Consider the following 85,284-nt stretch of genomic DNA (forward strand, 5'->3'; position numbering starts at 1 on the left):
CTGGAGCGTTACGGGAGGGGCGTGAATATCAAAGCATGTTTGCATGAGGCGCTGGGGCACCCCATGCAACACGTAATTGGGACATAGCCAAAAAGAGGGGCTCCCGCGCGGGAGCCCCTCTGTCATTCTGGCGTACCGATTCAGGTGAACTGAGGCAGCCACTGACGCTGGGCGGCGTACATCTCGTCGAACATCTGCTGGATCTGCTCTAGGGTGCAGACGGTGGCGGTGACCGGGTCGAGGGCCAGCGCGTAGCGGGCGGCATCGAGATCGCCGGTCAGGGCCGCCTGCACGATCAGCTCCTGCACCGCGGTGTTGCTCTTGCACAGGCTGGCGCATTGGGTCGGCAGCCGTCCCATCGCCTGCGGTTGCAGCCCCTTGTCATCGACCCAGATTGGTACCTCGACGACGCAGTCAGCGGGCAGGTTCTCCACCAGCAGACCCTCGGGCTGGCAGTTGGCCAGGTTGCCGTTGATGCGGGTGCGCTCGCCGCTCACCATGGCGTGGATCAGTTTGGGCCCGTTGAGCATGTTGGGGGCGATGACGAAGGGTTTCTCCCCTGCCAGCTGGGCGGCGATCTCCGCCTTGCCGGCGGCGTGAACCTGCTCCTCCAGGGCCAGCAGATTCCAGCGCTGGGGCAGGAAGTGGTTGATCATCGCCTCGTTCTTGCGGAAGTAGGGGAGGTAATCGCTGCAGTGCCAGTGGTTCTCGGTACACCAGAGGCCGAAGAACTTCAGCACTTCGCAGCGCACGCCGTCCGCCTCGCGGGCTTTCGGATCATTCACCAGCGCCCGGATTTTCGGCTGCATATCTTCGCCATGGATGGCGAAGCGGGTGATCCAGGTCATGTGGTTGATCCCGGCGAACTCGTACTCCACCTCGTCGGGCACATCGTGATACATCAGGCGTTGCCAGCGCTCCGGGGTGGAGGGGTGATCCACCCAGGGGCCGACCCCCAGATAACCGGCGAGCTGGGCGACGGTGTAGCGCACCCCGTAGCAGAGACCGATGGATTGGATGCCGCTCGCCTCCTTGGCTGCCCAGGTGAGGGGCGCCAGCGGGTTGGCGTAGTTGATGAAGAGGGCGTTCGGGCAGAGCTCCTCCATATCCCGCAGGATCGCCAGCATGGGCGGAATGTGGCGCAGGGCGCGGAAGATGCCGCCCGGTCCCATGGTGTCGCCCACCTCCTGGATCACCCCGTATTTGGCCGGGATCGCCATGTCCAGCTTCCAGGGGGCGAGGCCGCCCACCTGAATGGCGCTGATGACGAAGTCCGCATGGCGAATCGCATCGCGCTGGCTGGTGGTCTGGCTCACCTGCATGGGGAGGCCGGATTGCGCCACCATCATGGTGATGAGGCGGTGACTCTGGGCCAGCACCTCGGGATTGAGATCCATCAACACCAGCTCGGTGCCCGCCATGGCGGGGTAGGAGAGCAGGGCCGAGACGATCTGGCGGGTAAACATGACGCTGCCTGCGCCAATAATGGTGATTTTGCTCATGTCAGAACCTTATTTGAAAAAACGGGAACGCCAGCGTCCCTGTTGAAGTTGCAGCAGGCTGCCGTGGATCATCAGGGCGGCGAGGATCATTACCCCGTAGACCAGCCGGGTCCAGAAGCCGTCGAGACCGGCACTGATAATGCCCGCCTCCAGCATGCCGATAATGCAGGCGCCAAACAGGCTGCCCAGCAGAGTGCCTCTGCCCCCCAGTACCGAGGTGCCGCCGATGAAGACGGAGGCAAACACCAGCAGCATGTAGCCCTGTCCCTGATTGGGCCACCAACTGCTCATCTCGACGCTGATCAGTACCCCGACCAGGGCGGCGAGCAGCCCCATCAGCATGAAGAGGCCGAGCCGCATCCGGTTGACCGGTACGCCCATCAGGCGGGCTGCCTCCGGGTTGTCACCGATGAAGTTGATGTTATCCCCCAGCTCGTGATGGGCCAGCAGCAGCCAGAGCAGCAGTGCCACCAGCAGGCTCCAGAGGGCCTGGGCGGGCAGCCACTCCCACACTCTGCCAGTCAGCAGGGTATGGAGCAGGGTATCGCGGATCTCGGGCAGGCTGAGGGCCAGTCCGTCGGCCAGTACGGTGGTGAGGCCGCCGATAAAGAACTGGGTACCGATAGTGGCGATGATGGAGGGGATCTGGAACTGCACGATCAGCAGGGCATTGAGCAGCCCGCACAGCAGCCCGCCCGCCATCGCCCCCAGCAGCGCCAGCAGCGGCGAGCCGGTGTGCTGGAACAGCCAGGCGAAGATAAATCCCCCCAGCGCGATGATTGCCGGAAAGCTCATGTCGATCTCGCGGGCGATGATCAGCAGGGTCATCCCCAGCGCCAGCAGGATGGTCAGCGGAATGGTCGAGAGCAGAGAGGTGTAGATCCGGCCATGGAAAAAGGTGACCGGACTGATGCTGGCAAACAGCCCCCACAGCAGCAGCAGGATCAGCCCGGTCAGTAAAGGCGCCCGATGGGCGAGCAGGAACTGTCTCATTGGCTGCCTCTTCTGACGGCATCCAGCAGCGCCTGTTGCAGGGCAGGGAGGGTCATGTCGGCCTTGTGGTACTGGGCGACGATGGCGCCCCTGTCCATCACCACGAAGCGGTCGGCGACCCGGTAGGCATCGGCCATGTTGTGGGTGATGAGCAGGCAGGCACGCCCCTGTGCCCGCAGCTGTTCGATAAAGCTGAGCACCTTCTCTACCTCACCGAGGGAGAGGGCGGTGGTTGGTTCATCAAGGATCACCAGCCGGGCGTCGAACAGCATGGCGCGGCCGATGGCCAGCCCCTGCCGCTCACCGCCGGAGAGCAGGCTGACCGGCGCATCGACGTTGGCGCCGATGCCGCGAAAATGGAGCACCCGCAGCAGCTCGGCGGCCCGGCGTCGCTCTTCCTGCCGGTCGATGAAGCCCCAGCGATTGCGCAGATGGCGCCCCAGAAAGAGGTTGCGCCAGACGCTCTGCTGCTCGCCGAGGGCGCCACTCTGATAGACGGTCTCGATGCCGAGCCGACGGGCGGTGGGTACATCGTAGCTATCGCCCGCCACCGTCTGCCCGGCGACGGTCAGGGTGCCGCTGCCGAACGGTTCGGCACCGGCAATCACCCGGATCAGGGTCGACTTGCCGGCGCCGTTGTCGCCAAGCAGGGCGACCACTTCACCCGCCCGCTGCTGGAAATGGATATCCCGCAGGGCCTGCACCGGGCCGAACCATTTGTTCAGCCCGTGCAGCTCGAGGGCCAGTGGCGTCATTTAGCGCAGACCTTTGGCCGCCAGCGGGGCGATGAGTGCGATGTTGTCTTTGGTGACAAAACCGGCTCCGGTGTTGATGTCCAGACCGGCGAAACCGTAACGCTCGCTCAGTACCAGCTGAACTACCGAGAGGTAACCCATCAGGTAGGGTTGGCAATCGGCCACCAGCTGCACATAACCGGACTGGATCCCGTCTGCGGTGGCGGGAGAGAGGCTGAAACCGGCGACAAACAGCTCACCGGGTTTGACGGCGGCGTTGCGCAGGAAGTTGCCCATCTGGGCGGTCAGGGCACCGTGATCCACCAGCACCATCTTCACGTCGGGGTGGGTGGCCAGATAGGAGGTGACGACCGGGGCGCCCAGGGTCGGGTCCTTGTCCACTTCCTGCGAGATCTGGATGAAGTCGACCTTCATGCCCGCCTCTTCCAGGGTCTTGATCAGGCCACGGGTGGAGTCGCTGCGCTGGGCAATATCCTTGATGCCCCACACCATGGTGCGGTCACCCTTCTTAAGGCCGCTGCGGCGCAGGGCCTCTTTGGCCAGATTGATGCCGCGGGTGGCGTTGTTGTCGCCCACGTAGCCAAAGCCGTTGCTCAATTCGTTGGCCATGGTGCCGGAGAGCTCGGTGTCCACCGAGGTCACCTTGATCCCCTTGGTGATGGCGTCGGCAATCAGCGGTTGGTAGGCGCTGTCACCGGGGTGGCCCATCACCACGATGCCGGTGGGCTTGGCGGCTACCGCCTGCTTGAAGTTCTCGATCATCTTCTGGGGTTGCCAGTCGGAGTAGACCAGTCGCAGATCCACTCCCAGATCCTCTGCCGCCTGCTTGGCGCCATTCTGTACCACGGTGACGTAGGATTCGCCGACCGGGCCGCCGAGATCAAACCAGATGGTCATATCCTTGCCGGAGGGGGCGGCGCCCGCCTGGGAGGCGAGCAGGCAGCCGGACATCAGCAGGCCGGTCAGCCAGCGTTTGGCCATGTGAGTGTGGCCAGTGTGCGTGTTGTGCATGGTATTGCTCCTTGTTGTAAATAGGGGGGCGGTGGCTCCCGTGTTGTGAAACACTGGTCATCCGTGGCGCCGGTTAAAAGCGGTGAGTGCCGCGATCAGGTATTGGACGGTTAATCGGTGTTTTCCTGCCTGTTCAGGCGGCCGGATAGTGGGAGAGCTCCTGATAGTCGCCATCCGCTTCGCAGTTTCGAAACGACTGGCCGTGTTGCTTCAGCAACGCCTTACAGCGGACTATTTCACTACGCCACAGGGTGCGGGAGGCCTCGTCATCGGCGCGGTTGGGCAACTGCATCACATGCACCGGTTTGAACTCTGCCATGTACTCGTACATCTTCTTCTTGCCGTCGCAGGTGGTTTCCCCCACCACCAGATCGGAGAAGTAGAAGTAGGGGCACTTGTCGGTCTTGCCGAACCCGTAGCTGCTCTTGATGAGCGGGCAGAGGTTGCGGGGCAGATCCTTTTCGGCCTCCTCGATGGTCTCGTCGCTGGTGGAGCAGAGCGATACCACCATGGCGCCGGCGGCTATCGCCACCTCCTGCGGCATAAAGGTACAGTAGGTGCCGACCCGAGGGATCAGTCGCTCCTTGAGTACCATCACGGCCAGACAGCCCTGACAACGGGCATCTGAAAAGTTATCGAAAATGGCTGGCAGCTCGGTGACCAGTGACATAGGCGATCCTGCCATTACGTGAAAATGAAGAGACGGTGGTGCTATCCATGACGGCCCGTCAAACTGCGGGAATTATACCTTTGGGGGGGATTGGAAAATTGCGGTGGATCACGAGGAGTCATGTAAGGCCTTAATAACAGACAGGTTATTGAGAAGGGAGTGATTTAGCGTAAGTGGTAACAGAGAGAGATAAAAACGGACACCAGGGGTGTCCGTTTGGGTGTCAGTGGCGCAGACCGGTGCCGCGCGAGATAAGCCACCAGGCCAGAGCGTAGAGGGCTGCGATGAAGCCGGTGATGATGAGGTAGGCGGTGCCGAGCGGTACGTCGGAGATACCGAGGAAGCCGTAACGGAACGCGTTCACCATGTAGATGATGGGGTTCACCTGGGAGACACCCTGCCAGAAGGGGGGCAGCAGGCTGATGGAGTAGAAAACCCCGCCCAGATAGGTGAGCGGCGTCAGCACGAAGGTGGGGATGATGCTGATGTCGTCGAAGGTTTTGGCAAACACCGCGTTGATAAGGCCCCCCAGCGAGAAGAGGATCGAGGTGAGCAGCACGGTGAAGCAGACGCTGAACAGATGGTGGATCTGCAGCGGCACGAAGAAGAGCGACACCAGGGTGACGATGAGGCCGACACAGAGGCCGCGCGCCACGCCACCGCCCACGTAGCCGGCGATGATGACGTAGTTGGGCACCGGTGCCACCAGCATCTCCTCGATATTGCGCTGGAACTTGGCGCTGAAGAAGGAGGAGGCGACGTTGGAGTAGGAGTTGGTGATCACCGACATCATGATGAGGCCGGGCACGATGAACTCCATGTAGGTGAAACCGCCCATGTCACCGATGCGCGAACCGATCAGGTTGCCGAAGATGACGAAGTAGAGGCTCATGGTGATGGCGGGCGGCACCAGCGTCTGGATCCAGATCCGGGTGAAGCGGCTCACCTCTTTGGCCAGAATGCTCTTGAAGGCGATGTAGTAAGTGGTCAGGTTCATGCTTTTCTCCCCTCTTCGACCAGGCTGACGAACAGCTCTTCCAGCCGGTTGGCCTTGTTGCGCATGCTCAGCACCTGTACCTGCTGGCTCGACAGCTGCTCGAACAGGCTGTTGAGAGACTGGCTCTTGTCGAGATCCACCTCAAGAGTGCGCTCATCCGGCATGCGGCCGTTGAACTCTGGCACCTCAGGTACGGCAGAACCTGGCGCAAGGTCGAGCAGGAAGGTCTCGCGACCCAGTTTGCCCAGCAGGTTTTTCATGCTGGTGTTCTCGATCAGACGACCCTTGTCGATGATGCCGATGTTGCGGCAGAGCATCTCCGCCTCTTCCAGATAGTGGGTGGTGAGGATGATGGTGACGCCCTGCTCGTTGAGATCCTTGAGGAAGGTCCACATGGAGCGGCGGATCTCGATATCAACCCCGGCGGTCGGTTCATCGAGGATCAGCAGCTTGGGCTCGTGCATCAGGGCGCGGGCGATCATCAGGCGGCGCTTCATGCCGCCGGAGAGGGTGCGGGCAGGCATGTCGCGCTTCTCCCACAGATCGAGCTGGCGCAGGTACTTCTCGGCGCGGATCTTCGCTTCCGCCTTGGGCACGCCGTAGAAACCGGCCTGATGGGTGACAATCTGGATCACCTTCTCGAACTGGCTGAAGTTGAACTCCTGCGGCACCAGCCCGAGCTGGGCCTTGGCCTGTTCGAGATCGCTGTCGATGTCGTAGCCAAACACCTTCACCTTGCCGGCGCTCTTGTTCACCAGCGAGCTGATGACGCCGATGGTGGTGGACTTGCCCGCGCCATTCGGGCCGAGCAGGGCGAAGAAATCCCCCTGCCTGACGGTGAGATCGATGCCTTTAAGGGCTTCTACGCCCCCCTGATAGGTCTTTTTCAGGCCGCTGATTTCCAGTGCGTTCATTGCAACCTCTGTGATGGTTGAATCCGGCTCGATACAGAAAAGGCGGCCAAGGCCGCCTGCACAGAGTAAAGGGCGCAAGGCCGCTTCACCCGTGATATTCCTGAACCTGGCTTACTCCTGGGGTACCACTTTGCCGATAAACGGCAGGTTGCGGTACTTCTGGGCGTAGTCGATGCCACAGCCGACCACGAATTCGTCCGGGATGGCGAAGCCAATCCAGTCGACCGGCACCTGCACTTCGCGGCGGGAGGGTTTGTCCAGCAGAGTGCAGATGGCAAGGGATTTCGGCTCGCGCAGGGAGAGGATCTCGCGCACCTTGTTGAGGGTGTAACCGGTGTCGATGATGTCTTCCACGATCACTACATCCTTGCCCTTGATATCGTCGTCCAGGTCTTTGAGGATGCGGACGTCACGGGTGCTGTGCATGCCGGAGCCGTAGCTGGAGGCGGTCATGAAGTCCAGGGTGATGGGCAGCTTGCACTGGCGGCAGAGGTCGGCCAGGAAGATGCAGGAACCGCGCAGCAGCGCAATCATCACGACTTCGTCAGAACCCTGATAGCGGGCGGTGATCTCTTCACCCAATTTGGCGATCCGGGCGGCGATTTCAGCCTCGGAGATCATCACCTCGACGGTGTGTTTCATCACTTACTCCCATAAGGCCAAAGGGGATTTGGCCGTTCATGAATATCAAAACCGATGATTCTACCACTCATGTTGAAGGGTGCTAGAGATACGTGGTGCTTTTATCGGCTTATTTTAATTGATAGAGTTAGCAGGCACTCAGGCATGATTAGTTAAAATACTAGAAACACCATAATCAATAACTATTAGATGATAAAAACTATGGAACCACGCGCAGAAATAAGACGTCGTACCCGGCTGTCGCCGGAAGCTCGTCGCTCCCAATTGATGGAATGTGCCATCGAGGTGTTCTCCCGTCGCGGCATTGGCCGTGCCGGTCACGCCGAGATAGCCGAGCAGGCCAAGGTCTCTGTGGCTACCGTCTTCAACTATTTCAACACCCGCGAGGAGTTGGTAGATGAGGTGCTGGCCGAGATCGAACGCTTTGTGAACCAAATGCTGTCGCAGGCATACGGTGACCAGGGCTCCATTTTCGACAAGATCCAGCGCCATGTCCGCCTCTCTGTCGATGCCGCCTACGATCAACCGGATTATGCCGGTATCTGGCTGGAGTGGAGTTCATCGGTTCGGGAAGAGGTATGGCCCCGCTATACCCGGCTGCTCGATCAGTGCCTTGAGCTGATCGCCAGCGAGCTGCAAACCGCCATGGATGCAGGGGAGATCACCAGCGTGCTGTCAGCACAGGATCTGGCCCGCTCTTTGACCGGTTTTGGCTATGTGATGATGCAGATGATCAATCAACCTCAGCGCCCGGCGCGCCAAGAGGTGACTGATTTCCTGTTCAAGTACGTGACGGCGCCAATTCAGGCTCGCTAACACGGCTTAACGAAAAAACGGCGTCACTCATTGAGTTGCGCCGTTTTTTTATGGCCGGATGTAGTGGTCACTTCACTGGTGGCCATAGCCCCAGCGGTTGGTCAGCTCATGCTCGACACCGAGATGATCGAGGATGCGGGCGACCATAAAGTCCACCAGATCGGCGATGCTTTTCGGCTCATGATAGAAACCGGGGGCGGCAGGCATGATGGTCACCCCGAGCCGCGCCAGTTTCAGCATGTTCTCCAGATGGATCGCCGAGAAGGGGCTCTCGCGGGGCACCAGGATCAGCTGGCCGCGCTCCTTGATCACTACATCCGCCGCCCGCTCCAGCAGGTTGTCGGAGGTGCCGTTGGCAATGGCCGAGACGGTGCCCATGGAGCAGGGGCAGACCACCATCTGCTTGGGTGCCGCCGAGCCGGAGGCAACCGGCGAGAACCACTCCTCCTTGCCACAAGCGACTATCTGACCCTCTTTGGCGCCATATTGGCGACAGAGATAAGCCGATAGCTCTTTCGGTGAGCTCGGCCACTCCTGCTGCTGCTCGGTCTTGAGTACCACACGAGCCGCCGAGGAGGCGAGCAGGTAGACCCGATAGTCCGCCTGCACCAGACACTGGAGCAGGCGCAGGGCGTAGGGGGCGCCGGAGGCGCCGGTCAGCGCCAGGGTGATCGCTTTGTTCATAGTTCGCCGTGGTAATCCTTGAGGCGGGCGATCAGCTTGTCATGAATGCCGCCGAAGCCACCGTTGCTCATGATCAGAATATGGTCGCCATCGCGGCTCTCGGCCACCAGCCGGTTGATCAGGGTTTCCAGATCGTTGAACACCTTGGCCGGTCGGGTCATATGGGCGGTCACCTCGCCGAGATCCCAGCCGATGTTGGGCGGCTGAAAGAAGAACACCTCGTCGGCGCCATCGAAGCAGCCAGCCAGCTCCTCCTTGTGAACACCCAGCTTCATGGTGTTGGATCGTGGCTCCAGCACAGCCAGAATGCGGGCCTCACCCACCTTGGCGCGCAGACCGCCGAGGGTGGTCTCGATGGCAGTAGGGTGGTGGGCGAAGTCGTCATAGACGCTGATGCCCGCTACCTCACCCTTGAGCTCCATCCGCCGCTTGGGGGATTTGAACTGGCAGAGGGCGGCGATGCCGTGCTCTACCATGACACCGGCGTGGCGGGCGGCAGCGATGGCCATCAGACCGTTGTTGACGTTATGCTCGCCGATGCACTCCCAGTGCACTTCGCCCTGCTTCACCCCGTCCAGCCACACCTCGAAGGCGGAGCCTTCATCGGCCAGCTTGACCGCTTTCCACTTGGCATCGTCCTGACCCACCAGCTCCACTTCGCTCCAGCAGCCCATCTTGCGCACGGCGGTGAGGTTGTCATCGGCTTGCGGGAATAGCACCCGGCCGTTGCTCGGCACGGTGCGCATCAGGTGGTGGAACTGGCGCTGGATGGCGGCGAGATCCGGGAAGATGTCCGCGTGGTCGAACTCCAGATTGTTCATCACCAGGGTGCGCGGATGGTAGTGGACGAACTTGGAGCGTTTGTCGAAGAAGGCGCAGTCATACTCGTCCGCTTCGATGACGAAGAAAGGCGCAGAGCCCAAGCGGGCGGAGACCGGGAAGTTGCCCGGCACGCCACCGATCAGGAAACCGGGTTCCAGTTTGGCATACTCCAGCACCCAGGCCAGCATGCTGGCGGTGGTGGTCTTGCCGTGGGTGCCGGCAACGGCCAGTACCCAGCGATCTTGCAGCACATGCTCCAGTAGCCACTGAGGGCCGGAGATATAGGGCAGATTGCGGTCCAGCACATATTCAACACAGGGGTTGCCGCGGCTCATGGCGTTGCCAATCACCACCAGATCCGGCGCCGGATCGAGTTGGGAGGGGTCATAGCCTTCGGTCAGTTCGATGCCCTGTTGCTCGAGCTGGGTACTCATGGGGGGATAGACATTGGCATCCGAACCGGTCACCCGGTAACCAAGCTGTTTTGCCAACACCGCCAGACCACCCATAAAGGTGCCGCAGATCCCGAGAATGTGAATATGCATACCGCTTCCTTTCGCAGTAAAGGGAAGTGCGCATTTTAGGGGGTGTTGCGGTGGTGGCACAAGCCGCACTCATGGTGAGAGGCCCACAGACCGGGGGGGCTGGGAGTAAAACTCAGTAGCCCGAACAGCAATGAAAGAGGAGTGCAAACCATTCGGTTTTATTTGAGGCTTGATTTTGTGTCGCACTTTCTTACAATTCTTCGTTTTTGTGACGCACTCGACAGTTTTACGATATCGCCCTTTTCCAAAGGAGAGTCCCCATGGGCAAGTTCCTGCTTTGCTATCTGGTCGGTGGTCTGGTGGCCATCAGTTGGGCTGCGTTGCCCGCTCATGGTCCCTGGGATCAATGGGACCTCGCGATTTTTCATACCGTTAACGGCTGGCTCGGCCAGTCGGCTCTGTGGGCCGATCTGGTGGCCATCACCAATAACCGGCTGTTCGATCTGGCGGTGTTGGCCTGTATGGGACTGATCCTGGTCCGCTGCTTCTTTGCACGGGATCTGGCAGGTCGTCGCCAGCTGGTGGCGATGGGCATTGTGATGTTGCTGAGTGCTCTGGTGATTAACCAGTTTGGTCACAGGTTGCCAGTTGAGCGACCCAGCCCGACTCTGATGGTGGCCGATGCGCTGCGGGTGACCCAGATCAGTGGTATTCCGACCAAGGACTCTTCCGGTGATAGTTTCCCCGGGGATCACGCCCTGTTCCTGATGATCTTTGCCGGTTTTGCCCTGCGCTATCTGCCGCGTTGGGCGGGAGTCACCGCATTGCTGATGGTGCCGATCTTTTCCGCGCCGCGCATTCTGGCTGGCGCCCACTGGTTTACCGATGTCTATGTCGGCGCGCTGGGGCTGGCGACCCTCTGTCTGCCCTGGTTGCTGCTGACCCCACTGGCGGATCGGCTGATAGACCGCATCGCCCCCCGATTGGCCCGTGTGCCGCTGCTGCGCAGTCAGACCCACTGATTGAACGTCGCAAAATAAAACGCCCCGACATGAAAATGTCGGGGCGTTTTGTTATCCACCCGCTAGATCATCAGCCTTGATAGCCGTTCGGGTTGTTGCTTTGCCAGCGCCAGGTATCGATCATCATCTGCTCCAGACCACGTTCTGCCTGCCAGCCCAGCTCGGCACGGGCCTTGTGCGGCTCGGCCCAGCACTCGGCGATGTCGCCGGGGCGACGGGGCTTGATCTGGTAGGGAATGGGTCGGCCGCTGGCCGCTTCAAACGCCTTGATCATCTCCAGCACCGAGTAACCCTGACCGGTGCCCAGGTTATAGGTAAAGACGCCGATATCCGATTCGATGCGCGCCAGTGCTTTCAGGTGGCCGATGGCGAGATCCACCACGTGGATGTAGTCACGCACGCCGGTGCCATCCGGGGTCGGGTAGTCGTTGCCAAATACCCCCAGCTCCTTGAGCTTGCCGACACCCACCTGGCTGATATAGGGCAGCAGGTTGTTGGGAATGCCGTTGGGATCTTCCCCGATGAGGCCGCTCTCATGGGCTCCGACCGGATTGAAGTAGCGCAGCAACACGATGGCCCAGCGGGGATCGGATTTGGCGAGATCGCGCAGGATCTCTTCGACCATCAGCTTGGAGCGGCCATAAGGGTTGGTGGCGCTGGTGGGAAAATCTTCCCGCAGCGGTACCGAGGCAGGATCGCCATAGACGGTAGCCGATGAGCTGAATACCAGCCGGAACACGCCGGCCCTGGCCATCTCTTCGCACAGCACCAAGGTGCCGGTGATGTTGTTCTGGTAGTAGGTGAGCGGGATCTGGCTCGACTCCCCGACTGCCTTGAGGCCGGCGAAATGGATCACCGACTCGATCTGGTGGGCTGCAAAGAGCTGCTGCAAGCAGGCTCTGTCCAGCACATCCCCTTCGACGAAGATGACCGGCTTGCCGGTGATCTGTTCGACCCGCTTGAGTGACTCGGGGGAGGAGTTGGAGAGGTTGTCGAGTACCACGACCTGCTGCCCGGCGTTCAAGAGTTTAACCAGGGTATGGGAGCCGATATAGCCGGCGCCCCCTGTAACCAGAATTGTCATTTTTTATCCCGTCTTCGACTGAAACTGGAGCTGAGTCTACCTGCCCGGCCCACTAGGGAAAAGCGCGAGATGCCAGGAACGAGCTTCAATAGTCGACGCTGACATCCCCGCTGGCGGTGCAGGAGCAGGCCAGTGCCACTCCACTTTCCAGATCTTGCGCGCTCAGGGTCATCACGCTCTGGCGCTCGATATCGCCTTCCGTGGTGCAGCGGCAGGCGCCGCATACCCCGGCGCGGCAGGCGGCCATCATGGCTTCGCCCGCAGCTTCCAGCGCTGCCAGCAGGGTCTGACCCGGCAGGATCTTCACCTTTTTGCCGCTCTTTTTCAGGGTCAGCCAGAAGTGGTCGCTGGCGGTCTTGATGGGCTCTGCGGGAGGAAGACCGAAGGACTCCTGATGCAGTTGCTCCGGTGGCAATCCCAGCTCTGCCAGCATGGTGCTGACCGCCGCCATATAGGGTGCCGGGCCGCAGAGATAGACATGGCGTTCGCGCAGATTTGGGGCCAGTTCGGCCAGCATGGCTGGGGTGAGTCGGCCAATCCAGGGGTGATCTGCTGGGGCATCTTCCAGAATCAGGGCATGGCGTACACCGGGATGCGCTTCGGCCAATGCAGCCAAGTCATCTGCGAAGATCACATCTGCTGGCGAGCGGGCGCTATGGATAAAGCGGATATCGGCATCCGGTCGTTTGGCGAGCTCGTCTCGCAACATGGCCCACATGGGGGTGATGCCGGAACCAGCGCTCAAGAGCAGTGGCCGTTCGCAAGGCAAGGCGGTCAGGTTGAAGTCGCCGAACGGACCATCCACCCGGATCTCGCCCCCCACTTGCAGGGTCTGGTGCAGATGGCGAGAGACCTGTCCCACATCCTTGATGGTGACCTGCCAGCAGGCATCCTGCGGGCTGGAGGAGAGGGTATAGGCGCGGCACTCCGGCTGGCCGTCTATCTCGGTATGCAGGGTGATGCACTGGCCAGCCAGCACGGGAGGGAGGCCGCCAGAAAGCGACGCCAGCTGCCAACTCACGACGTCGTGGGTGTTCTGTTGGCGGCCAATGCAGGTGAGCGTGAGAGAGGTCATCACAAGGCTCCTTATGTTTGATAAGGTTTGAAACTGTTTGAAAAACGTCTGGTGAAAAAGCCGGATCCAGAAAAAAGGCGAGCCGGGCGGCTCGCCAAACGCTTACAACATGAGGTGCCGATCAGGCCGCCAGGATCTCGGCCAAGTCAGCCTCGGCCGTGGTGGTCCCTTTCAGACCGAACTGCTCTTCCAGCACCTTGAGCAGAGCCGGGGTGAGGAAGGCGGGGGCGGTCGGGCCGGTACGAATGTCCTTCACCCCGAGGGAGAGCAGGGTGAGCAGAATGACGATGGCTTTTTGCTCGAACCAGGAGAGCACCAGCGTCAGCGGCAGATCGTTGACCCCGCACTCGAACGCGTCGGAGAGCGCCAGCGCCAGCTGGATGGCGGAGTAGGCATCGTTGCACTGACCCACGTCCAGCAGACGCGGAATGCCGCCGATGTCGCCAAAGTCGAGCTTGTTGAACTTGTATTTGCCGCAGCCCAGCGTGAGCAGCAGGCTGTCGCGCGGCGCCGCCTTGGCAAACTCGGTGAAATAGGCGCGCTCGGCCTTGTCGCCGTCACAGCCACCCACCAGGAAGAAGTGGCTGATCTCCCCGGCTTTGACCTTCTCAATCACTGCGGGCGCAGCCTGCATCAGGGCGTTGCGGGCAAAGCCGATGGTGATGAAGTGCTCGAGCTCAACGTGTTTGAAGCCTTCCAGCGCTTGCGCCTTGGCGATCACGGCGGAGAAATCATCCCCCTCCAGATGGGTTACGCCCGGCCAGCCGACGATGGAGCGGGTGAAGATGCGATCCGAGTAGTTGCCCACATTCGGGTCGATGATGCAGTTGGAGGTCATCACTACGGCGCCCGGGAAGTTGGCAAACTCCTTCTGCTGGTTTTGCCAGGCGGAGCCGTAGTTACCCACCAGATGGGGGTACTGCTTGAAGAAGGGATAGGCCAGTGCGGGCAGCATCTCGCCGTGGGTGTAGACATGAATGCCGGTCCCTTTGGTCTGCTCCAGAATGAGCTTGAGATCCATCATGTCGTGGCCGGAGACCAGAATGCACTTGCCGGGAATTGGCGTGACCCTGACCTGGGTCGGCTCCGGATGGCCGAAGGCGCTGGTTTCACCGAGATCCAGCATCTCCATGATTTTGAAGTTGAGCTGACCGATCTCCATGGCACAGCTGAACAGGCGACCCATTTCGCTCGGGTCTGTGCTTAGCCAGCTCATGATGCGGTGGAATTCGGCGGCCACCTCGTCACTCTGCTGATCCAGCACCCGGGCGTGCTCCATATAGGCGGCGGTGCCCTTGAGGCCGTAGAGGCAGAGCAGACGCAGCCCCATGATGTCTTCGTTCACTTCGTTCTTGCCCCGATTGGGGGCGGCTGGCGCGGCATGGGCAAGTTGTTCCAGCAGCTCGGCACCGGGTTCGAAGTAAGCGGACTGTGGTAAGTCGTTGACCTGCACTGCCATCCCGGCCAGCTGCTGGCGATAGGCGAGGGCCTGATTGACGTAGGCCACGATGCGATTCGAGTCGAAGTTGACGTTGGTGAGGGTAGCGAAGAAGGCCTTGGGCACGAAGGCATCGATCTCGCGATCTATGATGCCCTGCTCGCGGGCGGCCAGCGCCCAGGCGCTGAGCCCCTGCAGGGTATAGATCAGCACATCCTGCAGATCCGAGGTTTCCGCCGTCTTGCCGCACATACCTTGTGCGTAGGCACAGCCGTTGCCAGCCGGGGTACGAATTGTCTGTTCACATTGCACACAAAACATCATGCCTCTCCTAATTGGACATTTCAGTTATCTGTTTTGTTGCGATTCTATTCCTCTCGCGAAAAACTTAATAGGCATTCAATTTGCCAATTAAGATTCTCTTGATGCAGATCAAAAACAAAAAAAAGCCGCCCAAACAGGGCGGCAAGCGGGTGGATAAAAGGAGAGACAACTCAGGTTTGCAACAGAACATAACAATCAGACGGATTGGGCCGTGGTCTGGTCAGGCGCTTTCGGCCCGGTACTTACTCAAACAATCATACGTACGCTGTAGTCAGCTTGGTTCACTATCAGGCCAGATAAGCGCGCAGCATCCAGACCAGTTTTTCCTGCTGCTGCACATAGTCGGAGAGGATAGAGGCAGTGCCCTCATCACCGGCTTCGGCGGCCTGACCCAGAATACGGCGCTGGGCGACCAGCAGTTCGCGGAAGCTATCCAGCAGGGATTCGACACAGGCGCGGCCATCGTGCAGCCCTTTTTGCTCGGGGATGGCAGAGACTTTCAGGTAGTCACTGAAGCTGTGCATTGGCACGCCATCCAGGGTCAGGATCCGCTCGGCCAGTGCATCGACTTTCAGCAGCAGGTCGTTGTAAATCTCTTCAAATTTCAGGTGCAGTTCGAAGAACTGGTTGCCACGGATATTCCAGTGGAAGCCGCGCACGTTCATGTAGAGGATCTGGTAGCTGGCCAGCAATTTGTTCAACTCGGCTGCCAGGGCTTGTGATTGAGCAGTATCAAGACCAATCGGGCTTTTCATCATTCACCTCCAGATTTGGAAATCGGTTTGAAATTCTCTTTCGGAACGCAGTCAGAGTAACGCCTTGCAAAATGCAGGGACAATTGCTTGTGCCTAACTGTTTGATAGCTAACGGCTATCAAACAGTGCGCAGCAACAGGGGTAGTGGATGAGGATTAGGGGAAGTATTTTTCGAGTAGCGCCATCAAGATGGCCTGACACTCGCGGTCCGGTTTGCTATCGACCTTGCTGGCGCGAAAGTGGAGTTGAAAGGCGCCCATGACGGCGCGGCTCTGCTCATTCCACTGGCCGGTTTGGGACAGGCCGTAGCCATAGCGGGCCAGCTGCTGCTGCCACATGGCCGCATCCCAATCGGGTAAGGTGCTGGCCAGCAACTCGGCCACCCGACCTTCATCTGGCCAGGCGCCGACTCCGTACGTCAGATAGAGCTGGCGCCAGGGGAAGTGGGGGCCGGGATCCTGCTTGCGCTCGGGGGCGACATCGCTGTGGCCCAGCACCTGGGTCGGTGGAATCTGGTAGCGGGCGACCAGCTCCCGGCTGAGTGCGCCGACGGCAGCTATCTGCTGCGGGGTATAGGGTTGCCAGCGGCGGGCATCGGGGGCCAGCGGCTCATCTTCCGCTGGATAGCCGAGGTTGACGATCTCGATGCCAAGGGAACTGGCATTGAGCCCGGCATATTGGTGCCAGCGGCTGCGTCCGGCATGCCAGGCGCGCGCGTTGTCCGGCACCAGCTGATAGACGGTGAGCGGTGTTTCGTGGCTGTCGCGGGGGATCAGGTAGTGGGCGCTCACCTTGTGCTCCGGCTCGGTCAGCAGGCGCAGGGAGTTGGCATCGTCTTCGTCAGTGTAGTGGAGGATCAGAAAGGCGATCCGCTCGTTCTGGTTGGCGCTCTGATAGCGGGTCGAGAGCCGGTACTCGGACGGGGTACAACCACCCAGCAGCAGAACTAGTGGCAGAAAGAAGAGGGGAAGAAGACAGCGCCAGCGCCATCCCCCTGCCACAGCCAGTCTGCTGAGCGTGGGAGGAGTGAGTCGCTGGCACATGTCGAAGGCCCTGCCCGGTCAGTCGCGCTGCTGGTTAGCCGCGGTACTTGGCAGTGAGGCCGATCAGGAAGTTGCGCAGGATCTGATCCCCGCAATCCTGATAGTGCTTGTGATCCTTGGAGCGGAACAGGGCGCTGAGCTCGGACTTGGAGAGGTTGAAGTCAGCGAGCTTGAGCGTGCCGAGCATATCCTCTTCCTTGAAGTTGAGACCGATGCGCAGCTTGCGCAGGATCATGTTGTTGTTGATCCGGTTCGGGATCACCTGGGGCGGTGCATCTTCGCGCACGCCGCGGCGGGCGATGATGAAACCGTCGAGGAACTGGCTCAGAGCCGAGTCGGGACAGGCGACATAGCCTGCCTCTTGCTCTTCACCTTCCGCCGCCTCTTTCATCAACCAGCTGTGCAGCTGGGCGTGAGTGACCGTCAGGTTGCCCTTGGCAAACATCTCGACCATCTGGTCGTTGCTGATGGTGAGGGCGTAGCGCAGACGGCGCAGAATATCGTTGTTGGTCATGCTGACTCCTGTGTAAACGGCGCAACTTTACCATCTGGCAGCCCTCGCGTCAGAAAAAGCGGGGCCGCTACAGTTCAGGTCAAACTCATCAAGCCTTGCCGAGATAGCGGGGCGCCTCCTGGCGCACCAGTTCCAGCGCATCTTGCAGCTCCAGCAGCTCGGGTTCCAGCTCGCTCACCGGCACGCCGTCACGCAGCTGTTGCTCCAGCTGGGAGAGCAGCCGTTGCAGCCCCGGCACGCCGGAATAGGCACAGCCGCCGTTGAGGCGATGGAGCTGGGCCAGCACCTCGCTATCTTCAATTTCGCCAGCCAGCGCGCTATCCAGCACCGGCTCGACCTCGTCGAAACTGGCCAGCAGCATGGTCAGCATCTCTCTGGCGAGATGCTCTTTCCCCGCCGCCTGCCGCACCGCCAGTGCCCAGTCGATCTGTTGGGCACCATTATTCTGGTGACGGCGATGGGCAAAGTCGGTGATGAGCTGGGCCAGCATGCTCTCGTCGATGGGCTTGGCCAGATAGTCGTCCATCCCCTGCCGGATCAGCCGCTCTCGCTCTCCGGGGATGGCGTGGGCGGTTACCGCCACGATCGGGGTGGTGGTATTGAGGGACTGGTTGCGGATCGCCTGGGTGGCACTGATGCCATCCATGATCGGCATCTGGATATCCATGAAGATGATGTCGAACGGCTGGCTCTGGGCCTGCTTGACCGCCTCCTTGCCGTTTTTGCACACCACCACCTGACTCACCATCTCCCTGAGCATGGCGGCGATCAGCTTGAGGTTGGCGGCGTTGTCATCCACCGCCAGCACCTTGATGGGCTGCAACTGGCGCGGCGCAGGCTGGGCGGGCAGCTTCTGGCGGCTCGATTCCGGCGAGAGCAGGGCGTGCAGCAGCTTGCGGTGGTTGACCGGTTTGGAGAGGCAGTGCTGGGCGCCATGGGCCAGCATCGCCTCATAGAGCGCCGGCTCGTGGCTGCTGAGCAGCACTATGGTGTTCTGCTGCTGGTCGCTCAGGCTGTCGAGACGGCCGATCACCTGCTGCGGCGTATGCAGGGGGCTGCTGCCGATGATCACCATCTCCTGCTCGCTCATCTCGGGCCAGGGATCATCGCTGGTCAGTGGGTGCACATCGAGGTGCCACTCCGCCAGCAGGGCGAGCAGAGAGGCTTGCGCGAAGGGGTCCGGCTCCAGCAGCCAGAGCCGTTTGTTGCGGATGCGATCCAGCGGCAGCTGATCGGTCTGGGGCAGGGGAGAGACCTCCAGATCCAGGCTGAAAGAGAAGACTGAGCCCTTGTCCAGCTCAGACTCGAAGCGGATCTGGCCACCCATCTGCTGCACCAGCTTCTGGGTGATGACCAGACCCAGTCCGGTGCCGCCATAACGGCGCGAGATGGAGGAGTCGGCCTGATTGAAAGCCTGGAACAGCTGGTGTTGCTGCTCTTGGGAGATGCCGATGCCGGTATCGCGGATCAGCACGTTGAGCCTCACCTTGCGGTTGCCGTTGCCAATCTGTTCGATATGCACATCCACGTTGCCCTGCTCGGTGAATTTGATGGCGTTACCGGTGAGGTTGGTCAGCACCTGTTGCAGGCGCATGGGGTCGCCGGTGAGGGTATCGGGGACATCCGCATCCACCCGCAGTGAGAGCTCCAGCTGCTTGTCGTGGGCGCTGGGGCCGAGCAGGTGCATGGTCTCGTTGAGGGTGTCGCGCAGGCTGAACGGGATATGCTCCAGCTGCAGCTTGCCAGCTTCCAGCTTCGAGAAGTCGAGGATGTCGTTGATGATGCCAAGCAGATTGCGCGCCGACTTCTCGATGGTCTGCATGTAGTCGGTCTGGCTCGGCGTGAGGCTGGTCTTGAGCAGCTGGCGGGTAAAACCGATGACCCCGTTGAGCGGGGTGCGCAGCTCGTGAGACATGTTGGCGAGGAACTCCGATTTGACCCTTGCCGCCTCCTGCGCCCGCTTCTTGGCCATGTCGAGCTCGACGTTCTGGATCTCGATCTGCTCCAGTGTCTCGCGCAAATCTGAGGTGGCCTGATCGATGTTCTGCTGCATCTCCTCGTGATATTCGGAGAGCGCCTTGGCCATGGCGTTGATGCCGTTTTTCAGCATATCCAGCTCGCCGGTCAGCTCGCCGCTGACCCGGGTATCGAGCCGCCCCTCCCTGATCTTGTGCACCGCCTGCACCATGTTGGTGATGGGCTGGGTCACGCTCTTGACCAAGCGGAAGCCAAACAGGGTACTGAAGGCCACCCCGATGAGCACCATGATCACCGCAAAGAAGGTGTCGCGGTATTGCAGCAGCATGGCCCTGTCGGTCGCCATCTGCATCGAGATGTAGCCGATCATCGGCGGCTCTACATCGCTGGGCAGCGGGAAGCCATCCAGACTGGTTTCAGCCTGGATCGGGGTGCGCAAAATGATGTCGTCCCCCTGAAACGTCACGCTGGTCAGATCCGGAATAGGCTCGCCATCGGGCAGTCTGAGTCGGGTGAAATCCCGGTGATAGTTCGAGGTGACGAACAGCTGGTTGTCTTGGGTGAAGACAGCGATGGACTTGATAAAGGGGGAGTTCTTGCGATGGGTCAGGCCAATCAGCCGCTTGAGGGATTCGCGACTGTGCTGTGTCATCCCGTATTCACTGGCGATCGCCAGCGGTTCGATAATGTTGATCCCCTGATCAATAAGGTTGTTTTCCAGCTGCTGGTAGCGGTGGAAGGTGAAGTAACCGGCCATCAGGCCGCCGATGATCAGGGTCGGCAGGATGGTGAAGGCGAGAACGCGTGCTCTCAGGCCATATTTGGTCATACGAACAGGCCACCAGTGAACAGGGTTGGCGATAGGGTTGATGGCAATGCACGGGCTCTGTGGCCGTATTTGGTCATACTATTATTCTTGTGGGACAATACCCGGCAGCAGATTCCACAATCATGACATAGCCACCTATAGGCACCAAGTTTTATGGCCCAGTTTTTCAAGCCCCAAAAGAAGTCCACCCAGCTCCAACGCATTGAATTTACGATAGACACCCTCGATCACCACTGCGTCGGTATCGGTCGCCATCAGGGCAAGGCGATCTTCGTCGAAGGGGCTCTGCCCGGCGAGACCGTCAAGGCGCGCATCACCGAAGAGAAAAAACAATATGGTCACGCCGCCTTGCAACAGGTGGTGACCCCGGCGGCCAATCGTATCGCTCCCTTCTGCGGCCACTATCGCGAGTGCGGCGGTTGCAGTGCCCAGCACATGTCGGTTGCCGATCAGCAAGCCGCCAAGGCGGCGGGACTGGTCAGCTTGTTCGAGCGGTTGGGCAACATCAAGGCGCCTGCACTGGAGCCGGTACTGACCGGTGAAGATCGTGCCTATCGCCGGGTCTGTCGTCTGGCCATCAAATTTGACAAGAACGGTCGCTGCACCCGGGTCGGTTTCCGCCGTCGCAACAGCAACGATCTGGTGGAGATCGACAGTTGCCCTGTGCTGGCCGAGCCGCTCTCTGCGCTGATTGCCCCGCTGCGTGAGTGCCTCAATCGTCTCAAGAGCCAGCGCGAGCTGGGCCATGCGGAGCTTATCCAGGCCGAGCAGGGGATCATGATGCTACTGCGCCACACTGGCCGTCCCAATGAGGCGGATCGCGCCCTGCTGGTGGAGTTTGCAAAAGCGCAGGGGATCGACCTCTATCTGCAGGCTGCCGATGATCGCATCGAAGCGCTGCAGCAACAATTTTCCCCATCCTACTCGCTGGATGGCCTGTCTCTTGCATTTGCCCCCGGTGATTTCATTCAGGTCAACGGCCCCATCAACCAGAGCATGGTTGAGCAGGCGCTGACATGGCTCGGGGCGAGCAAGGATGACAAGGTGCTCGATCTCTTCTGCGGTATCGGCAACTTCACCCTGCCGCTGGCCCGTCAGGCTCGCGAAGTGGTGGGTGTGGAAGGTGAACTGGCCATGGTGCAGCGGGCCGAAGAGAACGCCCGTCGCAACGGCATCACCAATGCCCGTTTCTACAAGGCCGACCTGAGCGATGACATAGTCGGCATGTCCTGGGCGCGGGAAGGGTTTGATCTGGTGCTGCTGGATCCGGCTCGCCCCGGCGCGCTGGAAGTGATGGGACACGTCGTGAAACTTTCACCCAAGCGGGTGGTCTACGTCTCCTGTAACCCGGTCACCCTGGCGCGTGACAGTCAGGTACTGGTGAAAGGGGGTTATCGTCTGGTGCGCCTCGGCATGCTCGACATGTTCCCTCACACCGGCCATCTGGAGTCCATGGCGCTGTTTGAACGGGAGTAAATGACTCATCAGCTCGGCGATGCCGGATAGGTCATCCGGCATGTTTGTTACTGTTTGAGCAGGTGTGTATATGAAGTAATCCTGCTCATCGGTACGGCGATGCGGATATGTAATCTGGCATGTCTGCGGCTGTTTGAGCTGGTGTGTATATGAAGTAATCCTGCTCATCAGTACGGCGATGCAAGTATGTAATCTGGCGTATCTGCGGCTGTTTGAGCTGATGTGATTGGGGTAATCTAGACCCTCGTCGTTCGGCAGGGCCTGTTGGCGCGCTCTATTGTCTTTCTGGACAATATGCCTTGAAAAGTGCGCTGGATATCCCCATTTGAGGCAATCTCATGAGGGGAGAAGGTGACAGCTTTCGGCCCGATAATTTAAAGGATTGATACCATGGTTGCGGTTCGCGATATTCATTTGAAAGACAACTTCACCCTGGAAGAGTGGGTCAGCTCGCTCTCCTTGAGTGACAGTGAAAAGGATCAGCTGCGAACCGTCTACCAGTATTGTCTGACGCTCGGTGACGAGGCGCTGACCAGCAAGCTGCTGGTGCGCGGCATCGAAATGGTGGGCATCCTGCAGATGCTCAGCATGGATATCGGTACCCTCAAAGCGGCCATCATCTACCCCTTCGTTGAAGCTGGTCTCATCAGCCAGGAGCGGATGGACGAGGACTTCGGCTCCAAGATCGCCAAGCTGGTGGAAGGGGTGCTGGAGATGGAGGCCATCCGCTCCCTGCAGACCCTCCATCGCAGCGAAACCTCGCCGGAGCAGGTCGACAACGTGCGTCGCATGTTGCTCGCCATGGTCGAGGATGTGCGCGCCGTGGTGATCAAGCTGGCGGAGCGGATCGCCTGCCTGCGGGAAGCGAAGACGGCAGATGAAGAGACCCGGGTGCTGATGGCCCAGGAGATCACCAACATTTATGCGCCGCTCGCCAACCGTCTGGGCATCGGCCAGCTCAAGTGGGAGCTGGAAGATCTCGCCTTCCGTTACCTGCATCCGGATACCTACAAGCAGATCGCCAAACAGCTCGATGAAAAGCGGCTCGATCGCGAGCGCTACATTCGCGAGTTTGTGCAATCCCTGCGTAATGGGTTGAAAGAGGCGGGAGTTGACGCCGAGGTTTACGGTCGGCCGAAACATATCTACAGCATCTGGCGCAAGATGCAGAAGAAGCACCTCGAATTCAACGAGTTGTTCGACGTGCGCGCGGTGCGGGTAGTGACCAAGCGGCTGCAGGATTGCTATGCGGCGCTCGGTATTGTGCATACCCAGTTCCACCACATTCCCCGCGAGTTTGACGACTATGTCGCCAACCCCAAACCGAACGGCTATCAGTCGATCCACACAGTCGTGGTGGGGCCCGAGGGCAAGACCGTCGAGATCCAGATCCGTACCGACCAGATGCATCAGGATGCCGAGCTCGGCGTCGCTGCACACTGGCGTTACAAGGAAGGGGCGCAGGCTGGCGGTAAGGCCAACACCTTCGAAGACAAGATCGAGTGGCTGCGCAAGCTGCTCGCCTGGCAGGAGGATCTCTCCGAGAGCGGTTCCCTGCTCGAGGATCTGCGCAGTCAGGTATTCGAGGACCGGGTCTACGTCTTTACTCCGAAAGGGGATGTGATCGACCTGCCTGCGGGCGCCACCCCGCTCGATTTTGCCTATCACGTCCACAGCATGATCGGTCACCGCTGCATCGGCGCCAAGATTGACGGCCGCATCGTGCCGTTCACCTACGCGCTGCAGACCGGCGATCAGGTAGAAGTGATTACCCAGAAAGAGCCGAACCCGAGCCGCGACTGGATGAACCCCAACTCCGGCTTCCTGCGCTCCAGCCGGGCGAGGGCCAAGGTGGCGACCTGGTTCAGAAAGCTGGATCGGGACAAGAATATCGTGGCGGGTCGCGAGCTGTTCGAGAAGGAGCTGGATCGCCACAACCTCAGCATGTCCAAGATCGACAAGGGCAACATGCTGCGCCGCTTTAATCTGGAGAGCACCGACGATCTGCTGGCCGGTATCGGCAGCGGCGATATCCGCATCAACCAGGTGCTCAACTATCTCGACACCTGCTACAACAAGCCGACGGCGGAAGAGGAAGATCGCCGCCTGCTGGAGAAGCTGGAGCAGAAGGCCAATGCGCCGATGCGCCACAAGCCCAAAGATCACATAGTGGTGGAAGGGGTCGGCAACCTGATGACCCATATCGCCCGCTGCTGTCAGCCGATCCCTGGGGACTCCATTCAGGGGTTCATTACCATGGGGCGCGGCGTCTCAATCCACCGGGAAGATTGCGAGCAGCTCAAGGAGCTGTCACGGCGCAATCCGGAGCGGCTGATCGATGCAGTGTGGGGGGAGAACTACTCCGGCGGCTACGGCCTCACCATCCGGATTATCTCCAACGATCGCTCCGGCCTGCTGCGCGATATCACCACAGTGCTGGCCAACGAGAAGATCAATGTGATGGGGGTGCGCTCGCGCTCCAACGTGCGCGAGCAAACCGCCGAGATCGACATGGAGCTGGAGATTTACAACATCAACGCCTTCAACCGGGCGTTGGCCAAGCTCAGTCAGCTCAACGACGTGATCAGCGCCAAGCGGCTTTGATAGCGAACCGACCGGCCCCAGTGGCCGGTCTGTATTTATGACCCTTTTTGAACAAATCGAAAGCGAATATCCCATGTCCCAACGTTATGACCTCTCCCAACTGCTCGACACGAGATTGCTCGACTGCGCGGCCTGATGTCGCTTCATCCCCATTTAACGAATCGAAAGTGAGTAGCCCATGTCCCAACGTTACGATCTGCCCCAACTGCTCGACATCATGGCTCGCCTGCGCGATCCGCAAAACGGCTGCCCCTGGGATCTGAAACAGGACTTCCAGACCATAGTGCCGCATACCCTGGAAGAGGCCTACGAGGTGGCCGATGCCATCGAGACCGAAGATTGGCAGGGGCTGAAAGGGGAGTTGGGGGATCTGCTGTTTCAGGTGGTGTTTTACGCCCAGCTGGGTAAAGAGCGGGGCTTGTTCGACTTCGCCGATATCGTCGACACGGTGAGCGAAAAGCTCATTCGCCGCCATCCCCACGTGTTTTCCGATGCAGATCTCTCCAACGAGCAGGCAGTAAAAGCGAACTGGGAGGCGGAAAAAGCCAAAGAGCGGGCGGCACTCGATCAAGAGAGCGTGCTGGATGACATTCCGCTCTCGCTGCCCGCCCTGACCCGCGCCGCCAAAATTCAGAAACGCTGCGCCACCGTCGGTTTTGACTGGAAGACGTTGGGGCCGGTGGTGGACAAGATCCACGAAGAGATCGACGAGGTGATGGAAGAGGCGCTGATGGCCGATGTGGACGAGGCGCGGGTGAGCGACGAGCTCGGCGATCTGCTGTTTGCCACCGTCAATCTGGTGCGTCATCTGGGTAAGGATCCGGAGCAGGTACTGCGGGGCGCCAACGCCAAGTTCGAACGTCGTTTTCGTCAGGTTGAGCAGTTTATCGCCGCAGAAGGCTTGAAAATGACCGATTGCACCCTCGAAAAGCTCGATGCCGCCTGGGATAAGGCGAAGGAAACCGAGCAAAGTTGATTTGGCGCAAGATGGGGGGGCGGTGAGCCTGATAGATTTTTGCTCATTGTTTGGGAGAGGGGTTTTTGGTATACTGTTTCCCCGTCCTGCTTCATCCCCGAAGCACCCCTTAAAATTCCCTAAACTTCTTTCAGGTTCAGCATGACGACCAAATATATTTTTGTTACTGGTGGCGTTGTTTCATCCCTCGGCAAAGGCATTGCCGCAGCTTCTCTGGCAGCCATTCTGGAAGCCCGTGGTCTGGATGTGACCATCATGAAACTGGACCCGTACATCAACGTGGATCCGGGCACCATGAGCCCGACCCAGCATGGTGAAGTGTTCGTAACCGAGGACGGGGCCGAAACCGATCTGGATTTGGGCCACTACGAGCGTTTCATCCGCACCAAGATGACCCGTCGCAACAACTTTACCACCGGCCGTATCTACGCCGACGTACTGCGTAAAGAGCGTCGTGGTGACTATCTGGGCGCCACCATTCAGGTTATCCCGCACATCACCAACGCCATCAAGGAGCGGGTGATTGCCGGTGCCGAAGGCCATCAGGTCGCCATCGTCGAAGTGGGCGGTACCGTAGGTGACATCGAGTCCCTGCCGTTCCTCGAAGCCATTCGTCAGCTGGCTGCCGAAGTGGGCCGCAACAACGCCATGTTCATGCACCTGACGCTGGTTCCTTACCTGGCTGCTGCCGGTGAAGTGAAGACCAAGCCGACCCAGCACTCTGTCAAAGAGCTGCTCTCCATCGGTATCCAGCCGGATGTGCTGATCTGCCGCTCCGACCGTGCCATTCCGGCCAACGAGCGCGCCAAGATCGCCCTGTTCTGCAACGTGCCCGAGCGCGCCGTCATCTCCATGAAAGACGTCGACTCCATCTACAAGATCCCGGCACTGCTCAAGTCCCAGAATCTGGATTCCTACTTCACCGAGCGTTTCGGTCTGGAGTGCAAAGAGGCTGACTTGTCCGAGTGGGAACAGGTTATTTACGAAGAGGCCAACCCGACTGGTGAAGTGACCATCGGTATGGTCGGCAAATACGTCTCCCTGCCGGACGCTTACAAGTCCGTCAACGAGGCGCTCAAGCACGGTGGTCTCAAGACCCGTCACTCCGTCAACATCAAGTACATCGACTCCCAGGATATCGAGACCCGTGGCGCCGAGCTGCTGGAAGGTCTGGACGCAATCCTGGTGCCGGGTGGCTTCGGTGAGCGCGGTGTGGAAGGCAAAATTCTGGCTGCCCAGTATGCCCGCGAGAACAAGATCCCCTACCTGGGTATCTGCCTCGGCATGCAGGTTGCCATGATCGAATTTGCTCGCAACGTGGCGGGCATGGAAGGGGCTCACTCCTCCGAGTTCAAGAAAGATTGCGCATACCCGGTCGTCGGCCTCATCACCGAGTGGGTGGATGAAGAAGGCAACGTCGAGACCCGTACCGAGAAGTCCGATCTGGGCGGTACCATGCGTCTGGGTTCCCAGCTCTGCCACTTGGTCGAAGATTCCAAAGTGCGTCAGATGTACGGCAGCCCGACCATTTACGAGCGTCACCGTCACCGTTACGAAGTCAACAACAAGCTGCTGCCGCAGATTGAAGCAGCAGGTCTGAAAGTGACCGGTCTCTCCGCCGACAAGAAGTTGGTGGAAATCATCGAGATCCCGGATCACCCCTGGTTCGTGGCTGCGCAGTTCCACCCGGAGTTCACCTCTACTCCTCGTGATGGCCACGCTCTGTTCGCCGGTTTTGTGAAGGCGGCAGGCGAGTATCAGAAGCGTAATTTGAAGTAATTGAAAATAAATGCGGTTGGGGCCTGTGCCACAGCCGCTTTTTTTGGCATATTTTTGTTGTTTTTTTACGAAACCTGAGGAAATACACATGTCCAAGATCGTTAAAGTGATCGGTCGTGAAATCATCGACTCCCGTGGTAACCCGACCGTTGAGGCCGAAGTTCACCTGGAAGGTGGTTTTGTTGGTATGGCAGCCGCTCCGTCTGGCGCGTCTACCGGTTCCCGCGAAGCGCTGGAACTGCGTGACGGCGACAAGAGCCGTTTCCTGGGTAAAGGCGTGCTGAAAGCCCTCGAAGCCGTAAACGGCCCGATCGCGCAAGCTCTGCTGGGTAAAGATGCCAAGGACCAGGCCGCTGTTGACCAGATCATGATCGACCTCGACGGCACCGAGAACAAATCCAAGTTTGGCGCCAACGCCATCCTGGCTGTTTCCCTGGCTAACGCCAAAGCTGCCGCTGCTGCCAAAGGCATGCCGCTGTACGCCCACATCGCCGAGCTGAACGGCACCCCGGGTGTTTACTCCATGCCGCTGCCGATGATGAACATCATCAACGGTGGTGAGCACGCCGACAACAACGTCGACATCCAGGAGTTCATGATCCAGCCGGTTGGCGCCAAGACCCTGAAAGAAGCCGTTCGCATGGGCGCTGAAGTGTTCCACAACCTGGCCAAAGTGCTGAAGTCCAAGGGCTACAACACTGCAGTCGGTGACGAAGGTGGTTTCGCTCCGAACCTGAAATCCAACGCCGAAGCGCTGGAAGTTATTGCTGAAGCCGTTGCCGCTGCCGGTTACAAACTGGGCACCGACATCACCCTGGCTATGGACTGCGCTGCTTCCGAGTTCTACGACGCAGAGAAGAAAGAGTACAACCTGAAAGGCGAAGGTCGCATCTTCTCCTCCAACGGTTTCTCCGACTTCCTGGCTGATCTGACCGCCAAGTTCCCGATCGTCTCCATCGAAGATGGCCTGGACGAATCTGACTGGGAAGGTTTCGCCTACCAGACTGCTGAACTGGGCAAGAAAATCCAGATCGTGGGTGACGACCTGTTCGTAACCAACACCAAGATCCTGAAGCGCGGTATCGACAACGGCATCGCCAACTCCATCCTGATCAAGTTCAACCAGATCGGTTCCCTGACCGAGACTCTGGCTGCCATCAAGATGGCCAAAGACGCTGGCTACACTGCCGTCATCTCCCACCGCTCCGGTGAGACCGAAGATGCGACCATCGCCGACCTGGCTGTTGGTACCGCTGCTGGCCAGATCAAGACCGGTTCCATGAGCCGTTCTGACCGTGTTGCCAAGTACAACCAGCTGATCCGTATCGAAGAAGCTCTGGGTGCCAAAGCTCCTTTCCGCGGTCTGAAAGAAGTTAAAAACCAGGCTTAATTTGCTGGTTTGCCAGCCTCGGCTGGAATGAAAAAAACCGGAACCCAAGGGTTCCGGTTTTTTTATGCCTGCTCCTTGCTGCAACGCCCTGCGAGGCGAGGGCGTAGTGCCTCTGGTCTCGGGTCAGATAAAGGGGAGCATGCGCTGATAGCGCCCTGCATACGCCTTGAAGCCCAGCTTTTCAAACAGGGCGATAGAGCGGACGTTATCTGCATCGATATCTGCGGTGAGGCAGGTGACCCCCAGTGTGGTGGCGTGGGCGAACAGCAATCCCAGCGCTTCCGACATAAACCCTCTGCGCCAATAGGCCGCATTGAGCAGGCAACCTACCTCGCAGCAATGGCCCGCCTCGCTGAAACTGTGCAGGCCGCAGGTGCCGATAACCTTGTTGCCCTCCCGCTCGACAATCGCCCACTCCAGCGACTCACCGGTTTGCTCCAGCCGCACCATACTCGCCATCATCTGCGCCACCATGGCGGGGGAGCTAAAGCAGGGATCAGAGGCAAACTCCATGGTCAGTGGATTGCCATAAATCTCGAACAGATCGGCGGCATCCTGCGGGCTAATTGTGCGCAGTACAATCCGTGATCCGGTTAAGTCTGGCTTCATTTATCTCCTTGGTGGGGGTTATGCCAGCAAAGCTAAGGTGAAAAATGAGACTGCGTGAAAGTCGGTCTCTGAAGGCAATTGGTGCTATCACGACATATTGTGACCGCGAATGTCCGATTACGCTTCGCTAATCGAACCTTGTATCTTGCTTGCGTGATGATTAGCTCTCATCACATGAGGCTGAGGAAGCCAGAATCGAACCTTAAGGAGCTAAACCTTGTGCCGTAGATATGGCCCTCATCCTCACCTCATCGCCAAACCTGACACTGAACGGTAGCCAAGGGCTCAGACCCTGTATGTACAAGGCAAGTGGGAGATTTGGTCATTAACATGAGGAATTTGCCATGCACTATCTCGGTATTGATGTGGCTAAGGCCAAGTTGGATTGCTGTCTATTGCTTGAGCTCCAGAGTTGCAAGCGCAAGACAAAGTCCTTTTCCAACAACAACTCTGGTTTTACCGAGTTAGTCCATTGGCTTGATAAACAACGGATCTCGGCTTCTGATACCCATGCGGTAATGGAAGGCTCTGGTGTTTATCACGAACGAGCCGCCATCTCACTACATGAGGCGGGGATGCAGGTATCGATCATCAATCCCGCACAGGCTCGCGATTTTGCCAAAGGATTAGCTATTCGAAGTAAAACAGATGGGCTCGATAGCTTGGTGCTGGCTCGCTACGGTGCATTAGTCCAGCCCGCCATTTGGATACCCCCAACGCCGCAAGCTCGAGCCCTGCAAGCCTTGCTGTCTCGAGTTGATGCGGTCCAGCAAGACCTGTTGCGCGAGCAAAATCGGCAAGAAAAAGCCGACGCAACAGATACGCCAGAGCTGATCCGCCAGTCACTGGCTGACTCAATTATGTTCCTGCAAACGCAGCTCAAAAAGCTTCAGCAAGACATAGATGACCACGTTAATCGTCATCCGGAACTTCGAGACGATGCCGCACTACTTGTCACGATTCCGGGCATTGGGATAAAAACAAGCCAGCACCTTTTGTCGGTCATACACCTCCACCACTTCCATACCGCTGAACGCCTCGCGGCCTACTTGGGCGTGGTACCAATACAGCGGCCTCTGTACTTGGCAGGCCGAAGCTATCCAAGACAGAGGGAGGGAGCAAGGTCAGGATCGCCATCCTCCATGACGGCGCTACTGACCCGCTCCACTCTCCGCGGCGGCTTGCAGGGTTAAAATACCGTGCTCGTCGTGGCGAAGGTGGCTGGTGCCTGACCGATGCCATACACCATCTTTGACAATAGCTTCTCTTTGTCACGACTCCCTTCAGGTTCTCCAAGGCAGAAAGAGTCATTGCTATCTATTTCCTGATTACTTATGTGCGGCTATTTCTGATACGGCAGCGCTGCACCGGACCTCATAAATGGAGGGTGTTCCAAATTTAAGTACCAAGGTAATATCACCTATGCAGGCTCACTCCATCACGGGCTTGATTGACAGGCTGTGGACCAGGAGAAAGCAGAGAGCATGAAGATTGTTAGCCGGTTTTGCCACTGGTTACCCCTCCTGACGATCTGGTTCTCCTCTGTCGCCGTCTGTCGTCCCCTGGCGCCGCTACCGATCGTGACAACCCCCTATCCCCCCTATCAGATGGAGATCGCGGGACACGCGGCAGGCATCTCCACCGAGATAGTCCAGGCAATCATGGCCGAGGCCGGTATCGACTACCGGATCCAGTTCTATCCCTGGAATCGTGCCTATCTGCTGGCCCAACAGCAGGCCCCTACCCTGATCTATAACCTCGGCCGCACCAGGGAGCGGGAGACCCAATTTCAGTGGATAGGTGCCATCACTCCCCATATTGTTTATCTGTGGCGACGGGCTGATCGTGAGGATATCCAGCTCACGCACCTGGGCGATGCTGCTCGCTACCGGATTGGCGTGCTCAAGAATGATATCAAGCGCAGCTACCTGCTGACACAGCATATCCCGGACAGCCAGTTACCCTTGGTACCCAGAGATGAGCAGAATGTGTACAAACTGATACGGGGACGTATCGATCTGATGCCCTATGACGAGGGGGCCTTCATCTACCTCCTCAATAATCTCGGCTATCGCAGAGAGCTGTTCAGCAAGGCATTCTGGCTGAAAGATATCTCCGGCGATCTCTATCTGGCCGCCAGCCTGTCGACCCCTCCTGCGCTGGTCAAGCGTCTGCAACTGGGTTGGAAAAAAGTCAGGGAGAAGGGCCTCTATCACCAGATACTGGCGCGCCATCATCTGGTTGTGCCTCATAGAGAAACATCCCCCTGATGACAGCACCAATTAGGACAATGAGGACACCTACCTTTTGGAGCACTCCGCTTTCTTGCTAAAACCGAATCTCCACCGACTCCGCACTGCGTTTTGCCTTACCGTGATAAACCGCTTCGATATTATTGCCGTCCGGATCGAGGACAAAGGCGGCGTAGTAGCCGGGGTGGTAATTGCGCTCGCCGGGAGTTCCGTTGTCTTTGCCGCCGTTAGCCAATGCGGCCTGATAAAAACGATCCACCATGGCGCGATCTTTTGCCTGAAAGGCGAGATGGTGGCGACCGGTCAACACCCCCAGCGCGGCGGGGCTATCGACAGCGGTGACAAACAGTTCGTCTGCCCAGAAGTAGCCCTCACCTGTGCCGACCAGCGGAATATCGAGGGTGGTGAGAATGGCCGTATAAAAGCGCTGGCTGACGACCAGATCTTTGACCACCAGCTGGATATGGTCGATCAAGCGACCACGATGCAGGGTTTGTGTTTCCATACACCACCTTGATTTGAATGGTTTGAGTAGGTCATCGGCTTGCCGGTTGCCTGGCTTTGACAAAAAGGGGCTGGGCAAGATTTGGCATGGCTACCGCCCCTGAATTTTAGCCTCCAGTCTGCTGCCTTTTTACCTGCGAGATAGCTGGCATGGCTCATGAGAGACTCCGACGAGGCGTGTGTTGCCAATTGGCTATATTAGCGGCGGGCGTGCTGAGGGAAAGGGGCTGATGGCCAATTCCTGAGCAAGCTCAACAAATTGATTGATAAAGCGGTCGAGTTGGCAGCTGGCGGGATGGTGCAAGCCTTGGGTGGGAGGCTAATGTGGGCGGGGAGTGGTGCAGAGGGCGCAGCTTGCTGTTGCTCGCCGCTGGTTGGTTATCCGATTTCTAAGAAGCGGAGCGGCAGTGCCGCTCCGTATCAGGCTCAACCCTTGGTCGGATTTTCCATGCAGGTGAGGGTTGGCTGGCCGTAACGCTCCAGCGTGGCGTCGTCCCCTTTGGTGAAGAAGGTGAGATTTTGCCCTTCATAACGGGCACCGCTGGCGCTGGGGGTTTCATAGGCGAGCACTTGTTGCTGCTTGTCGCCCTCGCTCAGGTTGATCACCGCGGCGGGCAGTTTGGCATCGTTATAGAAGTAGGTAGAGAGAGTGACGTTCTTGCCGCACTGGTAGTTGACCGGTGCCGGCACCATCAGCTGGCCGCCGCTGATCTGCAGTTCGGTGATCCGCAGCAGGTAGTTATCCTCCACACACTGGCGCAGATCCTGCCCCTTCCAGCAGTCGTTGCGACCCTTGATCCAGCCGCGCTGCATGGCACGCTCGGTCTTGAGCTGTTCGGGAGAGAGCGCAGCAATCGCCTTGGGATAGAGGGCCGCCAGTTCGTTATCAAGGGCGGCCAGTCCGGCATCCTTGCAGATCAGGGTTTCGGCCGACCCGGAGGCTTTGGTGCAGTCAAAGGAGGGGGTTGCGGCGCTGGCCAGCAGAGGGGCAAACAGCAGGGTGGCAAGCAAGGTCTTGTTCATCGATAGATTCCAGCAATGAGGAGTGCATATCTGCCTACTACAGCACACTCTACAGGGCAATGCAGCAGGGACGCCGAGCGCACTTGCACTGCTAAATGGCTGCCAAACGGAAAAAACCGACACTCCTGGCCGGAATGTCGGGTTTTTTGTTGCCGCGATAAAGGGGGAGGCGGGTTGCCCGGTCGATCAGGCCAGCGCCAGTTGCTGACTGCGGGCGCGCCACAGCCGCTCGTGGAAGAAGAACACCACGGTATTGATGGCCGGTTCGATCATCGCCATCACACCGCCGGTGAGCAGCTCGCCGCTCAGCAGGAAGGCCACCCCGAAGGCCACCGAGAAGTGGACCACCGCGAAGCTGCTGGTCTTGGCCTGCAGGCTGTGATTTGGCTTGAGCTTATGCCAGCCAAGGTCATGAAAGTAGAAGGCGACCGTGTTGACGGCGGGCTCGATCAGGGCGATCAGGCTGGCGGTCAGCAGCTCACCGGTCAGCAGGTAGGCCACGGTAAAGGCGACACCGAAGTGCAGGATGGCAAAGCTGATGGTCTTTTTCATGATGGCGGCTCCCTCTGTTGATGATGAGAGTATCTGCCAAAATGAGATTAAATGAAAACTATTCTCATCTATTACCCGGATAGGGAAAACCTATCAAAGGAAAAGTGCCTCCGCACTGCCGTGAGGCAGGCTCGCGGTGTGCCAGCATTTCGGGCAGGCCGGATAAAAACAGGAAGCCCCGTGACGGGGCTTCGCTTTTCTGTCTATCGGGGCACAGGGCGCTATTACTACTCTGAGACCTTGTTGAGCCACTCGACCCTGTACAGAAGACCTTGGACACCCATCTTTTGGGTTCGGGCTATGCTACGCCTTGCTCCAAAAGGTGGGTGTCCCAGATTTGTTGTTCACAAGGGGATCTTCCGATCCTTGGTGATGTATTGGCGGGGATATTCGCGATTGTCCGAATACGCTGCGCTATTCGAACCTACGGGCTTAATCAGTGAATGACAGAACCGCCTCCGTGTCAGTAAACTCTGCTATCGAGATGGTGGTTGCGAGCATTTTTGGTCACTCAAGATTTATACAAACTTGATTGTGCCATGCAGACATGTTCGGCCATTTTTCATTAGAGCTTCCATTATGAGACCAATAGATGACTTCTCCTGTTTTTGATATGCAGAAATAGTCACCATTATCTTCAATGAAAGGCAATAAATCTCTCGGTACACCTATAATTTCCCAAGCTGTTCTAGCCATTTCAAAAATATCAAGGTGGCCTGCGCCGGGCAGAATAATTGCTGCTTCAAAAATTGCGTTTGCGACATCACTACCAGATTTTAAAAAGCATCGATAGTCATTGTGAAATGTGATACCTAGTTTTCTCTCTGCAATAGTTATTTCATCATCTGTCGGGATTCTAAATGGGTCGTTTTGCATAAAACTATTCCAAAGCATTAATTGTTGGGGTGACTGTTGTATAGTATAGGGTTTGGAAAGATAAGTTGGATTAAATGATTACATGTTCTAAGAATGCTGCAAGTTTATAAGCTCTATCCAGATGAAAATCAAGTTGCGGGTCATCTATTTGGTGGTCATCAATAATTCTGAAGTCCATAAATAGCTTGTGTTTTATTTTATGGTAATGGGGCTTGTTTTTGTTTTTTATTATATTTAAGGCTCCGCGTACTTCGCTATATATTACTCTGTCTTTGTTGAGGTAATCATCTATTACCCTCAGTTCATTGAGTAGTTCAGTTTCGATAGATTCAATTGTCATAGGTGCTTTATGGCCTATTATTCGCCATTTTGTCGTTGGTGGAGGGTAATCAGGTTTTCATATGCAAAGTCTCGCCAGACGTAGGTGCCACCGCCATGCTCAATGAAGGCACTATAAGCGCCGCAGCCAATATCCCCGCATTCTGGGCAAATATATAGAAGAATTCTTCCCGACTCTGAGTCTGGAGATGCCGCACACGTGAACCGCTCTACTGCTTGCGCGTTTTGCTTGGGGAAGCCGTGTACCAAGCAACCCATAAAGTCAGCGTGGCCACCATCAATCTTTACGATGGTGGAAAGAAGTGATGTGCCATTAACGGTGAAATCAACCGAGCGTCGCTCCTGAGTTGTGGCTCCGCCGGAATTTGTTCCAGGCCGAAACAGGATTTTGTGTGATAACACGTCCATGCTAGTGCTCTCTAACGTTTGACGTGAGGGGCCGCCGTAGCGGCGCGAAGGGAACCCACAAGCGCAGCTTGTGGGCGGTCCCTCTCGACGGAATGGTTAGGGCTATTTTTCAAGTAAGGCACGGTAGTAATCTGCGACGTTATTTTCCGGCCCTTGCATGATGCGATTGAGCGCACGCCCCCAAGGCCAGAAGTTAACACCTGACTTGGTTTTGAGCCCTGGAAATTTTTGCCCATTCAAACTGACGATGCCCCACTCCCCACCGTGATTGCGACGGTAGACCTCGCCGATGTAACTGCCATAGCCTTTAGCAAATGACATGGCTTGCTCTTCAGTGGGACGCGGTTTCGTGGTGATGAATGAGGAGTGCATCAACGCCAATGCCTTCTCTACGTTTGGGATACTTGCATCAGACCAATCAAGGGTGATGCCAAATTGGTTCTTCGCCATATCCACGGCATCTTGCGCATATGCCTCGGCCACCTTTTGAACATTGGCGTCGGGCGTGAAAGTCGGTTTTGTTTCCGCCAAGGCAGGCTCCACGATTGAAAGAAGCGAAAGACAAAAGGCAAGCAGAGTGTTACGCATGCAGATAGCCCTAACAGTGATTAGATGGAAGGCGGCATTAATCCGTTAGCAGAGAATTCCATATAACCCCGTAACATTCTTACCACCGAAAAGTAAAAATTACCATTAAATCATGATGTTATAAACTTTCCTCTCGTGTTGGACGTATTCGCTTGACTTCCTCTTTTTGCGCCACCGCCACTACTGTGTGAAAAGTCAGTACTCAGCGCAGTCTTGGAAAGCGCCGCCAAATCACGCTTGCGTGAACAGGTCAGAAATGAAAATGAGGTCGTCAACATTTGGAGTGGGTCGTAGGAAACTATCGCTTATCCATTCCATCTGGCATCGCTACCGCCCCTGAATTACAGCTTCCAGTCTGCTGCTTTTAACCAATGGGGTGTGGCAGGCATGGCTCATGGGGTGACTCCGACGAGGCTTTTGTTGCCAATTGGCTATATTACCGGCTCATTGGCCAAGGGAAAGGGGGATGCGGGGAGTTTCTGAGCCAGATCAAGCAATTAATAAATCGCGACCGGTTGGCGCAGCGAGTGGAAAGTGCGACCACTGTGTTGCTGGATAAAAAGTGTTGGCGGGTAGCCGTGTCGGTGGGCAAAAGCGGTGGCGGGTAAAAAACAAGAAGCCCCTGAACGGGGCTTCTCTTTGGCGGCATAGCCACTGTGAACGGCTTGGGTGACCTACTCGCAGGCGCCTTGGCCGGGCGCCGGAGCGAGCTGGTGCAGGCTTACTCTTCGGCCTTGTTGAGCCACTCCACCTTGTACTGGGCGCCGGCGCCCTGCGCCAGCTTGGCACACAGCGGTTTGAGGAAGGCTTCAATCTGCTCGTCCAGCATCCAGGGCGGGCTGATGATCAGCATCCCTGAGCCGTTCATGCCCCAGTCGGCAGTCTGACCGGCCACTTCCAGCTCGGCCACCAGCACGTTACCGAAGTTCTCGCGCTTGATGGCGCGCAGCATGTCGCGGGATTTGTCCGCCTCTTGCCCGAGGATCGGATACCAGAGGGCGTAAATGCCGGTCGCCCAGCGTTTTTGCGCCTTTTTCAGGGTATCGACCACGGCGAAGTAATCTTCTTTGAGCTCATAGGGCGGGTCGATCAGCACCAGCCCGCGGCGCGGGGTGGGCGGCAGCAGGGCGATCAGCCCCTCGAAGCCGTCACGGTGGTGCACGGCCACGCGCGGGTCGTAACCCATGTTGGCACGCAGGTCTTCCACCTCGTTGTTGTGCAGCTCCATCAGCGCCAGCTTGTCCTGTTCGCGGGTGAGGCGGCGGGAGAGCTCCGGCGAGCCGGGGTAGTAGTGCAACTCGCCGTTCTGATTCATCTCCTCGATGACGCCGAGATAGGGGGCCATGGCAGACCACTGGGCCCGCCCGTCCCACAGGCGGCCGATGCCGTCGGCATACTCCGCCTTCTTCTGGGACCAGTCGCCGCGCAGGTCGTAGAGACCGCCACCGGCATGGGTGTCCAGCACGATGAAGGGTTTCTCCTTCTTCTTGAGGGACTCGATGATCAGGGCCTGAACGGCATGTTTCAGCACGTCGGCATGGTTGCCGGCGTGAAAGGCGTGGCGGTAGCTCAGCATATTAGATCTCTGAGGGGGCCCTGCTGGGCACCCAGTAACGATAGATAGTTCAACAAGTTGCGGCTGTTGCCGCGAAACAGGGAGAGGCTGCGCAGGGTTTGCAGCAGCACCCCCTGCTGGAGCCGTTCCAGCTCCAGCTCGTGGGCCAGCATGGCCTGATATTCGGATTCACCGAGCCGCCCCTTGGCGTTTTTGCGCAGGGAGCGCCAGGGGGTCAGCACGGCTTCGGTTTGCAGCAGGGCAGGCTGCAGGTCGAGCAGGTCGACCGGGATCCCGAGCTCATCGAGGCGATGCAGCAGCAGGGCCAGATTGACGTTGCCCCCCAGCTCCTGCACGGTGAGCCAGTCATGAATGCGGGCGCCGTAAACCTCGCCGCTCCAGTGCCAGAAGCCGCGCGGGGAGGGGAGTTCATCGGCAGCGACCCGCTCCGGGGCCATCAGCATTTCGTCACGCAAGGAATTCCTGCTCCATGGTTTCCAGCTCTTCACAGAGGCTCATCCACTCCATCTCGACGTTCTCCAGCTCCTCCTTGATGGGGCCCTGGGACTTGAGCAGCTCGGAGAGCTTCTGCTTAGCGCTTTCTTCGTAGATGGCCGGATCGGCCAGCTGGCTCTCGATGTCGCCGAGCTTGCCTTGCAGCTTCTCCATGCTCGCTTCGAGTTTTTCGAGCTTCTGGCGCAGGGGGCGGGTCGCTTGCCGAAATTCCGCCTCGCGCCGTTTCTGATCCTTGCGCGCTACTGCCGAGTTGGCAGAGACCGGGCCATCCGCCGGTTTGGCGTTGGCCTCTTTCTCCTGCTCGCCGAGCCACTTGTGATAGTCGTCCAGATCGCCGTCGAACGGCTCGACCCGGCCACCGTGTACCAGATAGAAGTCGTCGGTGGTGGTGCGCAGCAGGTGGCGATCGTGTGATACCACTACCATGGCCCCTTCGAAGCCTTGCAGCGCCATGGTCAGGGCGTGGCGCATCTCCAGATCCAGGTGGTTGGTCGGTTCATCGAGCAGCAAGAGGTTGGGCTTTTGCCAGGTGATCAGCGCCAGCACCAGCCGCGCTTTTTCGCCACCGGAGAAGGGGGCTACCTTGTCGAGCGCCTTGTCACCGTGAAAACCGAAGCTGCCCAGATAGTTGCGCAGCTCCTGCTCGGTCTTGTCCGGCGCGAGGCGGGCCAGATGATCGAGCGGGGAATCATCGAGACGCAGGGTCTCCAGCTGATGCTGGGCGAAGTAGCCGATGCTCACCCCGGCGCTCACTTCGAGCTTGCCGGAGAGCGGCGGGTTGGAGCCCGACAGCATCTTGATAAAGGTTGATTTACCGGCGCCGTTGCGACCGAGCAGACCGATGCGCGAGCCCGGTACCAGATTGAGTTTGATCTTCTCCAGGATCACCTTGTCGCCGTAACCGGCGCTGAGGTTCTCCATGGCGATCAGCGGGGTCGGCAGGGCCGACGGCTCGCGAAACTCGAAGCTGAACTCGGAGTCGGCGTGGGCGGGCAGGATCTTCTCCATCCGCTCCATCGCTTTCAGGCGGCTCTGGGCCTGACGGGCCTTGGAGGCCTTGTAGCGGAAGCGATCCACATACGCCTGCATGTGGGACATCTCCCGCTGCTGTTTCTCGTACATCGACTGCTGCTGGGCCAGATGTTCGGCGCGCTGCAGTTCGAAGTCGGAGTAGCCGCCGGTGTATTCGTTGAGCTTGCCGTTCTCGATATGGATGATGCGGTTGATGACCGAATCGAGGAAATCGCGGTCGTGAGAGATCAGCACCAGCGTGCCCTGATAGCCCTTGAGCCACTTCTCCAGCCAGATCACCGCATCGAGATCCAGGTGGTTGGTCGGTTCATCGAGCAGCAGCAGATCGGAGCGGCAGAGCAGCGCCTGAGCGAGGTTTAAGCGCATGCGCCAGCCACCGGAGAAGCTGCGCACCGGCGAGCCGAGCTGCTCGTCGCTGAAACCGAGGCCGTGCAGCAGCTCGGCGGCGCGGGCGCGAATGCTGTAGGCGCCGATGGTATCGAGGCGACCGTGCAGCTCGGCCACCAGCAGACCATTGTCATCCTGCTCGGCTTGCACCAGCTGGGCTTCCAGCGAGCGGAACTCCTTGTCGCCGTCGATCACGTACTCGAGCGCGGAGCAGTCGAGCGCCGGGGTCTCCTGCGCCACGCCTGCAATCTGCCAGCCAGCGGGCAGGCTGAAGGTACCGCTGTCGATGGCCAGCTCGCCCCGTACCAGTGCAAAAAAGGTGGACTTGCCACAGCCGTTTTTGCCCACCAGACCCACTTTGTGGCCGGGGTGAATGGTGGCGGAGGCGTTGTCCAGCAGCTTGCGGCCGCCGCGGATCAGTTCGATTTGACTGGCAACTATCATGGGTGGGATCTGCTTGCTCAAAATGGAGGAGAAAAACTGGCGCGGATCTTACGTGAAATGACGCTGATTTGCACTGTAGCGAAGGGCTGGCCACTGGCTGGCGCTGCAAAAACATGCCATAACAGAGAAACCAGTTTGGTTACGGGAGGTTAGTATGCATATCAGGGATATTATGACGACCCGGGTCGCCACCGTTTCAATGGATGATCGACTCCGAGTCATCAGGGATATCTTCGAGCAGGCACACTTTCGCCACCTGCTGGTGCTGGAAGAGGAGGCGCTGGTGGGGGTCATCTCGGATCGGGATCTGTTCCGCGCCATCAGCCCCTATCTCGACTCCGAAGCCGAGATGAGCCGCGATACCGAAACCCTCAACAAGCGGGCCCACCAGATCATGAGTCGTCAGCTCGTCACCATCGCACCCCATCTCACCGTGCGCGATGGCGTCAAGCTGATGCTGGAGAAGGGGGTCTCCTGCCTGCCGGTACTGGAGAATGGCGTCCTGGTCGGCATCATTAGCTGGAAAGATTTTCTGAAAGTGGCGCTGGAGAGTGACGCGCTGGTTTGAGTCCAACGCTCATCGCCATCAGCTGACAGACAACAAATAGAGAACAAATATAGAGAGAGGGGAGCCAAGGCTCCCCTCTCTCTATATTGGCTTTGCCGACAATGCCGATTGGTACGCCGCCAGCATCATCACGGCTCGGGCTGCCCTGCGACAAGACAGGAGGGGCCGCTGCCGGAGAGGTGCGGCTGAAGATGAGTGCGGATCTCCTGCAGGGTGCGCTGGTACTGCTGGGCATGCTGATCGAGAAACGCGGGGCTGTGCTTGAGGCGCCGCTCCAGGGTATCGACCAGCAGCGCCACCCTGGGGGCCGCCATACCCGCAGGCCAGCAGTGTTGCAGCAGCTCCAGCAGTTGCCAGGCATCGCCCGGCAGGGCGGGGAACTCCTCCAGCAGCTGCAAGCCCGCTTGCAGGGCTGTCTGATACTGGCTGGCCTGCATCGACTTGTGGCGCAGCTGGCGCAGTTCGCTCAGCCGTTGTTCTCTCGCCGTCAGGCGCTGGCCCAGCTCAGCCACCAGATGGTGGAACAGCTGGCGGGTGAGCGGGTGGGGCGCCACCCTGACGCGGTATTGGGTCAGCTGGGTCAGGTAACGCTGGGCGTGGTGGGGCAGGCCGCAGAACTGGCTGACCGCAAAGCCGAGCAGCAGGGTGAGGTGGTTGTCGCGCCCCTCATCCGGCTGGTGGTGGGCAATCAGGATCAGCGCCTCGTCAAAGCGGTACTCCAATCCCTTCATCAATGCCTCCAGCAGCTCATATTCGTGGGGTTGCAGGTGGACGGTGCGTTTGAGGTGCTCCCACTCCTGTTGCAGGGAGCGGATCCGGTTGCTGGAGGGGGCGCGCCACAGCACCGCCAGACTGGCATTGAGCATGAAGCTGTCGATGGCGAGCCGGACGCGCTGCTCGCCGAAGTGGCGCAGGGTCAGGCTGTTGGCCTGCTCCAGCACCTTCTCCTCATCTTGCAGGATCAGCCCGAGCAACATCGCCAGCTGATGCCAGCGTGGCTGATGGGGGCGGATCCGCAGCAGCTCTCCCATGGTCTCCCAGGCCGCCAACCAGTGATGCTGATGCAGCTGGCTGGCGAGTTGCAGCTCCAGTCGGGTGGCCATCGAGACGCTGGCCTGATGGCGCTGCAAGTCGGTCTGGGCGCTCTGCAATTTGCCGAGCCCCAGCATGGCGTAGAAGAGCCCGGCCCTTGGCCAGCTCGCCTGATACTCGTTGGCACAGAGGGCATAGTGCTGGGCGGCAGTGATCCGCTCGGTCGATTGCAGCAGCAGGTAGCCCTTGAGCCGATCCAGCCAGGGGGTCAGCGAGCGATTCTCCCGTTGAAACAGCAAGTCTTCACAGAGGGCGGTAGCCAGTTGCCACTCCCGCAGCAGAATGGGGGCGGCCAGCGTGCGGGTCAGGCTGCTTAACTTCACCAGCTGGCCGAGCACTGCGGTGAGCTGCTGGGTCATGAAGGGGAGGGACAGATAGAGGGAGAAGTAGAGATCCGAGGGGAGAAACTCCTGCTCGCTCTGATCAGCATCGAGCAGCAGCAATACACAACCGGGTTGCAGCAGGCCGAGATAGTGCGCTTCGTGCAGCAGCCGGGCTCCGTCAAGATCCTGCTGCTTGTCCTGCTGACAGATGATGGTGTCGAAGGCGTGCTGTTGCATCAGGGCCAGCAGGCCACTGCGCTCCTGGTTTGGATGGCTGTGGTAGTGGATCCGGTCGGCGGGCACCCCCTGTTCGGTCAGTTCCCGGGTGATGGCGCTACGGAGCAGGACATCCTCTTCGAGCAGCAGTATCGTCATGCAGGTACTTCCTGTGAGCAAACCATTAGGTTGATTATGGTAGACCCAAGAGGAACATAGGCACAGCACTCGCTGAGTGAAAAGCTGACAGTAGCCAGCAGGGTGCTGGAGGCGCACTATGGGCTGTTATTTCAATCGGTTATGCCATCGCTCAGGGCGGCAACCTGTTATTGCCGAGGGCGGGTTTGCGTCCCGAAGGGGCAGTCGCTCTGGCGGATCAGCCGCGACCCCTTGCCCTGTTCTCCCAGCCAGCTCAATTCCAGTTTGCCGAGGCGGCCAAGATGGCGCAGCTCGAACTCGTAGCGCTGGCAGAGGTTGTCCTGGGGCAGACTCGCCATACCCGCTGGCAGTCGGTATTGATAGCGAAGGAGTGGCCCATCCTCCAGCTTGCTGGCTACCGGCACCAGCCCCTCTGGGGTGGGCTGCGGCGCCCCGAGTGCGCGGCGCAAACTGAGCGGTGCATCGATCGCCTTTTGATAGTGCAAGCCGTTCATGGCCGCCAGCTCCTCTTCCAGCCGTTGCAACTCCCCTTCCAGTCCATTGAGCGCGGCCCCCAGCTGCTGGTGGGTCGTTGACGAGGCGCAGCCACCCAACAACAGGGTGGCAAGCAGCAGGGCGGCTCTGATGGGGGGCACGGCATCTCCTTGGCAATGACGATGAAGCGTGAAGGTCAGGTCGGTTGGCCCTGACTATAGCAGGGGGTTGCTCGGGGGCGTCCCCTGCAGCAGTTGTGCCAGACGGGCCAGCCCTTCGCCGACCCGGGCGTCGGTGGCGGGTTGGCTCAGGCTCAGGCGCACCCCTTGCGGAGCGGCAAACTGACCGGCGGCGAAGTGTTCCCCGCTCGCCACGCCAACGTCAAGGGCATCGGCGGCAGCAGCAAACTGCTGACTGCGCCAGGGCTCCGGCAGCGGCAGCCAGGCGTGCATGCTGCCCGGCTGCCAGCGGGCGGCGGGCAGCAGGTGGCGCAGCAGTTCGCCACGGCGTTTGAGGATCTCCCGCTGCTGCTCGACCAGCGGCATGATCTGGCGCTGACTGACCATTTTGCAGGCGAGCTCGATCAGCAGCGGGCTCACCATCCAGCTCGACAGTCGCATGGTCTGGGCTAAGGCGCCGCGCAAGTGGGGCGGGGTCAGCACGAAGCCGACCCGCAGGCCGCCGCAGGCGATCTTGGCCAGACTGCCCAGATAGATGACCCGCTCCGGTGCCAGATTGACCAGCGGCTGCGGGTGGGGATCCGGCAGCAGGCCGTTGACGTCATCCTCGATGATCAGCAGATCGTGGCGACGGGCGATGGTGACGATGGCCTCCCGTCGCGCCAGACTCATGATGGCGGTGGTGGGGTTTTGCAGGGTCGGGGTGAGGTAGATCAGCTTGGCCCGGCGGGTGCGGCAGGCGGCGTCCAGCGCCTCGGGCAGCAGCCCCTCTTCGTCCATCGCCAGCCCCACCACCTGATTCTTCAGCTGGCGGGCGTTGCCCAGCATGCCGGGGTAGCTCAGTCCCTCGCACAGGATGGTCTCCCCCACGCAATTGGTAGCCAGCAACGCCAGCATGATGCCGTGCTGGGCGCCGTGGCTGAACAGCAGGCGATCCTCACTGCAGGCCACCCCTTGCTCCGTTAGCCAGTTGACGAACTGCTGGCGCTGATCCGGCCGGCCCGCCTCCTTGTCGTAGCCGAGCAGGGCGTTGAGATCTCCGTCCGCCACTTCCCCCAGCATGGGGCGAATGATGGCCGCCCGATCCAGCTGTACCGGCAGGTTTTGCCAAAGCTCGATGCGGTGCCCCTCCTCCTGGCGGATAACCCACTCATTGGCGGGATCCGTGTTCGCTCCCTTGACCCAGGTGCCGTGGCCCACCCGGGCGGCTAGCAGGCCACGCCGCTCCGCCTCGCTGTAGGCGCGGGTGACGGTGCCGACGGTGACACCCAGACGATCCGCCAGGGATCTGTGGGTAGGCAATCGGGTCTGCGGTGGCAGCTCGCCATTCGCGATCCCCTGTTCGATCGCTTTGACCAGCTTGAGGTAGAGGGGGCCATCGAAGGCCGCAAGGTCTGGCGTCCAGATTGTCATGGTGACAATAAATCCATTGATCGAAAACTGAGGGCAATATAGCGTGAATTTCAACCTGATAACAACCAAATAGCACACATTGTATCGATGCAATGTGGCAACTAAGGAGTCACAATATGACGATGGAGTGGTATGTCACCCTGTTCGGTTTTGCCGTACTCACCTGCGGTACGCCGGGGCCCAACAACCTGATGCTGACGGCCTCCGGCGCCAACTTCGGGGTGCGTCGCACCCTGCCACATCTGCTCGGGGTGGGGTTGGGGCAGCCGGTGTTGCAACTGGTGCTGGCGCTGGGGCTTTATCCGCTGTTCGAGCGTTGGCCCTTGCTGCGCCTCGGTTTGCAGATCTTCGGCAGCCTCTATCTGCTGTGGCTGGCGTGGCGTATCGCGGTGGCCGGGGCGCCCAGTGATCCGGCCCGACGTGCCCGTCCGCTAACCATGCTGGAGGGGCTGGGCTTTCAGTTTCTCAATCCCAAGGCGTGGATGATGGGGATCTCCGCCATCAGTCTCTTCAGCCTGCCCGGCGCCAGTTACTGGTCGAGTCAGCTGGCGGTGATGGTCATGTTTGCGCTGGTGGCCCTGCCGGTCTGCTTTGTCTGGGTACTGTTCGGCCATCAGCTGAGCAACTGGATAAGCTCGGATCGGGGCTGGCGGCGACTCAACGGCTCCCTCGGTCTGCTGACGGCGCTCTGCGTGGTGATGCTCTGGTATTGAGCCGTGTTGCGCTGGAGGGGGAGGTGGCCTAGAAAGAGGCATTTCTGACTTGTCGCCACGGGGTTGGCTCTGCATATTAGAAGGCTTTCCCCATAACGGGGGCGTTGCATCGACAAGAGGTTGAGATGGATCTGAACTGGTTACTGCCCCTGGCGGGGTTTGCCCTGGTTACCTGCGGCACGCCGGGGCCAAACAATATGCTGCTCACCAGCGCCGGGGCGGCGCAGGGATTTCGCCGCACGCTGCCCCTGTTAGTGGGGGTGGTGGGGGGGATCAATCTGATGATCCTCGCTACCGCGCTGGGGCTTGGCGTGGTGTTCGAGAAGGTGCCGCTGCTGCACGATGGCCTCAAGCTTATCGGCTCGGCCTATCTGCTCTGGCTGGCGTGGAAGGTGGCGACTGCCAGCGGCCCGGCCGAGGGCAACCGGCCGCTCATTCCCGCTCATCAGGGGGCCATGCTGCAACTGCTCAATCCCAAGGCATGGATGATGGCGCTATCCGCCATCAGCGGTTTCACTCTGGCGGGGGAGGCTTACTGGTCCTCTGCGCTCTGGGTGTTGGTGATCTTCTTTATTACCGGCCTCTACACCGGGGCGTTCTGGGTGCTTTTTGGTGCCCAGGTGCGGCAAATCATCCGCACCGCCCGGGGTTGGCGGCGTTTCAATCTCGGCATGGGGCTGACGACGGCCGCCTGTGTCGGGATGATCTGGATTTAGCCCGGGGTTGACCCGGGCCTTTACCGGCTGTCTTGTGGGCCCTGCGGGGCCTTTTTTATCTCGTCCGCGTGGCCTTGCCTGCAAGGTGGCGTGGTTCTGCCCTCCCTTGGGATGAAAGGAGTTCATATGAAATGTATCGGTCTGCTGGGTGGCATGAGCTGGGAGTCCACTGTCAGTTACTATCAGGCGCTCAACCGCGGGGTACGGGCGCAGCTCGGCGGTTTGCACTCGGCGCGGGTGCTGCTCAACAGTGTCGACTTTGCCGGTATCGAGCGGCTGCAGCATGCCGGTGACTGGCCCGCGACCGCCCGCCTGCTGGCAGCGGAAGCGCGCAAGTTGCAGGATGGCGGCGCCGATTTCTTGCTGATCGGTACCAACACCATGCACAAGGTCGCCCCCGAGATAGAGGCGGCTATCGATATCCCGCTGCTCCATATCGCCGATGCTACCGCGGCCAAATTGCGGGCGGACGGGATAACCCAGGTCGGCCTGCTCGGCACCCGCTTCACCATGGAGCAGGATTTTTACAAGGGGCGCTTGCAGGAGCGCTTCGGGTTGGCGGTGCTGGTACCCGATGAGGCCGGGCGGGAGCGGGTACACAGGATCATCTATGACGAGCTCTGTCTGGGGGAGATCCGCGAATCGTCGCGGGCCGAGTATCTGGCCATTATCGAGGGGCTGGCGGCCGCGGGTGCCGAGGCGGTGATCCTCGGTTGTACCGAGATTGCCCTGCTGGTGGGGGATGCCCGGGCGGCGGTGCCGCTCTACGACACCACTGCCATCCATGCCGAAGCGGCGGTCGCGCTGGCACTGGCATCCGATTAATAAACTGGTCAGATCTCACTATTCATGCTTGTCTCATACCCCTTGCCATAAAAGCGTGTAAAATTGCGCCCTGAATTTTCCCCGGCCAACGCGGGTTGGCTGCGGTTTCCTAGCATGCAAGGCTGACATTGTGACTGAAGTAGATAGATTCGCGGATATTCGCCCCTACCGCGATGAAGAAGTGCCGGCAGCCATCGAACGGCTGATCCAGGATGATGAATTTATCGGCGCCATCGCCAAGTATCGTTTCGGTTCCCTGATGAGCTGGCTGGGTTGGGCCATCCGCCCGATGATCCGCCTGTTCCTGCGCCGCAAATGGTCAAAAGTGACCACGGTGCATCAGGTGCAGATGGGGGTCACCCGGTACATGTCCCGCATGATCGCCACCTCCACCAAGGGGGTGACCTTCTCCGGCATCGAGCATCTTAAGAAAGAGCAGGGCTATCTGTTTGTCTCCAACCACAGAGACATCGCCATGGATCCGGCGTTCGTCAACTGGGGACTGCACACCCACGGTTTCGATACCGTGCGCATCGCCATCGGTGACAACCTGCTGCGCAAACCCTGCGCCACCGAGCTGATGAAGCTCAACAAGAGCTTTATCGTCAAACGCTCCGCAAAGGGGCCTCGGGAGATGATGAAGGCGCTCGGCGAGTTGTCTGCCTATATTGGCAACTCGGTCCACGAAGGTCACTCCATCTGGATTGCCCAGAAGGAAGGGCGCGCCAAGAATGGCGATGACAAGACAGATCCCGCCATCCTCAAGATGTTCTACGTCGACGGCAAGAAGCAGAAGATCGACTTCGTCGACTACATGCGCAGCCTCAATATCGTGCCGGTCAGCATCAGCTACGAGCTGGACCCGACCGACAAGGCGAAGGCGCGCGAGCTTTACGAGAAGTCGGTCAACGGCAGCTACGAGAAGGGCGAGTTCGAGGATATCGAGAGTATCGTCGCCGGTATCGTCGGCATGAAGGGGCGGGTACATGTCTCCTTTGGTGCCCCCATCATCGAGGGCTTCAGCGATCCGGACGAGCTGGCCGCGCTGATCGACAAGGCGGTCTGGAGCAGCTACCGCCTCTTCCCCAGCAACTATCTGGCGGCCGATGTCTCCGGCAAGGCCAATACCATCGAGCAGGCCGCCTTCCTGACTCGTCAGTCAGAGGTGCCGGAAGAGCACAAGGCGATCTGGCGTGCGATGTACGCCAAACCGGTGGAAAACGCCAAAAAGGCTTGAATGAAACCGGTTATTAAACGGTTTTGCGAAAAAAACGGGCGCTGATGCGCCCGTTTTTGCGTCTGGTCAAAGTCGAGGAGGAAAGGGTGGTGAATAATATGGTTTCAGCTGGTACGATCACTATGAAAATGGGATTATGTCTCTTGGCAAGGTGCTGACGAGTGTGTAACAGTGCCCATATAGCTGAACATGAGCAAAAGCTCTAAATCGGTTTGCACGGATTGCAGACGGCATTATTGAAGGACCTGTCACAGGTCCTTTTTCATTGGCTGGCAAAGATGCCGCCCAGATATACCTAACAGGAAACAGACGCCATGATCACCGGTAGCCTGAACACCCTGCAGCGGACGCCGCTGCCCGCCCCGCTGGCCCGCATCATGGCCGAGGTGGTGAAGAGCGTGGCTCACTGGGGTGACGCTCCGCTCGGCAAGACCGAGATCGATGGCCTGAACCTGTTCTGTCTGGTGAGCGAGGATATGACCGAGCCAGCTGCGGATCGCCGTGGCGAGTTCCACTGCGACTATCTCGATATCCAGCTGCTGCTGCGCGGTGAAGAGTGGATAGGTGTGGGCCCCCACGACTACGTGAGCGACGGCGCCGACCATCCCCATCCCGACCTCTGGTTTGTCGATGACGAGCAGACCAGCTATCTGGCGCTGCAACCGGGCGATTTCGCCATCTTCTGGCCGGGCGAACTGCACCGCCCGCTCTGTACCTTCAACCAGCCCGCCAAGGTGAAGAAGCTGGTGGTCAAGGTACACAGAGATCTGCTGGCCAGCTGCTAAGCGCTATCCTTGGGTGTCAGAGACCCGATCACGACAGGGCCGCTTGCCCCGTCATGCATTGAAGCGAGTGATACGCACTTTTTAATGCGTTGAGACTAGCAAGAATTTAAAAATTGGGCGCACTTTCCTGCGACCATAAGCCCCCGGCAGGGGAATCCCATCCTCTTTTGGATGACACGACACTGTCGGCATAAAGCCGAAGCACAGGAAGATGTAGAAAATGAGCAAGTTGGTATTGATCCTTAACTGCGGTAGCTCTTCCCTGAAATTTGCCGTAATGGACGCCGAAACAGGTGAGGACATGCTGTCCGGCCTGGCCGAATGCTTCAATCTGGATGATGCACGTATCAAATGGAAACTCCACGGGGTCAAGGGCGAAGCCATGCTGGGAGCGGGTGCCGCTCACCAAGAGGCCCTCGACCATATCGTGGGTCACATCCTGCCGCAGGATCCGACTCTTGCCGAGCAACTGGTGGCCATCGGTCACCGAATCGTACACGGTGGCGAGCAGTTCTCCCGCTCCGTGCGCATTGATGACGGCGTGATTGCCGGTATCGAAGCCGCCATTCCGTTCGCCCCGCTGCACAACCCGGCGCACCTGATCGGTATTCGTGCCGCGCTGAAAGTGTTCCCGCAGCTGTCCGAGAAGAACGTGGCCGTGTTCGACACCGCCTTCCACCAGACCCTGCCAGAGGAAGCCTACCTCTACGCGCTGCCCTACAAGCTCTACAAAGAGAACGGCATCCGTCGTTACGGTGCCCACGGTACTTCTCACCGCTACATCGCGGAAGAAGCCGCGAAAGAGCTGGGCAAGCCGTTGAATGAACTGAACATCATCAACTGCCACCTGGGTAACGGTGCCTCTGTCTGCGCCATCAAGAACGGCGAATCCGTTGACACCTCCATGGGTCTGACTCCGCTGGAAGGTCTGGCGATGGGGACCCGCTCCGGTGATATCGATCCGGCCGTAGTCTTCTTCATGCACGACCAGCTCGGTTACAGCGTAGAGCAGATCAACCACACCCTGACCCGTGAGTCCGGTCTGCTGGGGATGACCGAAGCGAGCAGCGACTGCCGCTATGTCACCACCAACTACGCCACCGACGCCGGTGCCAAGCGTGCGCTGGATGTCTTCACCTACCGTGTGGCCAAGTATGTCGGCGCCTATGCCGCTGCGATGGACGGTCGTCTGGACGCCGTGGTCTTTACCGGTGGTATCGGTGAGAACGCCGCCATGGTGCGCGAGATGGTGCTGAACCGTCTGGCTCTGTTCGGCTTCAAGGTGGACAAAGAGGCCAACAACGCCGCGGTACTGGGTGGCGAAGGCCGCATCACCACCGCCGACAGCCGTTGCGCCATGGTGATCCCGACTAACGAAGAGTTGGTCATCGCCCGCGATGCCCTGAGCCTGGTCTGCTAAGTCAGCCTCGCTTTGAAACAACGCCCGGCCTGTGCCGGGCGTTGTCATTTCTGGCGTACGCCGATTTGACATGGGGGAGGGGAGCGGTACCCTGACCACCACTGTTTTTGCAGCCAGCGGGCTGCCCGGTTCGGGAGAGAGCAATGAAAGAGGCGTTTTTTAACTGGTTGTCGGGCCTTGGAGTGGAAGTGACCAGCATGATGGCGCTGGTGATCGCGCTGGGCTTTATCGTCATCACCTCGTTGCTGCTGCACATGGCACTGCACCGGGTGCTGCTGGTCCGGCTGGTGGGGATCCTCGGCAAGGCCAAGCAGGTATGGCTGCCGCCCCAGCTGCAACAGCGCCTCTTCAACCGGCTCGCTTTCGTGTTGCAGGGGGCCGTGCTGCTCGGTCAGGCGGAGATCTGGCTGCCCCGCCAATCAGATAGCCTGAAGCTTATCGAGATGGTGGCCCAGCTCTGGATCTTGCTGTTCCTGCTGCTGGCCTTCTTCGCTCTGCTCGACTGCCTGTTGTCGGTGAGCCGTTACACCCGCCTTGGTCGGGATTTGCCCCTGCGCGGCATCTTCCAGGGGGCCAAGCTGGTAGGCAGCATTCTGGTGGGCATCCTGATGATCGCCCTGCTGCTCGGCAAGTCGCCGCTGTTCCTGTTCAGTGGTCTGGGCGCCATGACCGCAGTGCTGATGCTGGTGTTCAAGGACCCCATCCTCGGGCTGGTGGCGGGGATCCAGCTCTCCGCCAACCGGATGCTGAGCGTCGGTGACTGGCTGCAGATGGACAAGTATGGCGCCGATGGCGAGGTGACCGACATCGGCCTTACCACGGTCAAGGTGTCGAACTGGGACAAGACCATTACCACCATTCCCACCTATGCCCTGATCTCCGACTCTTTCAAGAACTGGCAGGGGATGACCGAGTCCGGTGGCCGCCGCATCAAGCGCAGCGTCAATATCGACATGACCAGCGTGCGTTTTCTGACGGCCGATGAGCAGTTGCAGCTCAAGCAGGCGCAGCTGCTGGCACCCTATCTCAGTCGCAAGGAGCAGGAGCTGAGTGCCTACAATCAGCAGCTGAACGATGCCCTGAGCTGCCCCATCAACGGTCGTCACCTCACCAACCTCGGCACCCTGCGCGCCTATCTGGATGCCTACCTGCGTGCCCACCCCGGCATTCGCAAGGACATGACCCTGATGGTGCGCCAGCTGGCACCCACGTCAGACGGTCTGCCGCTGGAAATTTACTGCTTTACCGCGACAACGGCATGGGCCGATTACGAAGGGATCCAGGCCGATATTTTCGACCATATCTTCGCCATTATTGAGCAATTTCATCTGCGGTTGCATCAATCTCCCACAGGTTACGACATGCGTGCCTGGCAACGGGGATAGACAGGGAAACCGGGCGGGTCGGGGACGCGGAAAAATCCGCATATTAATCATCGACCCGTCGCCACTTGTCAGTTGAAATTTGCCGTGCAGAGGAGAAAAATGGCGGCCTTCTCTTCGCGCCCCTGATCCCGCTTGATCAGCTGCCAGCCCAGAGACGTCACTTCAAGTCATCATCATGGGAAAGTTATGAAGCTCCTTCGCAATAGTGTGGCAACACTCTGCTACAGCCTGCTGCTGACCGCTGCGCCGGTTTTCGCTGTTGAATATGCTCTGCCTGCGGCCAACAGCCGTCTGGTAGGGGAAAATCTGGAATACGTGGTTCCGGCCGAAGAGAACGGCCAGCCGCTGGAGGCCATTGCGGCGAAATTCCAGCTGGGGCTCACCAACATGACTGAAGCCAACCCCGATGCGGATCCCCTGCTGGTGCAGACCGGTGAGAAGCTGGTGATCCCCCAACAGCTGATCCTGCCGGACGCGCCGCGGGAAGGGGTGGTGCTCAACGTGGCCGAGATGCGCCTCTACTACTACCCCAAGGGTAAAAAAGTGGTGGAAGTGCTGCCCATCGGCATCGGCCAGCTTGGCACCGACACCCCGGAAAACTGGGTGACCAGCGTGCAGCGCAAGAAAGCGGGTCCGACCTGGACCCCGACCGCCAAGATGCATGCCGAATATGCCGCCCGTGGCGAGAGCCTGCCTGCGGTATGGCCGGCCGGCCCGGACAACCCCATGGGTCTGTTTGCCCTCTACATCGGCAAGATGTACGCCATCCACGGTACCAACGCCAACTTCGGCATCGGCCTGCGGGTGAGCCACGGTTGTGTGCGTCTGCGCAACGACGACATCGCCTATCTGTTCAAGCAGGTACCGGTCGGTACCCGCGTCCAGTTCGTCAACCAGCCGATCAAGGCCTCTCTCGAGCCCAACGGTGTCCGCTATCTGGAAGTGCATCAGCCGCTGTCACGCAGCGAAGAGGAGTTCAACTCCAAGCTGCCGGCACCGCTGCCGATGACCCCGGCGGTGACCCGCTTCATTGCCCACGCCGACAGCGACTCCCAGCTGGTGAAGCAGGCGCTGGAGCAGCGCAATGGCATGCCGATGGCGATCAACCGCTAACGGCAAATCCCCGTCACGACAAAGGGCGAACAGCATGCTGTTCGCCCTTTTTGTTTCTGCTGCGCTGGCTCAGCTTCGCAGCAGATTTGCCTGCAGCTCGCTGCCGAGCTGATCGAGCAGCTGATAGCGCGCCTTGTAGCTGGCCCGCTTGCGTGAGGGGATCTCCTCCAGCGTCTTGCGGGGCACTTCCAGCGGCAGGCTCATCCAGAGTTCATCCTGCACGCAGCCATGATGCTCCTGCCACAAGCCGTCGAGGTCGAACTTGACCCGATCGGCAGTGCGCTTGCTGCTCTGATAGACGTGGCTTTGGGTGCGGATCCCGAGCAGGCTCTTGCACGCCAATCCCCGGGCCAGCTCGGCGGCCATATAGACCAGCAGGGACATGGGGCGCAGCCCGCCGCACGCCTTGGTGACCTGCTTGATCTCCTCACTCTGCCCCTTGCCGCCCTGCAGCGAGCAGATCTCGAGGGTCGGGTTCGGCGCGGGGCGCAGATTGAGGGCCATGTAATAGAGCGCAGCGTCACCCAGCTTGAGGGTCAGGCTCATCTCTCCCTCTTTGCCCATGTGGGTTTGGTAATCCAGTTGCAGGGTGAGGGGGGCCGTCAGCTTGTCGCTCTGCCACTGGGCCAGCAGCAGGCCGCGCCCGCTGTAGATTGCCAGTTGTTGCGCCTTGGGCAGCTGACGTGCCAATTGCTGGTAGTGGCCGCTGATAAGCCCGGCTCGCAGGCGCTTGCGGAGCCCCTTGTGGCGATAGGGGTGGATCGGCTTTTCCAGAATATCGGGGAAGCGGCTGATCGCCTGCGCCAGCAGCGGTTGCTCCTGCTGCTGGCGATAGAGGGCGCGGGCGCCGGGATTGAGCCAGAGACGCCCCACATACTTGGCCCGTCGGATGAGATGACCCGACTCCTCCACCGGATGAAGGCGGCGGGCGAGGGTTCGCAGGTGTGACAGATGAGATGACATGGTGCCGACCTCTGACTGGTGTGATGAGACAGGGCGGGGAGTGTAGGAGCGGGGCGCTGGCTTGTAAAAAAATGGATAGTAACAAAATGTGAAAACATAACGCTCAGTAGCGGCTGGCGCTGCGAGATGACCACCACGGCCACGGCAGGAAATCTGGCGCCATCCTCTTGATGAGGCAGATGATTTGATGCGTAAAGGTTTTTATTGTGTTTTGTGTTTGTTAAAAGTGGTTGAGCTGGCGCGAACGGCTGATTAAGCTAGGCCGGTTTTTTAGGGATGAGCCCGTCACCAGAGCGGGCAGAAAATGACACAAAACGGAGTTTTGCATGACAGCTAGCACACCCATGTTAATCACCTTCCTGGTGTATATCCTCGGAATGGTGTTGATCGGCTTCGTCGCCTATCGCGCCACCCGCAACTTTGATGACTACATTCTGGGCGGTCGCCGGATGGGGAGCTGGGTTACCGCCCTCTCCGCCGGCGCCTCCGATATGAGTGGATGGTTGCTGATGGGCTTGCCCGGCGCCGTCTTCGTCAGCGGCATCTCCGAGAGCTGGATCGCTATCGGTCTGGTCATCGGCGCCTACCTCAACTGGCGCTGGGTCGCGGGTCGCCTGCGGGTACATACCGAGAAGAACCGCAACGCCCTGACCCTGCCGGACTATTTCACCTATCGCTTTGAAGATCACAGCAAGGTGCTGCGCATCCTCTCGGCGCTGGTGATCCTGCTCTTCTTCACCATCTATTGCGCCTCCGGCGTGGTGGCCGGTGCCCGTCTGTTCGAGAGCACCTTCGGCATGGATTACAACACCGCCCTCTGGGTCGGTGCCGCCGCCACCATCACCTACACCTTCTTCGGCGGCTTCCTCGCGGTGAGCTGGACCGACACGGTGCAGGCGACCCTGATGATCTTCGCCCTGATCCTGACCCCGGTCTTCGTCATCATCGCAGTCGGCGGGGTGGACAGCGCCATGATCGAGGTGGCCGCCAAGAGCGCCACCAACCTCGACATGTTCAAGAATCTGGATGTGATCGCCATTGTCTCGTTGATGGCCTGGGGCCTTGGCTACTTCGGTCAGCCCCACATTCTGGCCCGCTTCATGGCGGCGGATTCCCACCACTCCATGGCCAATGCCCGCCGTATCAGCATGACCTGGATGGTGTTCTGCCTCGCAGGCGCGGTGGCCATCGGCTTCTTCGGTCTGGCCTACTTCGCCCGCTTCCCGGAAGTGGCGGCTGGAGTGACCGGCAACCCGGAGCGGGTCTTTATCGAGCTCTCCAAAATCCTGTTCAACCCCTGGATCGCCGGTGTGCTGCTCTCCGCCATTCTGGCGGCGGTGATGAGCACTCTAAGTTGTCAATTACTGGTCTGCTCCAGCGCCATCACCGAGGATCTCTACAAGCCCTTCCTGCGCAAGAACGCCTCCCAGCGTGAGCTGGTGTGGGTGGGGCGCCTGATGGTGCTGCTGATCGCGGTGATTGCCATCGCCGTCGCCATGAATCCGGAAAACCGGGTGCTGGGGCTGGTGAGCTACGCTTGGGCCGGTTTCGGTGCCGCCTTTGGTCCCGTTGTGCTGCTCTCGGTGCTGTGGCCGCGAATGACCCGCAACGGCGCGCTGGCTGGCATGCTGGTCGGTGCCATCACCGTCATCGTCTGGAAGCAGTTCGGCTGGCTGGGGCTGTATGAGATCATCCCGGGCTTCCTGTTCGCACTGCTGGCCATCGTGGTGGGCAGTCTGCTGGGCGAAGCGCCTTCAAAAGCGATGCTGGAGCGTTTCCGCGATGCCGAGGAGGAGTACAACACCCCGGCCGAGAGCGCGGGAGAGCCGGTCGTGGTGAACTGATCCCCCTTACCGCTTTCTGATTGAGAGCCCCGCCCCCGGACAAGGAGCGCCCTGGTTGGCCATCCTTGCACCGGTTTGGCGGGGCTTTGTGCTATCTGATTCACTCTTGGGCACTTTTTTATGTTCGGCCAGTGGCTCCCGGGTGCTCGCTTTCTTTTGTCTTGGCACCGAATATGGGACACTAGGCCGCCTGAAGGAGACCTAGTGCATGCGGCTATTCACCCTGATCCTGATCCTCCTGCTGGGGGGACTGCAATATGACCTCTGGCTGGGGAAGAACGGGCTATCCGATTATCAGAACCTGTCGGAGGCCATCTCGCAGCAACAGCGGGACAACCAGACTCTCAAGGATCGTAACGACCTCATTTACCGCGAGATAGATGATCTCACCTCGGGCCTCGAGGCCATCGAGGAGTTGTCGCGCAACGATCTGGGCTACATCAAGCAGGGGGAGACCTTCTACCGGATCATCCCCAAAGAGAAAGACAAAGAGACCGTGCCAGTGGATGCCCCTTACGATGACTGATGCCAGCCTTGTATCCGGCCTGACGGCGATCGTCCCTGCCGCCGGTATCGGCAGCCGGATGGGGGCCGATTGCCCCAAGCAGTACCTGCAACTGGCGGGTAAAACCATTCTCGAACACACCCTGGAGCGGCTGCTCTCCCACCCGGCCATCGCCCAGGTGATCGTGGCGCTGGCGCCCCATGATCGCTGGTTCGAGGCCCTGCCCGTGGCGGCCGACCCGCGCATTGTGCGGGTAGAGGGAGGCGTCGAGCGCGCCTTTTCCGTCCTCAATGGTCTTCATGTGGCGCAAGGGGAGTGGGTGCTGGTGCACGATGCGGCCCGCCCCTGCCTGACTCACGGCGATCTCGATGCGCTGATTGCCGCGGCCATGAACTGCGGCGGTGCCATTCTCGGCAGTCGGGTGCGCGATACCATGAAACGCTCCGATGGGGAGGGCAATATCATCGCCACTGTCGAGCGTGAGCAGCTCTGGCATGCCCTGACGCCGCAGATGTTCCCGACCCGTGCCCTGAAACGGGCGCTCGAAGAGGGGTTGCTGTTGGGCGCCACCATCACCGACGAGGCCTCCGCTATGGAGCGGGCCGGATTCACGGTGCGGATGGTGGAGGGGCGCGCCGACAATATCAAAGTGACCCGGCCGGAAGACTTGTCGCTGGCGGGGCTGTTTTTAAGCCAGCAGGCATAAGCCCCTCAGTCAGAACAGACCGTTCAGAGCAGAGTGTCTCGAACAAACAGGCCCGAACAAGGAGTTAGCATGATCCGGATTGGACATGGTGTGGACGTACACAAAATTGATGGGGTTGGTTTCAGCATGTTGGGAGGTTGCCGCTGATGATGCGCATTGGTCATGGTTTTGATGTCCATAAATTTGGTGGTGTTGGCCCCTGCATGCTGGGTGGCGTGCCGGTTCCCTACGAGCAGGGGCTGGTTGCCCACTCCGACGGCGATGTGGTGCTGCACGCGGTAAGCGATGCCCTGCTGGGGGCTATCGGTGCCGGTGACATCGGTCGCCACTTCCCCGATACCGCTGCCGAGTTCAAGGGGATCGACAGTCGCATCCTGCTGCGGGATGTCTTTGCCCGGGTACAGCAGGCGGGTTATGCCATCGGCAACCTGGATGTGACCATCATCGCCCAGGCCCCCAAAATGGCTCCCCATATCGACGCCATGTGCGCCGTGCTGGCTGCCGATCTGCAATGTGATTTGAACCGGGTGAACGTCAAGGCGACCACCACCGAACAGCTTGGGTTTACGGGGCGCAAGGAAGGGATCGCCACCGAAGCCGTCGTCCTACTGGTGAAACAATAATGCTGGAACAACTTGCCTATCTGCACGGGGCGCCCACTGCCCGCGGTATCCTCAAGGCCGAGGCCGCCGACTTCGTGGTGAATGAAGATCTCGGGTTTGAGCCTTGCGGTGAAGGGGAGCACATCTTCGTCCGTGTGCGCAAAACCGGCGAGAACACCGCCTGGGTGGCGGGTCTGCTGGCCGATGCGGCCGGGGTCAACCGCAATGCGGTGACCTGGGCGGGCCTGAAGGATCGCCACGCGGTGACCGAGCAGTGGTTCGGCATTCACTTGCCGGGCAAGGCGGAACCGGATTTGTCAGTCATCGAGAGCGACAGCATCCAGATCCTGCAAGCCAGGCGTCACAACCGCAAATTGCGGGTCGGCTACCTCAAGGGCAACCATTTCACCCTGCGTCTCACCGGTCTGGAACAGGCCGAAGGGCTGGAAGCGCGCCTGCAGGCCATCGCCGGGCAGGGGGTACCCAATTACTATGGTGAGCAGCGTTTTGGCCGCGATGGCAACAACCTGGAAGCGGCCAAGGCGATGTTTGCCGGCAAGCGGATCAAGGATCGCAACAAGCGCTCCCTCTACCTCTCTGCCGCCCGCAGCATGCTGTTCAACGCCATTGTCAGCGCCCGTATCGAGCTGGGGCTGGCTCATCAGCTGTTGGCCGGTGATTGCGTGATGCTCAAGGGCAGCCACTCCATCTTCAGTGAAGAGGTGCTGACCCCCGAGCTGGAAGCGCGTCTCGCCTCCGGCGATGTACAGCTCACCGCGCCCCAATGGGGCCGTGGCCGTTTGGCCAGTCAGGGTGCCGCTGCCGAGTTCGAACAGGGCGTGTTGGCCCCTTACAGCGATTGGTGTGACGGGCTGGAGAAGGCGGGGCTGGATCAGGACAGGCGCCCGCTGCTGCTCAAGCCGGAGCAGATGAGCTGGCAGCTGGACGGCGAGGCGCTGACCCTCTCCTTCTTCCTGCCGGCGGGCGCGTTTGCCACCAGCGTGGTGCGCGAGTTAATGCAGGCCGAAGAGGCCGATCACGGTTTCAGGAATCAGACCGATGCGAATTCTGGTCAGTAATGATGATGGGGTGCATGCCGAGGGCATTCGTGCCCTCAGCGAGGCGCTGCGCGCCTGCGGCGAGGTCATTGTGGTGGCGCCGGATCGCAACCGCAGCGGCGCGAGTCACTCCCTGACGCTAGAAGTACCGCTGCGGGTTACCCGCATTGCAGAAAACGGCTTTAATGGGTGCGAGAGCTATGCGGTGAAGGGCACGCCGACCGACTGCGTGCATCTGGCGGTCAACGAGCTGGTGCGCCCTGAACCCGACATGGTGGTGGCCGGCATCAACCACGGCGCCAACTTGGGGGATGATGTCATCTACTCGGGCACGGTCGCCGCGGCCACCGAGGGGCGCCATCTTGGCTACCCCTCCATCGCCATCTCGCTGGTGGGCAAGACCCACTTCGCCACGGCGGCCCACTATGCGGCCCTGCTGGTGAAGGGGCTGATGAAACACCCCCAGCCTGCCGATCAGATCCTCAACGTCAACGTGCCGGACTTGCCCCTCGAGCAGATCAAGGGGATCAAGACCACCCGCCTTGGCAATCGCCACCGGGCGGAGTCGGTGATCTGCACCGAGGATCCCCGTGGCCAGCCCATCTACTGGATCGGCCCCCCCGGTAGCCAGCAGGATGCCGGTGAAGGCACCGATTTTGCTGCCATCGAGCAGGGCTATGTCTCGATTACCCCCCTGACCATCGATATGACTGCCTATGACAGTCTCGCCGGTCTGGGGGCCTGGTTAGATCTGCAGGGATGAGGGTGGTGTGATAGTACAGCGCCTGTTAAATCAGCTCATTGCGCAGGATATTCGCGATTTTCGCGTGCTGGCGACCATCGCGAAAGTGCCGCGCCAGCTGTTTGTGGACGAGGCCATGGCGCACAAGGCGTGGGACAACACCGCCCTGCCCATTGGCCACGGCCAGACCATTTCGCAGCCCTATATGGTGGCGCGAATGACCGAGTTGCTGATGCAAAACAATCCGGCCCATGTGCTGGAGATTGGCACTGGCTCGGGCTACCAGACGGCGATCCTCGCCCATCTGGTGGAGCATGTGTATACCGTGGAGCGGATCAAGTCGCTGCAGTTCCAGGCAAGACGCCGGCTGCGTCAGCTCGATCTGCACAATGTCTCGGCCAAGCACGGCAACGGCTGGCTGGGGTGGCCCAACAAGGGGCCTTATGACGCCATTCTGGTGACGGCCGCGGCGAGCGAGATCCCGACGGCACTGACCGATCAGCTGGCCGAAGGGGGCCGACTGGTGTTGCCCGTGGGTGACAGCCAGCAGACCCTACAACTGATCGAACGATCCGGATCCCAGCTGACCAGCCGTATTCTGGAGCCGGTACGTTTTGTTCCCCTGATTGACGGAGATGTTGAGTGAAGTTGTTTTCCCGTTTGTACGTACTGGTGATGCAGTGGGCTCGCCACAAGCATGCCCCCTGGTATCTCTCCATCACCGCTTTCATCGAGTCGGTATTCTGGCCGATCCCGGTGGATGTGATGCTGGCGCCGATGGCGCTCGCCAAGCCCCACAAGGCATGGCACTACGCCACGCTGGCCACCCTCTTCTCTGTGCTGGGCGCCCTGTTTGGCTATGCCCTTGGCTATGCCCTGTGGGATCCGGTCGTGCTGCCACTGGTGGAGTCTGTCGGCTATCAGGACAAGATCGAGATTGCTCGCAACTGGTTTGAGCAGTGGGGGATCTGGGTCATTTTCATTGCCAGCTTCACCCCTATCCCCTACAAGGTGTTTACCGTGACGGCAGGGTTGTTGCAAATGGCTCTGCTGCCCTTCATCATCACCTCCCTCATCGGTCGTGGCATGCGCTTTTTCCTGGTTGCGGGCCTGATGCGCTGGGGTGGCGAGAAGATGGAACGCAAACTGATGCACTACGTAGATGTGCTCGGTTGGCTCTGTATTGGTCTGGCCGTGGTGGCCTATTTCTGGTTTAGTCGTTAAGGATCCATTATGCGTTCGCGTATTTGGCAAGGAAGCAGTGTCGTGGTGTTGTCATGGCTGCTGCTTGCCTGCTCCTCCAGTAAAAATGCAGCTCCGGTAGATGGTGTTGATGAGGGGCAGTTTGTCTCGACCATTCCGGCTCGCCAAAGCGGTGCCCAGGTCAGCGCCCCCATTCAGGGCGGCAGCTATGTGGTGAAGCGGGGCGATACCCTCTACTCCATCGCCTTCAACTCCGGCAACGACGTGCCGTCGCTGGCCAGCCTCAACAACATCAGCCCGCCCTACAACATCTATCCGGGGCAGCGTCTGCGACTCGATGGTTCCAGCGCCAGCATGAGCAGCAGCCGCAGTGCCGGTACCTATGAGGTGCGCCGCGGCGATACCCTGAGCAGCATCGGCCGCCAGTTTGGCATGACACCGCAGGCGCTGGCCCAGAGCAACAACCTGAGCGCCCCCTATGCGCTGCAGCCGGGTCAGGTACTCAACGTCCAGACCGCTGGCGGTGGTTCGACCCAGATGGTGGCTGCGACTCGTCCGGCAACCGTGACGCCGGTGGCCGTGAGCCGTCCGAGCAGCGGTCCGCGTCCGTTGGCCGAGCCGAGTGGATCTGGTCAGACCACGCCGTTCATCTCTCAGAAATCCGTTGCTCCGGCAGCACCGAAGGAATACGCTCAGTCCAAAGAACAAAAAACAAACAACTCCCAGTCGAGACTTGCTTGGCACTGGCCCGCAAAAGGCCGGATTGTCGAGGGGTTCTCTGTTGCAGAACAGGGTAACAAGGGGATCGACATAGCCGGCCAGAAGGGGCAACCCGTCTACGCCGCCAGCAGCGGTAAAGTGGTATACGCTGGCAGTGCTTTAAGGGGGTACGGCAAGCTGATTATCCTCAAGCATGATGATGACTATCTCTCCGCCTACGCACACAACGACGAGTTGCGGGTGAAGGAAGGGGACAGCGTCAAGGGGGGCTCGGTCATTGCCAACATGGGTAGCACGGACGCGCCGGATGTGCGATTGCATTTCGAGATCCGGTACAGAGGCAAGTCGATCAATCCGATGAGCTATTTGCCAAAGCGTTAACCCCAGAGAGACCGTCTTACTCTGGTAACGTCAGGGAGACACACCATGAGCCAAGAACAACTGGTAATGCAGGATGCAGAGTTAGAGTTTGACGCTGAACCCGAATCTCACGAGGTAGAAGAGTTGCAGGAGGTAGCCGCCGAGGCGGACGAGACTATCTCCGATGAGTTGCTGGCACCTGAGCTGAATAAGGTGATGGATGCCACGCAACTCTATTTGGGGGAGATAGGTTTCTCCCCGCTGCTCACTGCCGAAGAGGAAGTCTACTACGCCCGTCGTGCCTTGCGCGGTGACAAAGCCGCCCGCAAGCGCATGATCGAGTCCAACCTGCGACTGGTGGTGAAAATCGCCCGTCGTTACAACAACCGCGGCCTGGTGCTGCTGGATCTCATCGAAGAGGGCAACCTCGGTCTTATCCGCGCGGTCGAGAAGTTCGACCCCGAGCGCGGCTTCCGTTTCTCTACCTATGCCACCTGGTGGATCCGCCAGACCATCGAGCGGGCCATCATGAACCAGACCCGCACCATCCGTCTGCCCATTCATGTGGTCAAGGAGTTAAACGTTTATCTGCGCACCGCGCGCGAACTCTCTCACCGTCTCGATCATGAACCGACCGCCGAGGATATCGCCTTCGCGCTGGATCGTTCGGTGGATGACGTGAACCGCATGCTCAAGCTCAACGAGAAGATCACCTCGGTGGATACCCCCATCGGCGGCGATCGCGACAAGGCGCTGCTGGATGTGCTCTCCGACGAGCGCGGCATGGGGCCAGAGCTGGAGTCACAGGAAGATGATATGCGTAGCAGCATCGTGCACTGGCTGGAGGAGCTCAACCCCAAGCAGCGGGAAGTGCTGGCCCGTCGTTTCGGTCTGCTGGGCTACGAGCCCGCTACCCTCGAGGATGTGGGGGCCGAGATTGGCCTGACCCGCGAGCGGGTACGCCAGATCCAGGTGGAGGGGCTGCGCCGTCTGCGGGAGATCCTGCTGAGCCAGGGGCTCTCCATCGAGGCGCTATTTCGTACCAATTAAGCATCCGCACCAATTAAGTCCGCACCAACGCAATACGGCATCAGCCAGATAGCACGAGGGGAGCAACAGCTCCCCTCGTTTTTTATTGCCTGTCGTCTGGCGATACCGATGCGGTTAGACCAGCTCGGCCAGCATGGTGTCGGCGTAGGGCACCAGCGCTTCACCCTTCTTCACCTTGGCCAGATAGTCCGGGTTGGCGATAAGCGGACGACCGATGGCCACCAGATCGAAGCGGTTGGCCTCGATGGCTGCGGCGGCGCGCTCGGCGTCGTAGTTGCCTACCCCGACCAGATTGCCCTTGTAGTGGGCGCGCAGATAGTCGGAGGCGCGGCCACCCAGATAATCGAAGGTGAGGTTGTCATCGAAGATGCCGAGGTGGATATAGGCCAGCGGGCGATCGTTGAGCTTGCCCAGCAGGTAGTCGAACACGGCGCGATCTTCTGGGCTGCCCGCCAGATGGACATAGGCACCCGGGGAGAGGCGCAGGCCAACCCGCTCACCACCGATACGGGCGCTGATGGCATCGACCACTTCCAGCGCGAAGCGGCTCATCTTTTCCGGGCTGCCACCGTAGTTGTCGCTGCGCAGGTTGGTGGAGTGGTGCAGGAACTGGTCGATCAGGTAGCCGTTGGCACCGTGGATCTCCACCCCGTCAAAGCCCGCCTCGATGGCGTTGGCAGCGGCCTGGGCGTAATCCAGTACCAGCTGGGCGATTTCCGCCTCGGTCAGGGCACGCGGCACCTGATAGGTCAGCTCGCGCATGCGGGGCACTGTGCCCTCGTGCGCCACGGCAGAGGGGGCCAGCACTTCAGCCTGATGGAAGAAGGGGTGGGAGAGGCGACCGACGTGCCACAGCTGGGCGAAGATCTTGCCGCCCTTGGCGTGTACGGCGCTGGTGACTTTCTTCCAGCCATCGATCTGCGCCTGGGTGAAGAGGCCCGGGGTATTGGGGTAGCCCTGCGCATCGGGGCGGATGATGACGGCTTCGGAGACAATCAGGCCGATGTCGGCGCGGCGGCCGTAATAGGCAGCCATCTGCTCGGTCGGCACCAGACCTGGGCCTGCCATACAGCGGGTGAGCGGGGCCATCATGAAGCGGTTGGCCAGGGTCAGAGTGTCATTGAGTCGATACGGCTGGAACAGGGTATTCATGATAGGTTGTCCTGAACGAGTTATTCTTGAACGTGCATTCAAGACGTTTTTTGCATCGGGCGCAAGCTTTTTTTGAATGTGCGTTCAAGAAGGTTGGCCCGCGCGGGCGGCTGGGGTAAACTTGCCGCCCTTTCCAGCCACTCTTTATCGGCGGGCCTTGTTGCCCCTTGCCGGTGAACCATTTCCCACGGGAGGAACCATGCGCATTGCCGAGTTTGATCGTTACGAGGTGCTACGAAATGCCATGGAGGCGTTTCGCGCCAAGGGGTACGCCAAGACCACCATGCAGGAGCTGGTGGCTGCCACCGGACTGCACCCGGGCAGCATCTACGGCGCCTTTGGCAACAAGCGTGGCCTGCTGCTGGCGGCCGTCGATCACTATGTGGAGAGCAAGCGAGCCCTGCGTCGCTCCCTGCTCGACAACCCTAGCCCGCTGGCCGGTCTTGCTGCCTATCTCGATCAGGTGGTGACCGAGGCGCTCTGTGGTACCTGTCTGGTGACCCGCACCATGATGGAGCTGAGCGAGCAGGACGAAGAGCTGACCCAGCGGGTCAAGGGGATCTATGGCGAGCTGGAGCAGGATCTGGCGGATCTGCTGGCACAGGCGCAGCAACGTGGTGAACTGGCGCCGGATCGGGATATCCGCACCCTGACAGCTCTGCTGCTGATCAACCTGCAGGGCCTTATCACATTCGCCCAGTGCCGCCCCGATCGCCCCCTGCTGGACGACGTAGTCGCCCAACTGATGCGGGCCCTGCGGGCGTAATGCGCGCCCGGAAACAACCATGCCTCCTGCGGGAGCCATGGTTGTTTCCGGGGATGCCACACGCGCCGGGTTGTTTGCTCCCTTCTCCCCTTGCGGGAGAAGGGTTGGGGATGAGGGGGAGGGCTCTGCTCAGCGCAATGAGAGCCAAATATGGGCCAGTACGACCTCCATCCGACTCAGTACATCGTTATTCCACACTCGTATCACCCGAAATCCCTGCTGATTGAGATAAGCTGTCCGAGCCTCGTCATGAATCTGGTTCGCTTGTGTTCCGTGTTGCGAACCATCCACTTCGATGATCAATCCCTGTTCAAGGCAGATAAAATCCACCACATAGGGGCCGATGGGCATTTGGCGGCGAAATTTCAGCCCCGCCAGACGGCGATTACGCAGCTGTTGCCACAGTTTCTGCTCTGCCTGTGTGGCATCTCGTCTCAGTCGCTTGGCAACACGGTTGCTCTCCATTAATTGCTCCCACTCTGTATCGCCATATAGATATAGCCAGCTTCCCATCTGTTTACCGGTTGGGTATTGCGTCCCCTCACCCTAGCCCTCTCCCAATGGGAGAGGGAACAGATCGAGTTGTGGTTGGGATTGGGCTGACCATCACTGTGTTCATTGCCGGATTCGAGTTGGGGAAGCTGGATTGGGTAATAGGGAGATGACGGTAACTTTTTGAATGTATGGGGAATCGCCTGGCTGGCTGCGATGCTGCAAGTTGCAGCGTAACTGCTCCCTTCTCCCCTTGCGGGAAAAGGGTTGGGGATGAGGGGAAAGAAGCCCCCTCACCCTGACCCTCTCCCAATGGGAGAGAGAACCGATCGAGGATCTATCGGGATTGGGTAATACGAAAATGACGTTAACTTATTGAATGTATTGGGAATCGCCTGGCTGGCTGCGATGCTGCAAGTTGTAGCGTAACGGCTCCCTTCTCCCCTTGCGGGAGAAGGGCTGGGGATGAGGGGGAGGGAGCAGGAGCAGCCCTCACCCTAACCCTCTCCCGGAGGGAGAGGGAACTGATCGAGGTCTGTGCGGGCATCGTGGTCGGTCAACAAGAACCTTCATCAAATCCTTGAGCCACACCTGCGCCGGTTGTTGCGTATGCGCCTATGGGGTATGCCAGACGCTGCGGTCTTACCTCGGCCCCACCAGCTCTTTCATCAAATCTTTGAGCCACACCAGTGCGGGTTGCTGGGCGTGCACGGGGTGCCAGACGCAGTTGAGGTGGTAGTCGGGCACGTCCTCGGGCAGCGGCAGGCTTTTCAGCGGCCAGTGGGTGGCGAGCAGCTCGGCCACCATGCTGGGCAGCACCAAGAGGTGATCGCTCTGGCTGACGATGGCGGCGGCGGACATATAGCTCTGACTGTTGACCGAGATGGTGCGGCTAAAGCCCAGGCTCTTCAGATAGCGGTCGAGGCTCGCCTCCGAGGTGCCAAGGGGCGAGTGGAACACATGGGGCATGGCGATAAGCTGCTGCAGGGTGATGCGTTCCATCCACTGGGAGGGGTCATCCTCGGCGCCGGCAGGGGCCGATTTGGCAATCGGCAGATCGGCGCGTACCAGCCCGGCCAGCGGCTCGGTGAGCCAGGTCTCTTTGCCCAGATACCCCGGCACCTGCATGTACTCGTCAAAGCCCAGCACCAGATCGATCTCGCCGCTCGCCAGCTCGGCCTCTGGCAGGGTGTCGCGCAGGATGCGGATCTCGATGGTGACCCCCGGCGCCAGCCGTCTGAGCCGCTGGATAAGCGGCGGGATCAGCACGCACTCCACGTAATCTGTGGTGCAGAGCACGAAGCGCCGCTTCGACTGGCTCGGCTCGAACTCTTCTTCCTCGCTGAGCTGCTGCTCCAGCAGCCGCAGTGCCTGCTGTACCCCGAGATGCAACCGCTGGGCGCGCGGGGTTGGCAGCATCCCCTGCGGGGTGCGCACCAAAAGCGGGTCGCCGAGAAAGGTGCGCAGCCGGTTAAGCGAATGGCTCATGGCGGGCTGGCTGATAAAGAGCGCTTCGGCGGCGCGGGTGACGCTGCCCTGCGTCATCAGGGCGTCAAACGCGAGCAGCAGATTGAGGTCGAGCTGGTGCAGTTTCATGGGGGGATTATTCGCCGTGTTTATGGGACAATCCATCCTATTCATTTGATGGATGGTGGCGCAACGTCTTAATCTGCGACCCACTGTTATTTTTTCAGGGTTCCCGCGCCGCTTCGGGCGTCAATGGGGGGCCTCAATCCATGCAAGGAGCCTTGCGATGAGCATCAAGACCATTCATTCCACACCGGCCGCCGACGGCTTCACCATGCCCGCCGAGTGGGCGCACCAGCAGGCCGTCTGGATGATCTGGCCGTTTCGTCCGGACAACTGGCGCGTAGCCGGTCGCTTCGCGCAAGAGACCTTCGCCAAGGTGGCCGATGCCATCGGTGGTGCGACTCCGGTCTTTATGGGGGTTCCGGCCCGGTTTATAGAGCAGGCCCGCGCCATCATGCCCGCTCACGTCACTCTGGTCGAAATGGACAGCGATGACTGCTGGGCCCGCGATACCGGCCCGACCATCGTTACCAACGCTGCCGGCGAGTGCCGTGGGGTGGATTGGGGCTTCAACGCCTGGGGCGGTCACAAGGGCGGTCTCTACTACCCGTGGAATCAGGATGAGGAAGTGGCAGCCCAGATGCTGACCCAACACGAGATGGCTCGCTACGATGCGCCGCTGATTCTGGAAGGGGGCTCCATCCACGTCGATGGTGAAGGCACCTGCCTGACCACCGCCGAGTGCCTGCTCAACGAAAACCGCAACCCGCACCTGACCAAAGAGCAGATCGAAGCTCACCTGCGCGACTATCTGGGCGTCACCAGCTTTATCTGGCTGGACGAGGGCGTCTACATGGATGAGACCGACGGCCACATCGACAACATGTGCTGCTTCGTGCGTCCGGGTGAAGTGGCGCTGCACTGGACTGACGATCAGAACGATCCCCAGTACGCCCGCTCCGTGGCCGCCCTCAAGGTGCTGGAAGCGGCGGTCGATGCCAAGGGTCGCAAGCTGAAAGTGTGGAAGCTGCCCCAGCCGGGCCCGCTGTTCTGCACCGAAGAGGAGTCTGCCGGTGTCGAGAGCGGCAGCGGTGTGCCGCGCGAGGCAGAAGGCCGTCTGGCCGGTTCCTATGTGAACTTCCTCATCACCAACGATCGCATCGTCTACCCGCTGCTGGATGCCGCCACCGATGGTGAAGCCCAGCGCATTCTGGAAGAGATCTTCCCGGAGCACACCGTGATCGGCGTACCGGCCCGCGAGATCCTGCTGGGCGGTGGCAATATCCACTGCATCACTCAGCAAATCCCTTCTGGGAAATAAGCCGCAGGTTCGACTAACTCGACAAAACCCCACATCGTGGGGTTTTGTCTCTTGATATACGGGGGTCGGGAGCTGTAGCGGCTGCGACTACCCTGAAGCGATTCGCTGCGATATTGCCGCGTTAGCCGATATCGCACACCGTCACCCTTTACAGGAGATCAAAATGATCGAAGTGACCGAGGTTTCCATTGCCGAGCTGCGTGCCGCGCTCGAATCAGGCCGCACCACAGCGGTCGAACTGGTCAAGGCCTATCTGGTCCGGATCGAGGCCTACAACGGCCCCGAGACTGCCACCAAACTCAACGCCGTGGTGGTCGCCAATCCCGATGCACTGAAAGAGGCGCAAGATTCCGATGCTCGCCGCGCCCGTGGCGAGCCCCTGAGCCCGCTCGACGGCATCCCCTACACCGCCAAAGACAGCTATCTGGTCAAGGGGCTGACCGCCGCCTCCGGCAGCCCGGCCTTCAAGGATCTGGTAGCCCAGCGCGATGCCTTTACCGTTGAGCGCCTGCGCGCCGCCGGTGCCATCTGCCTTGGCAAAACCAATATGCCGCCGATGGCCAATGGCGGTATGCAGCGCGGCGTCTATGGCCGTGCCGAGAGCCCCTACAACGCCGACTACCTGACTGCGCCGTTTGCCTCCGGCTCCTCCAACGGTGCCGGTACTGCCACCGCCGCCAGCTTCTCCGCTTTTGGTCTGGCGGAAGAGACCTGGTCGAGCGGCCGTGGCCCGGCTTCCAACAACGGTCTGTGCGCCTACACCCCGTCCCGTGGCGTCATCTCGGTGCGCGGCAACTGGCCGCTGACCCCGACCATGGATGTGGTGGTGCCCTATGCCCGCACCATGAACGATCTGCTGGAAGTGCTCGACGTAGTGGTCGCCGACGATGCCGACACCCGTGGCGATCTGTGGCGCCTGCAGCCCTGGGTGCAGCTGCCCAAGGCCTCCGATGTGCGTCCTGCTTCCTATCTGGATCTGGCTGCCAAGGCCGATGCCCTCAAGGGCAAGCGCCTCGGTGTGCCGCGCATGTTTATCAACAAGGATGAACTGGCCGGCACCAGCGAAAACCCCGGCATCGGTGGCCCGACCGGTCAGCGCATCCATACCCGCGAGACCGTGATCGCCCTCTGGGAAGATGCGCGCAAGGCGCTGGAAGCTGCTGGCGCAGAAGTTATCGAAGTGGACTTCCCGCTGGTTTCCAACTGCGAAGGGGACCGACCCGGCGCGCCGACCGTGTTCAATCGTGGCATCGTGAGCCCGGAGTTTCTCAACGACGAGCTGTGGGAGCTCTCCGGCTGGGCGTTCGACGACTTCCTGCGCGCCAATGGCGATCCCAAGCTTAAGCAATTGGCCGATGTCGATGGGCCGAAGATCTTCCCCCACGATCCGGGCACCCTGCCTAACCGCGAGGGCGATCTGGCGGCGGGCATGGACGAGTACGTCAATATGGCCAAGCGTGGCCTGAAATCGTGGGACGAGATCGCCACAGTGCCGGACGGCCTGCGCGCTCTGGAGAAGACCCGCAAGCTGGATCTGGAAGACTGGATGGACGGGCTCAAGCTCGACGCCGTGCTGTTCCCCACCGTTGCCGATGTCGCCCCGGCTGACTCCGACGTGAACCCGGCCTCCGCCGATATCGCCTGGAGCAACGGCATCTGGGTTGCCAACGGCAACCTCGCCATTCGCCACCTCGGCGTGCCGACCGTCACCGTCCCCATGGGGGTGATGGCCGATATCGGTATGCCGGTGGGGCTGACCTTCGCCGGTCGCGCCTATGACGACAACAACCTGCTGCGCTTTGCTTCGGCCTTCGAGTCCACCGGCAGCAAGCGTATGGTGCCGCCGCGCACGCCGCCGTTGGCTTGAGCGTCGCCGCTGGCCTGATAGTTGTTAGATCAGGCACAAAGAGAGAGGGAGGCATCATGCCTCCCTCTTTTTTCGTCCATGTTCCGGCTTTGGCCATCACACCCGGATGTTCTGGCCCGCACCCATTTCGCTTTTTGTCACAGGCGGGGTCTGCTCATCTTGGGACAAGCTGGCCTCCCACTCGTGGGCCTTCTCCAGCAGAACGGCGAGGCTCTCCCTGATCTGTTGCGGACGATAGTTCCCCAACGCGATCTGGGAGAAAAACGATACCCGCTCGGTGCCGGGATAGATGCCGACCCCGTAGCCATGGCGCAAGGGGGCGAGGGCATGCTCGCCAAACCGCAGGAACAACTCGCGGGATAGACGCTCGGGAAGATCGCTCGCCGTGGTCACCGAGAGTACCAGCGCCATCTCGTCGGGCTGAGCCACGATATTGACCACAAAGGGGGCGCTCGCTTCCTCTGCTGTTCGCTGGATCTCGAACGTGCAGACGCCGTTTTCATCGAAGGCCAGCGGTTCGACCGACAGCTCGGCCAGGATTTTTTGATAGATATCCAACACAACACTCCAGTCCAGTTGCCCGGTCGTCTTCGAAGGGGCAGGGCAAGATCATAAAGAGACGGCCCGCCACCGAGCGGGCTGGGCCGTCATCCATATTCATGGCAAGGGTTACACCTTGATATTGAGTGCTCGGCCCTCTTCCAGCTCGAACATCCGGACATCGCTCACCGGATTGTCGTTAAAGCGCACGTTTTTCTTCATCTTGGAGGCGACGTTCTCCCCGTCCGATGAGCCAGTGTGCTCTTCGACCAGCGGAGAGGTCTCGTTGGCGCGGGTGTTTGCCTCGGTCAGGGTGTCCAGCTCGGCGCTGGCTCTTTGCTCAAACAGCTGGCCGAAGCTGCGATTGAACTCGGCATTGACCTTGGTGTTGAACACCTCCGACTCCTGGCTCTGTACCTTCAATGCCTCTTGCAATGCCTTGGGATCGTTGCTCAGCGAGGTGAACAGCGTATTGGTCTGCGCGATGGCACGGGAACTCAGCAGGCCGAAGATGGCGTCTCTACCGTTGATAAAACTGGAGAAGTGCTCCATGGCAAATGCCCGGGAGGAATCACTCATGGCCTCAAGACCGAGTCGATTCTTGTTGGCGTCGGTCACATCCGCCAGCGTTGCGGTCTTGGGATCGCTGCCCGGCTTCAGATACTGGGCATCGTTTTTGAACTCGCTGATGGGCTGGTTAAAGGCTTGCTGCACAAGCTGCTTGATCTGGCCCAGTTCGGTCAGCTGTCGCTGCACCTCGGACTGAATTTGAGTGGCCCGGGTGGTGAGCGCACTCTCCCCCTTGGTGGCAGCGCGGCTAAAGAAATCGACCACCGCATTTTTGATGCGGCCCAGCGTGCTTAAATGGGCCAGGTCCCGTTGTACGGAGACATCCCCACTCTTGCCGATATGAATGGTGTACTCCTTGCCTTCACCCAGATGAAGGGCAAGTTTCTGATTGCTGCCGGGATTGACGTTGGCGAGCTGCAGGCTGTCGATAGCCTTCAACATCACTGGGGTAGCTCCATGAATAGCCATGACCTTGGTTCCTTATCTCACTAACAAGCGATACATCTGGCCTGCATCATACTCGTCAGTGAAAACGCCGTTTATTAGCCATGGTTGCACTATTTTAGTTTGGGGTTGGTCTGCGTTGGTGTGTGTGAGAGGCGAATCGGCTGCTGTGTTGCCTCGGCGTTGAGTCCACCGGCAGCACGCGAATGGTGCCACCGCAGACGCCGCCGTTGGAGGGCCGTAGGTTCGAATAGCGAAGCGTATTCGGACTTTCGCGGACAGGTCGTGGCCGAGAAGCAGGTGATATTCAGAGTTTCCGGTTGGCCTTGCCATGACTCGATGCGTGGCGATAAACGGACGATTACGCTACGCTAATCGACCCTACATTATGGTTTTTTTTTGTTACCTCCCCCTCATCCCCGGCCCTTCTCCCGCAAGGGGAGAAGGGGGCGAAATTGATTCCGCTGATGGTGCGTTGGCTCTGTGGTGCGGGTGAATATGAGTAGCGTGGAATTCATCCCCTCTCCCCCGGGAGAGGGTTAGGGTGAGGGGCCGCTATCTTTGTTGCAGGTTCGAATAGGGCCGTAGGTTCGAATAGCGAAGCGTATTCGGACGATCGCGAAAGTAAGGGCGTTGAGGTGACGCTGATGTTCAGGGTTTCCTGCTTCTCTTGCTATCAGGATATTCGCGGTAAACGGACGATTACGCTGCGCTAATCGTCCCTACATAATGGGGCTTATTGTTACCTCCCCCTTATCCCCGGCACTTCTCCCCTTGTTTGTGATCAAGATTGGGAGAGGGGAGCAGATATGCTCCGCTGGTTGTGTGTTGGTTCTGTGGTTCGGGTGAATATGAGTAGCGTGAAATTGGCACGAACCATCCCCTCTCCCTCGGGAGAGGGTTAGGGTGAGGGGTCGCAATCTGTGTTGCAGGTTTGAATAACGAAGGGTATTCGGGCGATCGCGAACAGGAGGTCGCAGCTGATTTCTCCGGACTTTCCCCTGACTTCCCCCAGACTTCACCTTCTCTTCACACAACCTCATTTTCCCCTCACAAATCCCCCGTATCTTCTGCCCACTGCTTAAAAGGCCTGGCTTGCCACAGGGGTGGCGAAGGGGCGGTTGGTTCGAGGGAGCAAGATGATGAAAGGTTGGATAAAGTACACATTGGCCGGGGCCGTGGTGCTGATGGCGAGTTTCTGGGGTGGCAGCGTGCGGGCGGCGGGGATCGAACTCAAGCAGGTGAGTGGCCCTGTCTATGTGGTGGAGGATAACTACTACATACAGGAAAACTCCATGGTCTATTTCGGGGCCAAGGGGGTGACTGTGGTGGGGGCGACCTGGACGCCGGATACTGCCCGCGAGCTGCACAAGCTCATTAAACGGGTCAGCAGCAAGCCAGTGCTGGAGGTGATCAACACCAACTACCACACCGATCGGGCGGGCGGTAACGCCTACTGGAAGTCCATCGGGGCCAAGGTGGTGGCGACGCGCCAGACCCGGGATCTGATGAAGAGTGACTGGGCCGAGATCGTTGCCTTTACCCGCAAGGGGTTGCCGGAGTACCCGGATCTGCCGCTGGTGCTGCCGAACGTGGTGCACGATGGCGACTTCACCCTGCAAGAGGGCAAGGTGCGCGCCTTCTATGCGGGCCCGGCCCATACGCCGGACGGCATCTTTGTCTACTTCCCCGACGAGCAGGTGCTCTATGGCAACTGCATCCTCAAGGAGAAGCTGGGCAACCTGAGCTTTGCCGATGTGAAGGCCTATCCGCAGACGCTTGAGCGGCTCAAGGCGATGAAGCTGCCGATCAAGACGGTAGTGGGCGGTCACGACTCGCCGCTGCACGGCCCCGAGCTGATTGATCACTATGAGGCGCTTATCAAGGCGGTGCCGCAGTCATAACCGCCGTGCGACAGACAGCCTGCAAGCCTTACCATTGCTGTGATTGGCGGCCATAACGGCGCACCACAAAACGCCCGCTTTCAGGAAATGAGCGGGCGCTTTGCTTTTGTGGAGGTTGGCACGGCGAGATTAAGGCTGTTCAAGGGACAGTACCTCCCATAAGATGGTTTCCCGTCTGGTTATGCAGTAATAAGTATTTGTTATGCAATATAAATCCCTCGAGCGATTGAAGCAGGCCTTTATCACCGGGATGTGGGCCTCGCTGGTCAGCATCGTTATCGGCTTTGCCTTCAAGGTGTGGCTGGCGCAGTGGGTCGCCAAGGGGGAGCTGGCGCTGTTCAACAGCGTGGTGGACCTCATCTCCCTCTCCTTTATCCTGATGACAGGTTTTCGCTCTTCCATGGTGGTGAGCTACTCCCAGACCAAAAACGATCGGGACATCATCAATATCTTCCGCTACTTCCTGATAGGCATCGTGCTGCTCACCTGGGGGGCGGTGATCCCCTATATCAAGCACGGGCTCCATATCCGGGTGGAGTATCTGCAACTGGTGGGGGTCATCTTCGGGTTGGGGCTCAAGGTCTACTTCACCAATCTGGTGGCTATGTACCGGATGTATGAACTCTCCAACCGGGTCACCTGGCTGGAGCCGCTGGCCAACGGCCTGCTGTTTATGACCTGCTATTTCGGGTTGGGGATGGATGCGCTCCCTTCGCTCTTCTATGGGCTGACCTTCTCGTCGCTCGCCATCGCCGGTTATATGTATGTTTCGCGTCGTCGGGCCATCGCCACCAAGCCGCTGGCCAAGGTGGCGCTCGGCCCCGAGATGGTGAGCTATGTGAAGAAGAGCTTTACCGCCTCGCTGGAGGCGGGGGCCAGCATCCTGATGATTTACATCACTGTGCTGCTCACCATCCGCCACTTCAGTATCGACGAGCTGGGGGATTTTCAGGTGGTGGTGCGCCCCATCTTTACCTATATGACCACCTTGTTTGTCTTCCCCATCTACCGCTTTGTGCTGCCTGAGCTGGCGGTCAATCTGCGCAACGGCGATCACCGCCAGATAAGGCTTATTCGCCGCTGGGTCTTCCGTCTCTCCACCATCGTCAGTCTGGCCTTCTTTGGCCTGATGCTGCTGGCGGGCAAGCCGCTGGTGCTGTTGTTCTTCCCCGCCGGCTACGTGGGGGCGGTGCCTGTGCTGTTCCACTTCTCCATCTTCTTTATCTTTATGATGCTCAACGGCTATCAGCTCGCCTATATCAAGGCTCACGGCCACTTTACCAAGAGCCTGCTGATCCGGCTGGCGGGCATAGTGGCACTGGTCGCCGCCTACTATCTGGTGGCCGAGTTCACCGCCAACGTGGTGGCGATTATCGTGGCGCTGGGCCTCGGTTATATGGTGATGTTTATCCTCTCGACTCTGGCGGAGCGGCAGATCTTGCGATCCCTGCCACTGGTGCTGGCGACCCGTTAGGGGGTTACTCGCCAAGATCTGGCCCCTGTCAGATAACAAAAAACGCCCGTGCGGGCGTTTTTTTATTGGCGGCGCAGGGGCGGCTTAACGCTTGCCCTTGCCACCCTTGTTGCCAGCGAGCGCCTGCTTTCTGGCACGCTGTTTCTGAGCCGCCTTGCTGTTGCGGCGCGGCTCGGGCTCGAAGCGGGTCAGATCCGGCTCAAAGCCGGGGAACCACTGCTGGGGCAAACGGGTGTCGAGCCCCGCTTCCACCTTCTCCAGCAGGGGCGCATCTTCCGGGCTGAACAGGGTGATGGCGAGCCCCTTGTTGCCAGCGCGACCGGTGCGACCGATACGGTGGACGTAATCCTCCGCCACAAACGGGAATTCGAGGTTAATCACGTAGTTGAGATCGCTGATATCGAGGCCGCGGGCCGCCACGTCGGTGGCGACCAGCGCTTGCAGGGTGCCGGCGCGAAATTCCAGCAGCACTTTTTCTCGCGCGCTTTGCGACAGATCGCCGTGGAAGGCGAGGGCATTGATGTCTGCTTTGCCGAGCTGTTGGGCCAGCTTGTCCGCCCCCTGACGGGTACGGCTGAAGATAAGGGTCGGTGCCCACCCTTTCACTTTCAGCATGTGTTCGACCAGCGCCAGCTTGCGATCGCTGTCCACCGTGTAGACCCGCTGCTCCACCTCGGCCGCCGTGGTGTTACGCGGTGCCACTTCAATCAGCTCGGGGTCGCGTAGCAACACCTTGCTCAAGGCAAACAGGTTGTCGTCGCAGGTGGCGGAGAAGAGCAGGGTCTGGCGATCCGCCGGGATCTGTTTGAGCAGCGCGGTGATCTCGTCCATAAAGCCCATATCGAGCATGCGATCCGCTTCGTCAAACACCAGATGGCGAAGGCTATCAAGACTCAGCGCCCCCTGACGCAGATGGTCGAGCAGACGGCCCGGGGTGGCGATCAGCAGATCCACCCCGGCTTGAAGCGCCTCGACCTGCGCCGCGATACTCACCCCGCCGTAGACTTGCGTGCTGGTGAGACCGGTGCCCTGGCCGTAGCGCGCCACGCTCTCGGCGACCTGCACCGCCAGCTCGCGGGTCGGCACCAGCACCAGCGCACGGATTGGGCGGGCGATGTCGTTCGCCGGGTGTTGCATCAGTTGCTCCAGCAGCGGCAGCACAAAGGCAGCGGTCTTGCCGGTGCCGGTCTGGGCCCCCGCCATCAGATCTCGCCCCGCCAGAATGACGGGGATGGCGCGGGCCTGAATGGGGGTGGGTGCGGCATAGCCAAGTGTGCTCAGGGTCTGCTGTAGACGGTGGGAGAGGGCCAGTTCGGCAAAGGAGGCAATGGACATAGAAGGCACCAGTAGGGGGTTATCGCGGCCTGCGGCCACGATGCAATGAGTGATCGTGGCCGCGATGGTAACAGAAGCTGGGGGAGAGGTAGAAGGCGGCTATGCCTCTGCATCGTCCGGCAACAGGCGGATCAGCCGGATCTTTTTGCCCTCGTAGCAGGCGATGTTGTGCTTGCCGTGCTGCTTGACGTGGTAGAGCAGCTCGTCGGCAAGATGCACCGCCTCGGTGACGGTGAGGTAGTCGCGAATGCGGATCACCCCGGCGGAGAAGGTGATGGGGGTGGGCAGCTCGGGGATCCCCAATGGCCGATCCAGCAGGCGGCCAGCGGAGTGGATCATCATCTCGTCATCCTCCATCCCCTTGAACAGCAAGACAAACTCCTCGCCGCCCCAGCGGATGGCGGTATCGACCTTGCGGATGCTGCCTTTGATATGGCGGGAGAACGCCATCAGCGCCAGATCGCCGACGGCGTGACCATAGCGGTCGTTGATCGACTTGAAGTTGTCGATGTCGAGGAGCATCAGGTAGTCGTGCTCATGGAGCAGACTCTGGCAGAGCACATCCCGGCGTGGCAGCCGGGTCAGGTGGTCGGTGTGCGCCAGGGTGCGCAGCCGCAGGTAGATCTGCTTCCAGGCCACCATGCCCAGCAACAGCACGATCAGATAGACCTTGAAGGCCGCACTTTGCAGGGCCAGCTTGACGAAATCGAACCAGCTGTAGGACCACTTCAGATAGAGATCTTCCCCCGCCTTGGTGCGCATAAAGGGTTTGCTCAGGCAGAGATGCCTCGGGCGGCAGGGCTCGGCGGCTTCAAACGATATCTTGGTGCGGGTCGGGTTGATGGTGTCGAAAGGTCGCAGCACATCGCTAAATGCTTCATCGACGGCGATATCGATACCGAGCAGCCCATATTTGTAACCGCCGCGCCCCGACTGATGAAGGAAGGGGAAGTACATCACTATGGTGTTGCGCATGCTGAAGCTGTCGATCTCGATATCGGAGACAAAGGCTTCATCGGCGCTGCATAAGGGGCGGCCGGGTGCAAAGCTGGCGCAACCGAAGTAGTGATACCAGGCGGGCAGGGTCATCAGATCCACCTTGATCGGCGCCAGTCTGGCGGGCAGCACATTGTTGTCGGCTACCATGCCGATCAGCCGGTAGTCATTCCAGATGGTGTAGATATTGATCACCTCCGGATAGGAGAGGGCATAGCGGAAGGTGTTGAGGATATTGGCTGCCGGGTAGTGCAGCGGAATATCGGCAAAGCGGTATTTGCTTTTGAGGTCATACCCGTAGAGATAGTCGCTGCCGACGCTATTCGGGGGCGGTGGCTGATCGAGCAGATGGTGTTGTGCCAGATAGCTGGTGATGTTCTCCACCTTGAGGATCTTGGCCCGCTGGTAGAAGACCTCGAACACGTTCTTCTGTCTGGCGGTGATGAGATCCATGTCGTGCTGGATAGTGAGATAGGTGTAGTAGAAGACAGTGCCCAACCCGGTCAGGGCGAGCAGGGCCAATCCGGCCACTTTGACGATGAACTGGCGAGCAAACGCCGGTGGCCAGCGCAAGGCTGGGGGGTTACCTGAAAATAAGGTCATAGGTGTTTGGTTAGAGTACCGATAGGGGCGCGGGCGCCATACGGGCAAAGTATACGCGAAAGGATCCACCGACAAACCTTGCCTGAAGCTGAAGACCTCACCACTTATTTATCCCTACTCCACGATCAGCACGCTCTCGCTGGCCAGATGGTGCAGCCACTCCCTGACGATCAGCAGCACGGCGGCAAAGTGCTCGTCGCGGGGCTGCAAGCTGGCGGCGAGGGGATCCCCTTCCGCCATGGCGGCCAGCTGGCCAAAGGCTTGCTCCACCAGATCCCGGTCGAGCTGGTTGTCCCCCAGCGCTTCGGCCAGTGATGGCTGGCTGCGCAGGGTCAGCTGCAAGCCGGGCGGGATCTGCGGGGCGATGCGCATCAGCTCATCTTCCACCACCATGATGGCCCGCTCCAGTTCGAGCGGGGTGGGCGGCGCGTGGCGAAACGGTCCGGGCTGGATGGCGTGGGTGCCAAAGGCCAGCAGGTAGTGTGACGGGGCCGCATCTGGCTGGCTCAGCCAGAGCTGGCTGCTCTGTTCACCAATCTCCAGCAGCAGGGTCATCATCTCCGGTACGGGTTGTGTCATGGTGCTGAGCTCCTGTATTGTAAACGTTTTCCCATTCTGCCTTTGATACCCCCGCCGCCGACGTTTGGCGAGCACAATTTCTGCGAGTCGTCCCTCACTTTGTTGCAAACCCCTTGCAAAAAAATCCATTGATGGCAGTCTGGATGGCTAAATGCTGTGGCATTTGTCATTTCCGTTCCGCTTCAGGAGTTTAGATATGGATATTCGCACTGCTCCCCGCGCCATCGCGCTCGCCCTCATGTTGGCCAGCGGCATCGCCGCTGCCAACGAAGCGCTGGTGATCCAGACCGACTTTGGCCTTAAAGATGGCGCCGTCTCGGCCATGAAGGGGGTTGCCTTCGGGGTGGACCGCACCCTGCCGCTCTATGACCTGACCCACGAGATCCCGGCTTACAACATCTGGGAAGCTTCCTACCGCCTCTATCAGACTCTGCAGTACTGGCCCAAGGGCACTGTGTTCGTCAGCGTGGTGGATCCCGGTGTCGGCACCGATCGCAAGTCGGTGGTGCTCAAGACCAAGAGCGGCCACTACATCGTCAGCCCGGATAACGGCACCCTGACCCTAGTGGCCGAGCACTTCGGCATCGACACCGTGCGCCAGATCGACGAAAAGACCAACCGCCTCAAGGGATCCGAGAAGTCCTACACCTTCCACGGTCGCGATGTGTACGCCTATACCGGCGCACGGCTCGCGTCCGGTGCCATCAGCTACGAGCAGGTAGGCCCGACATTGCCTGCCGAGGTGGTGAAGATCCCCTATCAGGCTGCGGTAGCCGAGAAAGATGGCACCCTCAAGGGCACCATCCCGATCCTCGATGTGCAGTACGGCAACGTCTGGACCAATATCGACGATGCCCTGCTTACCAAGGCGGGGATCAACAAGGGGGATAACGCTTGCATCAAGATCCGCGAAGGGGATGTGGTCAAATATGACGGCAAGGCACCCTACGTCAGCAGCTTTGGCGATGTGCCGGAAGGTCAGCCGCTGGTCTACCTCAACAGCCTGCTGCAGGTGTCGGTGGCGCTGAACATGGACAGCTTCGCTGCCAAGCATCAGGTGCAATCCGGTGCCAACTGGCATATCAGCCTGAAGAAGTGCTCCTGAAGATTGTCGGGCTTTCGACAAGCGGGTTTGAAGCAAGAGAGGGCAGCCAAAGAGGCTGCCCTCTCTCATCGGGTGGTAAGGCGTTGCTGATAAAGAGTTGTTGTCAAAAAGCATATTAATTGAATGCAATTGATAATGATTGGCATTTGGTTGGATAATCGCGCACTTGTCTGACCACCCAACCATACCGAATGAAAACCAGCCTTTTACTGCTCAGCCTGCTGGCTTTGACCGCATGCAATGATAATCACAGCAATACGTCGTTGACCCCCTCACCCGAGGTGACCCCGCCGGTCGTCAAGCCGACCGAACCGCCCATCACGCCACCAACAGTGCCGCCGGAAACCCATACCCGGGTTCCTCTGACCATTGAGGTCAATGTGGCCGATCGGTTGGGGGCGGGAGCACAGCTCGAGGTGAGACAGGTCGCCACCGGGATCCGCGTGCAGCAGGCCATCGAACCGGGCCAACCTGTCAGCATCACCTTGCCAGCAGGTCTGCAACTGGATCAGCCGCTGGAGCTGCTCGCTAGCGACGAGGGTTATCTGCTGCGCGCGGTATCGGTGCGGGTGGCGGATCTCTCGGCCGGGATCACGCTGGCACGCCGCAACAGCGTGCCGCGGCTGGGATTGAACGAGGAGGAGACGGCGCTCTTCCTGCTGGCGGATCAGAGCGGAGATGGCTCCCTCAGTCAGGCCGAGTGGGGCAGAGCAGCGGAGATCCGCGTACAGCAACAGGCAGCTATTGAGGATTACGCTGCCTTCCTGCTGGCCCAGCGCCAGCCGGGCGCTGTGCTCGACTATGCCGACAGCTGGCAGATGCTGCTGGCCCTGCGCGATGACAAGCAGGCGCGCAGCTGGTATCAGCGCAGCAACAGCACCCAGATCCAGTCCGCCCGCACCCAGCTCTATCCCGCCAATCCGAGCCAGCCGGACGAGCCGGAGACGGCGGATCTGCTGCGCCTCGATGAGCAGGGACAGCTGGTGGTGCGTGGCCCCTGGCAGTGCCTGCACGATGTGCGCACGGTCAGCGGGGTCAAGGGTAGCCAGTACTGGCTGTATGGCAGTGACACCAGTGCGTTGGCGGTTGCCAGCCAGCCACAACTGGCTGCGGGGCTGACCGCTTGCGGCCGCAGCGACTGGCGCCTGCCGACCCTCACCGAGTTCGAACGGCTGCTGAGCAGTGACAAGTCGGCATGGCGCTATCCCAATACCTTTGCTGTTGGCCTGCCCGCCCAGATCTGGCTGCAGGATGGTGCGGGTCAACCCCGTCTCTATCAACTTGCGACCCGAACCTGGCTTGATGAGGGGGAGGGGGGTCTGCTTTGGTATGCGCTGGCACCCTATCCGGTGCGTCCCTCCGTGGTGCGCGACAGCAGCAAGCCGGACATGGCGGCCCTGCGCGCCCAATACAGCGGTTCATCGGCCCAATGGCCTGCCGCCCGGGTGGATGAAGGAGTGGAATGGCAGGAGCTGGGGCCGCTGCCGGCGGTTCCCTTCCCGGCCGACAACCCTTATAGCCGAGCCAAGGTGGTGCTGGGTCAGCAGCTCTTTTTCGACAAACAGCTCTCCAAGGGGCGGGATATCAGCTGTGCCAGTTGCCACGATCCGCAAAAGGGGTGGAGCGACGGCCTGAGCGTATCGGTAGGTCATCTGGGCCAGAAGGGGAATCGCAACGCCCCCTCCATCCTCAACAGCGCCTTCAGCTCGACCCAGTTCTGGGACGGGCGGGTCGCCACGCTGGAGGAGCAGTCGCTTCACCCGATCCAGAATCCCATCGAAATGGCGCTGAGTCATGACGAGCTGCTGGCCCGTTTGCAGGCCAGCCCCGACTATCAGGCTGCTTTTGCCACCGCCTTTGGCGATCAGGGGATCACGCTGGAGCGGATCGCCAAGGCGATCGCTACCTTCGAGCGCACCATCATCAGCCGAGACAGCGATTTTGAGCGCTTCGTCAAAGGGGATAGTCAGGCACTCAGTGACAAGGCGCTGTGGGGGATGCACCTCTACCGCACCGATGGCCGCTGCATGAACTGCCACTCCGGCCCGCTGCTGAGTCAGCACGGGTTCGAGAGTGTGGGGCTCACCTATTACGGTCGTGGCAAGCTGGAAGATCGCGGGCGCTTCCTGCAGACCCGCAACAAGGCGGACATCGGTCGCTTCAAGACCCCCAGCTTGCGGGACGTCGCCTTTACCGGCCCCTATATGCACAACGGCATTTTCCCGATCCTGGCTCAGCGTATCGGCGGCTCGGTGCAGGGGGTGGTGGCCATGTACAACTTTGGCGTGACCAAGTGGAGCAGCGGGGTCGGCTTCCCGACCGGTGCGGATCAATATGATCCCTTCTTCCCCAAAGCCTCCGATCACCTGCATGCTCTTGGCCTCAGCAATGACGAGCTCGATGCCATCGGCGAGTTTTTGCGCAGTGCCTCGGCCGAGCCGCGCCGCACTCCGGCCACGGTTGCCGAGCTGGGGGTGAGTGAGACGGATGACCCGACTCCGGTGGGAGCAGTGATCACCGGATTGGCTGTGCTGCCTGCTCAGCCTCAGTTGGAAGTGGGGCGCTCACTCCCTCTGCAACTACAGTGGCAACTGAGCGACGGCTCTCTCGGCCCGCTCGATGCGCCTGTTGAGTGGCGCAGCGAACAGCCGCAGTTCGCCACCGTGAGCACACAGGGCGAGGTGCGCGGTGTGGCGGTCGGTACGGCACGACTGGTGGCGACCACGGCTCGTCACACCATGACCGTGACGGTGCAGGTGGTTAATGCCCAGCCCGATTTTGCCCGGGGCTGTCGTCAACCCGAGCTGGTGGCGGGCAAGCTGGCCTTTGTCTGCCAGTTGACCAAGGACGAGGCGGAGCGTCTGTCCATCTCCTATGACGGTGTGAGCAGTGACAGCGATGGCGACTACAATCCCTTCCCGCTGGTGTATGTGACCATGGGTCAGGCGCGGGCGCGGGATTACTGTCAGCAGCTGGTGGCTCGCGGCCACGATGACTGGCGTCTGCCGACCCGGGCCGAGCTGGAGGCGTTGTTTGCCGCTTACAACAAGGATGGCGCGACGGATCAGTTGCTTCAGCAGCAGGGGTGGCCGCTCTACAACCGCTACTGGAGTAGCGATGCGACTGCCAATGACGATGGTGAGTTGCCGCTGCTCGACCTGAGCACTGGTGATCCGCTGTGGGATCTGGCGGATGAGGCTCATGCCGCCACCTGCGTCAGGGCCATCTAGCCTTCATAGATAGTCAGATGAAAAACGGGCGCTTCGGCGCCCGTTTTGTTCTCTGCTAATAAAGAAAGGGATCAGAACTCGTTGGAGAGCGCCTTGTACCCTTTGACCAGATCGATATTGGTGTGAGCCACGTCTTCGGAGAACTCGGCGGCATCTACCGAAACCCGCGGGATATGGGTCAGATCGCTCTGCTGGTTGATGCGGGTGGTGGAGGGGACGTAGAACTCCGGCGGCAGATCGCAGCCATCGATCACCGAGTTGTGACGCACCACGGCGCCGTCACCGATGTGGCAGTTGAACAGTACGCTGTTGAAACCGATAAAGACCCGGTTCCCCACTTCGCACGGCCCGTGGACTATGCTGCGGTGGGCGATGGAGGTGTATTCGCCGATGGTGACGGCGGCACCGGATTTGGAGTGGATCACCACGCCATCCTGAATATTGGAGTTGGCGCCGATGACGATGGGTTCCATATCTCCACTCTCATCCACCTCGTCGGCGCGGATCACCGCATAGGGGCCGACAAAAACATTCTCTTTGATGATCACCTTGCCGCAGATGATGGCGGTCTTGTCGATATAGGCGGATTCGTCGATGACAGGCAGATGGCCGGAGGGATTCTTGCGGATCATGTTACATCCTGTGGTTGCTTGAAATGATGCGGTGGCGCACCTGGCGCCAGGATGCCAGCTTACGCCTCGTTATTATCCGGTGAAACCCCAAAGTGGTCTGACCCTTGTCGCAAGCCTTGGCGGGATCACTGTTTCCGCGCGCTGGAATATGGGAGCATTGCAGCCATTCCCGAGTTGGTTGAAATGGACATATATAGATGAAGAAGATGATTGCCCTGTTGGCGGGTGGTTTGTTGCTCTCCTCGGCCGTGCAGGCCAAAGGGGAGGCGGGGGAGTTTGACTATTACGCCATGGCGCTCTCCTGGTCGCCCGAGCATTGCGCCGTCAAACCGGCCGATCGGGACCAGTGTTCCCGCAAGCTGGGCTTTGTGCTGCACGGTCTTTGGCCCCAGTACGATCGCGGTTACCCCAGCAACTGCACTCGCGAACGGCTCAATCCCGATATGGAGAGCGAGTTTGCCGACCTTTACCCCAGCCGTTTCCTCTATCGCCATGAGTGGGAGAAGCACGGTACCTGCTCCGGTCTGAGCCAGCAGGCCTTCCATCAGCTGGCAAGCGATCTGCGCCAGAAGGTGAAGATCCCGGCGGCCTATCAATCCCCGGAAGAGCCGCTGCGCAAAACCAGCTTCCAGCTCAAGGCCGATCTGGCGAGCGCCAACCAGTGGCTGGCCCCCGACAACATCACGGTGGCTTGCGCCGATGGTGGCCGCTTCCTGCGGGAGATCTACATCTGCGTCAATAAAGAGGGGACGGATGCGGTCACCTGCTCCGCCGAGATGCAAAAGCGCGAGCGCCGCTCCTGTGGTCAGCCTGACTTCCTGCTGCGCAGCGTGCGTTAAGCCTTCATTCTCTTCATCGGGCCCTTGCGGGCCTGATGTGTAACCACGGTTATCAGAAAGGAGTCTGACAAATGGATGGCAACAACCGGTTTGGCCCGACAGAGCGGGCAATGCTGCTCGGCGTGAAAGGGGTAGGGCCGACCGTTATCGGGCGGCTCGAACAGCTGGGCTATCATACCCTGGCCGGATTGGCCGAGGCCGACACCACCCATATCGTCCTGCTGGTGGCCAGCATGTTGGGCTCGACTTGCTGGCAGAACAGCCAGCAGGCGCGTAGTGCCATCGATGGTGCCATTGCGCTGGCCCGCGCGCATCTGGTGGCGGACGCTGCAAAAGTGGTGAATGGATGAGCCTCTTTAGCGAACTTGGGATGCGTTATCCCATCATTCAGGCGCCGATGGCCGGTGTGCAGGGAAGCGAGCTGGCGCTGGCCGTGACCCGTGCGGGTGGCTTGGGCTCCTTGCCTGCCGCTATGCTCACATCAGCGGAACTGCGAAGCGAACTGGGACGACTTACCCAAAGCGGCCTTGGGCCATTTAACATCAACTTCTTCTGCCATCGACAACGGGAACCTGATCCCGTTGCTCTGGCCAGCTGGCAGCAGCGACTTGCTCCTTATTACGCCGAGTTCGGCATACTTCCCCCTGCGGTCACGACGGCGCCAAGCCGAGCCCCCTTTAATGAGGAGCATGCTGCCATGGTGGCCGAGTTCAGACCGGCGGTAGTCAGCTTCCACTTCGGTTTGCCCGCTCCCGAGCTGCTTGCTCAGGTGAAGGCTGCGGGGGCCAGAGTTTTTGCCAGTGCCACCACGGTGGCGGAGGCTGTATGGCTCGCTCAACACGGCGCCGATGCCATCATCGCTCAGGGATTGGAGGCGGGCGGTCATCGCGGTCATTTCCTCTCCGATGATCTCGCCTTGCAGCAGAGCACCTTGACCCTGCTGGCACAAATCCTCGCGGTGACCGATCTGCCGGTGATCGCAGCTGGCGGTATCGTCGATGGCAAGGGGATCGCCAACGCATTGGCAATGGGGGCGAGCGCCGTGCAGATGGGCACCGCCTTTCTCTGTTGCCATGAAGCGACCACCTCGGCGTTGCATCGCGCCGCCATCCATTCACCAGAGGGCCAGCAGACGGCACTGACCAATCTGTTCAGTGGCCGTCCGGCGCGGGGGATCGTCAACCGTCTTATAAGAGAGCTGGGCCCGCTCTCGGATCTTGCCCCTCAATTCCCCTATGCCAGTGGCGCACTGACACCGCTGCGCGTCGCCGCCGAGAAGGCGGGGGACAGTGGCTTCTCTCCGCTCTGGGCTGGCCAGAATGTATCGGGCTGTCGGGATCTTCCTGCCAGCGAGCTGATGGCGTGCTGGGTCAAAGAGGCTGGATTGGGATAAGCACTGCTATATACGCCTCTTTATATAGAAGCGGCCGTTGGTGCAGTGCGTCGGACGCGACGGTACAGCGATGATGGATGAGTGCCAGGCCAGTACCCTTGTAAGGCATTTATCCGGTGTAAAACGTCCTCATCCCACCCTTGTTTGTGGATAAGTCTGTGCAAAGGCTGTGTATTGATATGAATAACTAATAAATGGCACTTTTTTGCAATTTAATTGCGGTAAAGCCTTGCCAATGTGAGCTGGATCTCTATAATGCGCCACATCGACAGGGCAAGCAGCAACGCAAACAACCTCGTCGATAACCTCGAAAAGCCTTTGAAAATAAGGCTTGACTCGAGAAGGCGGTTGAGTAGAATTCCACTCCCGCAGCAACGAACTGTTGCGTCGCTCTTTAACAATTTGAATCAAGCAATCTGTGTGGGCACTCACAGCATCGAACATCAAAAACAATTTTTGATTTTCAATGTCTGGTGAAG

79 protein-coding genes and 1 pseudogene are annotated in these 85,284 nt (G+C 59.8%); 38 read left to right on the top strand and 42 right to left on the bottom strand.

Annotation, left to right across the window (positions count from 1 at the left end):
• Window positions 1-140: 140 nt before the first annotated feature.
• The 8 genes and pseudogenes from melA to hpt form a co-directional block, all read right to left on the bottom strand.
• Window positions 141-1,502: an alpha-galactosidase gene (gene melA / locus ACW5W8_RS09725; RefSeq protein ID WP_498627590.1), complete on the bottom strand. Its 1,362-nt coding sequence runs from the start codon at window positions 1,500-1,502 to the stop codon at window positions 141-143.
• A gap of 9 nt (window positions 1,503-1,511) precedes the next feature.
• Entirely contained in the window at window positions 1,512-2,495 is a 984-nt protein-coding gene (locus tag ACW5W8_RS09730) for an ABC transporter permease (protein ID WP_498627592.1), read from the bottom strand.
• Window positions 2,492-3,250 carry an ATP-binding cassette domain-containing protein gene (locus ACW5W8_RS09735; protein ID WP_498627594.1) on the bottom strand — a complete coding sequence of 253 codons (759 nt, stop codon included), beginning with the start codon at window positions 3,248-3,250 and terminating at the stop codon, window positions 2,492-2,494. Before ACW5W8_RS09735 ends, ACW5W8_RS09730 begins: the two co-directional genes overlap by 4 nt.
• The gene (locus ACW5W8_RS09740; protein WP_498627595.1) at window positions 3,251-4,261 is read right to left on the bottom strand and encodes a sugar ABC transporter substrate-binding protein; all 1,011 of its coding nucleotides are present in this window, start codon (window positions 4,259-4,261) and stop codon (window positions 3,251-3,253) included.
• 205 nt (window positions 4,262-4,466) lie between these two features.
• Window positions 4,467-4,931: pseudogene (locus ACW5W8_RS09745) on the bottom strand (2-hydroxyacyl-CoA dehydratase); the annotation flags it as partial.
• Window positions 4,932-5,154: 223 nt separating this feature from the next.
• Window positions 5,155-5,928, bottom strand: coding sequence for an ABC transporter permease (locus ACW5W8_RS09750; RefSeq protein WP_498627596.1), 774 nt, complete (start codon window positions 5,926-5,928; stop codon window positions 5,155-5,157).
• Window positions 5,925-6,842, bottom strand: a complete 918-nt coding sequence (locus ACW5W8_RS09755; protein ID WP_279498719.1) for an ABC transporter ATP-binding protein — start codon at window positions 6,840-6,842, stop codon at window positions 5,925-5,927. Before ACW5W8_RS09755 ends, ACW5W8_RS09750 begins: the two co-directional genes overlap by 4 nt.
• A gap of 111 nt (window positions 6,843-6,953) precedes the next feature.
• Window positions 6,954-7,484 (bottom strand): hypoxanthine phosphoribosyltransferase, encoded by a 531-nt coding sequence (gene hpt, locus ACW5W8_RS09760; protein WP_498627597.1) that lies wholly within the window; start codon window positions 7,482-7,484, stop codon window positions 6,954-6,956.
• Between the two features lie 201 nt (window positions 7,485-7,685).
• On the opposite strand from hpt, the gene ACW5W8_RS09765 reads away from it, so the two are divergent.
• Window positions 7,686-8,300, top strand: coding sequence for a TetR/AcrR family transcriptional regulator (locus ACW5W8_RS09765; RefSeq protein WP_005362858.1), 615 nt, complete (start codon window positions 7,686-7,688; stop codon window positions 8,298-8,300).
• A 72-nt stretch (window positions 8,301-8,372) separates the two neighbouring features.
• Here ACW5W8_RS09765 and ACW5W8_RS09770 read toward each other — a convergent pair whose 3' ends face one another.
• On the bottom strand, window positions 8,373-8,984 hold the full coding sequence (locus ACW5W8_RS09770; protein WP_498627599.1) for a flavin prenyltransferase UbiX: 612 nt from the start codon (window positions 8,982-8,984) through the stop codon (window positions 8,373-8,375).
• Window positions 8,981-10,351 (bottom strand): UDP-N-acetylmuramate:L-alanyl-gamma-D-glutamyl-meso-diaminopimelate ligase, encoded by a 1,371-nt coding sequence (mpl, locus tag ACW5W8_RS09775; protein WP_498627600.1) that lies wholly within the window; start codon window positions 10,349-10,351, stop codon window positions 8,981-8,983. The genes ACW5W8_RS09770 and mpl overlap by 4 nt, the downstream gene beginning before the upstream one ends.
• 260 nt (window positions 10,352-10,611) lie before the next feature.
• Here mpl and ACW5W8_RS09780 point away from each other — a divergent pair, with 260 nt between their 5' ends.
• Window positions 10,612-11,313: a phosphatase PAP2 family protein gene (locus ACW5W8_RS09780; RefSeq protein ID WP_498627601.1), complete on the top strand. Its 702-nt coding sequence runs from the start codon at window positions 10,612-10,614 to the stop codon at window positions 11,311-11,313.
• Between the two features lie 70 nt (window positions 11,314-11,383).
• Here ACW5W8_RS09780 and galE read toward each other — a convergent pair whose 3' ends face one another.
• From galE to barA, 7 genes are all read right to left on the bottom strand, one after another.
• On the bottom strand, window positions 11,384-12,397 hold the full coding sequence (galE, locus tag ACW5W8_RS09785; protein ID WP_498627602.1) for a UDP-glucose 4-epimerase GalE: 1,014 nt from the start codon (window positions 12,395-12,397) through the stop codon (window positions 11,384-11,386).
• Between the two features lie 85 nt (window positions 12,398-12,482).
• Complete coding sequence (locus ACW5W8_RS09790) at window positions 12,483-13,472, bottom strand: FAD-binding oxidoreductase (protein WP_498627603.1); 990 nt, start codon at window positions 13,470-13,472, stop codon at window positions 12,483-12,485.
• A 121-nt stretch (window positions 13,473-13,593) separates the two neighbouring features.
• Complete coding sequence (hcp, locus tag ACW5W8_RS09795; RefSeq protein WP_498627672.1) at window positions 13,594-15,231, bottom strand: hydroxylamine reductase; 1,638 nt, start codon at window positions 15,229-15,231, stop codon at window positions 13,594-13,596.
• Window positions 15,232-15,521: 290 nt separating this feature from the next.
• Window positions 15,522-15,989 carry a Dps family protein gene (locus tag ACW5W8_RS09800; RefSeq protein WP_005362843.1) on the bottom strand — a complete coding sequence of 156 codons (468 nt, stop codon included), beginning with the start codon at window positions 15,987-15,989 and terminating at the stop codon, window positions 15,522-15,524.
• A gap of 155 nt (window positions 15,990-16,144) precedes the next feature.
• Window positions 16,145-17,032, bottom strand: a complete 888-nt coding sequence (locus ACW5W8_RS09805; protein WP_498627604.1) for an N-acetylmuramoyl-L-alanine amidase — start codon at window positions 17,030-17,032, stop codon at window positions 16,145-16,147.
• Between the two features lie 34 nt (window positions 17,033-17,066).
• Window positions 17,067-17,546, bottom strand: a complete 480-nt coding sequence (locus ACW5W8_RS09810; RefSeq protein WP_005343323.1) for a YehS family protein — start codon at window positions 17,544-17,546, stop codon at window positions 17,067-17,069.
• A gap of 88 nt (window positions 17,547-17,634) precedes the next feature.
• The gene (gene barA, locus ACW5W8_RS09815) at window positions 17,635-20,352 is read right to left on the bottom strand and encodes a two-component sensor histidine kinase BarA (protein WP_498627605.1); all 2,718 of its coding nucleotides are present in this window, start codon (window positions 20,350-20,352) and stop codon (window positions 17,635-17,637) included.
• 153 nt (window positions 20,353-20,505) lie between these two features.
• Between barA and rlmD the strand changes: the two genes are divergently transcribed.
• From rlmD to eno, 5 genes are all read left to right on the top strand, one after another.
• Window positions 20,506-21,828, top strand: a complete 1,323-nt coding sequence (rlmD, locus tag ACW5W8_RS09820; protein ID WP_005335590.1) for a 23S rRNA (uracil(1939)-C(5))-methyltransferase RlmD — start codon at window positions 20,506-20,508, stop codon at window positions 21,826-21,828.
• Window positions 21,829-22,218: 390 nt separating this feature from the next.
• The gene (relA, locus tag ACW5W8_RS09825) at window positions 22,219-24,432 is read left to right on the top strand and encodes a GTP diphosphokinase (RefSeq protein WP_498627607.1); all 2,214 of its coding nucleotides are present in this window, start codon (window positions 22,219-22,221) and stop codon (window positions 24,430-24,432) included.
• Window positions 24,433-24,610: 178 nt separating this feature from the next.
• Entirely contained in the window at window positions 24,611-25,408 is a 798-nt protein-coding gene (gene mazG / locus ACW5W8_RS09830; RefSeq protein WP_498627608.1) for a nucleoside triphosphate pyrophosphohydrolase, read from the top strand.
• Between the two features lie 141 nt (window positions 25,409-25,549).
• Window positions 25,550-27,187 (top strand): glutamine hydrolyzing CTP synthase, encoded by a 1,638-nt coding sequence (gene pyrG, locus ACW5W8_RS09835; protein WP_005335584.1) that lies wholly within the window; start codon window positions 25,550-25,552, stop codon window positions 27,185-27,187.
• A gap of 88 nt (window positions 27,188-27,275) precedes the next feature.
• Window positions 27,276-28,577 (top strand): phosphopyruvate hydratase, encoded by a 1,302-nt coding sequence (gene eno / locus ACW5W8_RS09840; RefSeq protein ID WP_498627610.1) that lies wholly within the window; start codon window positions 27,276-27,278, stop codon window positions 28,575-28,577.
• Window positions 28,578-28,700: 123 nt separating this feature from the next.
• Here the strand turns inward: eno and ACW5W8_RS09845 are convergent, their stop codons facing one another.
• Window positions 28,701-29,186 carry a GNAT family N-acetyltransferase gene (locus tag ACW5W8_RS09845; RefSeq protein WP_498627612.1) on the bottom strand — a complete coding sequence of 162 codons (486 nt, stop codon included), beginning with the start codon at window positions 29,184-29,186 and terminating at the stop codon, window positions 28,701-28,703.
• 344 nt (window positions 29,187-29,530) lie between these two features.
• Between ACW5W8_RS09845 and ACW5W8_RS09850 the strand changes: the two genes are divergently transcribed.
• Together ACW5W8_RS09850 and ACW5W8_RS09855 are read left to right on the top strand one after the other, a co-directional pair.
• Complete coding sequence (locus tag ACW5W8_RS09850) at window positions 29,531-30,379, top strand: IS110 family transposase (protein WP_498627614.1); 849 nt, start codon at window positions 29,531-29,533, stop codon at window positions 30,377-30,379.
• A gap of 291 nt (window positions 30,380-30,670) precedes the next feature.
• Complete coding sequence (locus tag ACW5W8_RS09855) at window positions 30,671-31,456, top strand: substrate-binding periplasmic protein (RefSeq protein ID WP_498627615.1); 786 nt, start codon at window positions 30,671-30,673, stop codon at window positions 31,454-31,456.
• Window positions 31,457-31,514: 58 nt separating this feature from the next.
• On the opposite strand, the gene ACW5W8_RS09860 is transcribed toward ACW5W8_RS09855, so the two are convergent.
• From ACW5W8_RS09860 to ACW5W8_RS09905, 10 genes are all read right to left on the bottom strand, one after another.
• Window positions 31,515-31,943 (bottom strand): VOC family protein, encoded by a 429-nt coding sequence (locus tag ACW5W8_RS09860; protein ID WP_498627617.1) that lies wholly within the window; start codon window positions 31,941-31,943, stop codon window positions 31,515-31,517.
• Window positions 31,944-32,368: 425 nt separating this feature from the next.
• On the bottom strand, window positions 32,369-32,965 hold the full coding sequence (locus ACW5W8_RS09865; protein ID WP_498627619.1) for an MliC family protein: 597 nt from the start codon (window positions 32,963-32,965) through the stop codon (window positions 32,369-32,371).
• 186 nt (window positions 32,966-33,151) lie between these two features.
• On the bottom strand, window positions 33,152-33,517 hold the full coding sequence (locus ACW5W8_RS09870) for a DUF2061 domain-containing protein (RefSeq protein WP_042084552.1): 366 nt from the start codon (window positions 33,515-33,517) through the stop codon (window positions 33,152-33,154).
• 507 nt (window positions 33,518-34,024) lie between these two features.
• A complete protein-coding gene (locus ACW5W8_RS09875; protein ID WP_498627622.1) occupies window positions 34,025-34,393 on the bottom strand; it encodes an SMI1/KNR4 family protein in 369 nt (122 codons plus the stop codon).
• 70 nt (window positions 34,394-34,463) lie between these two features.
• Window positions 34,464-34,733 (bottom strand): hypothetical protein, encoded by a 270-nt coding sequence (locus tag ACW5W8_RS09880; protein ID WP_498627623.1) that lies wholly within the window; start codon window positions 34,731-34,733, stop codon window positions 34,464-34,466.
• Between the two features lie 17 nt (window positions 34,734-34,750).
• Window positions 34,751-35,140, bottom strand: coding sequence for a hypothetical protein (locus ACW5W8_RS09885; protein ID WP_498627624.1), 390 nt, complete (start codon window positions 35,138-35,140; stop codon window positions 34,751-34,753).
• 102 nt (window positions 35,141-35,242) lie between these two features.
• Window positions 35,243-35,728 carry a hypothetical protein gene (locus tag ACW5W8_RS09890; RefSeq protein WP_498627625.1) on the bottom strand — a complete coding sequence of 162 codons (486 nt, stop codon included), beginning with the start codon at window positions 35,726-35,728 and terminating at the stop codon, window positions 35,243-35,245.
• Window positions 35,729-36,449: 721 nt separating this feature from the next.
• Window positions 36,450-37,304: a 23S rRNA (adenine(2030)-N(6))-methyltransferase RlmJ gene (locus ACW5W8_RS09895; RefSeq protein WP_498627627.1), complete on the bottom strand. Its 855-nt coding sequence runs from the start codon at window positions 37,302-37,304 to the stop codon at window positions 36,450-36,452.
• Window positions 37,298-37,759: a DUF2390 domain-containing protein gene (locus tag ACW5W8_RS09900; RefSeq protein ID WP_498627628.1), complete on the bottom strand. Its 462-nt coding sequence runs from the start codon at window positions 37,757-37,759 to the stop codon at window positions 37,298-37,300. Before ACW5W8_RS09900 ends, ACW5W8_RS09895 begins: the two co-directional genes overlap by 7 nt.
• Window positions 37,752-39,662, bottom strand: coding sequence for an ABC transporter ATP-binding protein (locus tag ACW5W8_RS09905; RefSeq protein WP_498627630.1), 1,911 nt, complete (start codon window positions 39,660-39,662; stop codon window positions 37,752-37,754). Before ACW5W8_RS09905 ends, ACW5W8_RS09900 begins: the two co-directional genes overlap by 8 nt.
• 154 nt (window positions 39,663-39,816) lie before the next feature.
• Here ACW5W8_RS09905 and ACW5W8_RS09910 point away from each other — a divergent pair, with 154 nt between their 5' ends.
• Window positions 39,817-40,230, top strand: coding sequence for a CBS domain-containing protein (locus ACW5W8_RS09910; protein ID WP_498627631.1), 414 nt, complete (start codon window positions 39,817-39,819; stop codon window positions 40,228-40,230).
• Between the two features lie 128 nt (window positions 40,231-40,358).
• Here the strand turns inward: ACW5W8_RS09910 and ACW5W8_RS09915 are convergent, their stop codons facing one another.
• The 3 genes from ACW5W8_RS09915 to ACW5W8_RS09925 all read right to left on the bottom strand — a co-directional run bounded on the left by ACW5W8_RS09915 (window position 40,359) and on the right by ACW5W8_RS09925 (window position 44,086).
• Window positions 40,359-42,020 (bottom strand): response regulator, encoded by a 1,662-nt coding sequence (locus tag ACW5W8_RS09915; RefSeq protein WP_498627632.1) that lies wholly within the window; start codon window positions 42,018-42,020, stop codon window positions 40,359-40,361.
• Between the two features lie 167 nt (window positions 42,021-42,187).
• The gene (locus ACW5W8_RS09920; RefSeq protein WP_021229520.1) at window positions 42,188-42,655 is read right to left on the bottom strand and encodes a hypothetical protein; all 468 of its coding nucleotides are present in this window, start codon (window positions 42,653-42,655) and stop codon (window positions 42,188-42,190) included.
• Window positions 42,656-42,709: 54 nt separating this feature from the next.
• Window positions 42,710-44,086: an aminotransferase-like domain-containing protein gene (locus tag ACW5W8_RS09925; RefSeq protein ID WP_498627633.1), complete on the bottom strand. Its 1,377-nt coding sequence runs from the start codon at window positions 44,084-44,086 to the stop codon at window positions 42,710-42,712.
• 116 nt (window positions 44,087-44,202) lie between these two features.
• On the opposite strand from ACW5W8_RS09925, the gene ACW5W8_RS09930 reads away from it, so the two are divergent.
• The 8 genes from ACW5W8_RS09930 to ACW5W8_RS09965 all read left to right on the top strand — a co-directional run bounded on the left by ACW5W8_RS09930 (window position 44,203) and on the right by ACW5W8_RS09965 (window position 52,280).
• Window positions 44,203-44,799 carry a LysE family translocator gene (locus tag ACW5W8_RS09930; protein ID WP_416004547.1) on the top strand — a complete coding sequence of 199 codons (597 nt, stop codon included), beginning with the start codon at window positions 44,203-44,205 and terminating at the stop codon, window positions 44,797-44,799.
• A gap of 125 nt (window positions 44,800-44,924) precedes the next feature.
• Window positions 44,925-45,515: a LysE family translocator gene (locus ACW5W8_RS09935; protein WP_498627634.1), complete on the top strand. Its 591-nt coding sequence runs from the start codon at window positions 44,925-44,927 to the stop codon at window positions 45,513-45,515.
• 126 nt (window positions 45,516-45,641) lie between these two features.
• Window positions 45,642-46,340, top strand: coding sequence for an aspartate/glutamate racemase family protein (locus tag ACW5W8_RS09940; protein ID WP_498627635.1), 699 nt, complete (start codon window positions 45,642-45,644; stop codon window positions 46,338-46,340).
• 130 nt (window positions 46,341-46,470) lie between these two features.
• Window positions 46,471-47,577, top strand: coding sequence for a 1-acyl-sn-glycerol-3-phosphate acyltransferase (locus tag ACW5W8_RS09945; protein ID WP_498627637.1), 1,107 nt, complete (start codon window positions 46,471-46,473; stop codon window positions 47,575-47,577).
• Between the two features lie 314 nt (window positions 47,578-47,891).
• Complete coding sequence (locus ACW5W8_RS09950) at window positions 47,892-48,362, top strand: NanQ anomerase/TabA/YiaL family protein (protein ID WP_498627638.1); 471 nt, start codon at window positions 47,892-47,894, stop codon at window positions 48,360-48,362.
• 220 nt (window positions 48,363-48,582) lie between these two features.
• A complete protein-coding gene (locus tag ACW5W8_RS09955; protein ID WP_498627640.1) occupies window positions 48,583-49,782 on the top strand; it encodes an acetate kinase in 1,200 nt (399 codons plus the stop codon).
• A gap of 143 nt (window positions 49,783-49,925) precedes the next feature.
• Window positions 49,926-51,167 carry a mechanosensitive ion channel family protein gene (locus tag ACW5W8_RS09960; RefSeq protein ID WP_498627641.1) on the top strand — a complete coding sequence of 414 codons (1,242 nt, stop codon included), beginning with the start codon at window positions 49,926-49,928 and terminating at the stop codon, window positions 51,165-51,167.
• 186 nt (window positions 51,168-51,353) lie between these two features.
• The gene (locus ACW5W8_RS09965) at window positions 51,354-52,280 is read left to right on the top strand and encodes a L,D-transpeptidase family protein (RefSeq protein ID WP_042656463.1); all 927 of its coding nucleotides are present in this window, start codon (window positions 51,354-51,356) and stop codon (window positions 52,278-52,280) included.
• A 69-nt stretch (window positions 52,281-52,349) separates the two neighbouring features.
• Here the strand turns inward: ACW5W8_RS09965 and ACW5W8_RS09970 are convergent, their stop codons facing one another.
• On the bottom strand, window positions 52,350-53,243 hold the full coding sequence (locus ACW5W8_RS09970; protein ID WP_498627643.1) for a VirK/YbjX family protein: 894 nt from the start codon (window positions 53,241-53,243) through the stop codon (window positions 52,350-52,352).
• 326 nt (window positions 53,244-53,569) lie between these two features.
• Here ACW5W8_RS09970 and putP point away from each other — a divergent pair, with 326 nt between their 5' ends.
• The 10 genes from putP (at window position 53,570) to rpoS (ending at window position 62,033) form a co-directional block, all read left to right on the top strand.
• Entirely contained in the window at window positions 53,570-55,087 is a 1,518-nt protein-coding gene (gene putP, locus ACW5W8_RS09975; RefSeq protein ID WP_026035040.1) for a sodium/proline symporter PutP, read from the top strand.
• Window positions 55,088-55,295: 208 nt separating this feature from the next.
• Window positions 55,296-55,613, top strand: a complete 318-nt coding sequence (ftsB, locus tag ACW5W8_RS09980; protein ID WP_498627645.1) for a cell division protein FtsB — start codon at window positions 55,296-55,298, stop codon at window positions 55,611-55,613.
• Window positions 55,606-56,298: a 2-C-methyl-D-erythritol 4-phosphate cytidylyltransferase gene (gene ispD, locus ACW5W8_RS09985; RefSeq protein WP_498627647.1), complete on the top strand. Its 693-nt coding sequence runs from the start codon at window positions 55,606-55,608 to the stop codon at window positions 56,296-56,298. Before ftsB ends, ispD begins: the two co-directional genes overlap by 8 nt.
• 146 nt (window positions 56,299-56,444) lie before the next feature.
• The gene (gene ispF, locus ACW5W8_RS09990) at window positions 56,445-56,921 is read left to right on the top strand and encodes a 2-C-methyl-D-erythritol 2,4-cyclodiphosphate synthase (protein WP_040097825.1); all 477 of its coding nucleotides are present in this window, start codon (window positions 56,445-56,447) and stop codon (window positions 56,919-56,921) included.
• Window positions 56,921-57,979, top strand: coding sequence for a tRNA pseudouridine(13) synthase TruD (truD, locus tag ACW5W8_RS09995; RefSeq protein ID WP_498627649.1), 1,059 nt, complete (start codon window positions 56,921-56,923; stop codon window positions 57,977-57,979). The genes ispF and truD overlap by 1 nt, the downstream gene beginning before the upstream one ends.
• Complete coding sequence (gene surE, locus ACW5W8_RS10000; RefSeq protein ID WP_498627650.1) at window positions 57,960-58,721, top strand: 5'/3'-nucleotidase SurE; 762 nt, start codon at window positions 57,960-57,962, stop codon at window positions 58,719-58,721. The genes truD and surE overlap by 20 nt, the downstream gene beginning before the upstream one ends.
• A gap of 7 nt (window positions 58,722-58,728) precedes the next feature.
• Window positions 58,729-59,346, top strand: coding sequence for a protein-L-isoaspartate(D-aspartate) O-methyltransferase (locus tag ACW5W8_RS10005; RefSeq protein ID WP_005335507.1), 618 nt, complete (start codon window positions 58,729-58,731; stop codon window positions 59,344-59,346).
• Window positions 59,343-59,924 carry a YqaA family protein gene (locus tag ACW5W8_RS10010; protein ID WP_021229508.1) on the top strand — a complete coding sequence of 194 codons (582 nt, stop codon included), beginning with the start codon at window positions 59,343-59,345 and terminating at the stop codon, window positions 59,922-59,924. Before ACW5W8_RS10005 ends, ACW5W8_RS10010 begins: the two co-directional genes overlap by 4 nt.
• Before the next feature lie 9 nt (window positions 59,925-59,933).
• Entirely contained in the window at window positions 59,934-61,004 is a 1,071-nt protein-coding gene (locus ACW5W8_RS10015; RefSeq protein WP_323924999.1) for a LysM peptidoglycan-binding domain-containing protein, read from the top strand.
• Between the two features lie 45 nt (window positions 61,005-61,049).
• The gene (gene rpoS / locus ACW5W8_RS10020) at window positions 61,050-62,033 is read left to right on the top strand and encodes an RNA polymerase sigma factor RpoS (RefSeq protein WP_005335504.1); all 984 of its coding nucleotides are present in this window, start codon (window positions 61,050-61,052) and stop codon (window positions 62,031-62,033) included.
• A 114-nt stretch (window positions 62,034-62,147) separates the two neighbouring features.
• On the opposite strand, the gene ACW5W8_RS10025 is transcribed toward rpoS, so the two are convergent.
• Complete coding sequence (locus ACW5W8_RS10025; RefSeq protein WP_498627652.1) at window positions 62,148-63,185, bottom strand: alkene reductase; 1,038 nt, start codon at window positions 63,183-63,185, stop codon at window positions 62,148-62,150.
• A gap of 199 nt (window positions 63,186-63,384) precedes the next feature.
• Here ACW5W8_RS10025 and ACW5W8_RS10030 point away from each other — a divergent pair, with 199 nt between their 5' ends.
• Complete coding sequence (locus ACW5W8_RS10030) at window positions 63,385-63,951, top strand: TetR/AcrR family transcriptional regulator (RefSeq protein ID WP_498627653.1); 567 nt, start codon at window positions 63,385-63,387, stop codon at window positions 63,949-63,951.
• Between the two features lie 129 nt (window positions 63,952-64,080).
• Here ACW5W8_RS10030 and ACW5W8_RS10035 read toward each other — a convergent pair whose 3' ends face one another.
• Window positions 64,081-64,416, bottom strand: a complete 336-nt coding sequence (locus tag ACW5W8_RS10035) for an endonuclease domain-containing protein (RefSeq protein ID WP_167574115.1) — start codon at window positions 64,414-64,416, stop codon at window positions 64,081-64,083.
• Window positions 64,417-65,085: 669 nt separating this feature from the next.
• The gene (locus ACW5W8_RS10040; RefSeq protein ID WP_498627655.1) at window positions 65,086-66,039 is read right to left on the bottom strand and encodes a LysR family transcriptional regulator; all 954 of its coding nucleotides are present in this window, start codon (window positions 66,037-66,039) and stop codon (window positions 65,086-65,088) included.
• Between the two features lie 157 nt (window positions 66,040-66,196).
• Between ACW5W8_RS10040 and aguA the strand changes: the two genes are divergently transcribed.
• Both aguA and ACW5W8_RS10050 read left to right on the top strand, forming a co-directional pair.
• Window positions 66,197-67,294, top strand: a complete 1,098-nt coding sequence (gene aguA / locus ACW5W8_RS10045; RefSeq protein ID WP_498627656.1) for an agmatine deiminase — start codon at window positions 66,197-66,199, stop codon at window positions 67,292-67,294.
• A 163-nt stretch (window positions 67,295-67,457) separates the two neighbouring features.
• The gene (locus ACW5W8_RS10050; RefSeq protein ID WP_498627657.1) at window positions 67,458-69,161 is read left to right on the top strand and encodes an amidase; all 1,704 of its coding nucleotides are present in this window, start codon (window positions 67,458-67,460) and stop codon (window positions 69,159-69,161) included.
• 96 nt (window positions 69,162-69,257) lie between these two features.
• Here ACW5W8_RS10050 and ACW5W8_RS10055 read toward each other — a convergent pair whose 3' ends face one another.
• Window positions 69,258-69,719 (bottom strand): CesT family type III secretion system chaperone, encoded by a 462-nt coding sequence (locus ACW5W8_RS10055; RefSeq protein WP_498627658.1) that lies wholly within the window; start codon window positions 69,717-69,719, stop codon window positions 69,258-69,260.
• 111 nt (window positions 69,720-69,830) lie between these two features.
• Window positions 69,831-70,739 (bottom strand): hypothetical protein, encoded by a 909-nt coding sequence (locus ACW5W8_RS10060; protein ID WP_498627659.1) that lies wholly within the window; start codon window positions 70,737-70,739, stop codon window positions 69,831-69,833.
• A gap of 1,115 nt (window positions 70,740-71,854) precedes the next feature.
• Here ACW5W8_RS10060 and cphA point away from each other — a divergent pair.
• Together cphA and ACW5W8_RS10070 are read left to right on the top strand one after the other, a co-directional pair.
• Window positions 71,855-72,619: a CphA family subclass B2 metallo-beta-lactamase gene (gene cphA / locus ACW5W8_RS10065; protein WP_498627660.1), complete on the top strand. Its 765-nt coding sequence runs from the start codon at window positions 71,855-71,857 to the stop codon at window positions 72,617-72,619.
• Between the two features lie 202 nt (window positions 72,620-72,821).
• Complete coding sequence (locus tag ACW5W8_RS10070; protein ID WP_498627661.1) at window positions 72,822-74,093, top strand: lipopolysaccharide biosynthesis protein; 1,272 nt, start codon at window positions 72,822-72,824, stop codon at window positions 74,091-74,093.
• An 84-nt stretch (window positions 74,094-74,177) separates the two neighbouring features.
• Here ACW5W8_RS10070 and ACW5W8_RS10075 read toward each other — a convergent pair whose 3' ends face one another.
• The 3 genes from ACW5W8_RS10075 to ACW5W8_RS10085 form a co-directional block, all read right to left on the bottom strand.
• The gene (locus tag ACW5W8_RS10075) at window positions 74,178-75,428 is read right to left on the bottom strand and encodes a DEAD/DEAH box helicase (RefSeq protein ID WP_498627662.1); all 1,251 of its coding nucleotides are present in this window, start codon (window positions 75,426-75,428) and stop codon (window positions 74,178-74,180) included.
• A 99-nt stretch (window positions 75,429-75,527) separates the two neighbouring features.
• On the bottom strand, window positions 75,528-77,027 hold the full coding sequence (locus ACW5W8_RS10080; protein WP_498627663.1) for a GGDEF domain-containing protein: 1,500 nt from the start codon (window positions 77,025-77,027) through the stop codon (window positions 75,528-75,530).
• A gap of 114 nt (window positions 77,028-77,141) precedes the next feature.
• Window positions 77,142-77,606, bottom strand: coding sequence for a hypothetical protein (locus tag ACW5W8_RS10085; RefSeq protein ID WP_498627665.1), 465 nt, complete (start codon window positions 77,604-77,606; stop codon window positions 77,142-77,144).
• A 196-nt stretch (window positions 77,607-77,802) separates the two neighbouring features.
• On the opposite strand from ACW5W8_RS10085, the gene ACW5W8_RS10090 reads away from it, so the two are divergent.
• Both ACW5W8_RS10090 and ACW5W8_RS10095 read left to right on the top strand, forming a co-directional pair.
• Window positions 77,803-78,711 carry an SAM hydrolase/SAM-dependent halogenase family protein gene (locus ACW5W8_RS10090; protein WP_498627667.1) on the top strand — a complete coding sequence of 303 codons (909 nt, stop codon included), beginning with the start codon at window positions 77,803-77,805 and terminating at the stop codon, window positions 78,709-78,711.
• A gap of 191 nt (window positions 78,712-78,902) precedes the next feature.
• A complete protein-coding gene (locus ACW5W8_RS10095; RefSeq protein ID WP_498627668.1) occupies window positions 78,903-81,941 on the top strand; it encodes a cytochrome c peroxidase in 3,039 nt (1,012 codons plus the stop codon).
• 71 nt (window positions 81,942-82,012) lie between these two features.
• On the opposite strand, the gene ACW5W8_RS10100 is transcribed toward ACW5W8_RS10095, so the two are convergent.
• Window positions 82,013-82,573, bottom strand: coding sequence for a gamma carbonic anhydrase family protein (locus tag ACW5W8_RS10100; protein WP_005335471.1), 561 nt, complete (start codon window positions 82,571-82,573; stop codon window positions 82,013-82,015).
• Between the two features lie 197 nt (window positions 82,574-82,770).
• Here ACW5W8_RS10100 and ACW5W8_RS10105 point away from each other — a divergent pair, with 197 nt between their 5' ends.
• The 3 genes from ACW5W8_RS10105 (at window position 82,771) to ACW5W8_RS10115 (ending at window position 84,805) form a co-directional block, all read left to right on the top strand.
• Window positions 82,771-83,412 (top strand): ribonuclease T2 family protein, encoded by a 642-nt coding sequence (locus ACW5W8_RS10105; RefSeq protein WP_139474418.1) that lies wholly within the window; start codon window positions 82,771-82,773, stop codon window positions 83,410-83,412.
• A gap of 71 nt (window positions 83,413-83,483) precedes the next feature.
• Window positions 83,484-83,762 (top strand): helix-hairpin-helix domain-containing protein, encoded by a 279-nt coding sequence (locus tag ACW5W8_RS10110; protein WP_498627669.1) that lies wholly within the window; start codon window positions 83,484-83,486, stop codon window positions 83,760-83,762.
• Complete coding sequence (locus ACW5W8_RS10115) at window positions 83,759-84,805, top strand: NAD(P)H-dependent flavin oxidoreductase (protein WP_498627670.1); 1,047 nt, start codon at window positions 83,759-83,761, stop codon at window positions 84,803-84,805. Before ACW5W8_RS10110 ends, ACW5W8_RS10115 begins: the two co-directional genes overlap by 4 nt.
• Window positions 84,806-84,934: 129 nt before the next feature.
• On the opposite strand, the gene ACW5W8_RS10120 is transcribed toward ACW5W8_RS10115, so the two are convergent.
• On the bottom strand, window positions 84,935-85,284 hold a 350-nt coding region (locus tag ACW5W8_RS10120), incomplete at its 5' end, for a hypothetical protein (RefSeq protein WP_498627671.1).

It is taken from the genome of Aeromonas aquatilis, from assembly GCF_054052405.1.

What these genes read in the sequence shown, in the direction of transcription:
- melA (WP_498627590.1), bottom strand. Translation starts at nt 1,502, where the DNA reads ATGAGCAAAATCACCATTATTGGCGCAGGCAGCGTCATGTTTACCCGC.
- ACW5W8_RS09730 (WP_498627592.1), bottom strand. Translation starts at nt 2,495, where the DNA reads ATGAGACAGTTCCTGCTCGCCCATCGGGCGCCTTTACTGACCGGGCTG.
- ACW5W8_RS09735 (WP_498627594.1), bottom strand. Translation starts at nt 3,250, where the DNA reads ATGACGCCACTGGCCCTCGAGCTGCACGGGCTGAACAAATGGTTCGGC.
- ACW5W8_RS09740 (WP_498627595.1), bottom strand. Translation starts at nt 4,261, where the DNA reads ATGCACAACACGCACACTGGCCACACTCACATGGCCAAACGCTGGCTG.
- ACW5W8_RS09750 (WP_498627596.1), bottom strand. Translation starts at nt 5,928, where the DNA reads ATGAACCTGACCACTTACTACATCGCCTTCAAGAGCATTCTGGCCAAA.
- ACW5W8_RS09755 (WP_279498719.1), bottom strand. Translation starts at nt 6,842, where the DNA reads ATGAACGCACTGGAAATCAGCGGCCTGAAAAAGACCTATCAGGGGGGC.
- hpt (WP_498627597.1), bottom strand. Translation starts at nt 7,484, where the DNA reads ATGAAACACACCGTCGAGGTGATGATCTCCGAGGCTGAAATCGCCGCC.
- ACW5W8_RS09765 (WP_005362858.1), top strand. Translation starts at nt 7,686, where the DNA reads ATGGAACCACGCGCAGAAATAAGACGTCGTACCCGGCTGTCGCCGGAA.
- ACW5W8_RS09770 (WP_498627599.1), bottom strand. Translation starts at nt 8,984, where the DNA reads ATGAACAAAGCGATCACCCTGGCGCTGACCGGCGCCTCCGGCGCCCCC.
- mpl (WP_498627600.1), bottom strand. Translation starts at nt 10,351, where the DNA reads ATGCATATTCACATTCTCGGGATCTGCGGCACCTTTATGGGTGGTCTG.
- ACW5W8_RS09780 (WP_498627601.1), top strand. Translation starts at nt 10,612, where the DNA reads ATGGGCAAGTTCCTGCTTTGCTATCTGGTCGGTGGTCTGGTGGCCATC.
- galE (WP_498627602.1), bottom strand. Translation starts at nt 12,397, where the DNA reads ATGACAATTCTGGTTACAGGGGGCGCCGGCTATATCGGCTCCCATACC.
- ACW5W8_RS09790 (WP_498627603.1), bottom strand. Translation starts at nt 13,472, where the DNA reads ATGACCTCTCTCACGCTCACCTGCATTGGCCGCCAACAGAACACCCAC.
- hcp (WP_498627672.1), bottom strand. Translation starts at nt 15,231, where the DNA reads ATGTTTTGTGTGCAATGTGAACAGACAATTCGTACCCCGGCTGGCAAC.
- ACW5W8_RS09800 (WP_005362843.1), bottom strand. Translation starts at nt 15,989, where the DNA reads ATGAAAAGCCCGATTGGTCTTGATACTGCTCAATCACAAGCCCTGGCA.
- ACW5W8_RS09805 (WP_498627604.1), bottom strand. Translation starts at nt 17,032, where the DNA reads ATGTGCCAGCGACTCACTCCTCCCACGCTCAGCAGACTGGCTGTGGCA.
- ACW5W8_RS09810 (WP_005343323.1), bottom strand. Translation starts at nt 17,546, where the DNA reads ATGACCAACAACGATATTCTGCGCCGTCTGCGCTACGCCCTCACCATC.
- barA (WP_498627605.1), bottom strand. Translation starts at nt 20,352, where the DNA reads ATGACCAAATATGGCCTGAGAGCACGCGTTCTCGCCTTCACCATCCTG.
- rlmD (WP_005335590.1), top strand. Translation starts at nt 20,506, where the DNA reads ATGGCCCAGTTTTTCAAGCCCCAAAAGAAGTCCACCCAGCTCCAACGC.
- relA (WP_498627607.1), top strand. Translation starts at nt 22,219, where the DNA reads ATGGTTGCGGTTCGCGATATTCATTTGAAAGACAACTTCACCCTGGAA.
- mazG (WP_498627608.1), top strand. Translation starts at nt 24,611, where the DNA reads ATGTCCCAACGTTACGATCTGCCCCAACTGCTCGACATCATGGCTCGC.
- pyrG (WP_005335584.1), top strand. Translation starts at nt 25,550, where the DNA reads ATGACGACCAAATATATTTTTGTTACTGGTGGCGTTGTTTCATCCCTC.
- eno (WP_498627610.1), top strand. Translation starts at nt 27,276, where the DNA reads ATGTCCAAGATCGTTAAAGTGATCGGTCGTGAAATCATCGACTCCCGT.
- ACW5W8_RS09845 (WP_498627612.1), bottom strand. Translation starts at nt 29,186, where the DNA reads ATGAAGCCAGACTTAACCGGATCACGGATTGTACTGCGCACAATTAGC.
- ACW5W8_RS09850 (WP_498627614.1), top strand. Translation starts at nt 29,531, where the DNA reads ATGCACTATCTCGGTATTGATGTGGCTAAGGCCAAGTTGGATTGCTGT.
- ACW5W8_RS09855 (WP_498627615.1), top strand. Translation starts at nt 30,671, where the DNA reads ATGAAGATTGTTAGCCGGTTTTGCCACTGGTTACCCCTCCTGACGATC.
- ACW5W8_RS09860 (WP_498627617.1), bottom strand. Translation starts at nt 31,943, where the DNA reads ATGGAAACACAAACCCTGCATCGTGGTCGCTTGATCGACCATATCCAG.
- ACW5W8_RS09865 (WP_498627619.1), bottom strand. Translation starts at nt 32,965, where the DNA reads ATGAACAAGACCTTGCTTGCCACCCTGCTGTTTGCCCCTCTGCTGGCC.
- ACW5W8_RS09870 (WP_042084552.1), bottom strand. Translation starts at nt 33,517, where the DNA reads ATGAAAAAGACCATCAGCTTTGCCATCCTGCACTTCGGTGTCGCCTTT.
- ACW5W8_RS09875 (WP_498627622.1), bottom strand. Translation starts at nt 34,393, where the DNA reads ATGCAAAACGACCCATTTAGAATCCCGACAGATGATGAAATAACTATT.
- ACW5W8_RS09880 (WP_498627623.1), bottom strand. Translation starts at nt 34,733, where the DNA reads ATGACAATTGAATCTATCGAAACTGAACTACTCAATGAACTGAGGGTA.
- ACW5W8_RS09885 (WP_498627624.1), bottom strand. Translation starts at nt 35,140, where the DNA reads ATGGACGTGTTATCACACAAAATCCTGTTTCGGCCTGGAACAAATTCC.
- ACW5W8_RS09890 (WP_498627625.1), bottom strand. Translation starts at nt 35,728, where the DNA reads ATGCGTAACACTCTGCTTGCCTTTTGTCTTTCGCTTCTTTCAATCGTG.
- ACW5W8_RS09895 (WP_498627627.1), bottom strand. Translation starts at nt 37,304, where the DNA reads ATGCTGAGCTACCGCCACGCCTTTCACGCCGGCAACCATGCCGACGTG.
- ACW5W8_RS09905 (WP_498627630.1), bottom strand. Translation starts at nt 39,662, where the DNA reads ATGATAGTTGCCAGTCAAATCGAACTGATCCGCGGCGGCCGCAAGCTG.
- ACW5W8_RS09910 (WP_498627631.1), top strand. Translation starts at nt 39,817, where the DNA reads ATGCATATCAGGGATATTATGACGACCCGGGTCGCCACCGTTTCAATG.
- ACW5W8_RS09915 (WP_498627632.1), bottom strand. Translation starts at nt 42,020, where the DNA reads ATGACGATACTGCTGCTCGAAGAGGATGTCCTGCTCCGTAGCGCCATC.
- ACW5W8_RS09925 (WP_498627633.1), bottom strand. Translation starts at nt 44,086, where the DNA reads ATGACAATCTGGACGCCAGACCTTGCGGCCTTCGATGGCCCCCTCTAC.
- ACW5W8_RS09930 (WP_416004547.1), top strand. Translation starts at nt 44,203, where the DNA reads ATGACGATGGAGTGGTATGTCACCCTGTTCGGTTTTGCCGTACTCACC.
- ACW5W8_RS09935 (WP_498627634.1), top strand. Translation starts at nt 44,925, where the DNA reads ATGGATCTGAACTGGTTACTGCCCCTGGCGGGGTTTGCCCTGGTTACC.
- ACW5W8_RS09940 (WP_498627635.1), top strand. Translation starts at nt 45,642, where the DNA reads ATGAAATGTATCGGTCTGCTGGGTGGCATGAGCTGGGAGTCCACTGTC.
- ACW5W8_RS09950 (WP_498627638.1), top strand. Translation starts at nt 47,892, where the DNA reads ATGATCACCGGTAGCCTGAACACCCTGCAGCGGACGCCGCTGCCCGCC.
- ACW5W8_RS09955 (WP_498627640.1), top strand. Translation starts at nt 48,583, where the DNA reads ATGAGCAAGTTGGTATTGATCCTTAACTGCGGTAGCTCTTCCCTGAAA.
- ACW5W8_RS09960 (WP_498627641.1), top strand. Translation starts at nt 49,926, where the DNA reads ATGAAAGAGGCGTTTTTTAACTGGTTGTCGGGCCTTGGAGTGGAAGTG.
- ACW5W8_RS09965 (WP_042656463.1), top strand. Translation starts at nt 51,354, where the DNA reads ATGAAGCTCCTTCGCAATAGTGTGGCAACACTCTGCTACAGCCTGCTG.
- ACW5W8_RS09970 (WP_498627643.1), bottom strand. Translation starts at nt 53,243, where the DNA reads ATGTCATCTCATCTGTCACACCTGCGAACCCTCGCCCGCCGCCTTCAT.
- putP (WP_026035040.1), top strand. Translation starts at nt 53,570, where the DNA reads ATGACAGCTAGCACACCCATGTTAATCACCTTCCTGGTGTATATCCTC.
- ftsB (WP_498627645.1), top strand. Translation starts at nt 55,296, where the DNA reads ATGCGGCTATTCACCCTGATCCTGATCCTCCTGCTGGGGGGACTGCAA.
- ispD (WP_498627647.1), top strand. Translation starts at nt 55,606, where the DNA reads ATGACTGATGCCAGCCTTGTATCCGGCCTGACGGCGATCGTCCCTGCC.
- ispF (WP_040097825.1), top strand. Translation starts at nt 56,445, where the DNA reads ATGATGCGCATTGGTCATGGTTTTGATGTCCATAAATTTGGTGGTGTT.
- truD (WP_498627649.1), top strand. Translation starts at nt 56,921, where the DNA reads ATGCTGGAACAACTTGCCTATCTGCACGGGGCGCCCACTGCCCGCGGT.
- surE (WP_498627650.1), top strand. Translation starts at nt 57,960, where the DNA reads ATGCGAATTCTGGTCAGTAATGATGATGGGGTGCATGCCGAGGGCATT.
- ACW5W8_RS10015 (WP_323924999.1), top strand. Translation starts at nt 59,934, where the DNA reads ATGCGTTCGCGTATTTGGCAAGGAAGCAGTGTCGTGGTGTTGTCATGG.
- rpoS (WP_005335504.1), top strand. Translation starts at nt 61,050, where the DNA reads ATGAGCCAAGAACAACTGGTAATGCAGGATGCAGAGTTAGAGTTTGAC.
- ACW5W8_RS10025 (WP_498627652.1), bottom strand. Translation starts at nt 63,185, where the DNA reads ATGAATACCCTGTTCCAGCCGTATCGACTCAATGACACTCTGACCCTG.
- ACW5W8_RS10030 (WP_498627653.1), top strand. Translation starts at nt 63,385, where the DNA reads ATGCGCATTGCCGAGTTTGATCGTTACGAGGTGCTACGAAATGCCATG.
- ACW5W8_RS10035 (WP_167574115.1), bottom strand. Translation starts at nt 64,416, where the DNA reads ATGGAGAGCAACCGTGTTGCCAAGCGACTGAGACGAGATGCCACACAG.
- ACW5W8_RS10040 (WP_498627655.1), bottom strand. Translation starts at nt 66,039, where the DNA reads ATGAAACTGCACCAGCTCGACCTCAATCTGCTGCTCGCGTTTGACGCC.
- aguA (WP_498627656.1), top strand. Translation starts at nt 66,197, where the DNA reads ATGAGCATCAAGACCATTCATTCCACACCGGCCGCCGACGGCTTCACC.
- ACW5W8_RS10050 (WP_498627657.1), top strand. Translation starts at nt 67,458, where the DNA reads ATGATCGAAGTGACCGAGGTTTCCATTGCCGAGCTGCGTGCCGCGCTC.
- ACW5W8_RS10060 (WP_498627659.1), bottom strand. Translation starts at nt 70,739, where the DNA reads ATGGCTATTCATGGAGCTACCCCAGTGATGTTGAAGGCTATCGACAGC.
- cphA (WP_498627660.1), top strand. Translation starts at nt 71,855, where the DNA reads ATGATGAAAGGTTGGATAAAGTACACATTGGCCGGGGCCGTGGTGCTG.
- ACW5W8_RS10070 (WP_498627661.1), top strand. Translation starts at nt 72,822, where the DNA reads ATGCAATATAAATCCCTCGAGCGATTGAAGCAGGCCTTTATCACCGGG.
- ACW5W8_RS10075 (WP_498627662.1), bottom strand. Translation starts at nt 75,428, where the DNA reads ATGTCCATTGCCTCCTTTGCCGAACTGGCCCTCTCCCACCGTCTACAG.
- ACW5W8_RS10080 (WP_498627663.1), bottom strand. Translation starts at nt 77,027, where the DNA reads ATGACCTTATTTTCAGGTAACCCCCCAGCCTTGCGCTGGCCACCGGCG.
- ACW5W8_RS10085 (WP_498627665.1), bottom strand. Translation starts at nt 77,606, where the DNA reads ATGACACAACCCGTACCGGAGATGATGACCCTGCTGCTGGAGATTGGT.
- ACW5W8_RS10090 (WP_498627667.1), top strand. Translation starts at nt 77,803, where the DNA reads ATGGATATTCGCACTGCTCCCCGCGCCATCGCGCTCGCCCTCATGTTG.
- ACW5W8_RS10095 (WP_498627668.1), top strand. Translation starts at nt 78,903, where the DNA reads ATGAAAACCAGCCTTTTACTGCTCAGCCTGCTGGCTTTGACCGCATGC.
- ACW5W8_RS10100 (WP_005335471.1), bottom strand. Translation starts at nt 82,573, where the DNA reads ATGATCCGCAAGAATCCCTCCGGCCATCTGCCTGTCATCGACGAATCC.
- ACW5W8_RS10105 (WP_139474418.1), top strand. Translation starts at nt 82,771, where the DNA reads ATGAAGAAGATGATTGCCCTGTTGGCGGGTGGTTTGTTGCTCTCCTCG.
- ACW5W8_RS10110 (WP_498627669.1), top strand. Translation starts at nt 83,484, where the DNA reads ATGGATGGCAACAACCGGTTTGGCCCGACAGAGCGGGCAATGCTGCTC.
- ACW5W8_RS10115 (WP_498627670.1), top strand. Translation starts at nt 83,759, where the DNA reads ATGAGCCTCTTTAGCGAACTTGGGATGCGTTATCCCATCATTCAGGCG.